This is a genomic window from Photobacterium lipolyticum (assembly GCF_003026475.1).
GTDB lineage: Bacteria > Pseudomonadota > Gammaproteobacteria > Enterobacterales > Vibrionaceae > Photobacterium > Photobacterium lipolyticum.
The window spans coordinates 1-108,487 of record NZ_PYMC01000015.1 but is presented as its reverse complement, the minus strand read 5'-3'; the positions used below and the strand labels follow the sequence as shown (position 1 = coordinate 108,487).

The 108,487-nt window shown below is 48.1% G+C and carries 101 protein-coding genes, 4 tRNA genes and 1 pseudogene; 44 read left to right on the top strand and 62 right to left on the bottom strand.

The annotated features are described in order from the left end of the window. Positions 1-167, top strand: a 167-nt coding sequence (gene frdD / locus C9I89_RS17865; protein ID WP_342750174.1) for a fumarate reductase subunit FrdD, incomplete at its 5' end; no start/stop codon positions are given. 119 nt (positions 168-286) lie between these two features. On the opposite strand, the gene efp is transcribed toward frdD, so the two are convergent. After that, positions 287-853 (bottom strand): elongation factor P, encoded by a 567-nt coding sequence (gene efp / locus C9I89_RS17860; RefSeq protein ID WP_107284671.1) that lies wholly within the window; start codon positions 851-853, stop codon positions 287-289. Positions 854-886: 33 nt separating this feature from the next. Between efp and epmB the strand changes: the two genes are divergently transcribed. From epmB to alr, 3 genes are all read left to right on the top strand, one after another. Continuing rightward, on the top strand, positions 887-1,909 hold the full coding sequence (gene epmB / locus C9I89_RS17855; RefSeq protein ID WP_107284670.1) for an EF-P beta-lysylation protein EpmB: 1,023 nt from the start codon (positions 887-889) through the stop codon (positions 1,907-1,909). Between the two features lie 256 nt (positions 1,910-2,165). Then, complete coding sequence (locus tag C9I89_RS17850; RefSeq protein WP_107284679.1) at positions 2,166-3,782, top strand: methyl-accepting chemotaxis protein; 1,617 nt, start codon at positions 2,166-2,168, stop codon at positions 3,780-3,782. A gap of 39 nt (positions 3,783-3,821) precedes the next feature. Further along, positions 3,822-5,036 carry an alanine racemase gene (gene alr, locus C9I89_RS17845; protein WP_107284669.1) on the top strand — a complete coding sequence of 405 codons (1,215 nt, stop codon included), beginning with the start codon at positions 3,822-3,824 and terminating at the stop codon, positions 5,034-5,036. A 566-nt stretch (positions 5,037-5,602) separates the two neighbouring features. On the opposite strand, the gene groL is transcribed toward alr, so the two are convergent. Together groL and C9I89_RS17835 are read right to left on the bottom strand one after the other, a co-directional pair. Next, positions 5,603-7,249, bottom strand: a complete 1,647-nt coding sequence (gene groL / locus C9I89_RS17840; RefSeq protein WP_107284668.1) for a chaperonin GroEL — start codon at positions 7,247-7,249, stop codon at positions 5,603-5,605. Between the two features lie 41 nt (positions 7,250-7,290). Beyond that, positions 7,291-7,581, bottom strand: coding sequence for a co-chaperone GroES (locus C9I89_RS17835; protein ID WP_107284667.1), 291 nt, complete (start codon positions 7,579-7,581; stop codon positions 7,291-7,293). Between the two features lie 223 nt (positions 7,582-7,804). Between C9I89_RS17835 and C9I89_RS17830 the strand changes: the two genes are divergently transcribed. Next, entirely contained in the window at positions 7,805-9,193 is a 1,389-nt protein-coding gene (locus C9I89_RS17830; protein ID WP_107284666.1) for an MATE family efflux transporter, read from the top strand. Between the two features lie 113 nt (positions 9,194-9,306). On the opposite strand, the gene C9I89_RS17825 is transcribed toward C9I89_RS17830, so the two are convergent. Next, positions 9,307-9,864: an FxsA family protein gene (locus C9I89_RS17825; protein WP_107284665.1), complete on the bottom strand. Its 558-nt coding sequence runs from the start codon at positions 9,862-9,864 to the stop codon at positions 9,307-9,309. A gap of 577 nt (positions 9,865-10,441) precedes the next feature. On the opposite strand from C9I89_RS17825, the gene aspA reads away from it, so the two are divergent. From aspA to C9I89_RS17805, 4 genes are all read left to right on the top strand, one after another. Then, positions 10,442-11,902, top strand: a complete 1,461-nt coding sequence (gene aspA / locus C9I89_RS17820) for an aspartate ammonia-lyase (RefSeq protein ID WP_107284664.1) — start codon at positions 10,442-10,444, stop codon at positions 11,900-11,902. A 110-nt stretch (positions 11,903-12,012) separates the two neighbouring features. Then, on the top strand, positions 12,013-13,314 hold the full coding sequence (locus C9I89_RS17815; RefSeq protein ID WP_107284663.1) for an anaerobic C4-dicarboxylate transporter: 1,302 nt from the start codon (positions 12,013-12,015) through the stop codon (positions 13,312-13,314). Between the two features lie 486 nt (positions 13,315-13,800). Then, positions 13,801-14,718, top strand: coding sequence for a LysR family transcriptional regulator (locus C9I89_RS17810; protein WP_107284662.1), 918 nt, complete (start codon positions 13,801-13,803; stop codon positions 14,716-14,718). A gap of 124 nt (positions 14,719-14,842) precedes the next feature. Beyond that, complete coding sequence (locus C9I89_RS17805) at positions 14,843-16,741, top strand: protein-disulfide reductase DsbD (RefSeq protein ID WP_107284661.1); 1,899 nt, start codon at positions 14,843-14,845, stop codon at positions 16,739-16,741. A gap of 66 nt (positions 16,742-16,807) precedes the next feature. On the opposite strand, the gene C9I89_RS17800 is transcribed toward C9I89_RS17805, so the two are convergent. Further along, positions 16,808-17,968, bottom strand: a complete 1,161-nt coding sequence (locus C9I89_RS17800) for a GGDEF domain-containing protein (RefSeq protein ID WP_107284660.1) — start codon at positions 17,966-17,968, stop codon at positions 16,808-16,810. Between the two features lie 180 nt (positions 17,969-18,148). Between C9I89_RS17800 and C9I89_RS17795 the strand changes: the two genes are divergently transcribed. The 3 genes from C9I89_RS17795 (at position 18,149) to C9I89_RS17785 (ending at position 21,228) form a co-directional block, all read left to right on the top strand. After that, complete coding sequence (locus tag C9I89_RS17795; RefSeq protein WP_107284678.1) at positions 18,149-18,787, top strand: response regulator transcription factor; 639 nt, start codon at positions 18,149-18,151, stop codon at positions 18,785-18,787. 460 nt (positions 18,788-19,247) lie between these two features. Next, entirely contained in the window at positions 19,248-19,514 is a 267-nt protein-coding gene (locus tag C9I89_RS17790) for a DUF4212 domain-containing protein (protein ID WP_107284659.1), read from the top strand. A 10-nt stretch (positions 19,515-19,524) separates the two neighbouring features. Then, entirely contained in the window at positions 19,525-21,228 is a 1,704-nt protein-coding gene (locus tag C9I89_RS17785; RefSeq protein WP_107284658.1) for a sodium:solute symporter family protein, read from the top strand. 70 nt (positions 21,229-21,298) lie between these two features. On the opposite strand, the gene C9I89_RS17780 is transcribed toward C9I89_RS17785, so the two are convergent. The 23 genes from C9I89_RS17780 to flgB form a co-directional block, all read right to left on the bottom strand. Beyond that, on the bottom strand, positions 21,299-22,123 hold the full coding sequence (locus tag C9I89_RS17780; RefSeq protein WP_107284657.1) for a hypothetical protein: 825 nt from the start codon (positions 22,121-22,123) through the stop codon (positions 21,299-21,301). Then, positions 22,116-23,174 (bottom strand): plasmid segregation protein ParM domain-containing protein, encoded by a 1,059-nt coding sequence (parM, locus tag C9I89_RS17775; protein WP_245905517.1) that lies wholly within the window; start codon positions 23,172-23,174, stop codon positions 22,116-22,118. The genes C9I89_RS17780 and parM overlap by 8 nt, the downstream gene beginning before the upstream one ends. Positions 23,175-23,535: 361 nt before the next feature. After that, entirely contained in the window at positions 23,536-24,528 is a 993-nt protein-coding gene (locus C9I89_RS17770) for a flagellar motor protein MotB (RefSeq protein ID WP_107284656.1), read from the bottom strand. 6 nt (positions 24,529-24,534) lie between these two features. After that, positions 24,535-25,383: a flagellar motor stator protein MotA gene (motA, locus tag C9I89_RS17765; RefSeq protein ID WP_107284655.1), complete on the bottom strand. Its 849-nt coding sequence runs from the start codon at positions 25,381-25,383 to the stop codon at positions 24,535-24,537. A 12-nt stretch (positions 25,384-25,395) separates the two neighbouring features. Next, positions 25,396-26,151, bottom strand: a complete 756-nt coding sequence (locus C9I89_RS17760; RefSeq protein ID WP_107284654.1) for a FliA/WhiG family RNA polymerase sigma factor — start codon at positions 26,149-26,151, stop codon at positions 25,396-25,398. 11 nt (positions 26,152-26,162) lie between these two features. Beyond that, on the bottom strand, positions 26,163-26,657 hold the full coding sequence (locus C9I89_RS17755) for a flagellar basal body-associated FliL family protein (protein WP_107284653.1): 495 nt from the start codon (positions 26,655-26,657) through the stop codon (positions 26,163-26,165). 20 nt (positions 26,658-26,677) lie between these two features. Then, on the bottom strand, positions 26,678-27,862 hold the full coding sequence (locus C9I89_RS17750) for a flagellar hook-length control protein FliK (RefSeq protein ID WP_107284652.1): 1,185 nt from the start codon (positions 27,860-27,862) through the stop codon (positions 26,678-26,680). 3 nt (positions 27,863-27,865) lie between these two features. Beyond that, a complete protein-coding gene (locus tag C9I89_RS17745; protein WP_107284651.1) occupies positions 27,866-28,153 on the bottom strand; it encodes a hypothetical protein in 288 nt (95 codons plus the stop codon). Continuing rightward, positions 28,143-28,550 carry a flagellar export chaperone FliS gene (fliS, locus tag C9I89_RS17740; protein ID WP_107284650.1) on the bottom strand — a complete coding sequence of 136 codons (408 nt, stop codon included), beginning with the start codon at positions 28,548-28,550 and terminating at the stop codon, positions 28,143-28,145. The genes C9I89_RS17745 and fliS overlap by 11 nt, the downstream gene beginning before the upstream one ends. A gap of 20 nt (positions 28,551-28,570) precedes the next feature. Then, entirely contained in the window at positions 28,571-30,127 is a 1,557-nt protein-coding gene (fliD, locus tag C9I89_RS17735) for a flagellar filament capping protein FliD (protein ID WP_170107733.1), read from the bottom strand. A gap of 221 nt (positions 30,128-30,348) precedes the next feature. Next, positions 30,349-31,614: a flagellin N-terminal helical domain-containing protein gene (locus tag C9I89_RS22985; RefSeq protein ID WP_107284649.1), complete on the bottom strand. Its 1,266-nt coding sequence runs from the start codon at positions 31,612-31,614 to the stop codon at positions 30,349-30,351. Between the two features lie 462 nt (positions 31,615-32,076). Next, positions 32,077-33,162, bottom strand: a complete 1,086-nt coding sequence (locus C9I89_RS17725) for a hypothetical protein (protein ID WP_107284648.1) — start codon at positions 33,160-33,162, stop codon at positions 32,077-32,079. Positions 33,163-33,208: 46 nt separating this feature from the next. Next, entirely contained in the window at positions 33,209-34,123 is a 915-nt protein-coding gene (gene flgL, locus C9I89_RS17720) for a flagellar hook-associated protein FlgL (RefSeq protein ID WP_107284647.1), read from the bottom strand. 27 nt (positions 34,124-34,150) lie between these two features. Next, positions 34,151-35,557: a flagellar hook-associated protein FlgK gene (gene flgK, locus C9I89_RS17715; protein ID WP_107284646.1), complete on the bottom strand. Its 1,407-nt coding sequence runs from the start codon at positions 35,555-35,557 to the stop codon at positions 34,151-34,153. Continuing rightward, positions 35,554-36,078 (bottom strand): rod-binding protein, encoded by a 525-nt coding sequence (locus tag C9I89_RS17710; RefSeq protein WP_107284645.1) that lies wholly within the window; start codon positions 36,076-36,078, stop codon positions 35,554-35,556. Before C9I89_RS17710 ends, flgK begins: the two co-directional genes overlap by 4 nt. Then, on the bottom strand, positions 36,078-37,187 hold the full coding sequence (locus C9I89_RS17705; protein WP_170107732.1) for a flagellar basal body P-ring protein FlgI: 1,110 nt from the start codon (positions 37,185-37,187) through the stop codon (positions 36,078-36,080). The genes C9I89_RS17710 and C9I89_RS17705 overlap by 1 nt, the downstream gene beginning before the upstream one ends. Then, entirely contained in the window at positions 37,187-37,846 is a 660-nt protein-coding gene (gene flgH, locus C9I89_RS17700) for a flagellar basal body L-ring protein FlgH (RefSeq protein ID WP_107284643.1), read from the bottom strand. Before flgH ends, C9I89_RS17705 begins: the two co-directional genes overlap by 1 nt. A gap of 10 nt (positions 37,847-37,856) precedes the next feature. After that, positions 37,857-38,642, bottom strand: a complete 786-nt coding sequence (gene flgG, locus C9I89_RS17695) for a flagellar basal-body rod protein FlgG (RefSeq protein ID WP_107284642.1) — start codon at positions 38,640-38,642, stop codon at positions 37,857-37,859. A gap of 81 nt (positions 38,643-38,723) precedes the next feature. Then, positions 38,724-39,455, bottom strand: a complete 732-nt coding sequence (gene flgF / locus C9I89_RS17690) for a flagellar basal-body rod protein FlgF (RefSeq protein ID WP_107284641.1) — start codon at positions 39,453-39,455, stop codon at positions 38,724-38,726. A 14-nt stretch (positions 39,456-39,469) separates the two neighbouring features. Continuing rightward, positions 39,470-40,672, bottom strand: coding sequence for a flagellar hook protein FlgE (gene flgE / locus C9I89_RS17685; RefSeq protein ID WP_107284640.1), 1,203 nt, complete (start codon positions 40,670-40,672; stop codon positions 39,470-39,472). Between the two features lie 43 nt (positions 40,673-40,715). After that, positions 40,716-41,390 (bottom strand): flagellar hook assembly protein FlgD, encoded by a 675-nt coding sequence (locus tag C9I89_RS17680; RefSeq protein WP_107284639.1) that lies wholly within the window; start codon positions 41,388-41,390, stop codon positions 40,716-40,718. Between the two features lie 9 nt (positions 41,391-41,399). Then, positions 41,400-41,819 carry a flagellar basal body rod protein FlgC gene (flgC, locus tag C9I89_RS17675; protein ID WP_107284638.1) on the bottom strand — a complete coding sequence of 140 codons (420 nt, stop codon included), beginning with the start codon at positions 41,817-41,819 and terminating at the stop codon, positions 41,400-41,402. A 5-nt stretch (positions 41,820-41,824) separates the two neighbouring features. Further along, entirely contained in the window at positions 41,825-42,202 is a 378-nt protein-coding gene (gene flgB, locus C9I89_RS17670) for a flagellar basal body rod protein FlgB (RefSeq protein WP_107284637.1), read from the bottom strand. 99 nt (positions 42,203-42,301) lie between these two features. Here flgB and flgA point away from each other — a divergent pair, with 99 nt between their 5' ends. The 3 genes from flgA (at position 42,302) to C9I89_RS17655 (ending at position 43,902) form a co-directional block, all read left to right on the top strand. Continuing rightward, positions 42,302-43,066 carry a flagellar basal body P-ring formation chaperone FlgA gene (gene flgA / locus C9I89_RS17665; RefSeq protein ID WP_107284636.1) on the top strand — a complete coding sequence of 255 codons (765 nt, stop codon included), beginning with the start codon at positions 42,302-42,304 and terminating at the stop codon, positions 43,064-43,066. Positions 43,067-43,157: 91 nt separating this feature from the next. Next, the gene (flgM, locus tag C9I89_RS17660) at positions 43,158-43,430 is read left to right on the top strand and encodes a flagellar biosynthesis anti-sigma factor FlgM (RefSeq protein ID WP_245905516.1); all 273 of its coding nucleotides are present in this window, start codon (positions 43,158-43,160) and stop codon (positions 43,428-43,430) included. A gap of 37 nt (positions 43,431-43,467) precedes the next feature. After that, on the top strand, positions 43,468-43,902 hold the full coding sequence (locus C9I89_RS17655) for a flagellar protein FlgN (protein WP_107284634.1): 435 nt from the start codon (positions 43,468-43,470) through the stop codon (positions 43,900-43,902). A 23-nt stretch (positions 43,903-43,925) separates the two neighbouring features. On the opposite strand, the gene C9I89_RS17650 is transcribed toward C9I89_RS17655, so the two are convergent. From C9I89_RS17650 to C9I89_RS17615, 8 genes are read right to left on the bottom strand one after another with little or no spacing between them, the layout of a single operon-like run. Further along, positions 43,926-44,360 carry a flagellar FliJ family protein gene (locus C9I89_RS17650; protein ID WP_170107731.1) on the bottom strand — a complete coding sequence of 145 codons (435 nt, stop codon included), beginning with the start codon at positions 44,358-44,360 and terminating at the stop codon, positions 43,926-43,928. A 3-nt stretch (positions 44,361-44,363) separates the two neighbouring features. Further along, positions 44,364-45,704, bottom strand: coding sequence for a flagellar protein export ATPase FliI (gene fliI / locus C9I89_RS17645; RefSeq protein ID WP_107284633.1), 1,341 nt, complete (start codon positions 45,702-45,704; stop codon positions 44,364-44,366). Continuing rightward, positions 45,697-46,398, bottom strand: a complete 702-nt coding sequence (fliH, locus tag C9I89_RS17640) for a flagellar assembly protein FliH (RefSeq protein ID WP_107284632.1) — start codon at positions 46,396-46,398, stop codon at positions 45,697-45,699. Before fliH ends, fliI begins: the two co-directional genes overlap by 8 nt. 2 nt (positions 46,399-46,400) lie before the next feature. Next, positions 46,401-47,408: a flagellar motor switch protein FliG gene (gene fliG / locus C9I89_RS17635; protein WP_107284631.1), complete on the bottom strand. Its 1,008-nt coding sequence runs from the start codon at positions 47,406-47,408 to the stop codon at positions 46,401-46,403. Further along, entirely contained in the window at positions 47,395-49,077 is a 1,683-nt protein-coding gene (fliF, locus tag C9I89_RS17630; protein ID WP_107284630.1) for a flagellar basal-body MS-ring/collar protein FliF, read from the bottom strand. The genes fliG and fliF overlap by 14 nt, the downstream gene beginning before the upstream one ends. A gap of 13 nt (positions 49,078-49,090) precedes the next feature. Further along, entirely contained in the window at positions 49,091-49,435 is a 345-nt protein-coding gene (fliE, locus tag C9I89_RS17625) for a flagellar hook-basal body complex protein FliE (RefSeq protein ID WP_107284629.1), read from the bottom strand. A gap of 20 nt (positions 49,436-49,455) precedes the next feature. Further along, positions 49,456-50,874, bottom strand: a complete 1,419-nt coding sequence (locus tag C9I89_RS17620; RefSeq protein ID WP_170107734.1) for a sigma-54 dependent transcriptional regulator — start codon at positions 50,872-50,874, stop codon at positions 49,456-49,458. A 20-nt stretch (positions 50,875-50,894) separates the two neighbouring features. After that, positions 50,895-51,770 carry an OmpA family protein gene (locus C9I89_RS17615; RefSeq protein ID WP_107284628.1) on the bottom strand — a complete coding sequence of 292 codons (876 nt, stop codon included), beginning with the start codon at positions 51,768-51,770 and terminating at the stop codon, positions 50,895-50,897. A gap of 730 nt (positions 51,771-52,500) precedes the next feature. Here C9I89_RS17615 and C9I89_RS17610 point away from each other — a divergent pair. Genes C9I89_RS17610 through flhA form a run of 7 tightly spaced genes read left to right on the top strand, consistent with a single transcriptional unit; the run spans position 52,501 to position 58,791 of the window. Further along, entirely contained in the window at positions 52,501-53,394 is an 894-nt protein-coding gene (locus tag C9I89_RS17610) for a flagellar motor switch protein FliM (protein ID WP_170107730.1), read from the top strand. Positions 53,395-53,405: 11 nt separating this feature from the next. Next, entirely contained in the window at positions 53,406-53,765 is a 360-nt protein-coding gene (gene fliN, locus C9I89_RS17605; RefSeq protein WP_107284627.1) for a flagellar motor switch protein FliN, read from the top strand. Next, a complete protein-coding gene (gene fliP, locus C9I89_RS17600; protein ID WP_107284626.1) occupies positions 53,765-54,493 on the top strand; it encodes a flagellar type III secretion system pore protein FliP in 729 nt (242 codons plus the stop codon). The genes fliN and fliP overlap by 1 nt, the downstream gene beginning before the upstream one ends. Positions 54,494-54,495: 2 nt before the next feature. After that, on the top strand, positions 54,496-54,765 hold the full coding sequence (gene fliQ / locus C9I89_RS17595; RefSeq protein WP_107284625.1) for a flagellar biosynthesis protein FliQ: 270 nt from the start codon (positions 54,496-54,498) through the stop codon (positions 54,763-54,765). Between the two features lie 3 nt (positions 54,766-54,768). Beyond that, on the top strand, positions 54,769-55,548 hold the full coding sequence (gene fliR / locus C9I89_RS17590; protein WP_107284624.1) for a flagellar biosynthetic protein FliR: 780 nt from the start codon (positions 54,769-54,771) through the stop codon (positions 55,546-55,548). Then, positions 55,545-56,672, top strand: coding sequence for a flagellar biosynthesis protein FlhB (flhB, locus tag C9I89_RS17585; RefSeq protein WP_107284623.1), 1,128 nt, complete (start codon positions 55,545-55,547; stop codon positions 56,670-56,672). Before fliR ends, flhB begins: the two co-directional genes overlap by 4 nt. 16 nt (positions 56,673-56,688) lie before the next feature. After that, positions 56,689-58,791: a flagellar biosynthesis protein FlhA gene (gene flhA / locus C9I89_RS17580; protein ID WP_107284622.1), complete on the top strand. Its 2,103-nt coding sequence runs from the start codon at positions 56,689-56,691 to the stop codon at positions 58,789-58,791. Positions 58,792-58,889: 98 nt separating this feature from the next. Here flhA and C9I89_RS17575 read toward each other — a convergent pair whose 3' ends face one another. After that, positions 58,890-62,357, bottom strand: a complete 3,468-nt coding sequence (locus C9I89_RS17575; RefSeq protein ID WP_107284621.1) for a PAS domain-containing hybrid sensor histidine kinase/response regulator — start codon at positions 62,355-62,357, stop codon at positions 58,890-58,892. A gap of 113 nt (positions 62,358-62,470) precedes the next feature. Further along, positions 62,471-63,688: a 3-phenylpropionate MFS transporter gene (locus tag C9I89_RS17570; RefSeq protein ID WP_107284620.1), complete on the bottom strand. Its 1,218-nt coding sequence runs from the start codon at positions 63,686-63,688 to the stop codon at positions 62,471-62,473. A gap of 266 nt (positions 63,689-63,954) precedes the next feature. Here C9I89_RS17570 and C9I89_RS17565 point away from each other — a divergent pair, with 266 nt between their 5' ends. The 6 genes from C9I89_RS17565 (at position 63,955) to accC (ending at position 71,374) form a co-directional block, all read left to right on the top strand. Continuing rightward, entirely contained in the window at positions 63,955-65,757 is a 1,803-nt protein-coding gene (locus C9I89_RS17565; RefSeq protein WP_107284619.1) for a DUF294 nucleotidyltransferase-like domain-containing protein, read from the top strand. Between the two features lie 88 nt (positions 65,758-65,845). After that, positions 65,846-66,469 (top strand): 3'-5' exonuclease, encoded by a 624-nt coding sequence (locus C9I89_RS17560; protein WP_107284618.1) that lies wholly within the window; start codon positions 65,846-65,848, stop codon positions 66,467-66,469. A gap of 202 nt (positions 66,470-66,671) precedes the next feature. Further along, positions 66,672-68,621, top strand: a complete 1,950-nt coding sequence (gene acs / locus C9I89_RS17555; protein WP_107284617.1) for an acetate--CoA ligase — start codon at positions 66,672-66,674, stop codon at positions 68,619-68,621. A gap of 452 nt (positions 68,622-69,073) precedes the next feature. Beyond that, positions 69,074-69,526, top strand: coding sequence for a type II 3-dehydroquinate dehydratase (gene aroQ, locus C9I89_RS17550; protein ID WP_107284616.1), 453 nt, complete (start codon positions 69,074-69,076; stop codon positions 69,524-69,526). A 27-nt stretch (positions 69,527-69,553) separates the two neighbouring features. Continuing rightward, positions 69,554-70,018 (top strand): acetyl-CoA carboxylase biotin carboxyl carrier protein, encoded by a 465-nt coding sequence (gene accB / locus C9I89_RS17545; protein WP_107284615.1) that lies wholly within the window; start codon positions 69,554-69,556, stop codon positions 70,016-70,018. A 12-nt stretch (positions 70,019-70,030) separates the two neighbouring features. Further along, the gene (gene accC, locus C9I89_RS17540; protein ID WP_107284614.1) at positions 70,031-71,374 is read left to right on the top strand and encodes an acetyl-CoA carboxylase biotin carboxylase subunit; all 1,344 of its coding nucleotides are present in this window, start codon (positions 70,031-70,033) and stop codon (positions 71,372-71,374) included. Here the strand turns inward: accC and C9I89_RS22580 are convergent. After that, positions 71,344-71,538: a hypothetical protein gene (locus C9I89_RS22580; RefSeq protein WP_170107729.1), complete on the bottom strand. Its 195-nt coding sequence runs from the start codon at positions 71,536-71,538 to the stop codon at positions 71,344-71,346. The two genes, accC and C9I89_RS22580, sit on opposite strands and share 31 nt — an antisense overlap. Before the next feature lie 85 nt (positions 71,539-71,623). Between C9I89_RS22580 and C9I89_RS17535 the strand changes: the two genes are divergently transcribed. The 5 genes from C9I89_RS17535 (at position 71,624) to fis (ending at position 75,872) form a co-directional block, all read left to right on the top strand. Continuing rightward, positions 71,624-71,905, top strand: coding sequence for a YhdT family protein (locus C9I89_RS17535; RefSeq protein WP_107284613.1), 282 nt, complete (start codon positions 71,624-71,626; stop codon positions 71,903-71,905). Then, a complete protein-coding gene (gene panF, locus C9I89_RS17530; protein ID WP_107284612.1) occupies positions 71,898-73,352 on the top strand; it encodes a sodium/pantothenate symporter in 1,455 nt (484 codons plus the stop codon). Before C9I89_RS17535 ends, panF begins: the two co-directional genes overlap by 8 nt. Before the next feature lie 175 nt (positions 73,353-73,527). Then, positions 73,528-74,412 carry a 50S ribosomal protein L11 methyltransferase gene (prmA, locus tag C9I89_RS17525; RefSeq protein WP_107284611.1) on the top strand — a complete coding sequence of 295 codons (885 nt, stop codon included), beginning with the start codon at positions 73,528-73,530 and terminating at the stop codon, positions 74,410-74,412. A 174-nt stretch (positions 74,413-74,586) separates the two neighbouring features. Continuing rightward, a complete protein-coding gene (dusB, locus tag C9I89_RS17520) occupies positions 74,587-75,552 on the top strand; it encodes a tRNA dihydrouridine synthase DusB (RefSeq protein WP_107284610.1) in 966 nt (321 codons plus the stop codon). A 23-nt stretch (positions 75,553-75,575) separates the two neighbouring features. After that, the gene (fis, locus tag C9I89_RS17515; protein ID WP_005372656.1) at positions 75,576-75,872 is read left to right on the top strand and encodes a DNA-binding transcriptional regulator Fis; all 297 of its coding nucleotides are present in this window, start codon (positions 75,576-75,578) and stop codon (positions 75,870-75,872) included. Between the two features lie 303 nt (positions 75,873-76,175). Here fis and ppnP read toward each other — a convergent pair whose 3' ends face one another. Further along, positions 76,176-76,457: a pyrimidine/purine nucleoside phosphorylase gene (gene ppnP, locus C9I89_RS17510; protein ID WP_107284609.1), complete on the bottom strand. Its 282-nt coding sequence runs from the start codon at positions 76,455-76,457 to the stop codon at positions 76,176-76,178. 223 nt (positions 76,458-76,680) lie between these two features. Here ppnP and C9I89_RS17505 point away from each other — a divergent pair, with 223 nt between their 5' ends. Next, positions 76,681-76,884: a hypothetical protein gene (locus C9I89_RS17505; RefSeq protein WP_107284608.1), complete on the top strand. Its 204-nt coding sequence runs from the start codon at positions 76,681-76,683 to the stop codon at positions 76,882-76,884. Positions 76,885-76,922: 38 nt separating this feature from the next. Here C9I89_RS17505 and zntR read toward each other — a convergent pair whose 3' ends face one another. Further along, on the bottom strand, positions 76,923-77,330 hold the full coding sequence (gene zntR, locus C9I89_RS17500; protein ID WP_107284607.1) for a Zn(2+)-responsive transcriptional regulator: 408 nt from the start codon (positions 77,328-77,330) through the stop codon (positions 76,923-76,925). 233 nt (positions 77,331-77,563) lie between these two features. On the opposite strand from zntR, the gene purH reads away from it, so the two are divergent. Then, positions 77,564-79,189, top strand: a complete 1,626-nt coding sequence (gene purH / locus C9I89_RS17495) for a bifunctional phosphoribosylaminoimidazolecarboxamide formyltransferase/IMP cyclohydrolase (RefSeq protein WP_107284606.1) — start codon at positions 77,564-77,566, stop codon at positions 79,187-79,189. Between the two features lie 209 nt (positions 79,190-79,398). After that, on the top strand, positions 79,399-80,688 hold the full coding sequence (gene purD / locus C9I89_RS17490; RefSeq protein WP_107284605.1) for a phosphoribosylamine--glycine ligase: 1,290 nt from the start codon (positions 79,399-79,401) through the stop codon (positions 80,686-80,688). 100 nt (positions 80,689-80,788) lie between these two features. On the opposite strand, the gene C9I89_RS17485 is transcribed toward purD, so the two are convergent. Continuing rightward, positions 80,789-81,487: a DUF1481 domain-containing protein gene (locus tag C9I89_RS17485; RefSeq protein ID WP_107284604.1), complete on the bottom strand. Its 699-nt coding sequence runs from the start codon at positions 81,485-81,487 to the stop codon at positions 80,789-80,791. Between the two features lie 43 nt (positions 81,488-81,530). Continuing rightward, positions 81,531-81,803, bottom strand: coding sequence for a nucleoid-associated protein HU-alpha (hupA, locus tag C9I89_RS17480; RefSeq protein WP_107284603.1), 273 nt, complete (start codon positions 81,801-81,803; stop codon positions 81,531-81,533). Positions 81,804-82,029: 226 nt separating this feature from the next. Here hupA and C9I89_RS17475 point away from each other — a divergent pair, with 226 nt between their 5' ends. Further along, positions 82,030-83,085: a CNNM domain-containing protein gene (locus C9I89_RS17475; RefSeq protein ID WP_107284602.1), complete on the top strand. Its 1,056-nt coding sequence runs from the start codon at positions 82,030-82,032 to the stop codon at positions 83,083-83,085. Between the two features lie 79 nt (positions 83,086-83,164). Here the strand turns inward: C9I89_RS17475 and C9I89_RS17470 are convergent, their stop codons facing one another. After that, complete coding sequence (locus tag C9I89_RS17470; protein WP_107284601.1) at positions 83,165-83,752, bottom strand: YjaG family protein; 588 nt, start codon at positions 83,750-83,752, stop codon at positions 83,165-83,167. Positions 83,753-83,820: 68 nt separating this feature from the next. Here C9I89_RS17470 and C9I89_RS17465 point away from each other — a divergent pair, with 68 nt between their 5' ends. Together C9I89_RS17465 and C9I89_RS17460 are read left to right on the top strand one after the other, a co-directional pair. Then, on the top strand, positions 83,821-84,732 hold the full coding sequence (locus C9I89_RS17465; protein ID WP_107284600.1) for a D-2-hydroxyacid dehydrogenase: 912 nt from the start codon (positions 83,821-83,823) through the stop codon (positions 84,730-84,732). 27 nt (positions 84,733-84,759) lie between these two features. Then, a complete protein-coding gene (locus C9I89_RS17460) occupies positions 84,760-85,356 on the top strand; it encodes a uracil-DNA glycosylase family protein (RefSeq protein WP_107284599.1) in 597 nt (198 codons plus the stop codon). Between the two features lie 93 nt (positions 85,357-85,449). On the opposite strand, the gene hemE is transcribed toward C9I89_RS17460, so the two are convergent. Both hemE and nudC read right to left on the bottom strand, forming a co-directional pair. After that, complete coding sequence (gene hemE / locus C9I89_RS17455) at positions 85,450-86,517, bottom strand: uroporphyrinogen decarboxylase (protein WP_107284598.1); 1,068 nt, start codon at positions 86,515-86,517, stop codon at positions 85,450-85,452. A 209-nt stretch (positions 86,518-86,726) separates the two neighbouring features. Beyond that, positions 86,727-87,512, bottom strand: coding sequence for an NAD(+) diphosphatase (gene nudC, locus C9I89_RS17450; protein ID WP_107284597.1), 786 nt, complete (start codon positions 87,510-87,512; stop codon positions 86,727-86,729). 192 nt (positions 87,513-87,704) lie between these two features. Between nudC and rsd the strand changes: the two genes are divergently transcribed. Beyond that, a complete protein-coding gene (gene rsd / locus C9I89_RS17445; RefSeq protein ID WP_107284596.1) occupies positions 87,705-88,187 on the top strand; it encodes a sigma D regulator in 483 nt (160 codons plus the stop codon). Between the two features lie 218 nt (positions 88,188-88,405). Here rsd and rpoC read toward each other — a convergent pair whose 3' ends face one another. From rpoC to murB, 16 genes are all read right to left on the bottom strand, one after another. Beyond that, on the bottom strand, positions 88,406-92,620 hold the full coding sequence (gene rpoC, locus C9I89_RS17440; RefSeq protein WP_107284595.1) for a DNA-directed RNA polymerase subunit beta': 4,215 nt from the start codon (positions 92,618-92,620) through the stop codon (positions 88,406-88,408). A gap of 96 nt (positions 92,621-92,716) precedes the next feature. Next, positions 92,717-96,742 (bottom strand): DNA-directed RNA polymerase subunit beta, encoded by a 4,026-nt coding sequence (gene rpoB, locus C9I89_RS17435; protein WP_107284594.1) that lies wholly within the window; start codon positions 96,740-96,742, stop codon positions 92,717-92,719. A gap of 223 nt (positions 96,743-96,965) precedes the next feature. Further along, positions 96,966-97,328 carry a 50S ribosomal protein L7/L12 gene (rplL, locus tag C9I89_RS17430; RefSeq protein ID WP_107284593.1) on the bottom strand — a complete coding sequence of 121 codons (363 nt, stop codon included), beginning with the start codon at positions 97,326-97,328 and terminating at the stop codon, positions 96,966-96,968. 60 nt (positions 97,329-97,388) lie between these two features. Further along, positions 97,389-97,883, bottom strand: a complete 495-nt coding sequence (gene rplJ, locus C9I89_RS17425; RefSeq protein ID WP_107284672.1) for a 50S ribosomal protein L10 — start codon at positions 97,881-97,883, stop codon at positions 97,389-97,391. 254 nt (positions 97,884-98,137) lie between these two features. Continuing rightward, positions 98,138-98,839, bottom strand: a complete 702-nt coding sequence (gene rplA / locus C9I89_RS17420; RefSeq protein WP_107284592.1) for a 50S ribosomal protein L1 — start codon at positions 98,837-98,839, stop codon at positions 98,138-98,140. Positions 98,840-98,843: 4 nt separating this feature from the next. After that, positions 98,844-99,272: a 50S ribosomal protein L11 gene (gene rplK / locus C9I89_RS17415; RefSeq protein ID WP_107284591.1), complete on the bottom strand. Its 429-nt coding sequence runs from the start codon at positions 99,270-99,272 to the stop codon at positions 98,844-98,846. Between the two features lie 125 nt (positions 99,273-99,397). Beyond that, positions 99,398-99,943 (bottom strand): transcription termination/antitermination protein NusG, encoded by a 546-nt coding sequence (gene nusG / locus C9I89_RS17410; RefSeq protein WP_107284590.1) that lies wholly within the window; start codon positions 99,941-99,943, stop codon positions 99,398-99,400. 11 nt (positions 99,944-99,954) lie between these two features. Further along, positions 99,955-100,332: a preprotein translocase subunit SecE gene (secE, locus tag C9I89_RS17405; protein ID WP_107284589.1), complete on the bottom strand. Its 378-nt coding sequence runs from the start codon at positions 100,330-100,332 to the stop codon at positions 99,955-99,957. Between the two features lie 215 nt (positions 100,333-100,547). Then, positions 100,548-101,732, bottom strand: coding sequence for an elongation factor Tu (tuf, locus tag C9I89_RS17400; RefSeq protein ID WP_107284588.1), 1,185 nt, complete (start codon positions 101,730-101,732; stop codon positions 100,548-100,550). A 105-nt stretch (positions 101,733-101,837) separates the two neighbouring features. Further along, positions 101,838-101,913 (bottom strand) — tRNA-Thr (locus tag C9I89_RS17395). Positions 101,914-101,925: 12 nt separating this feature from the next. Further along, positions 101,926-102,000 (bottom strand) — tRNA-Gly (locus C9I89_RS17390). 38 nt (positions 102,001-102,038) lie between these two features. After that, positions 102,039-102,123 (bottom strand) — tRNA-Tyr (locus C9I89_RS17385). A 17-nt stretch (positions 102,124-102,140) separates the two neighbouring features. Next, positions 102,141-102,216, bottom strand: a tRNA-Thr gene (locus tag C9I89_RS17380). A 95-nt stretch (positions 102,217-102,311) separates the two neighbouring features. After that, positions 102,312-103,043, bottom strand: a complete 732-nt coding sequence (locus tag C9I89_RS17375; protein ID WP_107284587.1) for a type III pantothenate kinase — start codon at positions 103,041-103,043, stop codon at positions 102,312-102,314. Next, complete coding sequence (gene birA / locus C9I89_RS17370; RefSeq protein WP_107284586.1) at positions 103,043-104,005, bottom strand: bifunctional biotin--[acetyl-CoA-carboxylase] ligase/biotin operon repressor BirA; 963 nt, start codon at positions 104,003-104,005, stop codon at positions 103,043-103,045. The genes C9I89_RS17375 and birA overlap by 1 nt, the downstream gene beginning before the upstream one ends. Beyond that, positions 104,002-105,042: a UDP-N-acetylmuramate dehydrogenase gene (gene murB / locus C9I89_RS17365; RefSeq protein WP_107284585.1), complete on the bottom strand. Its 1,041-nt coding sequence runs from the start codon at positions 105,040-105,042 to the stop codon at positions 104,002-104,004. The genes birA and murB overlap by 4 nt, the downstream gene beginning before the upstream one ends. A 75-nt stretch (positions 105,043-105,117) precedes the next feature. Between murB and C9I89_RS17360 the strand changes: the two genes are divergently transcribed. The 4 genes and pseudogenes from C9I89_RS17360 (at position 105,118) to C9I89_RS23075 (ending at position 108,277) form a co-directional block, all read left to right on the top strand. After that, on the top strand, positions 105,118-105,543 hold the full coding sequence (locus tag C9I89_RS17360; protein ID WP_107284584.1) for a GNAT family N-acetyltransferase: 426 nt from the start codon (positions 105,118-105,120) through the stop codon (positions 105,541-105,543). Positions 105,544-105,671: 128 nt separating this feature from the next. Further along, the gene (gene pssA, locus C9I89_RS17355) at positions 105,672-107,021 is read left to right on the top strand and encodes a CDP-diacylglycerol--serine O-phosphatidyltransferase (protein ID WP_107284583.1); all 1,350 of its coding nucleotides are present in this window, start codon (positions 105,672-105,674) and stop codon (positions 107,019-107,021) included. 300 nt (positions 107,022-107,321) lie between these two features. Then, positions 107,322-107,828 (top strand): helix-turn-helix domain-containing protein, encoded by a 507-nt coding sequence (locus C9I89_RS23080; protein ID WP_425440422.1) that lies wholly within the window; start codon positions 107,322-107,324, stop codon positions 107,826-107,828. Further along, a pseudogene (locus tag C9I89_RS23075) lies at positions 107,788-108,277 on the top strand (IS630 family transposase). Before C9I89_RS23080 ends, C9I89_RS23075 begins: the two are co-directional and overlap by 41 nt. The last annotated feature ends 210 nt before the right edge of the window (positions 108,278-108,487 follow it).

Sequence of the window (108,487 nt, the reverse complement as noted above, 5' to 3'; positions counted from 1 at the left end):
TATTTACTATCGCTACGCTGGCACTACCAATGTGGCATGCCATGCACCGCCTGCACCACGGTATGCATGACCTGAAATTCCACACCGGTGTGGCAGGTAAAATCGCGTGTTACGCGACGGCATTCCTGGTGTCTGCACTGGCTGTTATTTTTGTCTTTATGATCTAATCATCATCAAGATCCAGCTTAAAAAAGCACCGCTTAGTCGGTGCTTTTTTTATTGGCGAATTTTCTGACAGCAACAAAAAAGGCCGCCTAAGCGACCTTTTTTCAGCAATAAGCAGTGATTATTTCACACGGCTTACGTATTCACCTGAACGCGTATCAACTTTAACTACTTCGCCAATCTGAATGAATAGCGGTACACGTACCACAGCGCCAGTGACTAGCGTTGCTGGTTTACCACCCGTGCCCTGAGTATCGCCTTTCAGGCCTGGATCGGTTTCAGTGACTTCTAACTCAACGAAGTTTGGTGGAGTAACAGTGATTGGGTTACCGTTCCAAAGTGTCAGCGTGCACGTGTTGTTTTCTACCAACCATTTCGCATTTTCACCAACCGCTTTCAGATCAGCAGCTAACTGCTCAAATGTTTCGTTGTTCATGAAATGGTAGAATTCGCCGTCGTTGTATAGGTAATCAAGTTCGATGTCGATTACGTCTGCAGCTTCAACCGACTCGCCAGATTTGAAAGTCTTCTCAAGCACCTTGCCTGAAATTAGCTTACGGATCTTAACGCGGTTGAACGCCTGGCCTTTACCTGGCTTAACAAATTCGTTTTCGATAATGACACATGGTTCATTATCTAGCATAATTTTCATTCCGCCGCGGAATTCATTGGTGCTGAAAGACGCCATTTCTATCCTCTTAACATCTTCGAGTTGTATTTAATGCCGCATATAATAACCCGAAACGCCTCAACTGTTGAGCAAAACTGGCTTAATGATCTAGCTAATGCGATTTCCGATCCCTTTCAGCTGTTAAAAACCCTGAAAATTGATCCTACCCCGTGGGAAAACGGGTTAACTGCACGGAAGTTATTTGCGCTGCGTGTTCCACCGAGCTTTATCGAAAGAATGGAAGTTGGCAACCCTTACGATCCGTTGTTGCGACAAGTGCTGCCGCTTGAGCAGGAATTCGAGGTTCATGATGGTTACTCCCTCGATCCGCTTGAAGAGCAGGACAACGCCATACCCGGCCTGTTACATAAGTACAAAAACCGCGTACTGATGATTGTAAAAGGTGGCTGTGCAGTCAATTGCCGTTATTGCTTCCGTCGCCACTTCCCCTACGATGAAAACAAAGGCGGCAAGCGTCACTGGCAGGCAGCACTCGACTATATCGCGACCCAGCCAGAAGTTAATGAAGTTATTCTCTCAGGCGGTGACCCGTTAATGGCCAAAGACCATGAACTGCAATGGCTGATTAACGCTATCGACCAGATACCACACATTAAACGCCTCAGAATTCACTCACGCCTGCCTGTAGTTATTCCTGCACGTATTACCGCTGAACTTTGTCACATGCTGCGTAACAGCCGGCTGCAGACAATTATGGTTACCCACATTAACCATGCCAATGAGATTAATGATGAGTTAACCTCGGCAATGGCCAAATTAATACAGGCCAACGTGACGTTACTGAATCAGGGGGTACTACTACGAGGAGTCAACGACTCAGTAGGCGCGCTGACCTTGCTAAGCGAAGCGTTATTTAGCGCCGGTATTCTGCCTTACTACCTGCATGTGCTGGATAAAGTACAGGGGGCGGCCCATTTTATGGTGAGCGACCAAGAGGCTCGTCAGTTAATCGCAGGCTTGCTACAGAATGTCTCTGGTTATTTAGTCCCTAAACTGACCCGTGAAATAGGTGGACGCGCCAGTAAAACCCCGCTCGACCTGCACATGGAATAGCCCTCCTCCCCCGATCTCCCACGCTTAGACTTTGCGTCAACAATGACGCAAAGCCACCCCACCCCAAGCCGCCGCAATCGATTACAGTCCAATTTTTTGGGGATAAAAAAATGAACATCATTTTTTTTTAAGTCCCGCTATTAATATGTCGCCCATTAAATATGTAACACAAGTTATGGAACAGACATCACACAAAACAAGCAAAACAATAGGCACATACAACAATAAGCACATACAACAAGAAGCAAAATTTCATATGAACCTTAAAACTAAATTATCAGCATGCTTTGCTGGTCTCTCACTCATCATTATTTTGGTGTTATCCACCTTATCCTACCAAGCTTTGCAAAGCCGAACACTTAACAGCCTGAATACAGAGCTGACAACGGCGGCCAATGGCACCCAAAAAATCATCGGTGATGAGCGCCATGATCACCTAGACAAAGCCGACAATGATTACGATGATATTTCGCAAGATTTGACCAGCTTCACCCAAGCCTCTGATCTGGATTGGGCCTATTCCACCGTAATGAAAAACGGTCGAGTGTATTACACCTATATTAACCAAACCGAAGAAGAAGTACGCTCTGGCCGCTATAAAAACTGGTACCAAGAAGAATACAAAATCGTTCCGAAAATGCTGGAAAAAGCATTCGCGACCCAACAAACCCAATATGAAGAATACCAAGGGGAATATGGCAGATATCGCTCTATTTTCGTGCCGTTTCGTAATAGCCGAGGTGAAACCTATGTCATTGGGGTTGATATTTCGCTGTCCGAGGTTGATGCAATGATAAACGATGAACTCAAGCAGGTGTGTATCACTGGAATGATCGTAATGGCACTCGCCCTGATGGTTGCCCGCCTGATCGCCAATCAGCTGGTCGCGCCAATCAATACACTGAATGCCGTACTGCTCAATATTGCCAATGGCGATTGGAACCTCACCCAACAAGTACCTGTAACCAGCAAAGACGAAGTCGGTGCCATGTCGCACTCGTTCAATACCTTTATGACAGCACTACGCCAACGCATGACAGAGGTAAGCCAAAGCACTGAGAGTGTAGCTGCAATTACCTCTCAGCTTGACCATCTGGTAAAGGCCGTCACCGAACGCTCGGTCGAACAAGCAGAAAATGTCGGCAACAGTGCCGCAGCGATCGAAGAGCTGGCGACCAGTTCACAGAGTATCTCGGAAGTGGTCAACGTTGCCAACCAAAAAATGACTCACTTTGAACTGCATACCCAAAACACAGTTGGGGCGATCAACCATGCCGTAGCCGGAATGCAAAACGTCCAGCAAGAAACCAACACGGTAGCCGGAAAACTCCATCAGCTTGATAGCCGCGCCAACGATATCAACTCCATAGTTGAGGTCATCAAAGATATAGCCGACCAGACCAACCTATTGGCTCTCAATGCCGCAATCGAAGCCGCCCGGGCCGGTGAACAAGGCCGGGGGTTTGCCGTGGTCGCCGACGAAGTCCGTCAACTGTCGGAGCGAACCGCCAAGGCAACGATCGAAATAGGTTCGATGATCACGACGGTACAAAGTGATACCAGCAGTACCACCGATACAATGCAGCTGGCCGTCGGCCAGGTCGACAGCTGTGTCCTACACGCCGATCAGGCCAACGAATCCCTCAATGGCTTCCGAGCTGAAATCACCTCGGTGACCGAAGGCATGGAAGAAATAACCGAATCGGTCAAGGAGCAGGCCTTTGCCGCCGAGCACTTGTCCTCCAATGTTGCCGCTCTCAGCAGCAGTGCCAACGAAAACCGCCTCTCGACACAAGAGGCACAACAAGGAGTAGAAGAGCTCAAGCGCCGGACAGCTTCGCTTCGCGACATCGTTCAGCTCTTTACACTGTAGCTTCACTGCCCTTTTACCATTAATAACAGGAAACACACTTTGAAACTGAAACTTAGCCTAGTTGCTCTTGCCCTAATGGGTCAAACTGCCGCCCATGCCGCCCCTCTGCTGGTCGATTTCGATAACAGCGAGCGCGAAGAGCGTGTCCAGTCCAGCAATGCATGGCTGGAAATTGATACCAAGGCATTTTCCGGCAATATTCAGTTGCTCCAGAACCAGCTAAAAAACGACACTAAAATCTGTGCAATCATGAAGGCCGACGCTTACGGGAACGGTATCGCAGGCCTGATGCCAAGCATCATCGCCAACCAAGTACCATGTGTAGGGATCACCAGCAACGAAGAAGCCCGTGTAGTTCGCAAGCACGGCTATACCGGTAAAATCATGCGAGTACGTGCCGCGAGCAAAAATGAAATTGAAGGCGGCCTGGAATACCAGATGGAAGAACTCATCGGCACCAAGGCACAAGCCGATCAAATCATCGACATCGCCCGAGCAAACGGCACAACTATTCCGGTTCACCTGGCACTGAATACCTCAGGCATGGGCCGTAACGGCCTGGATCTGACAACTTATGAAGGTCAGGTAGAAGGCGTCGAAATCGCTGGCGATCCTAACCTGAAAATCGTCGGTATGATGACCCACTTCCCGAACGAAGGCCTGGACGAAATCAAACGCAAGGTAGAACGCTTCAAAGTCGAAACAAAGTGGTTGATGGATAGCGCCGACCTGAAACGCAAGGACATCACCCTACACGTTGCCAACTCATACATTACGCTTAACTTGCCTGAAGCGCACCTGGACATGGTTCGCCCCGGCGGCATGCTGTACGGTGATTACCCGGCAACGGCACCGTACCAGCGTATCGTATCGTTCAAAACTCGCGTGGCATCGCTACACCACTTCCCGGCAGGCAGCACTATCGGCTACGGTAGCACGAAAGTACTAGAGCGCGACTCTGTTCTTGCTAACCTGCCTATCGGCTACTCAGACGGCTTTGCCCGCTCTCTAAGTAACAAGGCTGACGTACTGATCAACGGCCAGCGTGCTCGCGTAATGGGTATGGCATCAATGAATACCACTATGGTCGATGTAACAGACATCGTCGACGCACAGGCCAACGACGAAGTGGTGATTTTTGGCCGCCAGGGCTTTGAAGAAATCACTGGCGAAGAAACCGAAGAAAAGAGCGGACGCATTCTGCCTGAACATTACACGGTTTGGGGGGCAACGAACCCACGTATCTACCGCTAATTTCTGACTCACATACCGTCAAGGCCAGCCTCGTGCTGGCCTTTGACTTTTGAATAGGCTAAAAACCAGTTTAACTCTTATGACGGTAGCAATGATTACCTAAAGGGACTTTCATCGACAAACAGGAAAACGGCCTGAATATCCCACCAACAATGTACAGCTTTACCACCTTAAAGCACCTTTTAGCTCACCAAAAAGAAGGTCATATTACAACACACTCATTTGGAACTTAAAGTGTTGATTTTTATGAATATAAATTACGTACAGCTTTTCTGGCTTTTTTCTAGTAAAGCTCGTGGCAGCAAATCATTCTTTTTCCATTTAAAGATGTACAGCTTTATTGAAATTCAACAGCTTTTATCTGAACAATTTCAGCGCCTTGAACCGAAAGCTGCAAAACCAATATAAGCCATTGTTTTTAAACAACAAAAAAGCGTGCAGCTTTTTAGGGTATTTCCCTGGTGAACATCAGAGGGAACCTTACACTTATAATGAACTAACACTGAGACATAAAAAAACCCGCCATCAGACGGGTCTTTAAATTAAGCGGTTAGCTTAGGGGATGACTACATCATGCCGCCCATGCCGCCCATACCACCCATGCCGCCCATATCTGGCATGCCACCAGCGTCTTTTGCTGGCATATCGGTGACCATTGCTTCAGTCGTGATCATCAGACCCGCAACAGAAGCCGCGAACTGGAGTGCTGAACGCGTTACTTTTGTTGGGTCAAGAATCCCCATTTCAAGCATGTCGCCGTATTCGCCCGTTGCCGCATTGTAACCGTAGTTACCTTCGCCAGCGCGAACGTTGTTCGCAACAACAGACTCTTCATCACCCGCATTGGTCGTGATTTGACGAAGTGGTGATTCCATTGCACGTAGAGCGACGCGGATACCGACGTTCTGCTCTTCGTTGTCACCTTCAAGGCCAGCCACTTTAGATGCTGCGCGGATAAGTGCAACACCACCACCAGCAACCACGCCTTCTTCTACCGCGGCACGCGTTGCGTGCAGGGCATCTTCAACACGGTCTTTCTTCTCTTTCATTTCCACTTCGGTGGCTGCGCCCACTTTGATGACGGCAACGCCGCCAGCCAGTTTAGCGACACGCTCTTGAAGTTTTTCTTTGTCGTAGTCTGAAGTCGCGTCTTCGATTTGTTGACGGATCTGAGCAACACGGCCCTGGATCATTGTTTCTTCACCCGCACCGTCAATAATAGTGGTGTTTTCTTTGGTGATCGTAATGCGCTTAGCCTGACCCAGATCTTCAAGCTGAACTTTTTCCAGCTCCAGACCGATCTCTTCAGAAATAACCGTACCCGCAGTCAGAACCGCAATATCTTGTAGCATTGATTTACGACGGTCACCAAAGCCAGGCGCTTTAACCGCTGCAACTTTCACGATGCCACGCATGTTGTTCACAACAAGTGTTGCCAGTGCTTCGCCTTCAACGTCTTCTGCAATGATAAGCAGTGGACGAGATGCTTTCGCTACGCCTTCCAGAGCAGGAAGTAGTTCACGGATGTTCGATACTTTCTTGTCTACAAGTAGAACGAACGGGCTTTCCAGATCAACAGAACCTGCTTCCTGGTTGTTGATGAAGTAAGGAGACAGGTAACCGCGGTCGAACTGCATACCTTCAACAACATCAAGCTCGTCTTGAAGAGCCTGGCCTTCTTCAACCGTGATAACACCATCACGGCCTACTTTTTCCATTGCTTCTGCAATCAAGTTACCCACAGTTGCATCAGCGTTGGCAGAAATTGTACCAACCTGTGCGATTGCTTTTGTGTCTGCACATGGAACCGACAGTTCTTTCAGTGCTTCAACTGCAGCAACAACCGCTTTGTCGATACCGCGCTTAAGATCCATCGGGTTCATGCCTGCAGCAACGGCTTTCAAGCCTTCACTGATAATAGATTGAGCAAGAACAGTCGCCGTAGTTGTACCATCACCCGCCGCGTCATTCGCTTGCGAAGCAACTTCTTTAACCATCTGTGCGCCCATGTTCTGGAATTTGTCTTCCAGTTCAATTTCACGCGCAACAGAAACACCATCTTTAGTGATAGTTGGTGCACCGAACGATTTGTCCAGCACAACGTTACGGCCTTTAGGACCCAACGTTACTTTTACTGCGTCAGCCAGAACGTTGACACCTTCCAACATTTTAACGCGTGCGTCGTTACCAAATTTAACGTCTTTAGCAGCCATGTCTGTATTCCTTTCTTAGTTCTTTATTTGAAGTGAACGGATTATTCAACGATTGCCATGATGTCATTTTCAGACATGATCAGGACTTCTTTGCCGTCAATCTTTTCAGTTTTAGTGCCGTAGCCTTCAGCAAAGATCACGGTATCACCAACTTTGACGTCCAACGGCTGAACAGTGCCGTTTTCCAGAACGAGGCCTTTACCTACAGCAACGACTACGCCGCGAGTTGATTTTTCGGCAGCAGAACCAGTTAGAACGATGCCACCAGCAGACTTAGATTCAACTTCTTGGCGTTCAACGATAACTCGGTTATGTAATGGACGAATATTCATCGGTCGTCTCTCCAGATTTTGGTAAGATCCATAAGATAAAGAGAAGTAAGCATCAAACTGCCTACTTTCATGAAATAGCGTTTTTCTGATACTTAGACATGTTGGGTCTAATTTCTGGAACCCAAGCCCTTTACCGTTATTTTTTTGATTATTTCTCCTAGAATTTTTGCCCGATCACACTCTTTGCTTTAGGGTAAGCCTGCCAATCAAGTCCGAGACCACTATGTCAGCAGAACAACAGTCAGCAGAAAGTAGAACAGCCAATATACGGCCTGACAAGCACGGGCTGCTCTCTGATCCTATCTCAGAAGTATTGCGTCGCTTAACCGTGCCCATGGTATTCGGGATGGTGGCGATCTTAATGTTCAATCTAGTCGATACCTTTTTTATCTCCCTGCTAGGCACCGAAGCGCTGGCAGCGGTCAGCTTTACCTTTCCGGTCACCTTTGCCCTTAACTGCATAACCATGGGCGTCAGTGTGGGGATATCGACTTGTGTTGGCCGCTTGTTGGGGCAGGGCAAAAATGATTCTGCTGCACGTTTTGCCAGCCACGGATTACTACTGGCCGTCATTTTAATGATCGGTGCTTCTTCCCTGGGTACTGTCACAATCGCCCCCCTCTTTTCCTTGATAGGGGCTACACCAGAATTATTGCCCATAATCTCCCAATACATGAACATCTGGTATCTCGCCATTCCACTATTAGTGATACCCATGGCCGGGAACAGCGCGATCCGTGCAACAGGTGATGCAAAAACCCCGGCCAAGATCATGATGCTGGCCGGATTGATCAACGGTATTCTGGATCCTTTACTGATTTTTGGTTATGGACCGTTTCCTGAATTGGGCGTCAAGGGAGCAGCCATTGCCAGTGGGATCAGCTGGGCCTTCGCGTTGATCAATTCCCTCTATATCTTAATCAGGCGTGAAAAACTACTGGCCTGGCCACAACTGGCACGCATTCGAAAAGACTGGCTACAGGTGATGCAGATTGGTACTCCGGCAGGTTTGTCCAATGCAATGAACCCATTATCAGGCGCACTGCTCATGTCGCTTCTGGCAGCCCAAGGCACAACGTCGGTTGCTGCCTATGGTGCGGCAATGCGTATCGAATCTTTGCTGGTGATTGTGATAATGGCTTTGAGCTCAGCCTTAATGCCCTTTATAGCGCAAAATTTAGGGGCTGATAATCCACGCCGGGCATTTCATGCATTGTTTATCACCATGCGCTTTGCAATTGTTTTTCAGTTGCTGGTCTTTATTATGATGGTGCCACTCAGCTGGCCGCTATCCTCACTCTTCAGCCAGGATAGCGCGGTACAGCAACAGATATGGCATTATTTGATCGTCGTCCCGGTTAGCTATGGCATGCAGGCTGTATGCATGTTGCTGATCAGCGCCTTAAACGCCATGCATAAACCAATGCACGCACTGGTGTGGAATCTGTTGCGGTTATTTGTTTTTTTACTGCCTGCAGCATGGCTCGGCAGTCAGCTTAATGGAACAAAAGGGCTATTTATCGGCATTGCTGTCGCCAACATTGTCAGTGGTATCAGTGCTTACTTTTATGCGCTAAGAATACGTCGGCAATCTGGATTATATGCAAGTTAGCAACCCGCGATATCTTCACTGTATAATATGAACAGCATGAACAAATAAGGCAGCCTGAGCTGCCTTTTACATATAAGCCAAGTTGCTTATATTTTTGATGTCTCCGTTAATGGTTACTGCAGACGATTTTGCTGATCGTTATCTTTGTCATGGTCTTTGCGCTCAAACTCACCGTCAAATACATCACCCTGACTATTCGCATCTTTGTCGCGGCGTGATTCAAAGGGATCGGCACCGGGCTCAAAAGGCCGCTGACCAGTAAAACCCTGGCCACCGCCAAAACCAGCACTAAAACCAGAGCCTGACGCCATACCCTTCACCTTCACGCGGCTCATTATCTGCTTGGCCAACATCGCCCGTGGGGCAGGCAGAAGAACCAACATACCAAGCGCATCCGTCATGAAGCCCGGGGTCAGTAGTAATACTCCGGAGACCGCCAACATGACTCCTTCAACAATCTGCTGAGCCGGCAGCTCGCCTTGCTGTAATTTTGTTTGTACCGCCATCAAGGTCGCAATGCCCTGACTGCGAACGAGTGACGCCCCGACCACCGCAGTGATCAGAACCAAAGCAAGCGTTGGCCATAGTCCTAAGAAACCGCCAAGCTGAACAAATAAGGCAATTTCAACAATGGGAACAACGATAAACAGAAACAGTAATACCGGAAACACGACTCACCTCTTTGTGGTTGTCTGTCACTAACTGGTCAACACTTGCTGATGGTAATGCCATCAGAGATGGCCAGCATCTTATATAGTCTAATCAATGTGGGGTATTGTGGCATTTTTCAACCGTCTGTGCGCGTTACCAGTCCGCATTATTTGCCACCGAACACAAATTAACAACCCCTTTACATCACCACCACCACTGATAACTTTTTATCACACTTACCCATATGTTTGTTAACAGTAATTTTCAGCTTCCCGCAAAAGCCACCCGTCAGCATTAGCGGCAACCAAAGATAACAAACAAGTCGTTCACATCTTGTCACTTATGATCATTTCCTGACGCATTTAGCCTCCTTATTGTTAACAGTAAGTGTGAGGGTGATCTCGTTTTTGTGCATATGTTTTCATGCACCTCAAAAAAGTGATCCAGATTATGTTTTTACCAATAAAGGGGAGTATTATCAGCCCTACATAAGGTGTCAGGTACGATCATCTAGCCAAACTCCTGCGGAATGGATTCTTAATTCAGAATTGGCTCAACGTTTGAATTTTATTTAGCAGATTCCCATAAGGCTACCTCATGTCTCAGATGATTGATCTTGAAAAAAATGAAGCAACTCTGAATGTTGCTACCCGCATTGAAGAAGATTTACTTGGTGATCGTCACGTTCCTGCTGACGCTTACTGGGGCATTCATACTCTTCGCGCTGTTGAAAACTTCAACATTTCTAAAACCACTATCTCTGATGTACCAGACTTTGTTCGCGGTATGATTTTTACCAAGAAAGCTGCTGCAATGGCTAACAAAGAACTTGGGGCAATTCCATCTGAAGTTGGCGAATACATCATCAAAGCCTGTGACCTAATCCTGGACACAGGCAAGTGCATGGATCAATTCCCATCAGATGTCTTCCAGGGGGGGGCCGGTACTTCTGTTAACATGAACGCCAACGAAGTGATCGCCAACCTTGCCCTTGAGCTTATGGGCAAAGAGAAAGGCGAATACGACATCGTTAACCCGAACGATCACGTTAACAAGAGCCAGTCGACTAACTGTGCTTACCCAACCGGCTTCCGTGTTGCGGTATACAACAGCATCATGACAATGGTTGAAGCGCTGAGCTACCTAAAAGAAGCCTTCGACGCGAAAAATCAAGAATTTTCCGACGTATTGAAAATGGGCCGTACCCAGCTACAAGACGCGGTTCCTATGACCGTAGGCCAGGAATTCAACGCGTTCGCCATTCTGATCAAAGAAGAAATCAAAAACCTTCGCCACACAGCTGAACTTCTACTGGAAGTTAACCTTGGTGCAACCGCTATCGGTACTGGCCTGAATGCTGCGACTGGCTACCAGGAGCTGGCAGTTCAGCGTCTGGCTGAAATCACCGGCCTGCCGTGTACCCCTGCAGAAGATTTGATCGAAGCAACGTCTGACTGTGGTGCCTACGTGATGGTTCACGGTGCGCTGAAGCGTACTGCCGTTAAACTATCTAAGATTTGTAACGACTTACGCCTGCTTTCTTCTGGTCCTCGTACTGGTCTGAACGAAATCAACCTACCTGAAATGCAGGCAGGTTCTTCTATCATGCCAGCAAAAGTAAACCCGGTGATCCCTGAAGTGGTTAATCAGGTGTGCTTCAAAGTGATCGGCAACGACACAACGATTACTTTCGCAGCTGAAGCTGGTCAGCTTCAGCTGAACGTAATGGAACCGGTTATCGGTCAGGCGCTATTTGAATCTATCGAACTGCTGAAAAATGCCGCTATCAACCTGCGTGATAAGTGTATTACGGGCATCACAGTGAACAAAGATATCTGTGAAAGCTACGTGTTCAACTCTATCGGTATCGTGACTTACCTGAACCCATTCATTGGCCACCATGAAGGTGACATCGTAGGTAAGATCTGTGCAGAAACAGGTAAAAATGTACGCGAAGTAGTACTTGAGCGTGGGCTTCTGACTGAAGAGCAGCTTAATGACATCTTCTCAGTACAAAACCTGATGCATCCAGAATATAAAGCGAAGCGTTACAACTAATAACGCAAACGCTAGATAATTTGGCGGGTTTTCAGGACGAAAATCCGCCCCTTTTTGCTACAAATTCCCATTTTTTTTTAACTTTTAACTTTTAAAGACAGGACAATCTTATGCTTGGTGTAGAACTATTTGTCGTTCTCGCGTTTATTTATCTTGGCGCAAGAATCGGTGGTATTGGTATTGGTTTTGCCGGCGGTGCTGGTGTACTGGTACTTTCCCTTTTTCTCGGTATGGATGCAGGTAATATCCCTGTAGACGTTATCCTGATCATCATGTCAGTAATTACTGCCATTGCCGCGATGCAAGTTGCCGGTGGTATGGACTGGCTGGTTGATCTGGCAGAAAAATTTCTGCGTAAAAATCCTAAGCGCATCACATTCTATGCGCCGATGGTAACTTACTTTATGACCCTGCTTGCAGGTACCGGCCATACTGCATTCTCTACCCTGCCGGTTATCGCTGAAGTGGCCAAAGAGCAAGGCATCCGTCCTTCTCGTCCACTTTCTATTGCAGTTGTCGCATCACAAATTGCAATCACTGCATCGCCTATCTCAGCTGCAGTTGTATTCTTCTCCGGTATTCTTGAGCCATTGGGTGTTGGTTACCTGACACTGCTGGCAATCTGTATCCCAACAACATTTATCGCTTGTATGGTAGGTGCATTTGTTTCTAACTTCTTAGGTTGTGAACTAAAAGACGATCCTGTTTATCAAGATCATCTGGCTAAAGGCCTGATCAAGATCCAGGGCGCAACCAAACGTGAAATTCTGCCAACAGCGAAAACAGCAACATACATTTTTATTGCTGCTATCGTCGCGGTAGTTGCATACGCAACCATGATTTCAAGTGCTGTAGGCCTGATCGAAAACCCAGCACTGGGCCGTAACGATGCAATCATGGTGTTCATGCTGACCGCAGCCATGGCTATCGTGACATTCACTAAGATTGATGCATCTAAAATTGCCAATGCCGCTACATTCAAATCTGGTATGAGTGCTTGTGTGTGTGTCTTGGGTGTTGCCTGGTTAGGTGATACGTTCGTTTCTGGCCACATCATTGAAATCAAAGAATTGGCGGGTGAAGTCCTGGCGCAATACCCTTGGATGCTGGCTGTGACTCTGTTCTTTGCTTCTATGCTGCTTTACTCTCAGGGTGCAACAACGACCGCTCTGATGCCTGCCGCACTGGCGATTGGTGTAGCACCTCTAACCGCTATCGCTTCTTTCGCAGCAGTAAGTGCGCTGTTCGTACTGCCAACTTACCCGACCCTGCTGGCAGCGGTTGAAATGGATGAAACAGGTTCAACCCGTATCGGTAACCTGGTATTCAACCACCCGTTCTTCATTCCGGGTTTGGTGACAATTTCAACATCGGTTGCACTTGGTTTTGCAGTAGGCGGTATCTTCCTGTAACAGGTTGATAAAGCAATTGTTGTAGCGACAATTGTGCAAGATCCTGAAAAGGCTGCCTGCGGGTAGCCTTTTTTATTGGTGCGAGATGCGAGATGCGAGATGCGAGATGCGAGATGCGAGATGCGAGATGCGAGATGCGAGATGCGAGATGCGAGAAAAAGCATAGCGTCGGAATAAATTGTATCAATAAATTGTTGCGGTTAGTACAAGTACAGAAGAGACGCATTCAGAAAGAGTGAAGCATGACGAAGAGATAAGAAGAGTTACGAAAAGATATAATTTGAATATTTGTCTCCGCCCCATCCTAGGGCGAAGACCAAGAACAGATACGATTCCCGGCGTATTTGTTCAGACCGTATCAACCGTTATTCCGCAACGGCTGATCCGATATCATGTCTCAGTTTGCTACTGTTCAGGCTCAAGACAGGAGAACCTGAAACACTATATTAATGATTGAGATAGCCATGCGATAGAGGTAAAAGCGTTATGCAGCGATGCAAAAATGGGATGAAGTTGGATGACCTGCGGACACTAATTGCGATTGCCCAACACGGCAGTTTCAGGGCCGCAGCCAATGCATTGGATATCCCCCCGACGACACTTAGCCGCCGGTTACAACGACTGGAAGAGACCCTCGGTAGCCAGTTGGTGATCAGAGACAGCCGCAATGTCGCCCTGACTCCGCTCGGCCAGAATTATTTTGAACGCTGCCAGCCGCTGCTTGACGAGCTGGAAGCCACCACCACAGAGCTGATTGATACCAGTAATAACAATCCCCGGGGAGCACTACGCATATCGGCACCGGTGGGGTTACTGACGTATCAGCTGATGCCGCTGTTTAACCAGTTTCTGGTGCAATACCCGGAAATCACGCTGTCGCTCAACCATCTGTCGAACCAGCACCATGATTACAGCCCGGAACAATACGATGTGGTATTTCGCGTCGGTCATCAGCCTGATTCAAGTTTTGCCGCCGCAAAAATCGGTGAATCACAGCGTACTTTAGTGGCCTCTTCGCACTATTTGGCCCAATACGGCACCCCCTTACATCCCGACGAACTTAATAGCCATGCCCGCCTGGCGACAGTACCCGAATTTGAGTGGGCACTCACTCACACAGCTGATTCGGTCAGCCAGGAAACAATCTGGATAAACTCACCGGTACGGATGGCCATTGCGGATCTCAACAGTGTCAAACAAGCCGCAATTAAAGGGTTAGGCATCGCGTGCCTGCCAAACTATGTCGTGGCCGATGCATTGCAACAAGGCTTACTGTCAACCATGATGAACGACTGGTATTCACCGCCGCGCCCTATCTATATGCTTTATCAGCGCCTGGGGTATGTGCCCAGCTATATCCGCTGCTTTACCGATTTCATGCGTGACGCGCTGACTGGAAAATAAATTGATGGCACGGTGATGAAACCAATCACTGTATAAACCGGTCTTACGGAGTATAGTTAATGGTACAGAACCAAAGACCCTGGTAGCCAGTTTTCGGGTACGCCCTGCAATGAGTCGAGTAAGAATGATAGGATTGAAAAAAAATGACGGGGTTGCCCGTATCGTTTCCCTGTTTGTTTTATTGGGAACCTTGCTGATCGGCGTGCTCAGCCTGCCTGCTCAGGCTGAATTTTCTCTCCCGGGATTTTCGGATAGCAATACCAATAAGTTTGTGACCGTTGATGAGGCCTTTCCGTTTAACTTCAGCCAACAAGGCGACAGAGTCTATCTTGACTGGCAGGTGAAGCCGGGCTATTACCTCTATCAGCATCAACTTTCCGTTACCGGTAACGACGCAACGCTGGGGCAACTCGGTATCCCGGCGGGTAAGCCTTATCAAGACGAGTTCTTCGGTGAAGTAAACATTTACACCGATCCACTGACCGTCAGCGTGCCACTGATAAAAGCGAGTGAAGGGGCAACCCTGACGGTGCGTTATCAGGGCTGTGCCAAAGCCGGTTTCTGCTACCCTCCCGAAATTCGCCAGGTTCCTTTATCTGCCGTTGCGAAAAACAATAATAGTTCGACGCCTGCGATCCCATCAGCAACAACGGCAGCACCACAAGAAAAAGTACGTACTAACACGCAAACAGCAACCGCTGTCACCGGTTTTGACACAGCAAACATCGCAAGTACAACCGCACCGCCACCGCCACCGGCAACGCAGCAAGATCAGCTGGCCAGTGATCTCGCCGACCAATGGTGGACGCCTCTGGTCTTTTTGGCCTTAGGTATCGGGCTGGCCTTTACGCCATGTGTCTTACCCATGTACCCCATTCTGACCGGTCTCGTATTAGGTGGCGGCAAGCTCAGCCACGGCCGCGCTTTTCGTCTGGCTTTTATTTACGTCCAGGGGATGGCGCTGACCTACACCTTGCTGGGGTTAGTGGTCGCTTCGGCTGGCATGCAGTTCCAGGCGGCTTTGCAGCATCCCTACGTACTGATCGGCTTAAGTGTCCTGTTTGTACTCCTGGCCCTGTCGATGTTTGGGGCTTATACCCTGCAGCTCCCTAGCAGTGTTCAGACCTGGCTCAGCGGTCTGAGTAACAAGCAGCAAGGTGGCCACATCGGCGGCGTGTTTGCCATGGGGGCAATTTCCGGTTTGGTCTGCTCGCCATGCACCACTGCTCCGTTATCCGGTGCATTGATTTACGTCGCGCAAAGCGGTGACTTACTGACAGGTGCCGTTGCCTTGTATGCACTGGCTATCGGGATGGGAATACCACTGATCCTAGCAGCGATGTTCGGTAACAAACTGCTGCCAAAAGCGGGCAACTGGATGACCCATGTAAAAGTGTTCTTCGGTTTTATCCTGTTGGCCGTACCAATTTTTTTACTGGAACGTATACTGCCTCACGCTATCGTGCCCTATCTATGGTCAGTATTAGGCATTGCAGCATTTGGCTGGTTATATCATGTCAAAACCACCATGCCAGTATCATGGCGTAGCAGCACATTGGCCGTGATTGCAATTATGGGTCTGTTCGTGGCGACTCAGCCGCTATACCTGCGGATAACAGAGACTCAATCTTCCGTAACAGCCAAACCGGTACACGTTGAGTTTGCCCGTATCAGCACTATTGATGAGCTGGATTTAGCACTCGCCGAGGCCAAGGCCCTGGGCAAACCCGTGATGTTGGATTTCTATGCTGACTGGTGTGTTGCCTGTAAGGAGTTCGAGAAGTACACCTTCCACGATCAGGCTGTGGCCCCAGAGCTGAGCAAGTTTGTATTACTGCAAGCGGATGTCACCAAAAGCTCGCCTCAAGACATCAAGCTACTACAGGAGCTAGACGTACTGGGCTTACCGACTCTTGATTTTTGGGATGCACAAGGTCATCGACGGCAGAGCGCTCGCCTGACGGGATTCATGGAAGCCAAACCTTTTCTTCAACACCTAAACAAGCAGCGGCTCACCAACTGAGTTATCGCTGCTGAATTATAAGATTAGGCGCATAAAAAAGAGCACATAATGTGCTCTTGTTTATATTCAATGATACTTCACGGGATCATAGCACGACACGCTATCAGCCCACTTCTGCGGCTCATCAAGGTTTAACTGGCTGCGAGCATCCCGCATATGCCTGCGTATTGTTCTCACGTTCATGTTTGGTGCCCATTCCACAATGGATATCATGACGGCCATTGGTTGCTCTAATTCCCCTTTCACCAACATATCGCAACAACGATGAACATGTCTTTGCATACGCTCGGCAACTATTTCAGCACCGGAAGCATCGGTATCTGGCAGCAATAAAGCAAATTCACTGCTACCGGTACGGGCAATAAAATCCCGCGGGCGGTACACCCCTCGCCGTAACCCTTTGGTAACGCGCTTTAGCAAATAGTCACTAGCCTGATGACCACAAGTCATGGCATACAAACGCAACGGCTCAATATTAATCATCATTACGGTGAGATCACTGTTATGGCGGCGCGCAGCCATAATTTCCCGATCCAGCATCAGCTCGAAATGTTTATCATTCTGCAGTCCCGTCACCGGATCGATCAAGGCCACAGAAGCCAATTCCTGCCGTAATCGCTGCTCTTCAAATTCATGCCAGACAGAGGCATGGAACCAATGATAAAGGCACTCTCTTACCACAATAATAATGATGAATCGGCTTCCTATACTCAGAAACGTTATCGCATTATCGACATAACCAAAGTACGTATCCGTTACTAGTAACGAACAGAGGATAGGTACGACGGCTAGATATAATGCCGGTCGGTAACTAAAAAACGCAATGACCGAGAGAAATAGAAACAGATCACTGTAAGCATAAGCGCTCAAAAAGTGAGATTGGTGGATCAGTAATGGAAAGAGCAGCGCCCATCCGCCCCCCAATAAACACGCCAGCGCGACGGAAACACTTTGCCAGCGCACTTTAAATGGCACGGCCTGAGCAACGAGCCACAATACAGAAGCAATCGCGCCAAAGATCGCCACAAAACCGCTAAAGGTCGATTTACTTGAACTGGTCGCCGTCGGTACGAACCAAAATAATTCTACGGCCACTAAGGTTAATAACAATACCGACGTACCAATGATTAACTTCCAGCCCTGTTCCTGGCGCTGAAATTGTTGTTGCTCAAAATAATGTTGACCATCATTTCGTAGTTCAATTTGTCGGATCATCCCTTGGCTCATCAACAGCTACATTCCCTCATCATAAAGCGACTAAATGTTTAAAAACTTAACTGCAATATCATCAAGCATTACATCATGGTTAACCAAAGGACTGATCCAGCTCTTATCTTGAGTGTTAACAAATTGATCTCCCCTGATCGCAGTGATACCTTAATTGAAATAAATTACAAAATGACTGCCATGGACGCTCAGTACACTATTGTTATTGCCGATGATCACCCACTATTCCGTAATGCACTGTTTCAATCAGTCCATATGGCGATCAGTGGTGCCAATCTGCTGGAAGCCGATGCGCTTGATACCCTGCTCAGCTTGTTAGAAAAAGAGCCCGAGGTCGATCTTCTGTTGCTTGATTTAAAAATGCCGGGCTCAAATGGCATGTCGGGCCTCATCCAACTACGCAACCAGCACCCTGATTTACCAATTGTGGTTATTTCTGCCAGCGAAGAAGCGACCATTATCAGGCAAGTACGCCATCATGGGGCCTTCGGCTTTATACCCAAATCCAGTGATATGCGAGCTTTGATCGGCGCACTCAATCAGGTGCTCGAAGGTGAACCGTTTTTCCCTGAGGGAATTGGGGAAGAAGAGGATGACGACGTAAACGAACTGGCGCAAAAGATTGCGACGTTAACCCCGCAACAATACAAAGTTTTATGCATGTTGTCAGATGGGCTGCTCAACAAGCAAATTGCCTATGAACTCAAAGTGTCGGAAGCCACCATTAAAGCCCATATGACAGCAATCTTTCGCAAGATGGACGTGAAAAACCGTACCCAGGCCGTTATTTTGCTCCAGCAAATGGATTTAATCCAATAGGTCATAAACCCGTTGATTACAAAAGCATCAGGTATCAAATCATCTAGCTTGATATCTTTCATTTACTTTAAATAAACATAATTATTTGACCTCTTATCCTCAAAATTAATCATTAATAGCCAATAACCACAACAAACCTCACAGCTCCCTTTTAATCCAATACCTTGAGGCTTAATAACCAATAACATTTCACCCTTGCTGCTATAGCCGTGAAAAATCTCCTTCTCGGGATCAAAGATTCTATTTAATGAGTTAGACTTTAGGCTAACGTTACATTTAATTAACACTCTCAAAGTTCAGCTAACGTCACAAAATCGCCGGTTTCAGGGCGATTTTTTTTGTTTCCGGCTCGACTAAAGTTGCACTGTTTCCCTGTCAAATCATTGCTATTGTCACTCAGTAACATTTCATTAACGCGCTTTGCGGTGCGATTATTAACATGACGTGTAAGGAGATAACAATGGCGTTTGAATCCAAGGAGCAGGCTCAGGCCTACTGGAGAGAAAACCTCGCCACGATGGGCTCTTTGTTAGCCATCTGGTTCCTCGTGTCTTATGGTGCGGGCATTTTATTTGTCGACGCCCTTAACAGCTTCCAACTCGGTGGTTTTAAGCTGGGTTTCTGGTTCTCGCAACAGGGGGCCATTTACACCTTTGTGATACTGATCTTTATCTATGTGGTGCGTATGAACGCGCTGGATCGTAAGTTCAACGTACAAGAAGACTAAGAGGTTACTCATGGATATCCAAACCTGGACGTTTATTTTAGTTGGTATAACCTTTGCAGTTTATATCGGTATCGCCATCTGGGCCCGTGCTGGCTCAACCAGTGAATTCTATGTCGCCGGCGGCGGTGTTCACCCAGTGGCCAATGGTATGGCAACGGCCGCTGACTGGATGTCGGCAGCCTCTTTCATCTCCATGGCCGGTATTATTTCCTTCGTCGGTTATGACGGCGGCGTATACCTGATGGGCTGGACCGGTGGTTATGTGCTGCTGGCTCTTTGCCTTGCGCCTTACCTGCGTAAGTTTGGTCAGTTTACTGTGCCTGATTTTATCGGTGAACGTTATTACTCAAAAACTGCACGTATGGTCGCTGTCTTTTGTGCCATCTTCGTTTCGTTTACCTACGTTGCAGGCCAGATGCGTGGCGTTGGCGTCGTCTTTGCCCGCTTTCTCGAGGTTGATATCAATATGGGTATTATCATCGGCATGGGTATCGTGTTCTTCTATGCGGTACTAGGCGGGATGAAAGGGATCACCTACACCCAGGTTGCTCAGTTCTGCGTCTTGATCTTTGCTTTCCTGGTACCGGCTATCTTTACCTCTATCATGATGACAGGAAATCCTGTTCCACAAATTGGTTTGGGCTCGACGCTGACAGGATCTGAAACCTATGTGTTGGACAAGCTGGATGGCTTAACCACTGAGCTCGGTTTTACCGCCTATACCGACGGCTCAAAAAGCATGGTTGACGTCTTCTTCATCTGCGCCGCGCTGATGGTGGGTACTGCAGGTCTGCCGCACGTCATTATTCGTTTCTTCACCGTACCTCGCGTTAAAGATGCCCGTATTTCTGCCGGTTGGGCACTCCTGTTTATTTCATTGCTTTATACCACAGCACCCTCGGTTGCCGCCTTTGCCCGCGTGAATATGATCAACACGATCAATGGCCCGGACATGCAAGGTGTCGCGGCAGAAGATGCGCCAGGTTGGGTAACAAACTGGGAGAAAACGGGCCTGGTTAAATGGGAAGATAAAAACAGCGATGGCAAGATGTTCTACTCGGGCGATGAGCGCAATGAGATGAACATCAACCGTGACATTATCGTACTAGCAAGTCCGGAGCTGGCTAAGCTGCCTAACTGGGTGGTGGCGCTACTGGCGGCGGGTGGTCTGGCTGCCGCACTCTCAACCGCAGCAGGTCTGCTACTGGTGATCTCCACCTCGATATCCCATGATTTGCTGAAGAAAGGCTTCAAACCTGATATGACCGATAAACAAGAGCTGCTAGCTGCCCGAATAGGTGCTGCCGTCGCGATTATCGGGGCAGGATACTTAGGTATTAATCCGCCAGGATTTGTGGCGCAGGTTGTTGCTTTCGCCTTCGGCCTTGCTGCCGCATCTTTCTTCCCTGCAATCATTCTGGGCATCTTCTACAAGCAGATGAACAAAGAAGGCGCGATTGCCGGAATGCTGTCAGGTATTGCGTTTACCGCGTCTTATATCATCTACTTCAAGTTCATTAACCCGGCGGCAAGTACCCCCGATAACTGGTTCTTCGGGATCAGTCCGGAAGGGATCGGTACACTGGGTATGTGCCTGAACTTTGTAGTATCGATTGTGGTGAACAAGGTGACCGCAGAAGTACCCACGGATGTTCAGGATATGGTTGAATCGATCCGCTATCCCAAAGGGGCCGGTGCAGCGCAGGAGCATTGATACGCAAGCTAAAACAATAGTTTGGCTAATAAAAACGGAGCGAAAGCTCCGCTTCTATTATTAACCGCTATTAGAATATGCCTTTCTTTTTCACCTTCTGAATACTCGCAATTTGTTGCGACAAATTCATTTCAGGTTCTGGGTCTTCTATTTCAGGCAATGGCTGCCCGTTAGATAAGGCTTTAATGAGTTTATTTTGCGCCTTCAATAGTGCTTTTAATTCGGCGATTTCTCTGTGTTGACTATGCGCTTTCATTTCGGCAGACAGATTGTGTTGCAGTGTTGCTAAATCACTTTCTGATAATGCATTTTGCGATTCCGCAGCGACATCTTTTGATTCCAACAGCTCTTTCTTTAGTTGCTGAATTTCAGCGATAAGCGGACTGATATCACTCTCTGCCCTTAGCTCGCCAACTAATGCCTCGGTGTCAACAGCTGGCACTGCAGGCTCGGTCGCTTTTAAGTCAGCTAACTCAGCCTTTAACTGCTGAATTTCTGACAACAAGGGTTGCATATCTACAGCAGCCTTCATCTCAGAAATCAATGCATGCATATCAATCGCCGGCGAAGCAGATTCCGAAGATGGTAATGCTAAACCACAGTTTTCCAACTGCTGCTTTAGCGTTTCCATCTTAATATTGTCTTCAGATAATGATCCCGCAAGGCCATTACTCATTGCCGGGCTAAGCAAGTAAAGAAACATTCCTGACAGATAAATATTCTTGTGCATGTGCAGACTGTAATGCAGGGCTACGCCGGCACTTGGATCTGACATCATTTCTCTACGTTCTTTCGCCCAGTTTTGCATAACGCCGACCGCATAGCGGTCGGAGTTAGAATTGACAGGGTCAAGATAAATTGAGTAGTTAACTCGCTTTAACTGACTATTACTCATCTTCGACCTCTACTAAGGTTTCACGCTCAATGTGAACCTCTTCAACATCGGTGTTGTACAGACATAGCTCACGAGCCAATGCTGACTGGGCATCTTTAATCAGTACCACTCGCTCGCCTAATGTTTCATAAGCCGCTTGAATTGCGTCATATACCAACGGCGCACCACCACCAACCAGATAAACACGGTTAGGGTTTTTAGCAAATTTCTTCGCTTCATACGCCACCGCTGAACCCAGCTCCTGAATCTTGATTTCGATCTTATCAAGAATGGTGTTCATCTGTGATTCGTCGTTGACGACCTCTTTAACGAAATCTAAATCGTGGCGGCGTTTAATTAATTCGTTTGCCACTAAGTAGCTAGAATCGCTGTCTGCTGATGCCAGTGCTTTACGCGCTGCATCAGTGACCATTGATACACCAATTTCGTTATTACCGTAAATCGCTGAAACATCATCAAACTGACCAACAACAATCCCCATGTCCAGGGTTGTACCGCCACAATCAACTACCAGTGAGCGAGAGAACTCATTACAATCTGAATTCATCAAGGTTGATAGCACAGCCGGTAAGCTCTCAGGCATCACTTCAACATCAGCAATTTCAAACAGCTCACCTTTATTTAAACTGATTTCACGCATCAGGTTCGCACGTTTTTTGGCGATTTTCTCTTCATTGCGCTGGCAGTCTTCCGAGTTATAAAACTCAGTAATTGGCAGGGTGACGACCAAAGTAAGCGGGCATGGCTTTAAACCTGTTTGCATCAGTGCATGGTGCACAGCAAGCAGGTTCAGATCATCATATTGATAATCAACATGGGTTGTTTCTAATGCTTTATCTGATGTGGCATCGTAAGTATATTTCGTTGTACCAATGGTGTAGTTATAAACTTTTTTATCGCGTCGCAACGCAGCACTTTTCCAGTCTTTACGGAAAGAGTTCGGAGAAACGATGGTTTTTAACTGGTTGTTTTCAATCCAGCTTACTTTTACATTTGTTGAACCATCGTCAACCGCAATTTTAAACGCCGATACCGTCATAACTTCACTCACAATAATAATTAGTAACACCCTTTTATAACAATATCCAAATGGTGATACCGTCATAAAAAGTTATTTTTTCAAACAAAAAACAATGCAACAGGTTTTATTTAAAATAATAAAAAATCAATAACATTAAAGAAGAACGGGTCTTCCTAAATATAAATTTATAATATTTTCAATAACATCAATCTAAATATCTGGCCATTCACATTTTATAACCTGCAAATACCTTCAATTCCCAGCGTTAACTGATGCCGTAGCTTCTTGAACTTATAGTTAGTCTGCATTGCCAGAATGGGAGCATTATCTTGCAGGGGACGCTGAGAAGCAATGGCAACTCAGGCCCCCACATCAAATAAAAGCTCCGAGGCTAATTCACCATCACATCAAGACGCGACACCGGGCGGTTAGACTCGGCATAACGTCGGGCTTTGCTAACGGCTGGGCCTTCCGACTCTAATTGTTCTTTACCAAACAGCAGTGCCAGCTGATCATCGGCTTCCTTGGTTAATACCATCATTTCAATACGACGGTTCTTACCGCTTTTCGGATCTTGTTTATTCACTGGCATACGTGCGGCCATCGCTGCAACTTGCAGGATATTCGTAACCGGAAGACCGGAGTCGACTAACACCTGGCGGGCTTTAAGTGCCCGGGCTCCCGATAAGTCCCAGTTAGTGTAATCACGGCGATGAAAAGGGATACTGTCTGTATGACCACTGATCACCATGCGGTTTTTTATTTGTCCCAGCACTGGTGCAAGATTAAACAGCATATCTTCAAAGAAAGGGGTAATTTCAATACCGCCGCGCTGAAACATAAAATGATCATCATCATCCTGGATCAGAATTCGCAGGCCTTGCGGTACAATTTCCAACACGATGTTATTAGACGCAGACAGTTCTTTCACCAGCTCTTTTAACCCTTTAGCCAGCAACGCCAGCTGCGCGGTCGAAAGGTGTTGACCTGCCAGCATCGAATTTAATTTAGGCCCTCGACCGGCACTGGCATCCTTTTTACCCTGAGGGATCTGCTGAGCTAAAGAAGAATCCAATTTATCGTTACCATTCGAAACGGTATTAATCGGGTTTTCAAACGGTGATGCATTACCGTCAAAGTCAATCGGAAAAGGGCTGTTGGTAATTTCAAATATATTGTCAAAAACCGTCGCCGTTTGCAGTCGATTCTGAATTTCGATTCGGTCTTGTTGGGTTGTGATCCCCATCAGCCACAACACCATAAAAAACGCCATCATCGCGACGGCAAAATCAGCAAAAGCGACCTTCCAGGCACCGCCATGATGGTCATCATGATGGCCTCGCGCTTTTTTCTTAACAATAATAACCGGATGATCTTTACTCATGATTCGCTATTGCCCTGTCATCCAGTTTTCCATCGTTGCAAAAGAGGGTTTAACCTCAGTATGCAAAACTTTACGCCCGGCATCCAAAGCCAATAATGTTGGTTTACCCTGTGCCTGTGAAACCAAAATGGCAGACACCATATGCATCGCCATCATTTCTTTTTTCACCAGGTTTGCAATGCTGGCGCCAAGGGGTTCAAAAACCGCATAACACATTAAAATACCAAAGAAGGTACCTACCAATGCAGCGGCTACCTTTACCCCGATCAATGCCAAGTCACCACCGATACTCTGCATGGTCACTACAATACCGAGTACCGCAGCAACAATACCAAAGCCCGGCATCGCCTCACCCACTTTATTCATCGCTTTCGCAGGGCGGATCAAATCTTCTTCTAAAGTATGAAGCTCTAACTCTAATACCGCTTCCAGATCATGATGGTTCATTTTACCCATTGCCATCATCCGTAAATTATCGGTAATAAAACTAACCAATACATTAGAACGAGTCGCTTCCGGGTATTTTTTAAAGATGCTACTGTTTTGTGGATTCTCAATGTGATCATCGAGCTTTTTAATGCCGTCTTTACGAATAATTTCGAGCAGCTCAAACATCATTTCAAGCACGGATTTATAATAATTTTCGCTATAGCCTTTGCCAAAAATCATCTTAAGACGAGTCATAATGTTTTTTAGGACATAAGGTGGATTTGAGATCACCATTGCCCCAAAGCCCGCACCAAGAATGATGATAAATTCAGCCGGCTGCCAAAGCGCTAACAATCGTCCAGAGGCATGAGTGTAACCATAGACAATGCTTCCGAATACAATGACGAAACCAATAATAATTTGCATGTGACAACTCCGCTAAACTGACTCTCGCCAATCCTTTAACATACTGTTTAAACTTTTCAGGGCTTTTTTATGAATCTGACTAACGCGAGCCTCGGTTAACTCAAAAACCAAGGCGATTTCTTTCAGGTTCATTTCATGTTCGTAGTAAAAGCTCAACATGACTTGTTCCCGTTCCGATAATCGCGCCAAGGCTTGAGCCATCGCTTTTTTCAATGCCACGCGTTCGTAGCTGTTACATTGAAAACTCAAACCAAAGAATTGCTCGCCGTCTTCTTGTAAGGCTTCCATGCTGGTAAGACTTTCGGCTTGGGTATCAACCCGACGCTGTTGAACTTCGCCCAGATCAATTGCTAACTCTGCGGCAAGTTCTGGATCGCTTGGCATACGTCCTAGCTGACGACCTAAGGCACGTTCCGCATCACGCAGTTCATGGCTTTTCTGACGTGAACGGCGCGAGCGCCAGTCCATTCGTCGTAATTCATCAAGGATCGCCCCACGGATCCGTTGCACAGCCAGACGTTCTAATGCCTCATCATCTTCATCAGGATAACGACGAATAATATCGAGCAATGCCATCAGACCAATTTGCTCCATGTCTTCTAACGACATCACCGTTGTAACTTGCGCGGTAAGATGGCGAACAACACGCTTAACTAAGCCTGCATGTTTGCTCACTAACCGCTGTTCGCGCGGCTTCTGGCCAAGCTGATGGCTTGTTTGATAAGCATGAAGCCCTTGCGCGCCATAAGACATTGCTGCACTGTGCACATCCGTCTCCTTTACTGAATCACCATTTTGGTGATCAGTACTTGATCGATACCATTACTGCTCGCCATATCATTCATGACGCTGCGCAGCTTGTCGCGCAATGCGATTTGCAGCGGTTTCATCACCCCGGGTTGCGCAAAAACGTTGTAATGTTGTTCGCTCAATAACGTGATCACGGCGTTACGGATAACCGGCAGGAAATCTTGCAGCTTATCGAGCTCTTCCTGGCTGTAACTCATTACCGATAGCTCCATCATCAAATAATGAAGACGATCGTCACCCGGTACGCTCACCACAAATTTGTCCAGTGCGAGAAAGACCGGTTTTTTTACCAATGCAGCAACCGGTACCTGTGGCTCGATGTCTACTGCCACTTCCGCGATCTTTGCTTGTTGCTGGAAATACCACCAGCCACCCGCACCAATTAAAGCAATAACCAGTACGACCGCTGCAATAATCAGTGGGTTCTTTTTACTTTTATTCTCTTGCTTAGCTTCATCAGCCATAGAAAAACCTTACAATTTATTTAAATCATGGATTCATAACGGCCAACAGATGTCGACATTGTTGTACGTTGTTGCGTTTCTTCATGGGCTGTTATGAACTGGTTAGTCATGATTTCAGGTTCATTATGTTGACCTGGTTGCTGTTGCGACTGCTGGTACATGCCACTTGATACAGAGACATCGGTTAACTGCATCTGGCTACCGTCAAAGTCAAACCTCAGGCGCTCGGCATTGGCAGCCAATGCTTCACGTAATTGCGGGTGCGCCGCGGTAAAATGCACCGAGACTTTGTCACCATCAAGACGTAGGCTGACATCTAAACGACCCAGTTCCGGCGGATCTAACCGTACATGGGCATGTTGGATCTGATCGCTTTTGCTCAGCTGTAAACGAGAACGAAGCTGCTCAACAAGTTCGCGTCCCCATTCGGGCTTGCTAATATCAACACTCGCCTGAAGCTGCTGGGTTACACTGGAAGAAGCGGCAACCAGTGACGGATTCTGGCCATTAAGCCCCTGGCTGGCATGGCTGTTAATGTTATTCGCCACGTTCATCGCCAATGGCGATAACGCCGAGGTTGATGGGGTAGACAGCAGCACATTCGCTAACTTATCCATCAATGCACTCTCATTCATCGCCATCGGATTTTCTGCAGACAACAACGCGCCGTCTCGCGACATAACGGCATTTTTAGCCTCGGCAAAAGAACCTGATTTCTGGTTCAAAAATTGCTGTACTCTTTCCAGCAGCTCCGCTTTATCGGTGCCATTTTGCAACGCTTGCCCGGACAATGGGTTCATCGCCGATAACGGTTGAGCAACGGGCATCGCCGTTGATGCCGTCAGCACTTGCTGTGCCAACGCTAACGCTTCGGATTCTGCCCTTCCTGCCTGACCATTGGCTAACAGCGGCGCTTGTTGATTTGCCTCAGGGTTGGCGACTTGCACCAATAACTGCTCTATTTGCAGTGCCAGCTCTTCAGCAGAAGGTAGCGCTTCGCCATCCGCTTCTGAGAGAACGTCTTGTTGTTGATCTGGTTGTTCCTTTATCTTTTGCTCAAACTGAGCAAAACTTATCGGCTCGGCATCCAGCTCATTGGGCTTAACGTCAGACGCTGCTACCGATGAAGAAGCCGTATTTGAGCTGATGTTTTTTGTTGCTACCTGTTGCGCTGGGCTATTGGCTGAAATTTGCATGTCACTCATTCATTAACTGTTTTGCAAGTACGCAAGTACGCCTTCTTTATTACATTCTTGCTGCTTGATCTGCTGTTGGGTTTGCGCTTTCTCGCGCTCACCCTCGGCAATCATGGTGCTATAAAACTGATTCAACCGTTGTAGCTGCTGCTTATCCGCGACAGACAATGGCTGTTGTTTCATTTTCGGGATAGCACGCTGCAACTTGCGGTCTAGTGCTCCAAGGGTTTCCCAGTCTTGCTTCGCTAACGCTTTTTCAAAACTGTGATAAATCCCTTGAAGTTGCAGCTCAAGACTCACTGCCGACCTGAACCCGGTTGGGCTTAAGTACCACCCAACCTTCAAGAATATCGGTAATTAAGCGGGTCACTTCATCGATACCTTCGAGCTCATCATTGATATTGGCCTCGAACAGACGGCGACCGCAATAATCATATAACCGGAACAGCTCGACGGTGACATCGCCGCCTTTCTCTTCGTCTAAGACAGAGCTGAGACCATTTAAAATGTCGAGACATTTTGAAATCGTCATGCCTTTATCGGCAATCTGGCCGCGTTCCATAAAACCACGAGCGCGGCTTAAATTATCCAGCAGGCCTTCCAGCAACATCTGGATCAGACGGTGCGGGCTGGCTGCGGCTGCTTGGGCATGGTTTTGCGAGTGTTGGTAGGCACCCAGGCCTTCTTGATTCATCATTTCTTGTGCTTCACTCTTTGCTACATCAACATGCTGACCAGCATGTTCTGAGTTTGGTTCATTTGGGCTATCTGGCTGTCCATTCGTGCGTAATAAGCTCGTAATGTCAGGACTTTTGCTTCCATTCGTGCATCGAGCTTTTCACGATCTTCCGTAATCTGTTTGTTGTTGACTTCCAGCTGATCAATGCGGCGATCGTAGTTACCGCCATTTTTGTGGTAATCATCAAGGACCACCATCATCTCATCCATCATGCCGGTGTTGATTTCATCCCCCAAAAACAGCTTGGAAACCGCCTCGAAGTCATCTTCCAGCGCCTTGTCCAGCTTCTTCTGGTCAATTTCCAGCGTACCCTGGCGGGTGGTGGTAATGCCTAGCTGAGACAGGGTGTTATAGGTTGAAGCACTGTATTCAGCACCAATCACGCCCCGCAGACGGCTGACCATGCTCCGCGTTGCCGAATCGCCTGACAGCGCCGCGGCCTCGTCCTCGCTCGACTTGGTGTAGGTATTAACCGTTTCGATGATCTTGTTATAATTATCAACAAACGACTTGATGGTGCTCTTGACCGAAGACTGATCGCGTTCAATCGTCACGTTGACCGTACCGGTATCTTTCAGGTTCAAGCTGATCCCGTCGATCACGTTTTCCATTTTGTTGGTTGCCGAGGTCAGGGTCATCGAACCGAACTTCACCGTCGCATCCTGAGCGGCCTGCAAGGATTTCTGAGCGTTATCCGGCAGAGCAAGATCCAGGCTATTGTTGTTGACTTTGGCCGGATCGATTGTCACCGTGATGGCCCCGAGCGCATTCGCCACACCGGTATCTTTGCCGTTCAGCACCATGCTGATGCCATCGCCGGAGCGGACTAATGTTGCTTTCACCCCGTCACTGGCGGGATCGGAATTGATCGCGCTCTGCAGCTCTTCCAGCTTAACGCCTTGAGCCGGGTCATTCAGACGCGTAATTTCATCGTTATAAATGGTTTGCAGGCTGTTATAATTGTCCAACCTTGCCTGATCAAAATCCGGGTTCGCCGAATTGGTCAGCATATCGTCAATAGCTGCAGCATCAGCCGCTACATCTAAGCCGTGCTGATCAGCAATTTTCTGTCTGACCTGAGCATCATGAGCCGCCTTCTTATCGTTCTGCTCAGTGACTAAATCGCCTTTCAGCGTGGCGATATCAATGTTGACCGCACCAAAACTGATCGTACCTTCGGTAAACATGCTGCCTTCGGTCACTTTAAACAGCTGCTCACGCTGGGTTTGCGCCAGCTGGGTCACTTCAAAGCTGTACTCACCCGCGACCGCATTACTGTCTACGGTTGCCGACAGTACATCTTCATTACTTAACACCGCCTTTAATTTTTCAAGTTCACGGCTAGAGTTAAGATCTTCGACTTTGTCGCGAAAGCTGTTAATGGTGAACTGAATCTCTTTCAGCGCATCTATTTCGGCATTGTTCATGCCCTCTTGACGATTTAGCTGATTATCTTTCGGGGCCCGTTCTGCACCCACGATCGCACCGATCATACTTTCGTAATCAATGCCTGAACCTAACCCTGTCATTAACATGATTTACTCTCCGCCAAGGGGTATTTGCCTATTTCCGCTTTACTTGCATGTACAGGAAAACATTGCACCAATAGCAATAAAGCAAAAAACGTACCATATTTAATCCTTTGTTTTTAAAGGGGTTGGTAGTTTTCAAAGGCCAGATAAAAAGAAAGCGGAAGTAATACTTCCGCTCTGGTAGATGTGATAAACCGTGGCTCACCACAGGATGGCTACGAAAATTAACGTAGTAGCTGAGAAACCATGCTAGGCATCTGGTTTGCCTGAGAAAGCACGGTGATACCCGCTTGCATCATAGTGTTCTGCTTGGTCATGTTGGCAGATTCAGCTGCGATGTCGGCATCCATGATGCGGCCTTTCGCCACAGACATGTTTTCTGCGATGTTGCCCAGGTTGTTGATAGTAGACTGGAAACGGTTTTGCGTCGCACCCAGGTCAGCACGAATACCACCCACATTTTCAATCAGTGCGTCAATTTCACTCACCGCAACGCCGGCACCAACAGCTGTATCAATCGAACCCAGCTTTGCTGTATCTAGGTCTGCAGAGTCAACTTTAACATTGATGGTGTTACCGGAATTAGTCGAACCACCCGCGGCTGCAAATACGTTAACCGCATCAATCGCAGCTGTTGCTTCAGCCATTGTTGGAGTACCAGCAGCCGCAGCAGTCGCATAGGTTTCAGCAGCTGTCGCAAATGTTTCCAAACCAGTCATTTTTGTAACAAGATCGTCTGGTAAATCGATTTTATCCAGCGTTGTACCTACGGCAAGTGCCGTGCCATCTTTCGCTTCCGTGATACCGATAGCATCTAATGCAGCAAGAGAGTCTGCCGTTAATGGAGCGTTACTAGCAATCGCAGGGTCTTTTAAAGCTGTTGCGCCAGTCTTGATTTTTGTAAGATCAGCCGTTGTGCTCGTGCCTACATAACTCTCAAGTGCTGTTTTGATATCAGCTAATGTCTCAGCGCTAGCGTTCGCTGGTGTTGTCTCATCGGCTACAGCAGCTTTCAATGTCTTAACATCAACATCAGCACCGACCTGGAAATCAACACCTGCAGACAGTTTGTCAAACAACTTTTCACCTTTACCAAACGTCGTTGTCTCGGTAATACGGTTCAGCTCTTTAGTTAGCGCCTGGTATTCTTTATTCAGTGCAGCACGGTCAGAGTCAGAGTTAGAGCCGTTTTTAGACTGAACCGCCAAGTCACGCTGACGCTGCAGGATGTTGGTGAACTCTTGCAGCGAGCCTTCAGCCGTTTGCGACATAGAGATGCCGTCGTTGGCGTTACGCTGGGCTACTTTAAGACCGTTAACCTGAGAGGTCATACGGTTAGCAATCTGCAGGCCAGCCGCATCATCTTTTGCGCTATTAATACGCAGGCCAGTAGACAGGCGCTCCAGAGAGCCGTTTAGTGAGCCCTGTGTGCTTACCAGGTTACGCTGTGCATTCATTGATGCAAAGTTAGTGTTGATGGTCATCGCCATGATGAGTCTTCCTCTAATTCGGTATAAAAATGTTATTTTTAATTAAACAAGCAACATCTCTATCGGGGCGATGTAGACACTGCTTCTTCGTCGTTACCTTTTTAATGCGACCCGTTATTTTAATTGCTTAAATAGTTTTTCTAATTTTTTACACCATTCTGAATAACAGTGAGGTTGCTCCCAACCTCGCAGCCGCTTCAAAGTGACAACGGCTATTGAGCATCGTGATTGCGCGCACGACCAACCGCAGAAAGCAAAAAAGCGAGCCGAGGCTCGCTTTTATCTTTTACACAAATTATGAACAGTTGAAGATCCTAAACATGTCATCCCGGAATTGAGGAACGAGATATCCGGGATCCAGCTCTAACCGTGTACTCCTTAGATACCGTATAAGTTCGTTCCTCACTTTACGGTATGACAAAGTTTGTTAACTGAACTCATCAAAACTTCTTTGATGAAGTACTAGGGTTCCAGCAATGCCACCACATTATGCCGCGAGGCATTGGCCTGGGCGAGCAAGGTCGGCACGGCATTGTCCAGCAGCTGCAAAGAGACATTGTTCGGCGCTTCTAACCAGCTGGCTTCTATTACCCCATCATCGTTCATCACCCCGGACTTCATCATATTGGTGGCGACTAATTTTTCTAGATCCTGGCTAACCTGACGTTGAACTTTGGAGATATGCGCCAGTGATTGCTGCACTTTTTGCATCATCCGTTCAATATCGGCCAATGCCTTACGGGTTGATTGCGGCTTGCCAAATTCTAAATCTTGCGGTTCGATCGCCGTTTTATCACGTTGTTCAAGCTTGGCTTTTATGGGGTTGCCTGAAGGTAGGATTTGCCCGCCACCAGACATCCAGACCCCTTGCTTCACTTCGGGCCATTGCGCCTTGGGGATACTGAAGGCCAAGTCGCCATACTTATCGATATCGACCTGAATACTACGAGGCGCCAGGGCTTGGTTAAACTTCTCGGCAATCTCATGGTTGTTTTCATCGTTATCAATCCGGATACGAACAGAGCTTGGGGTACCGGAGTCAAACTGAAAACGTAAAATTTCATCTTGCTTGCGCATCGTATTTAAGCGCATGCCTTTAAAAGAAAACTCTTCTTTGGGTTGCTCCCCACTTAACCGCGGGCTCAGATCATGATGCAGTACCGGTTCGCCTTCATATCTGGCTTCACGGGTCAGCTTGGTCAGTTTGTTTTTCAACTGATGAAGCGACTGCTGCAGCTGATCTTTTTTACCTTCTTGTACATTCAGCGAACGGCGTGCCAACTGGCGCATTTGCCCCAGCATATCACTGGCATCCTGCAGGGCTTTCTGCGCACTTTGTGCTTGTGCAGCTTGCTGATGCGCCTGGCTGGTTTGCACCAGCAAACTGCGATTCTTCCCGTTTGCCGCCGAGTGCTGTTGTTCTTGTTTGGATTTTTTTTCAACAACTTTCGCGACAGCAGCAACCGGCTGCTGCTTGGCAACGCGATCGGTTTGGGTACTGTCGCTACTGCGCAGCGTACTATGGCTGGAGGTTATTTGATTAACCAAGGTGACCTCATTTTTCAGTTGGCGGAGCTCGTTCGGGTGACCCCGATCACATCAATTTAAACAAAGATAAATTCTGGATTTTACTGTAGGTCATCTGGGTGGCTTGCAAGGCGGCCATTTGAGAGTTCATTTCTAAAATCGCTTCACTGTAATCCAGATCTTTCACATCGCCGATCAACTTGCTGTTCACCAGTTTATTATCTTCGTGAGAACCCTGTACCATGCTCAGGGCATTGCGCTGGCCACCGACTTCCGTCCAGGCCCGGTTGATTGACTTTAATGTGCTATCAATATCACTTTGGGCAGCGGTCACGCTGGCCGTTAAGCTGGTACCTTCAATCGCGGGGTTACGTAAACCAGTGATGGCTTTATCAAGGGCGTTGAATATATCACTTCCACCATTAAAGAACATATCTTCTGCGGTCTGGTTGGCCGGAATACTCATCGATTCGGCCACTTTTACCATACGCTGATCGCCATTGCCCTGGTAAACATACTTGCCGGTTACCGGATCTTTGGCAATTGGCTGGGTATCTGTCATCGTACCCGCAAAAATGTAATCACCGTTGGGGTTTTTACTGTTTGCAGTATCGGCCAACTGATCAAGCAGCGATTCTAATTCTGTCGCGATGGCTTCGCGCCCTTCCATGGTGCTGTTGCTGGCATTTGATACGCTGATCACGAGTTCCTGAGCACGTAACACTGCGTTGTTTGACGCATCCAGATGCGATTCGGTCTTACCAAGCTGGGCTTCAAGATTGGTAATGTTTTTCTGGAACTGGCTGATATTGGCCTGTTCGCGATCCAGCATCATTAACTGTACCGAACCCAGCGGATCATCAGACGGTTTGAGCATCTTCTCGCCCGAGCTCATCTGCATAAATGATTTGTTCACCCCGGTGGTCGAGGTCTGCATACTGGTTAGCATGACGGTATTAAGCTGGGCTGTACTTAAACGCATGTGTCTTTCCTTTTATTTTAATACCGATTAACGAAACATCGACAGGGTGACATCGAACAGCTGTTGCGCGGTTGAAATCACCTGCGCATTAGCCTGATACATCTGAGTGTAGGTCATGATACTCGCAGCCTCTTCATCGAGGTTTACCCCGCTAATGCTGTCGCGATCACCCTGAGCCTGCCCCACCAATGCTTTTGCAGCTTCGGTATCGGCTTCAATCTGCGCGGTTTTGATCGCCCAGTCACCAGTTAAACCGGTGTAACCGTTATGGAGAGACTTACCCTCTAATTTCGCGATAGCCGCCTGATAGGTTTCAGCGTCTTGAGAGCTGAGTTTGGTCGGGTCAATCGAGACCGGCGCATTTTTCAGATCAATCAGCTGTTGCAGGTTTTCACTGTTACCGGGTTCGCCTGCTTTTGAGGCAAAAGCCAGTTGATTAGGATCGTTAACCAATAGCGTTAAATTTTTAGCGGCACCGTCAATGCTATCAACGCCGCCAAAGACGGCTTTGCCCGGAACGCCGTTAAGATCAAAACCCGCCTGGTGTGATTCATTAACCTGAGTGGCAAAGCTGTATGCCATCACATCTAATTCATGCTGCAGCCCTTTGAGCTCGCCATCTCGATAGTGAATCAAACCACCAATGGTGCCACCGATATTACCATCGAGCGCTAAGGTGCCATTACCACGTTGCAGCGATAATGAACCATCACTGTTTTGCTTCAGCTCGCTGGCACTGCCACCACTGACTAGCGGTTGCCCTTTATCCAGGGTAATACCAACGGTACCGTCATCACTGTACATGGTATTGACATCCAACAATGCCGACAACTCGCGAACAGACTCGTCTCTGGCATCGAGCAAATCAGTCATGCTTTTACCACTGACACCGGCATCACGAATACTTTCGTTCATGCTGGCAATCCCCGCCATTAAGGTATTGGCTTCAGAGACCGAGGCATCTAACTGCCCGCCTACTTGCTTGCTTTGACTCTCAAACTGCGAATTCAGGTTATTGAAACGCTGCACCATCGATTGGCTTTGGCTGACAATAGTCTGGCGAAATGCGACATCTTGCGGGGCGGCTGACGCTTCGCTTAATGCGGCGTAAAAACGATCGAGGCCGGTATTAAGGTTGGTGCTGTCATTATTTAGCAGGGTCTCGGTTTTCTGCATATATTGAGAGCTGATTGCGTTGAATCCCCATGAGCCTTTCTGTTTGTAGATCTGCTGATTGAGATAATTATCGGCCATGCGCTCAACACTGCTGACACCAACGCCGGCACCTTGGGAGCCTGTATCCATCTGAGCACCAAACCCGACCCGCTGGCGGCTGTAACCTGGCGTCATCGCATTAGCAATGTTATGCGCTGTGACTGAAAGCCCCGTATTGGAGGCGTTCATGCCTGATAAACCGATATTAATTAAGCTCATAGTTCTTCGTCATCAAAATGGTTATTAAGTTGCACAGACAAGGGCGTACTGTCATGCCACCAATGCGGCTGTAATGCCTTGCTGTAGGGGCGATCGGTTTCATTGAATACCGGACTCACCGCACCCGAAGGTAAATTCGAGCCAGAAGGCATCGCCTCACCCTGTTGATTAACAGCGACCAGTTGTTGCTGTGGCTTAAATGCCTCATGCTGGCCAAGTTGCTTGACCAGCATATCGGCAATACCCAAGCTTTGCTTGTGGCTCATTTCAACCGCAATCTGGCTGTCGTGCATCGAACGGTAGAACTTCTGCTGACGGCTGTTAAACACCCCGTCTTCTTCATCTTGCATCGCATCCGATGCCTGACGCATGTGCTTCAACACCGTCTGTAAAAACACCGCTTCAAACTGCCCTGCCGCCTGCTCTAGCGCTTCTTGCTTATCCGTATTGGCTTTGATGTTCTGAATACTGGTTAAGTCGTTATACAGCGCGGGGTTATTGTCATTATCAATAATTTTCATTACAGCACCACCAGCTCACCGTCTAATGCTCCGGCTTCATCTAATGCAATCAGAATGGCCATGAGATCATTGGGGGTAGCGCCAAGACTATTGACAGCATCAACAATAGTTTGCAGAGCGGTACCTTCGTCACTGTCAGGCCAGATAAATACTTTGCCGCGCTCTTGATCAATCGACACATCAGATTCAGGTGTCACCGTGGTATTACCCTGGGCAAAGGCATTAGGCTGGCTTACATTGGATTTTTCCACCACACTCACGGTCAGGTTGCCGTGGCTTACTGCTGCGGTATGTACTCTGACATTCTTACCCACCACGATGGTGCCGGTGCGGGCATTAAACACCACCCGTGCCGGACGAGGGCCGGTTTCAATGTCTAAATTTTCAAGCATCGCCAAGAAAGTAACACGCTGACTCGGATCATGCGGGGCACGCACATTAATGCGGGCATGGCTTTGCGCCAATGCGACATCGGGACCAAAAACTTTGTTGATCTCTTTTTCAATATTCCGGGCGGTGTTAAACCCGGGTTTCTTCAAATTAAGAACAACAGTAGAAGACGTCAAAAACGAGGATGGAATTTCACGCTCAATAATACCGCCGTTGGGAATTAAGCCCGCGGTGGGAATATTAATGGTGATACCACTGCCACTGCTGCCTTGCGCGACCACACCACCGACCACTAAGTTACCTTGTGCAACGGCATAGATCTGACCATCGGCCCCTTTTAACGGCGTCAGCAGCAAGGTACCGCCACGCAGGCTTTTCGCATCGCCAATCGATGACACCGTGATATCCAGCGACTGGCCTTTACTGGCAAGAGCCGGAATGGTGGCATTAACCGCCACCGCTGCGACGTTCTTCAATTTTGGATCGGTATTGGCCGGTAACTGAACACCAAACTGGCTCAGCATGTTTTTAACCGACTGCGAGGTAAATTTGGTCTGGCTTTTGTCACCCGTACCACTTAAGCCCACAACCAAGCCGTAACCGACGAGTTGGTTCTCACGGATCCCCTGAATATCAACCACACTCAACAACGGTTGGGCCTGAAGTGATATCGGACACAGAATAAGGAGCAAACCAATAAGGTATTTTTTTATAACCATTAGATTGGGAACCAAGAGCTGTTAAAGAATCGGGACAACCAGCCAGCTTCATTCGCATCTGCGAGCGCCCCCCGGCCAGAATAGGTAATCCGGGCATCACCCAAGCGCTGGGAAGATACACGGTTGGTACCGTCGATATCGTCAACCCGTACCAGACCTGACAAGCGGATATACTCATCGCCCTGGTTGAGCTTCAGCCACTTTTCACCACGAATTCGCAGCACCCCATTAGGCAACACTTCCGCCACCATTACGGTGATACTGCCCGACAGTGAGTTTTGCTGTGAGCTGGATGAAGACCCTTTAAAGTCTCGCTCAGCATCAAGGGTAAATTCCCCTTTCGGTTGTAGTTTCCCGGCAAACAATGGCGCGGCAATCCCGACATTACTGTCTTTACCGTAACTGGTACCCGCTTTCTTACTGGAGCGAGTCTGCTCTGCCAGCTCAACCGTTAAGATATCGCCGATACGAAAGGCCCGGCGATCCTGGAACAGCGCCATACCGTAGTTGGCACTGAACAGGCTACCATCGGGATCGACGGTAACTTTAGGGAACTCCATATCCGGCACATTCTCTTCCGGCTGAACATCAACCAAGCTTGACACCGGCGCACAACCGGTCAGAAAGAGAGTGCCCAGTAAAAAAATAACGCGTAACATGCCGCTATACTCACATTGACTGGCTGACAAATTTCAGCATTTGATCGGCACTTGAGACCACTTTGGCATTCATTTCATACGCACGTTGGGTAGTGATCATATTGACCATTTCTTCGACAACATTAACGTTTGAACCTTCCAGGCTAAACTGACTAATTTGACCCAACCCATCTTCACCACCGACACCTTCAATCGGTGCGCCCGATGCGCCGGTCTCTTTAAACAAGTTACCGCCTAACGACTGCAAGCCGGCAGGGTTGGCAAAGTTCGCCAGGGTGATCTGACCGATTTCCTGCGGCTGCGGATCATCAGCCGTAGATATAGTGACCATACCATCGGTACCGACACTGAAGTTGGTGGCATTTTCCGGGATCTCGATGTTTGGCATTAACGGTAAACCCGCAGCCGTCACCATCATACCTTCTGAATTGCGATGGAACTGGCCATTACGGGTATAACCGGTATTACCGTCAGCCAGCTCAATCTGGAAAAAGCCAGAACCCAGCACCGCTAAATCGGTGGGTTGCTCCGTATTTTGGTAAGCCCCCGTTTTCATCAGCTTTTGAGTGCCTATGGTGCGTACACCGTTACCTAACTGAAGGCCGCCCGGGTTTTCATTTTGCTGATCGGTCATTGCACCCGGCTGTTTTTTCATTTGATAAAACAGATCTTCAAATACCGCGCGATCTTGTTTAAAGCCCACAGTATTGACGTTTGCCAGGTTATTTGAAATGACCTGCATTTGGGTATCTTGTGCCGCCAGACCCGTTTTACTGACCCATAGAGCTGCGTGCATGTGTATTACTCCTGAAAAAAGCTGTTCTATCGACGTACTGTTCTATCAACGGAGATGAATTAGCTACCGCGTACACTTTGGTTAGCCGCGAACGATTCGGTTGCCTGCGGTCGCTAAATCTTCCGCGGTTTTCATCATTTTTATTTGAAACTCAAAATCTCGGGCCAACGACATGTTGTTGATCATTGATTCAACCGCATTGACGTTACTGGTTTCAATGTAACCTGAGGTGACGGTCACGTTCTCATCAGCGTCGGCCTGACCACCCTGCCCTGCAACTCGGAACAAGCCATCTTCGCTTTTACGCAAGCTGGCCAAATCGGGCTTCACCAGCTTTAACTGACCCACTTCCTGAACCAGGCTGCTGCCCGATGGCACGATAGAAATCGTGCCATCGGCCCCGATATCTAACTGTTGATATTCAGGGATCACAATTGGGCCGCCTGTGCCCATGACAGGGCGGTCACCCAGCATCAATGTGCCTTCCGCATCTAAGTGGAAGTTACCGGCACGGGTATAAGCTTCGTCATTGTCTCCGGCTTCAACCGCAAAAAAGCCGTCACCGCGAATCGCTATATCAAACGGATTATCAGTATGCTGTAAGGCGCCATTTGAAAAGTCGGTACCACCCGCCCGTGCGGCGACCAAAGTCCGGCTCTCAAAACCGTTACCTTTTACTGCCACACTTTCAGCTTGTTCAATATCGGCACGGAACCCCGAAGTATTGACGTTAGCAAGATTATTGGCATGCACCTGCTGCGCCATCATTACGCGGCTCGCACCCGACATGGCAGTAAATAACATCTTATCCATCTGCTAGGCTCCGGTTACAGGTTCTGGAACAGAATTTGAGTCATTTCCTGAGCCACTTTGATGGTCTTGGCATTTGCCTGATAGTTACTTTGTGCCGACATCAAATTGACCATTTCACTGCTCAGGTCAACGTTCGAGTTTTCATACATACCGGTACGAACATCGCCAAGCTGACCGGTACCGGCTGCACCCACAAGCGCAGAACCTGAAGAGAAAGTTTGGGTCCAGCGGGTATTACCGGCCTGCTGCAAACCTTCCTGGTTAGGGAATCGGGCAAGGGCAACCTGACCCTGCACCTTGGTCTGGCCGTTAGAATAACGGGCATATACGCGACCATCAGCCTCGAAATACCACCCCGCAACCTGGCCCGGCGCGTGACCATCCTGGCTGTTTTTAGCAATTGAGAATTCGCTGCCGAACTGGGTGGTTTCTTCCACATCAAACTGAATGGTCTGTTGAGCTGAACCATTTTTGGGGGTGAATGTTAAATCAAAATTATTCGACGACGTTAGCTTACCGTTAGCATCAAAGGCCAATGTCGTTTTCTGAGCGCTCGCCTTATCACCGTCAACAACATAGTTAACATTCCACGCGTTATCAGCGGTCTTAACGTAATACTGCGTCACTTCATGCTCGGCGCCTAAGGAGTCATACACGGTAGTGGTTGCACTTGAGGTAAACGTCGATGGGTCTTCCGGATCAAATATCTTTTGTGCCGGATCAATCGCGGGAGAGTTCGCATCTAAATTCACCCCCATATTCACTTTGGTTGAACTTCGCGCCGGCATTTCCCCCGTCGCAACCGCCAGATCGGTAATACTGCCGGTTTGAATTTGACCACTGTCGGTCACGCCATAACCTTGCAGGCGGCTGCCGTCACTGGTGACCAGGTAGCCATTCTTATCAAGGTTAAACACACCGTTACGGGTATACATATCCTGGCCATTACTTTCAACCATGAAGAAACCTTCACCGTTAATGGCCAAGTCACCGTTACGGCCTGTCGGTGTGGTGGTACCGTTTTTGAAACTCTGACGAACAGCAGCAACTTCCACACCGTTCATCTCACCGCCACCAAACTCAGGCGCATAGATATCCTGGAACTCAGTACGTGACGATTTATAACCGGCCGTACCAACGTTGGCGATATTATGGCTGATAGAGTTCATTTGTTCAGAGGTCGCTATCAGACCACTCATACCGATATTCATAGACATAACCGTTGTACCTTTTTGAATTGTTTTGATTTCTTAAATGGTTTTAAGCTGTGATTTCACGCATATCGAACATAGACATCTTGCCAAGGCCTTTTAAGCTCAGCATGATCGTGCCACCATCAGAAGGGATGTTGACCGATTCAACGTCGGCAGCAATCATCATTTTCTGGGTCCAGGCGCTATCGCCCTGCTCAGCAACCACTTCAAAGGTGTAGGTACCCTTTCCCAGCTTGTCGCCATCAATCTTAAATTCAGCCATACCAGTAGCCTGTGGCCCCAATTTAATTTCATCAACCACGTTGCCGTCTTCGCCATAAACCATGACTTTGGCGGTATCTGCCGGCTGATCAAATTGCACACGGCCATCAATTACCTGACCTTCGGAAACATCCACCTCTTGGTTTGCTTCCATCAATACTTTCTTGCCCACTAAATTGGTGGCTTGAAGCATTTCAAGGTTAGTAATGCCGATGTTCATGTTCATCATGCCCGTTTTGACGCCTTCCAGACTTTCCACCGCCGACATCATGCCAAGCTGGGAGAGGTACTGCGTTCCATCAGCAGGCTCAAGGGGATTCTGGTTTTGGATCTGCGCCACCATCATGGTAAGAAACTCATTGCTGGTCGGATTCATGCCATTACCAGCCACTTGCTGGCGATTATTGTCAGTCGAACCATGGCTGTACTGGCTAACGGTATTAACGTGGGGCAAACTCATTTACGGCTCCTAACTTGTCTGGCCTAGACGTAAAATGCTTTGTTGCATGCTGCGCGCCCGGCTCATTACATCAACGTTGGTTTCAAAGTTACGTGCGGCGGCCATCATGTCTGCCATCTCTTCAACTACATTAACGGTGGAATAAAACACATAGCCGTCGTTATTCGCTTTAGGGTGATTCGGTTCATAACGGCGACGTAGTGGTTCTGCACTTTCAATGACATCATCAACCTGTACTTTCGCACCGGGCACCTGACTGCCCATATCGGTCATCACGGTTGAAAAAACAGGCCGCTTGGCGTGATAACCCGTTTTATCCGAACCAGAAACAACATCGGCATTGGCTAAGTTACTCGCTACGGTGTTGAGGCGAATGGTTTGAGCCGACATCGCAGAACCTGCAATGTCGTATATTGTTGAAAATGACATCGTAATTACTGTCCTTTAATGGCCTGCTTTAAGCCGCTAATTTTCATATTCAAGAAACTCATGCTGGTTTCAAATGCCATGGCATTTGAGGCAAATTTTGCTTGTTCAATACCCAATTCGACCGTATTGCCATCTTGCGCAGGCTGTTGTGGATTGCGGTATAGCAATTCAGTACTTGGCGCTTGCGAACGGTAGCGAGCCTGATGCTTTGCTCTTGCTTCACCTGCAATTTGGCTCATCGCATCTTCGAAGCTAATATCACGAGCTTTGTAATTTGGGGTGTCTACATTGGCGAGGTTACCTGCCAATACTTTTGCGCGTTGTGTTCGAAACGCCAATGTATTAGGGTGTACCCCTAATGCTTGCTCAAAATTAATTGCCATACTACAAACCGCATTATGATGGTGAAACCTTCCCTTCATAAGCAATATTCATGCCCAAATTTAAATTGATTTATATCAGCAACTTAATGGTACAGAGACGTGCAATCAACAACAAAGCGGAAGGGCCACTTCCGATCGGAAATGGTACTGATTGCGGCCTTGATGGCGGGAGGGGGAATTGGTGCAACCTCTGCAGTGCAAGCCGCCACCAGACACATTGATCACGTCACCGAAACAACCGCCAAGACCGAACGCGCAGTTAAGCATTATCTGGAACAGAATGTTCGTCATTATGCTGCGACTTTAGGCAGTCGAGATTACACAATCGTCTTGCAGCCACTATCCGACATTCCAGCTTGTGATGCGCCGGTGAGCCAATCGTTAAGTGATCCCCTGCAACCCGTAGGGCGATTAACGGTCACATTGGAATGCCAGCTGCCAACCTATTGGAAAGCCAGGGCAAAGGCAGAGGTAGCGATTTATCGCCAACTGGTTGTGGCGAAAAATACCGTCAATCGCCACCAAACAATTACGCCTGCAATGCTCAGTCTGAAACGCAGTGATGTGGCCTATTTACGCCACGGGTATTTCACCACCAAAGAAGCGCTTGCCGGGCTGTCGAGCAGACGAAAAATTGTTGCCGGTAAAATTATCAGCCCTAAAATGGTCGAACTGCCGGAATTAGTTCAGCGAAATGATGGGGTACTCATCGAGGCTACATTTGGCAAGATGAATGCAACAATGAAAGGGGTGGCTTTAGAATCGGGGGTGATGGGTGATTCCATTCGGGTACGTAACCTGTCTTCACAAAAAGAAATCTACGCCACCGTTGTGGGGCCACAAAAGGTCAGAACTCAGTTCTGATGCCACCTGTGCCGATGAAAAAGTATTTAAGAGTTTCTGCTACTGGTCGCTCTTATCTCTATAACCGTAATGACTGTTTTATGTGAACCTTATGATTGGAAAAATATCTCATTCGCAGCCGATGGTTTTGCCACCGGAAGTGACGAACAAAACAGTAAAACCTGACACTCCAAATATCGCGCAGGTTGAACTGAGTAGTGAGTTGAAATCGCTACAGTCGGCAAAAGAGTCAATGGATAAAACCAGTGATGTCGATATGAATAAAGTGGCTGAAATGAAAGCAATGCTAACTGCCGGAAAGGTATCAATTAACCTTGATGATCTGGCTGGCAGTATGCTCGACTTTTACCAGGACAACAAATAGTAGCACACGATATCATCGTAAAAAAAGGTAACAATACATGGCCACTCACGCTGAATTGGTTAAAGCACTTATCACTGAGCTGGCACAGGATGTGAAAAGCTATCAACAGCTAGCCCAACAACTGAAGCATCAACAACTGCTATTACAAAATCGTGATAGTAAGGCGTTGTTAGCTCATAACACCGAACTTCAGCAGCTGATGCAGCAATTAAATCGCCATGCTCAACGTCGCGGCGAGCATCTTGTTGCACTTGGTGTAACGGCCGATGATGCCGGAATGAAGCGTTTACTCGCTGCGTTGCCAAGCCAATATAATCAGCAAGGCCGCCAATTATGGCAGCAACTGTATGAACTGACATTACAGTGCCAAGAGCTGAACAATGCTAATGGCCGTTTATTAGCGCAGCAAAAGCAAATGATGGATAAGCTGTTAAAACCACAACAACAATACAGCTATAGCCCGAACATTTAATGCTGATTGGGTTGCGCCACCGCTCATGACCGGCGGTGAAAAAAGCGGTTGATCGACAGTTCATCGAGCACTTTCTGCTCTTGTTTATCTCGTTGAGATTGAATTTTCGTTAACCGCTTATCAATGATCTTGGTGCCCATTTGAACCTGGCAGTGTTGCTTGACCAGGCGTTCATTCATACTGCGCAACTCCACCTGCGATAATGCCAGTTCCTGGCGCTGAAGATTGGTCAGATTGTCGAGTTGATGGCGGAAACGACCAATGCCCTTCAATAACAGAGCCGACGCCTGACTGCCACTGGCAACACTATACTGCCCCGACAAATCTTCTAACAAGGTTAAACGTTGCTGGTGAGCATGCACCTGCTGATTAATCTGCCCCTGCTGCTGTTGCAACTCGTCAAATTTCCGCTGCTGCTGATCGCGCCAGCTTTGCACGATTCTGACCCGCTTCATCATCGGTTATTGCCCTCCGATCAGTTGCTTTAACTGCTGCTGGCTCTCGGCAAGAAGTATCCGCTCATTCATCCCCTGCTGCAGGAAACCACAAATTTCAGGGTAGTAATGCACGGCCATATCGAGGTTTTGATCTTGCCCCTGCTGGTATCCGCCCAACGAGATCAAGTCTTGTACCTGGCGATACCGGGCATACAGCTGCTTAACCCGTTGCGCTTTTTGCAATTGCTCAGGCGCAACTACCTGTGGCATTGCGCGACTGATTGACTGTTCAATATCGATTGCCGGGTAATGACCTTGCTCGGCCAATTCCCGGTTTAACACGATATGACCGTCCAAGATCGCCCGGGCGGCATCGGCAATCGGATCTTGCTGATCATCACCTTCTGACAGCACGGTATAAAATGCGGTAATAGAACCTTTTTCCGTCGCGCCATTACCCGCACGCTCAACAAGCTGAGGCAGCATACTGAACACCGAAGGCGGATATCCCTTGGTTGCCGGCGGCTCGCCAACAGCTAAGGCGATCTCGCGCTGAGCCTGGGCGTAACGGGTGAGTGAATCCATCAGTAGCAACACATCATGGCCCTGATCGCGGAAAAACTCGGCAATACGGTGACAGAGCATGGATGCCCGCAGGCGCATTAAGGGTGGATCATCGGCCGGTGATGCAATCACGACCGCATTTTTCATTCCTTCGGGACCCAAAGAGTGCTCAATAAATTCGCGAACCTCACGACCACGCTCGCCGATCAAGCCAACAACCGTAATTTCTGCGGTGGTATTGCGGGTCATCATGCCTAGCAGCACACTCTTACCGACACCACTACCGGCAAACAGCCCCATTCGCTGGCCTTTGCCAACGCTGAGCATACCGTTAATGGCACGGACACCGACATCCAGCTGGGTTGAAATAGGCAAGCGTTGTAATGGGTTAATGGTTTCGCCTTGCAGGTTAATTCGCTGATCGGCATTCACAGTGCCCAGGCTGTCTAATGGCTCACCTAAGCCATTCAATACCCGGCCCAGCATGCTATAGCCAACATTGATTTTGCTGTCGCCATGCAATGGCAACACCCGGCTACCAGGACGTAAACCGGTGGTATGGCGGATTGGCATCAATACCGATGCATTACGATCAAACCCCACCACTTCCGCTTCCACCAGAGTGCCGTGATCGGTTTCAATCATACACCGCTGCCCGGTACACAGCCGGCAGCCAACAGCTTCTAATGTCAGCCCCGCCATACGCGTTAATCGCCCGTAAGTGCGCGCGATAGGTACATCAGGAACATGTTCAACCGCAGAAGAGAGGCGAGCATTGAGCTCTTGGAATAAATCACGCATTGGTTAGCAAGTTATCCCTAACGGAATCCATGCACGCTTCCAGACGCTCTTCGCTATCGGCAAACGCTTCAGAATCGTTAGTGACCACGCGGCAGCTGCCGATCGAGAGGCTATCATCTGGGGTTAAGCTCCAGGTGGCAATTTGCTCTGGCACCAGCTCGACCAAACGCTGGCAGTCTTGTGGATTAAGGTAAACCACAAGCTCTGGTTTTTGCTCGGGCATTTGCGCCAGCGTTTCTTCGATCAAGTGCACCATTTGGCTTGGCTTTAACGTCAGTTCAGCACGAATGACCTGACGCGCGACTTTCTGGACCAGATCACAGATCATTTCGCTTTGCTGGCGAACATGCTGATGAAACACCTGCTGAACTTGCTGCATGACGTGATCTACTGAACTCGCAGTGCCCGCTATCTGCTGCCTGACTTGCTCAACACCTTCACGGACACCTTGTTGGCGCCCCTGCTCGAGACCTTGCTGCTCACCCGCTTGCTGACCTTGTGCCAAACCTTCTTGATAGCCCAGTTCATGGCCTTTTTGCTGACCATCTTGAAAGCCATTGTGGAACTCGTCTTGATACGAACCACCGCTTTCGTCACCAAACAGATCTTCTTCCGGCTCAACCAGTGGCGGAAAATGATACGAACGGTACTGGCCCGGTTGCGGATGAAGAATATTCACAGCTGGTTTCTTCATAATTACTCCACAACAGGTTCGCTAAACAGTTGTAATTCAACTTCACCGGCATCAGCCAGCTGACGTAACGTGGTAATAAGTTGCGCTCTTGCCTCTTCCACCGCACTAAGACGCACGCGGCCTTTGCCTTCCATCGCTTCACGTAAATATTGCGCTGCGCGTTTAGGCATGGTGGCAAAGATTTTATCTTGCAGTGCTTGCTCGCACCCTTTCAATGCCGTCGCCAGTACCTCTTGATCCACCTCTTCAACCAGGCGCTCAAGGGTTTCTTCCGTCTGACGTACCAGAATACTGAAGTTGTACATTTGCGATTCAAGCTTCGCAACCAGCTCAGGATCGAGATCTTTCATCCCGCTTAGCACCTTCTGGCTCTGCTCGCCCTGCAGGCGGTTGATGATATCGCCCGCTTTTTGCGTGCCGTCGACCAGCGTGCTGTTCTGCTGGCCAACTTGCGCTAAGAACTTCTCCAATAAGACATGCACTTCATCAATCATATCTGGATGAATTTCTTTCAAGTTCGCTAAGCGATATAGCAAGTCGTCAAGATTTTCTGACGGTAAACGCGCAAGCAGATTCGTTGCCACTTCCGGCTCTAAATAAGCAAGAAAAACGGCTTGCATCTGCGGGTGTTCGCCCGAGATCAATTCGGCAAGTTTGGCTGGCTCTAACCACTGCAAACGTTGCAAGTTATGCTTCAGTGAATCGCCATAGATTGAGTCAAGCAACGGCTGTGACAACGATTGGCCTAACGCCTTGTTTAGCGTCCGTTCAAGATAGCTACGCGAAGCACCTGAGATACCAGATTCACTTTGGAAGTCAGTAAAGAAACGCTGAAATACTTGTTCAGCCTGATCTTTTTTCACCGCAGGAATGCCCGCCATCGCAATCGATAGTTGGCGTACTTGCTCGCGATCAAGTTGCTTCAAAACATTTGCCGCCGCTTCTTCTCCCATGCTCAACAGGAGGATCGCCGCTTGTTCAATGTTCGGGTTATTCTCAGTTGTCATCATCTTTCGGCGTAATCCATTGTTTAACGACGTGAGCAACACGCTCTGGTTCTTTCTCAGATAACATCTGAAGGTAAGATGATTGCACTTCTAATCCCGTTTCAGGACTTGGCAATTCTGGATAGTCTTCACTCGCGACAACCGAGCTTAAGCTTGCGCCTTCCGCTGTCGCTGCAACCGGTGTAACTTCAATTTCCGGACTCGTATCATTGCTCAGCGCGGCCTTCTTATTTGCTGATTTGTCAGTAACAGCTTCCTGCTCATCGTTTACCACGGCTAATGCTGTCGACTTGCTAGCACCAGACAGCTGACGAACCGCCGGACGAACAACGACTAACAGAATCACCAATGCCACAATGGCAGATAAAATATAGCGTAAGTAATCTAACCAGATTAATTGCATCCACCAGACCGGCTCTTCAGCCAATAAGTTGGCTTCTGCTTTAGTGAATGGGTACACCAAGACACTGAACTGATCACCACGGGCTTCATTAATCCCCATGGCATCGGCTAACATTTGCTTGATATTCGTCAGTTGCTCTGGAGTAAAGGTCTCTGGCTGGCCATTTAGCAATATAGAGACACTTAAACTCTTCAACTGCCCCTGCTGGTAGAGCGTATGTTTAAGTACACGATCTAAGGCGTAATCACGGGATGATTCACTGCGTTCATTACCAGCATTTGGATCCCCCTCTTCATCTTCTTCCGGTGGGCGGTTACTTAATGCGCCGGGAACCCCTTGGGCAGCTTTGCCGACACGACGATCCATCGTGTTAAATTCATTGCGAACCGACCCTTCAGGGGCATAGCTTTCTTCTGTTGCTTCAGTGCGGTCATAGTTAATATCGGCAGCCACTTCCACCTGGAAGTTATCAATACCCACCATTGGTCGCAGCATACGCGCTGCGCGGTTGATATAACTACGTTCTAGATTTTGGACGTATTCCAGGTAACTGCTGCTGTTACGGCTATGCTTACCATCGCTGTTAATCACCGATGACAATAAACGGCCTTGCTGATCGATAACATTGACCCGATCGGCATTCAGATCCGGCACACTACCTGCGACTAAATTAACAATCGCGGTCACTTGCTCGGTCGTCAGTTCACGCCCAGAGGCTAACGACAAAACAACCGAAGCCGATGGCTGCTCTTTCTCACGGCGCACGAATAAGGTTTGCTTAGGGATAGCCAGATGCACGCGCACATTGGTGATGGCGTCCAGCTCCATGATACTCAATGCCAGCTCGCCTTCTAAACCATGGCGATAGCGGGCACTTTCAATAAACTGGCTCGTTCCTAAACTGGAGTCTTGCGATAAAATTTCAAGCCCGGCTGGTAATTGGGCTTCAATACCGGCAGCGGCCAGCGCTAAACGCGCTTTTCCTAAACTATCGCGATCAACCATCACGTTGCCTTGCTGAGGCTCGATATAATAATCCATTCCCTGTTGCTCAAGAACTGAGATCACCTGGCTACGGTCAAATTTTTCTTGTTCGCCATACAACGGACGGTACTGGCTATTACCTTGCCACAAACCAATCACGACGGCAGTTGTCACTAACGCAGCAATAAGGCCTAATAACACAATAAGACGAGTGCCCGTAAGCAGTCGTCCCATAGTGGAAGGGCTCGCCATATTCGACAGCCGCTGTTTCATTAATTCAGTCACTTAAACGGTCCTGTTATACTGGCATTTTCATGACGTCGTCATAGGCTGTGAGCAACTTGTTACGTACTTGCACAAGTGCCGCAAACGAGAGGCTGGCTTTTTGACTGGCAACCATGGCCCCCACTAAATCATCACTTTTTCCCGTATCAACCGCCGTCATTAAAGCCGATGCTTCTTTGCCTTGCTGATCAACACTATTGAGTGCCTGGGAGATAACCTCATTAAAATTAACAGTATTCGCTTGATTAACCGTCATTGGGTTCGGGGCGATCTGAATTGGTTCCAGCGTATTCATTTGCGCTTGAATTTCGCTCATCTGGCTTAATGGCAGATTCATGCTCATCACATTGTCTTGCATGACAGGTCTCGTAATAACGGTTAGGAAAAATTAAAGTTTGTCGGGACTAAATCTGCATTTTGCCCCGTTAGGATTTTTTCGATATCCAGCCCTTGCTCGCGCATGGTCTGAATTTTGTAGCGAAGCGCCCGGGTTGATACCCCCAGCTCTTCTGCCGTCTTGCTACGGTGACCATCAAAACGACGCAGGGTCGCAATAATAGTGTCAAATTCAGCAAGCTTACGGCTTTTTTGTAAATCAGGCTTTGTTCGTGATGGTGGTGGTGTTCGAGTAGGCATTGCCACACTCAATGATGGTGACGCAGGAACGGCGGGGGTCCGCTCGTTAGCCATTTTGTCTAACGTCGGTAACATCAAATCTTCTTCACGGATCAAACAGCCACGGCTCATCACTAAAGCGCGCTGAATAACATTTTCCAGCTCCCGCACATTACCGGGCCAATCGTAACTGCACAGTGCTTGTTGTGCGGCTTTGGTAAATTGCGTATTCGCCTGCCCTTGCGGCATATGGCGGCGAAGTAAATTTTTCGCTAACGGGATAATGTCTTCCTGGCGATCTTTCAATGACGCGCAGTGAAGGGGAAAAACATTCAGACGATAATACAGATCAGCGCGAAAACGGCCATTGGCAATGGCTTTTTCTAAATCTTGGTTGGTTGCGGCTAACACACGAATATCTAGCTTAATTTTTTTATGGCTACCTAAACGTTCAACCTCACGCTCCTGCAGCACCCGTAATAATTTGGTTTGCAGTGCCAGTGGCAACTCACCGATTTCATCAAGTAGCAACGTACCGCCATTGGCGATTTCTAATTTACCCGCCTGTGCTGATATGGCTCCGGTAAAGGCACCTTTGGTATGGCCAAATAAGATTGATTCGATCATGGTTTCTGGGATCGCCGCGCAATTAATGGCAATGAACGGCCCAGCTGCACGCGGAGAGGAATCATGGATGAATCGTGATAATACTTCTTTGCCGGTACCACTTTCACCGTTGATCAGAACAGAAGCTTCCGTCTGTGCAACACGTTGTGCCAATTGGAACATCTGCTTACTTTGGCAAGATTCAGCCACAATGCTCTGCTGATGCTGTTGCGTCTGTACCAAACGTTGAACGAGCTGCGATAAATGAGTATGACCAAAAGGGATCAACAGGTAATCCATTGCCCCCTGCTGCAAGGCACGGGTAACCTCCGCAACATGTTGAAGTTCAGACAGCACAACGACGGCACCACTGTATCCATGGCGCCGAAACAATTTAATCATATCTGCGGCTTCAGTACCGTCGCTTAAACAAGCGGGCAGGAGTAATAAGTCCCACTGATTTTGAGCCAGCAAATTCAGGCAATCGAACGCAGTTTCAGTACGCGTTAAATTATAGCCAATTGAATTTCCAGATGATAATGATTGTTCAAGCGCAGAGTTTTGCGGTTGAAACATCAACACTTGCCACTCATTTCTCATTGCATACCTGCCGCAGAGTTCTTGATTAAACGTACCGTGACGCGTCGATTTTTCTGTCGCCCATCAGCAGACCGGTTATCAGCGATGGGATAACGATCACCATGAGACCGAATTTGAATCATTTGATGGGATACACCAAATTCAATCAGTAAGGCGGCCACTTCTTCAGCACGCTCACGCGACATTCGTAAATTGACCGCCGATCGTCCTTGGTTATCAGAATAACCATCAATTAATATTTTTTTAATTGACCGAATGCCTTGTACATACTCAGAAATACCGTACAGCACTCTGGCGTCTGCTTTCGAAACCAATGTCGAACCTGACGGGTAATAGAACTCAGAAGATCTAACCTGTTGGTAGTTAAGTGAAATCAAGTTTCCTTTACAGGACAGGTATTGTTTTGATGGTGCTTCAAAATTCACATTAGAAAGCACAACGGTGTGTGTTTTTTGACCACCGCCATTTAAACGAACTTGAATCCATTCACCCTGATCCAAACGCTCGAAAACTTCATCTGCATCATTAAAAACAAGCTCGTGAGTTAACAGAGTGAAAGACACGTCACTTTGATAATGAATGTTATTCGGCTTTTCGGTTGCCCAAGAGGCCGGAATTGAATCGACAGAATGATTACCCGTGAGGTTTTTCAGTTCTTTCGAGATAATTTCTAGGCGTGTACCCGCACCAGCTTCAGCAATTATTTTAGCGACCCCGAACCCCTCAACCACATGGGAGAGAGCACATTCCGTTTTATTACCTGAAAACACCCAGGAGCTGCTATCTAATGGTGATAACCATACCTTCTCGCCAGCGCACGCTGAACAAGAAACAACCAACATCAACATTGCAATAATGCTTTTTATAATCACTCTCTACCGATGCCTAAATTAACAATGAAAGGTTGTAACAACTTAAACAATAACCACGCTAAAATTTTAGTTGCTATAAAAGCGACCACTTAATCTATTTACTTAAACTTATTTATATTTTTTATAACATTCATTATCACATCCCCCACAACATACCAATCAAATACATTTAATTAAAACACCACAAGCATATAACATGGTATTTCATTTAATCGCGGGGACATTCTGATTAATCGTGTGAGTTAACGCATTTATTCGCTTTTATATCTATTTTTTCATGCTAATAAGAAATCATTCGTCATGATATGTCAACCGTCAATATAATGAACGCTTACATACCTCAAAGTGATAATATTTTGACGCCCTATATAAGGCTACATTTGAATTGACAAACCTATTGGTCAAACGGTAGTCTCACCCGCCTAATGAGGTCTGAAACGAACTTGATGCGAAATTAGTTATCTCTTTTTATTTATTGGCTGTGTATTTGTTAACAATTTAAAGTAATGTTTTCAACTTCCAGTTCTAATTGGAATTAAAGTCACAAAATCAATAATTACTACAGTTATAAATTCGGATTATTAATAACAAAAATGTTTTTATTAAAAATTGTATTAGTTAAATTACTTACGCTCAAATTGAAATCATATACAACCATTATAAGATACCGGTGTCATATTCCGTTAATATCACATTCTGGTTATTTAAACTCATTATTTAAAATAAGGTCATGATGAAAAAGAGCAAAATCATTTCAAACCTTGATCAGACAGAGGTCCGTGATTTTGATCTCGCCAGTCCTGAACATCGCATTGGTGCCTTACAGGCAATTATCGACAATGTGTGCAAGCAATTTGAGCGTTCAGCACGCCAGTCTTTTCATCACCTGTTGCGCCACCCTGTCGAGTTTAGTTTCGATCAGCAGGACACTTTAAAATTACAAGATTATTTACAACAACTTAAAAAGCCATCCTTGTATCGTGAGTTTACGGTTAGCCCGCATGATTTACACGGCGCGGTCTCCATTGATGGTGAATTGTTGTTTTTCATGGTTGATCTTTTTTTTGGCGGCAGCGGTAATAACAACCGCCGCAGCAATGAGATGAGTGATACAGAGCTACGTCTTGTCGAACGCTTTTTCAATCAGGCACTAGAACAATTTGCACATGGTTGGCACAGCATTACCAGCTGGGACAGCCAATTAACCGAAAAGAATACGCTTCGGCTCGGCAACCCGATGCAAAATAATCAGCTGTATCAGGTTTGCCGTTTTACCATTGATGTTTGCGGTCATAAAGGTTGGTTTGATATCGCCTTACCTTTTGCCGGATTAGATTTTTTACGCGATCAACAATGTAAACCCGCAGACGTTGAAACCGATCCGGAACTTCAGGCTAAGATTCAAAGCAAAATTTGCCAGACCCCTATGCGGTTAACCACCACGTTATGCGAACGAAACTTAGCTCTTGGCAAAGTAATGGATTTAAAGGCGGGTGATGTTATTCCGGTTGAACTGCCTGGTGAAGTCACCGTAAGAGCCGGAAAAACGTCATTATTTACAGCACGAATTGCCGAAAACAATGCAAGTTTAGTGCTTCAAATTAAAAGTATTATCAAGCAGTAGCAGGAACCGACATGTCTGAACAAAACAATGATTTGAGTCTTGACCTTGATGATTTGGATCTAGGTAACTTGGGCCAAGATCAAGTGCCCGGAGTCCAAACTACATCATCGCAAGACATGAGCTTCATTCGTAATATTCCGGTGAACTTAACCCTTGAAGTCGCAAGTACCGAGTTAATGGTCGGCGATTTAATGAATGTTGGTTTGGGTACGGTCATTGAGTTAGATAAAATCAGTGGTGAGGCGATGGATGTCAAAGTGAATGGCACCCTGCTCGGCCACGCCGAAGTGGTTATTGTGAATAATAAATACGGCCTGCGTTTAGTCGATGTGGTTGATGATAACGACATGCTAAAAGGGTTAACCAAGTAATGCGCCTGCTTGGGATATTGCTGGCATTCCTGTTTATCAGTCACCCGGCAATCGCACAAGACCTCCCGCTTTTAACCATCAATGGACCAAATGGCCAGGAGGAATATAGCGTCAAGCTGCAAATATTCCTGCTGATGACTGCGCTGGCATTTTTACCCGCCATGTTATTGATGGTCACCAGTTTTACCCGCATCATCATTGTACTTGGTATCTTGCGCCAGGCGATGGGCCTGCAGCAAAGTCCCCCGAACCGGGTACTGATCGGCATTGCACTGACATTATCACTGTTTATTATGCGGCCGGTGATCTACGACATTTACGACCATGCCGTTATCCCTTACCAGCAAGGTGAAATGACGATGTTTGAGGCCGCTAAAGTTGGCGAAAAACCATTGCGTCAATTTATGCTGCAGCAGACCCGGGAAACCGATTTAGAACAAATTTTGCGTATTGCCGATGAACCGGCTCCAGACAGTGTTGATGATCTGGACTTCTTGATCGTAATGCCTGCCTTTATTCTGAGTGAATTAAAAACGGCGTTCCAAATTGGCTTTATGTTATTCATTCCCTTTTTAATCATCGATATGGTCGTTGCCAGCGTCTTGATGGCGATGGGTATGATGATGCTATCGCCCTTGATTATTTCATTGCCGTTTAAGCTAATGGTGTTTGTGATGGTCGATGGTTGGTCGATGACCGTGGGGACATTAAGTGCGAGCTTTGGCTAATTATGAATTCTGAATTTGTCGCGACGTTTTTTGGTGAAGCGTTAATGATCATCGTCAGCATGGTTTGTGTCTTGATTATACCAAGCCTGCTGGTTGGCTTGGTGGTCAGTATTTTCCAGGCTGCGACCCAGATTAATGAACAGACCCTTAGTTTTCTGCCCCGCCTGCTGATGACTTTTGCCATGCTCGGCTTTGCAGGGCCGTGGTTGTTGCGCACGTTAAGCGATCTTTTCTCGCGCTTATTTTTAAACATCCCACACCTGATCGGCTAATACATGCTTGATGTTTCAGCAGCTCAGCTTACCGCTTGGCTAGGCCAAATCTGGTGGCCATTTTTCCGCCTGGGTGCAGCCATGCTAATGATGCCAGTATTTGGTGGATCAACCATTCCTGTTCAGGTTCGGGTCGGACTGGCGTTTTGCATTAGCCTTCTCGCGGCCCCCCTGATGCCCCCCATGCCAAGTGTTGACCCCTTATCGCTGGATGCATTAATACTGGGTGCCCAGCAAATGATTATTGGCGGCATCATGGGACTAATGCTGGAATTACTCTTTGCCGTTTTTACCACCATGGGGCAGATCTTATCGATGCAGATGGGATTGGGTATGGCAATGAGCAATGACCCGATAAATGGCGTTAGCATTCCAACACTCGGTAAATACTATCAGCTCTACATCTTGCTGTTGTTTCTCGCGCTAGATGGTCATTTAGTGGCGCTCGATGTAGTGGTGCAAAGCTTTAAAGTGTGGCCCGTTGGCGAAATGCCGAGCCAAGATGCCCTGTATTCAGTGGTAATGCGCTTAGGTTGGCTGATTGCGGCCGCCTTTCTATTGGCACTTCCTGCTGTATGCGCGATGCTACTGGTTAACGGTGCTTTCGGTATGATGAACCGCGCCGCCCCACAGCTCAATGTTTTTGCACTCGGTTTTCCGATGACCATGCTGCTCGGTCTGATGTGCCTGCTGATTACCACTTCAAGTATTCCGGAAAACTTCACTCGATTATGCAGTGAAACATTGTCCATGATGGCGAATTTGGAGGCACCTCAACCATGAGTGAGAATAGCAGCCAGGACAAAACCGAACAGCCCAGTCAGCAGAAGCTTCGTAAAGCCCGCGAGGAAGGAAACCTTCCCCGCTCAAAAGAGTTGGTCACGGCCCTGATGACTTTAGGTGCAGCATTATTGTTAAGTGCCTTTTCCAGCGATTTGGCGCATATGTTCGACGAAATCGCCACCTTAAATATGGCGCTTCCCAAAAAAGCTGCGTTCGAACCCGAGTTCATGCTGGAGCATTTGTCATTCAGTTTAACATCGATGATTTTTACCATTAGCCCCATTTTCGGGCTGCTGTTAATGATCACGATTTTGGCTAACATTATTCGTGGCGGCTGGAATGTTTCTGTCACTGCCGCCCAACCCAAACTCTCAAAACTGAACCCTCTGTCGGGGATCAAAAGAATGTTTTCCATCAAATCGCTCGCCGAATTGGTCAAAAGTATTCTAAAAGTCAGCCTGATTGGCGGCACCCTGTATTGGTTGCTGGGCAACCACCTTCCCCAAATAATTACCCTGCAACGCTTGCCGCTGACCGAAGCGATTTTGCAAACGGTCGACATTTTATGGCAGGGCCTATTTAGTTTTGGCTTAGCGCTGCTGTTAATTGCGGTATTAGAGTTGCCATACGCAGGGTGGGACTACACCAAGCAACTCAAAATGACCAAGCAAGAAGTGAAAGAAGAACATAAAAACAGCGAAGGTAAGCCCGAGGTCAAAGCTAAAATCAGGCAGCTACAGCAACAAATGTCACAACGGCAAATGCACAAAACCGTGCCGCAGGCGGATGTGGTGATCACCAACCCGACCCATTATGCCATTGCTTTAAAATACGATTTAGATAAAGCCAGCGCCCCTTTTGTTTTGGCAAAAGCTACCGATCAGATGGCACTGGAGATGCGGCAAATTGCCCGCCAGCACAACCGTCCGATCGTCGAAATTCCGGCTCTGACACGTGCCGTTTATTACTCGACGAATGAATGGCAGGAAATCCCAGCCCCTTTATATGTCGCCGTTGCCCATATACTGACTTTTGTCTTTCAAATGGAACAGTACAAGCAAGGTCGACAACCTAGTAAACCTGAATTCCCACAGGTCTCTATTCCCAAAGAATTGCGCCGCTAATTGGAACTGAGCATCAATGAAACAGAAACTCGCCCCACTACTACCGCTATTAGCCAGAGGACAACTGGGGATCCCATTGATCCTGATGATCATCCTGGCGATGATCATGCTGCCTATCCCGCCGCTGGTGCTGGATATGTTGTTTACCTTCAATATCGTCCTGTCGCTGCTCGTTATGCTGGTCAGCGTATACAGTAAGCGATCGCTTGATTTCTCGGCATTCCCGAGCATCTTGCTGGTTGCCACCTTGCTGCGCCTGGCACTGAACGTCGCTTCTACCCGGGTGGTATTGCTGAACGGTCAGGACGGGGGGGATGCTGCAGGTAAAGTGATCCAAGCCTTCGGTGATGTCGTGATCGGCGGTAACTATGTTGTCGGTATGGTGGTCTTTGTCATCTTGATCATCATTAACTTTGTGGTGGTGACCAAAGGTGGCGAGCGTATTTCCGAAGTAAGTGCCCGCTTTACCCTTGATGCGATGCCGGGCAAACAGATGGCTATCGATGCGGATTTAAATGCCGGGATTATCGATCACCTTCAAGCTAAGCAGCGCCGGGCAGATGTCGCACAGGAAGCCGATTTCTATGGCTCGATGGACGGTGCATCAAAGTTTGTTCGAGGGGATGCCGTTGCCGGGATGCTGATCCTGTTTATTAACATCATCGGTGGTATCAGCATCGGTGTGTTCGAGTACGGGCTCTCATTTTCTGATGCCTTCCAAACCTATGCGTTATTAACCATTGGTGATGGTCTTGTCGCCCAGATCCCGTCACTGCTATTGGCAACAGCGGCGGCAATCATTGTTACCCGAGTCACTGACAGTAACAATCTGTCACAGCAAATCAGCAAGCAGATGCTGGCATCGCCAGTCGTGCTGTTTGTGGTGGCCGGAATCATGTTGGTACTGGGTCTGATCCCGGGCATGCCCCATCTCGCCTTCTTATGCTTTTCTGCCGCCATCGCTTTTACTGCCTGGCGAATGACAAAAATCGATCACTCGACAACAAATGACGACGACTTAGCGCGCGCCGAAGAGATTGTTGAGCAGCACGACCAACCCGAAAACAAAGAACTGATTGTTAGTGATATTCCGCTCATCCATGCCTTGAGCTTAAATGTCGGTTTTCGCTTAGTCAGCTTAATTGATCGCCGTCAGGGGGCTGAGCTGCTCAGCCGCTTGGTGGGTATCCGTAAAACATTGACCGAACAGCGTGGCTTTGTGATCCCGCAGATTCATGTCAAAGATGACCTTGCGTTAGAAGCCAGCCAGTACCAAATTGCCGTTAGGGGCGCGACGATTGTCCAGGCCGAGCTTGAAATGGATCGCCTGCTGGCCATTAACCCCGGCCAGGTGTATGGCAATGTTGATGGTATTCTCACCAAAGACCCGGCTTATGGTATGGAAGCGGTGTGGATTGCGGCACAAGAAAAAGACAAAGCAGTCAATCTCGGCTATACCGTGGTTGATCACGCGACCATTATCTCGACCCATGTCAGCAAGGTGATTAACGATTACATTGAAGACATCCTTAGCCCCGAACAAGTCGCGGGGATTATTGAACGCCTGGGGACCCTGAACAGTAAGTTAGCCGACGATCTGCAACAAAAATTATCCCCTCAGCAATTATTGCGCGTATTCCGCCAGTTAACTGTTGACGGCGTGTCACTGTCTGACATCGTCAGTATTGCCAACTCACTGGTCGAGTCAGCAGAGCTTTCCAAAGACCCGATCCTATTAGCTGCCGACGTGCGTTGTATTTTACGCCGAGTGCTGCTCAATAATTTAATTGGCATGAAAACCGAAGTCCCGGCAGTCACCCTTTCTTCGGAATTGGAAAACATGCTACTGGGGGCATTAAGCCAGGCACAATCAGGTGGACACGTACAGTTAGACGGTTTTGCCTTAGAGCCGACTGTGATCGATAAATTACAACGCAGCTTGCCAGAAGTATTAGACAACATGCGCCTTAATGGCCACACGCCAATCTTATTGGTACTGCCACAATTACGACCGTTGCTGGCCCGTTATTCAAGGGTATGTGCGCGAGGCTTACAGGTCTTATCGTTTAATGAAATTCCTGATGACAGAGGTGTGGCTGTGGTGGGTAATATGGGCTAGCCTCCGCCTCTGCCCCCAATCAACTGATATATAAAAAAGTCAAAACGCCGACATGGTTTATTCTCTAATCATGTCGGCGTTTTTTATACCTATTACTATCACACCTTATCTTTATGCTTATCTCGCGAATGCTGATTGAGCAACGCTCTCAGCTTTAACGGTTTTACCGGTTTACTGATAAAGCTGAAGCCATGCCCGCGGATCGTCTGCAGGGTTTCACGGGTCCGGTCAGCACTGATCACTGCGCCCTTAAAGGTGGAGCCTAACCGCAGGCTGCACTGCTGCAAAACCTGCAAACCGGTCTGCCCTTTTGCCAGATGATAGTCACTAAGGACAAACTCAGGACACCAGCCATCTTCCAGTTGCTGTATTGCCCCCACTACATTTTCTGCTAACCGCACGTCACACCCCCAGCGAGTTAGCAAGTTTTCCATTCCCAGCAAAATGTCCGGCTCGTTATCCACACACAGCACTTTGACCCCGGCCAGTGGCGCGGCTTTCTCGACAACTGACTGGAACTGGGCCCCATCATCTTGATGCGCGACCACCCCACGGCGTACAGATAAAGCAAACACGGTTCCCTGTCCCGGCCATGACCGAAGTGACAAAGGATGATCCAGCACCCGGCTAATGCCTCGGGCGATCGCCAAACCAAGTCCTAAACCATGATCGATACCACTGCGTTCTATTCGGGTAAACTCCTCAAAAATATGAGCTTGTTTCTCTTTCGGAATGCCCGGACCGTTATCCCACACTTCAATCTGAAGTTTATCTTTGATCCGCCTGACACCCAGCACCACCTTACCTTTCGGGTTATAGCGAAAAGCATTAGTGAGGAAGTTCTGCAGTGCCCGGCGCAGTAATTTAGGATCGGAAATAACCACCGCATCACTGTTTACCACTTCAAAGTGAATATGTTGCTGTTTCGCGAGCGCACTGAACTCTGCACTTAAGATAGAAAGCACATCCCTGATCGGGAACGGGTGGACATTGACCTGCAGCTTGCCGGCCTCCAGTCTGGAAACATCGAGCAAATCACCAATCAGCTCTTCTGCCGCCCCCAGCGCACTTTCGATATGGCGTGATAATTTGACTGTCTCTTCCCCCTTGGCCACTTCGCTTAACGACGATGAAAACAAGCGCGCAGCATTGAGCGGCTGCATCAAATCATGACTGACGGCCGCCAGAAAACGACTTTTCGACTGCGCCTGCTGTTCGGCCTGCTGAGTCGCCGACACCAGACGCTGGTTCAACTGTTCCAGCTCCCGGGTACGCTGTTGAACACGCGCTTCCAGGTTTTCATTGGCATCTTTCAGGGCTTTTTCCGCTTTGATAAATTCGGTGATATCCGTAAAGCTCATCACAAACCCGCCACCGGGCATTGGGTTACCCTGCACTTCAATGACCCGGCCATCAGGACGAGGGCGCGATGAGGTATGTGCCGTTCCGCGCTGAAGGTGTTCAACCCGCTTGGCCACATGTTTCTCGGGATCTCCCGGGCCGCACAATCCCTCTCTGGCATTATGCCGGATCACATCAGCAATCGGCCGTCCAGCCTGTATCAACCCGGACGGGAAAGTAAACAGCTCCAAATAACGCTGGTTCCATGCCACCAGCCGCAACTGCTTGTCGACCACCGCGATCCCCTGGCTGATGTGCTCGATCGCGCCTTGCAGCAGGCCCCGGCTGAAATCAAACAACTCAGAGGCTTCATCGACAATGGTCGCCACTTCTTCCAGCTGCATGTTGCGCCCTTGCAGGGCAGACGTTAATACCAGCCGGGCCGAGGATGATCCGAATACCCCGGCCAGTACCCGCTCGGTATGACGGATCATCGCCGCTGAGGCTTGCTGTTGCGGCAATAAAGGATCCTGATGCTGCTCGGCGAACTGGCGAAAGGCCTGACGTACTCGCTTACGGCCGACAAAACGCGCCGCCAGTATTTCCAGTTCAGCCACGGTTACCCGGGTCTGGTACAGGCTGGCATTGCCCGTTTCCGGCAACGGTGCCCCGACAAACGCGGCGGCCTGTAATCGCTCCGTCAGTGACGAGCGAGTCATCAGCGAAACGGAGATATACAGAGCCATATTGGCCACCATACTGAGCAGCATGCCCCAGTCAACCGACGACAGTTGATCTAACAGCGGCCATTGCGGCGGACTTAACAACCATAGCAACAGGTTGGTGTCCGCGGTACCCGCCAGCAGCCCGGTTTGCGCCATCATGGTGATCACCCAGATAGCAGAGCCACTCAGCAGACCGGCATAGACCCCCTTGCGGTTGCCTTGCCGCCAGTAGATACCGCCTAATAGTGCCGGGGTAAACTGCGCAATCGCAGCAAAGGACAATAAGCCAATGCCTGACAGTGAGGGAATATTATCGAGTACCAGATAAAAGCCCCACGCGGCAAAGAGTAAAAGCAAAATCAAGGCCCGCCGCACATTCAGCAATAACCCGGAAAATGCACTGAAATTGCGACCGGGCACCCGCATGCGCCGGAGTAGCAACGGCAATACCAGATCATTCGACACCATGATCGCCAGCGCAATCGTCGATACAATCACCATGCCACTGGCTGCCGAGGTTCCCCCCAAAAAGGCCAGCAACGCAATACTGCCGGCACCTTGCTGCAATGGCAGATTGATCACATAGGTATCGGCAGAAATGTGCGGCATGAATGCCTGCCCGGCCAGCGCCAGCGGCACCACGAAAGCCCCCATCAACAGCAAATAGAGCGGAAATACCCAGCGCGCCTTATGCAGATCCTGCGCCCGGTTATTCTCAACCACCGTCGTATGAAACTGCCGCGGCAAACAAATGATCGCCGCCATGGTCAGCATGGTGTGGATGAGCAAACTGCCGATATTCGGCGATGTCGGCGGCCAATACGTCTCTTTAACCCACCGAAAATCCGGCAGCTCAAACAACAAGCTGACCGCAAACATCCCGACAATTAAAAAGGCCGCCAGCTTTACTAAGGATTCAAACGCCACCGCCATCATCATGCCACGATGGTGTTCTGTGGTATCAATATGGCGGGTACCAAACAAGACGGTAAAAGCGGCTAAAGCCAGGGTTACTAACCATGCGGTATCCATCTCTTCGAGGCCAATATCTCGACCAAGATCCGGCGAGATCTGCTCCAGCCCCATGGTGATGCCCCGTAGCTGCAGTGCGATATAGGGCAGAATACCAACCACCGCAATAATGGTCACCAGTACCGCCAATCCCTGAGACTTGCCATAGCGCGCGGCAATAAAGTCGGCAATGGAGGTGATGTGCTCCCGTTTGGCAATTAAGATCAGCCGGGCCAAGATGCGCCAGCCAACCGTGAAAACAATCATCGGAGCAAGGTAGATAGGAAGAAAGGACCAGATATTCTGGCTGGCCTGGCCGACCGTGCCATAGAATGTCCAGGAGGTGCAGTAAACGGCGATTGATAAGCTATATATCCAGGGGCGATACCCCGCCATCCATTGCGGTTTTTTATCGCCATACCAGGCGATAAAAAACAACAGCCCAAGATAGGCCAATGAGACCGGCACGACAATCCATCCCTGCGCCATGTTACTTCCCTGACAGTGTTAACGATACGTTAACCCATACTAACCAATCTGGTTAAGGACACCAATCAGGATAGATCACAGTTCTTTCTGTGCCGATCTACAAAGTCGTCATATTAAGACTCGATTACCGCTTTATGTGAATCCTGGCTTTTTTGGGGGGCTGGATTCTGCGATGAAAGATGAGCGCTGCCGTGTGGTTTGGCTTCAATCTTCATCAACAGCACAGGAATCGCCATCGCGGCCATCAACCAGAATAAATTCGCTCCCCACAGGCCATACAGCCAGCCACTTAATGCCGTCATTAAGGCCATAAACGCCCCCAACGGCAAGGCATTATACAGCGCCTGCAGGGCGACCATTTGGTTGCTTTTGGCATGCTGGATATAACGAATAGCCGCTAAATGGGCGGCAGCAAACGTAATACCGTGCATCGCTTGCGCGACCACCAATAAAGGTAGCTCGGTCATCGTTGCCGTTACCCCCCAGCGTAGCAACACCCCCATCGCCGCCAAACGGAACATACCGCTGACACTCCAACCGGCAAAAATACGCTTACTCAGGGCAAAAACCCCAACTTCAGCAACGACACTGAAGCTCCACAAATAACCGATGATCGCTTCGCTATAACCCACATCTTTCCAGTAAATCGCACTAAAACTGTAATAAGCGGCATGGCTGCCCTGCAATAAAGCAACGATGAACAGAAAGCGCATCACACTGCTGTCTTTTAGCATATCCATTAGCGCCGGGCGCGGCAGATCATGGTGTTCATCTTCACGAGGGGCAATCACGGGTGTACGCATCGACAGCACTAACGCCACCGCTAATCCTGAAATCGCCACCCAAGGGATCACATTGGCACCGTATTCAGCCGCCAGAATACCGACAACAGTCGATCCGGCAATGAACGCTATCGATCCCCATAAGCGAGTGCGGCCGTAGTCTAAGTGACCGTCTTTGGCGTAATGATTCGCTAAAGCATCCGAAATAGGGATCACCGGACCTGCGGCCAGGTTAAATAAAATGGTCACCGCAGTAAGGGCCCACAAACTGCCACCACAGAAGATGTATAAAACACATCCAATCAGCCCCGCCAACGTAAACCAACGCAATGCCGGAATTAAATGTTCTACTTTATGGATACGCGGAGTCAGCACCAGGTTCGCTAGACAACGCACCCCAAAACCCAGCCCTAATAGCAAGCCAATATCAGAAGCATCGACCCCTAAATGGGCGAACCATAACGCCCAGAATGGTAGATAGACACCATAAGTGAAGAAAAAACCCAACAAATATTGCGAGGTCCAGCCATAAGGACTACTACGAAACATGCTAATTCCTAAATGCATAGCGAGGAGAAAGAGCCGACATTATGCCCAATCGGAACCCACAAGCCTACGGATTAATCAGACAAATCAGCCAGCCCTTCTTGTATGAGCCAGAATGCGATGACAGCGACGATACCCAAATCATTTCAAAATACAGAATTGAGCCGGGATTGAGGTTAGTTGGGTATAGACTAAAGTCGTCTGGAGCTTGCCGGCAAGTTAAGCGAGACTGTCGGTAGGAACAAACAGACTGCGCGACGGGGAGTAAGATGCCTGATAAGTTAGACACCTCACTGACACCATTTGATCGCCTTTATCCTGAGCAGCAACAGGTACTGAAAGATGCGCTGGATGTGGCTTATTTTCGGATCGGCGAAAAAATAATCCGGGCCGGAGAAATCTGCAGCCAGCTATTCATCATCATCAAAGGCGGTGTCGAGGAGATCTCCACCGACGGCAAGGAAACTTATGCCCACTATGCCCGTGACGATATGTTCGATGTCCGCGCTCAGCTGGAAAGTGAAAGCCGTCATCACTATATCGCGCTGGAAGATACTCTGTGCTACCTACTGCCAAGAGAGATTTTTGTCAATTTTTACCAGTCTAATGCCCAGTTCGCGGCTTATTTCGATACCAATCTCGCGCGTCGTCAGGACCTGATTGAAGAAGCACAGCGTCAGCAGAACCTGGCCGAATTTATTCTTACCAAAATCGATGCCGATAACATCCAGCCTTGTCTGATGGTGCCACGTGACGCCAGCCTGAAAACCGTCACGGAAAAAATGCGCGCACAGGGTTTCGATGCTGCTCTGGTTGAGCTCAACCCTAGCCCGCAATACGGTATTGTGACCCGCACGGATTTGCTCCACGCCGTTATGCTGGAACAGCAACCTTCAGATACCGCCGTCAGTCACGTCACCACCACACCGGTGATCAGTGTGAATAAAGGCGACTTTCTGTTCAATGCCATGATTGCCATGACCCGGCATAAGGTGAAGCGGGTACAGGTACTGGACAGCGGGCAGGTCGTCGGCATGCTGGATCTGACCCAGGTACTGAGCTTGTTCTCGACCCACTCACATGTACTGACGTTGCGCATTGCCCGGGCCGATAATATTGCAGAATTATCCCTCGCTGCCGACAGTCAGCAGCGGCTGGTGGAAACCCTGTTCAATAACGGAATTCATACCCTGTTCGTGATGGAGCTGATCGCCACCGTCAACGAGCAGATCATCGAAAAAGCCTTTCAGCTGATTGTACCGGCCGATATGCACAACCTCTGCTGCCTGATGGTCATGGGATCAGAAGGACGGGGAGAGCAGATCCTGAAAACCGATCAGGATAACGCCTTAATCATACAGGATGGCGTTAACTGGCCGGATTGTCCGCGGGTCATGGAACAACTGACCCAAACGTTACAACAACTGGGTTATCCGCTCTGTCCCGGCAACGTCATGGTCAACAACCCCAAGTGGGTTAAAACACAAAGTGAGTGGTTACACACCATCAGCCAGTGCTGCCAGCAGGGAACAGAAGCCAGCATGATGGATCTGGCAATTCTGGCGGATAGCCATGCGGTTGCCGGCAATCAGGCTTTACTGGCTCCACTGCAAATCCACCTGCATCAGCAACTGGCAGAAAAAGAATTGTTACTGTCGACCTTTACCCGCCCGGCACTCAGGTTCAGTGTCCCCCTCACCTTGTTTGGCAAGATCAAATCCGGCAAACAAGGTGTCGATATTAAGCGCGGCGGTATCTTTCCCATCGTTCACGGCGTTCGTGCTTTGGCGCTGGAATACGCCATCAAAGACAACAATACCTTCGATCGCATCAACCGGCTAGAACAGCACAAAGTGCTGGAATCTATTACGGCATCGAATTTAAGTGAAGCCTTAAAGCTGTTCATTAAAATACGTCTGCGCCAGCAACTGAATCATCAAGCCGGCGGGCAAAACCAGCCGCTGAATATCAGCCATCTCAGCCGCACCGAGCGTGACTTGCTGCGCCACAGCCTTCATGTTGTGAAAAAATTTAAAGAGTGGCTCGGCTATCACTATCAGATCAGAGATTAGGGAGAGAGTAGCGAGAAGCTAGTAGCTAGAACCTGGAGCCTAGAGCCTAGAGCCTAGAGACTAGAACCTCGGCACTCGAAACGACCATATGAATGTATTAAGACGTTACTGGTATCGGCGTAAATTAAAACACAGCCCCTACCATGATCTGTTCCATCGTTATCAGGGCGATGAGCTGGTCTCGCTCGATTGTGAAACCACCAGCTTAGATCCCCATCGCGCGGAATTGGTCACCATGGCGGCCACCCGAATAAAAGACAATCGAATATTAACCAGCCAGTCGATCCATTTAACTCTGCGTGCACCTGACAGCCTGAATGCTGACTCTGTGGCCATTCATCGTATCCGCCACCAGGATTTACAAGCGGGACTAGAAGCGCGTCAGGCCTTAACAACCTTACTGGGGTTTATCGGTAACCGCCCTTTAGTGGGCTACCATATCCGTTATGACAAGACCATTCTGGATCGCTACTACCTACGCCTGTTCGGCTTTGCGCTACCAAACAAAATGGTCGAAGTCAGCCATCTTTACCATGATCGCCTAGAGCGACTGTTGCCCAATGCCTATTACGATTTAAGCCTGGAAGCGATTAGTCGCCACCTTGGTCTGCCAATTTCCCAGCGCCATGACGCCCTGGAAGATTCCATTACCGCGGCATTGATTTATGTCCGGCTTAAATACGGTGATATCCCTATGCTCAGATCGGCATAATACAAGCCTTGCCAAGTGCAAGGTTTTTAATGTAACAGCTATGTAACGCCAGTGAACCCCGTCGGATCCCCCACTCTCATCCTAAAGTCTAATTGTGGCAAATCTTAATCTGTCGGAAGTTAGTATCAACAGAGACAACGGCTTACAACAAAAATAATCTGGTCCATCAGAAGGACACCGACGGAAACACAAGGAGAATAGAATGAGTGAGGTTCATGTTTATCCGGTCAATCACAAGATTGCAGCTACCGCCCACGTGAATGATAAAAAATATCGTGAGATGTACCAGCAGTCGATTATCAACCCTGAAAGGTTCTGGCGTGAGCAAGGACAGATCGTCGACTGGATCAAGCCATTCACTAAAGTTAAAGATACCTCGTTTGATACCGGTCATGTCAAAGTTAACTGGTTTGAAGACGGGACTCTGAACGTTTCTGCCAACTGTCTTGACCGTCATCTGGCCACTCGCGGCGATCAGCCTGCCATTATCTGGGAAGGTGATGATCCGACCGATGATGCAACATTCACCTACAACGAGCTTTTTGAGCAAGTCTGCAAATTCTCCAATGCCCTGAAAAGCCAAGGGGTACGTAAAGGTGATGTCGTTTGTCTTTACATGCCAATGGTCGCTGAAGCGGCTGTAGCAATGCTGGCCTGTACCCGAATTGGTGCCGTGCATACTATTGTATTCGGCGGTTTCTCTCCTGATGCGCTGGCGGGGCGTATTATTGATTCCAACGCGAAAGTAGTGATCACCGCAGATGAGGGGGTCCGGGCCGGCCGCGCCGTACCACTGAAAAAGAACGTCGATGCCGCCTTGGCAAAAGACCATGTTACCAGTGTGGAAAAGGTCTTAGTACTAAAACGTACCGGTGGTGAGATCGAATGGCACAGCGAACGTGATGTCTGGTGGCACGAAGCAACTGAGGTTGCTTCTACCCACTGCGAACCGGAAGAAATGAGTGCCGAAGATCCCCTTTTCATTCTATATACGTCAGGATCGACCGGGAAACCTAAAGGCGTACTGCATACCACTGGTGGCTACCTAGTCTACGCGACCATGACCTTCAAGTACGTCTTTGACTATCAAGAAGGTGAGGTTTACTGGTGTACCGCAGATGTCGGCTGGATCACCGGCCACAGCTACCTGGTTTATGGGCCTTTGGCCAACGGGGCGACAACCCTTATGTTTGAAGGTGTCCCTAATTACCCATCCACCAGCCGCATGAGCGAAGTCGTTGATAAGCATGGCGTTAATATTCTTTATACCGCCCCAACCGCGATTCGTGCCCTGATGGCGAAAGGCGATCAGGCGATTGCAGGCACCAGCCGCGAATCACTGCGGATCTTGGGATCGGTGGGTGAGCCGATTAACCCGGAAGCATGGGAATGGTATCACCGCACTATCGGCAACTGCCACTGCCCGGTTGTCGATACCTGGTGGCAGACTGAAACCGGCGGTATTATGATCACCCCGCTGCCTGGGGCAACGGAGCTGAAACCGGGCTCGGCCACACGTCCATTCTTCGGTGTCCAACCCGCGATCGTTGATAATATGGGAAACATTCTTGACGGTGCCGCTGAAGGTAACCTGGTCATCATTGATTCATGGCCCGGTCAGATGCGTACTCTATGGGGTGACCATGAACGCTTTGAACAAACCTACTTCTCAACCTTCCAGGGCATGTACTTCTCTGGTGACGGTGCCCGTCGTGATGAAGACGGTTACTACTGGATCACCGGCCGGGTTGATGACGTACTGAACGTTTCCGGTCACCGTATGGGTACCGCAGAAATCGAATCGGCGCTGGTTGCTTTTGATAAAATTGCAGAAGCAGCAGTTGTTGGGGTGCCGCACGACATTAAGGGCCAGGCAATCTACGCCTATATCACCTTAAATGCCGGTGAGTATCCAAGCGCTGAACTGCATAAAGAAGTGAAAGACTGGGTACGTAAAGAAATTGGCCCGATTGCAACGCCAGATTTCTTGCATTGGACAGATGCATTGCCCAAAACCCGTTCAGGTAAAATCATGCGCCGGATTTTACGCAAGATCGCAACCGGTGATACCGGCAGCCTGGGTGATACGTCGACCCTCGCCGATCCAAGTGTTGTCGATAAACTGATTGCCGAAAAGCAGACCGTTTTATAACCGGGAATAACCGTAGAATACCCAGCCGCCGCAAGGCGGCTTTTTTGTCAACAAAAGCATTCAGCCGCAGCAATGCTCGGACCACTCACCGCCAAATTTTCTACCTTGCTCGCGATAATGATGGTGTAAAGTCGCTACATTGGTAAATTATTTGTTTTTCAGCCAACAACAGCCGCTATATCACAGAAAAAGGGCCGCCTACCTCCCTTATAATGCTGAACTTACGATAAAAACAAACGTCTAACAAATTATCGCCGTATTTATACAGCTTACACTTGTGCGCACAAAAAATCGGTGATTAGACCAGTATTTTGCTGCTATTTGCAGTGAATTCTCTATAATCACCCAACAAACAGGGTTTGGCCGTATAAATTTGGTCACAGGGAAACGACTTTGCAGGTTCCTGCGCGTTGTTAGAGTAAAACCTCAAAAACAAGCGAAAATACGTCAAGATGTCGACCGTTCAACGAATTTTACTTATTAACGGACCTAATCTAAATTTATTGGGTCTCAGAGAGCCCGGCCACTACGGCCATCAAACACTGGCTCAACTCGTTGCTGATTTAACGACTAAAGCAACGGATCTTGGTGTGACGTTAGATCACATTCAATCAAACGCAGAACATGAGTTGATTGATGCCATCCACCAGGCCCATGGCAAGGTGGATTTTATTATCATCAATCCGGCAGCGTTCACCCATACCAGCGTCGCGATCCGTGATGCATTGTTAGGTGTCGCTATTCCGTTTATTGAAGTGCACTTATCTAACGTTCATGCGCGAGAGCCTTTCCGTCATCACTCTTATCTGTCAGATAAAGCAGTCGGAGTGATTTGCGGTCTTGGCCCTGATGGTTATGAATTCGCCCTGAATGCAGCCGTACGACGCCTGCAATCAGAAAGCTAAATGAACAACATATAAAGAGAAAGATAGATGGATATTCGTAAGATCAAAAAACTAATCGAACTGGTAGAAGAATCCGGTATTGCGGAACTGGAAATCTCTGAAGGTGAAGAGTCAGTACGCATCAGCCGTAATGTTCCTGCATCAGCAATGCCTGCACAGCAATTCATGGCGGCACCTCAATTTGCAGCACCCGCTCAGGCAGCACCTGCAGAAGTGGCAGCTCCAGTAGCAGCTCCTGCGGCACCGGCAGAACCTGCAGGCCATCAAGTTCTTTCTCCGATGGTGGGTTCTTTCTACCGCGCACCAAGCCCTGAAGCAAAAGCATTTGTGGAAGTAGGCCAGTCAGTGAACGTTGGTGACACGCTGTGTATCGTTGAAGCAATGAAAATGATGAACCAGATCCAATCTGATAAAGCAGGTGTGGTTGTCGCAATTCTTGCTGAAGATGGCGATGCAATCGAGTTCGACCAGCCTCTGGTTATCATCGAGTAACAGAGGCCTATTATGTTAGATAAATTAGTTATCGCTAACCGAGGCGAAATTGCGCTTCGTATTCTGCGTGCATGTAAAGAGCTTGGTATTAAGACGGTTGCAGTTCACTCAACGGCTGACCGCGATCTTAAGCACGTTTTGCTTGCCGATGAATCAATCTGTATCGGTCCTGCGAAAAGTACTGACAGCTACCTGAACATTCCTCGTATTATCAGTGCAGCAGAAATTACCGGTGCGGTTGCTATCCACCCGGGTTACGGTTTCCTCTCAGAAAATGCTGATTTTGCTGAGCAGGTAGAGCGTTCCGGCTTTATTTTTGTTGGCCCGAAAGCGGAAACCATCCGCATGATGGGTGACAAGGTTTCTGCAATCAACGCAATGAAAAAAGCCGGCGTACCTTGTGTACCGGGTTCTGATGGCCCGCTGGATGATAACGAAGCGAAAAATAAATCTTTTGCTAAACGTATCGGTTTTCCGGTGATCATCAAAGCTTCTGGTGGCGGTGGCGGTCGTGGTATGCGTGTTGTTCGCTCTGAAGGTGAACTGGCAGAAGCTATCGCGATGACCCGTGCAGAAGCTAAATCGTTCTTCAATAACGATGTGGTTTACATGGAGAAATACCTGGAAAACCCGCGTCATATCGAAGTTCAGGTTATTGCTGACGGTCAGGGTAACGCCATTCATCTTGGCGAGCGTGACTGTTCAATGCAGCGTCGTCACCAGAAAGTGGTTGAAGAAGCACCGGCTCCGGGCATCACTGAAGAGATGCGTAAGTACATCGGTGAGCGCTGTACGCGTGCCTGTATCGAGATCAACTATCGCGGCGCAGGTACGTTCGAGTTCCTATATGAAAACGGCGAGTTCTATTTCATTGAAATGAATACCCGTATTCAGGTTGAGCATCCGGTAACGGAAATGGTAACCGGCGTTGATCTGATCAAAGAACAGCTTCGTGTTGCTGCCGGTCAGCCATTGTCATTCAGCCAGAGTGATATTAAGATCCATGGCCATGCTATCGAATGCCGTATCAATGCTGAAGATCCTGTTCGCTTCCTACCTTGCCCGGGTAAAATAGAACACTTCCATGCGCCAGGTGGAATGGGAATTCGTTGGGAATCTCACATTTATGCCGGTTACACAGTACCGCCGCATTACGATTCAATGATCGGCAAGCTGATTGCGTATGGTGAAAACCGCGATGTGGCTATTTCACGTATGCGTAATGCTCTCGGTGAATCGATCATCGATGGTATTAAGACCAACATTCCACTCCAGCAAGAAATTATGGCTGATGAAAACTTCCAGCATGGTGGCGCTAACATCCACTATTTAGAGAAGAAGCTTGGTCTGCAATAAGCAGCAGGAACAATCACCAACATAACTCGTATCAGGCTGCCCTTCTGGCAGCCTTTTTTATCGGTAATATCTCCTTTTCTCTCTGGTATCACTTTTATCTCCCCCCTTTTTATTCCTCCTGCAAATTGACATGGGCGGTAGCACTGAGAAATAACTTTTGCCACAATACCCTCCCTTTTTTATTTGTATGAGCATTACTCACTTTCAACGATTAACAAGTGATGCCCTGAACAACTGGAGACAACAAGCATGAAGACGCTCTCTGCACGCTACCGTCAGGCCCATAGAGAGGCTAAATGGGCGGTAGGTCTAGCGTTAGCCTATTTTATCTGGTGGTATATCTCGGCCTATGCCTTCGCACCAACAGACGCCATCAGCACCCTTCCCGAACTCTATTTTGGTTTCCCCCTCTGGTTCCTGCTGGCCTGTATTATTGGTCCGGTATTATTCACGGCGCTGTGCGGCCTAATGGTCAAATTTATCTATCAGGATATGTCGCTGGACATCGAGAAGGAGAGTGATCATGAATAGCCAACTGCTTATCCCCCTGGTGATCTATTTACTGGCCGTGTTTGCCCTGGCCTTGATGACTCGCCGCCGCAGCCACTCCGCCAACGGCTTCCTCAGTGAATACCTGGTCGGCAACCGCAGCATGGGCGGTTTCGTGCTGGCGATGACGCTGGCGGCAACCTATGCCAGTGCCAGTTCGTTTATAGGCGGTCCGGGGGCGGCCTATAAAATGGGACTAGGCTGGGTGCTGCTCGCCATGATCCAACTGCCTGCTGCCTGGTTAACCTTAGGGGTGCTCGGCAAAAAGTTTGCGATTGAAGCCCGCCGTCATAACGCGCTGACCTTAAATGACATTCTGTACGCCCGCTACAAAAACCGGGGGGTTGTTGTTTTTGCGTCACTGGCGCTATTACTGGCCTTCTTCGGCACTATGGTGGTGCAGTTTGTCGGCGGGGCACGGCTGCTGCAAACCGTCACCGGACTGCCCTATTCGCAGGGGTTGATGATCTTTGCCATCACCGTCGGGCTCTACACCACTATCGGAGGCTTTCGCGCCGTGGTCATGACCGATACCATTCAGGGCATCATGATGATCATCGGCACCATCGCCTTGCTAGCCGGTATCGTCCATGCGGGGGGAAGCGTCGGCGAGCTGATCACCGAGTTGCACCAGATCGACCCCACCTTGATCACCCCGTTCGGCCCGGATAACTTTCTTAGTCAGCCATTCATGCTCAGCTTCTGGGTGCTGGTCTGCTTCGGGGTGATCGGCTTACCTCATGCCGCGGTACGCTGTATGTCATATAAAGACAGTGGCTCGCTGCATAAGGGGATGGTGATCAGTACCGCTATGGTGGCCTTCCTGATGCTGGGAATGCACCTGGCTGGAGCTCTGGGACGCGCTATCGTGCCGGATATTGCCAGCCCGGATCAAATCATGCCGACCCTGATGGTGACAGTACTGCCACCTGTCGTGGCGGGGATCTTCCTTGCCGGGCCGATGGCCGCCATTATGTCGACTATCGACTCACAGCTGATCCAAGCTTCGGCGACTTTGCTAAAAGATCTGTATCTCAACTACATCAACCCTAGAGCAGCCCAAGGGCCGGAAGCCGAGAAGCGGCTGCCAAGGCTGTCACTCTGGGTTACCGCCATTTTCTCCGCGCTGGTATTCGTGGCAGCCACCAATCCGCCGGATATGATCATCTGGCTCAACCTGCTGGCTTTTGGCGGTATGCAAGCCGTCTTCTTGTGGCCGCTGGTACTGGGCCTGTATTGGAAAAAAGCCTCTGCAGCGGGGGCCTTTGCATCTATGACCACCGGCCTGACTTGCTACATTGGCTTCTCGGTGATAAAGCCCGATTTAGCCGGCCTGCATGCCATCGTCCCGACCCTGGCTTTTGGTCTGATTGCGTTTGTGATCGGCAGCTTAGCCAAGCCGGTAATGGCCATCGCACCGCAACAGTAGCCACTCACCGCACCCTTTGTTTCTGCCTCGCCCAAAGATAGCACCCCGGTGCTATCTTTTTTATCGCTCACAAAACCAGCAGTGATGATTCACGCTCAATGGCTGTGGATTGGTGAAATTTCATGCTAAACTGCGCCCCCTATGTTTCAGTAGTCAAAAAATAAGCGAATTAACCATGCCTTGGATTCAAATAAAACTGAACGCAACCGCTGAAAATGCGGAAGCGATTGGCGATATGTTAATGGAAGAGACCGGCGCCCTATCTGCCACTTTCCTTGACGCACAAGACACACCAGTATTCGAGCCGATGCCCGGTGAAACCCGCCTATGGGGTGATACTGATGTGATTGGTTTATACGATGCTGAAGCCGACATGGATTTCGTGCTGAATATGCTGAAGAACAGCCCACTGATTGCTGACGGTTTTGCTTACAAAATCGAGCAGTTAGAAGACAAAGACTGGGAACGTGAATGGATGGACAACTTCCACCCGATGCGTTTTGGCCGCCGTTTGTGGATTTGCCCGAGCTGGCGTGAAGCCCCAGAGCCTGATGCAGTCAACGTGCTGCTCGACCCTGGTCTGGCATTTGGTACCGGAACCCATCCTACGACCTCGTTATGCCTGGAATGGCTGGACGGACAGGATCTCACCGGCAAAACCGTGATCGATTTTGGCTGTGGCTCCGGTATTCTGGCGATTGCCGCCCTGAAACTGGGTGCTGCGAAAGTCATTGGTATCGACATCGATCCACAGGCGATTCTGGCGTCAAAAGATAATGCCGAGCGCAATGGCGTGGCCGACAAGCTAGAATTGTACTTACCGCAAAATCAACCTGAAGGTATTCAGGCTGATGTCGTCGTGGCTAACATTCTTGCGGGTCCGTTACGTGAACTGTCTCCGGTCATTAAAGGGCTGGTTAAATCCGGCGGCGACCTGGCGATCTCTGGCGTACTGGAAGTTCAGGCTGAAGACGTCTCTACATACTACGCCGATGAACTGACATTAGATCCGGTTGTGGCGCGTGAAGAGTGGTGCCGTATTTCCGGCCACAAAGCATAAGAATCCATAGATACGGTTTCGTTTCATCAATTTTTACTGTGCAACAAATCGCCAATTGATTGAAAATCATACTTTTTTGTTAATCAAAAACTAAATGCTCAATTATTGGCCTTTTCAGAATGGGAAAAAATGCGTAAAATGCGCGCCCTTACTGGCACAGTCAGGTACAGACGTTTGCAGATCGGTCCTTATCAACTTAACAACCAGCTGATAGTCGCGCCAATGGCGGGTGTGACCGATCGGCCATTTCGTGAACTTTGCCTGCGCTACGGCGCTGGCATGGCTGTGAGCGAGATGATGTCGTCAAACCCAGATTTATGGAAAACGTCTAAATCGCAGAACCGGATGGTTCATGAAGGAGAATCGGGGATTCGCTCGGTTCAAATTGCGGGAGCCGATCCGAAGCTGATGGCCGAAGCGGCCCAATTTAGTGTTGAGAACGGTGCGCAAATCATCGATATCAACATGGGTTGCCCGGCGAAGAAGGTCAATAAACGATTGGCCGGTTCTGCACTGCTGCAATATCCCGTACTAATCGAAGAGATCCTTCGTAGCGTGGTGAATGCGGTGGATGTTCCGGTGACGCTGAAAACGCGAACCGGCTGGGACTTAGACAACCGAAACTGTGTCAAGATTGCCCAACTCGCGGAACAATGTGGCATTCAGGCTTTGGCCCTTCACGGGCGCACTAAAACCTGTATGTACAAAGGTGAAGCGGAATATGACTACATCAAAGCAGCTAAACAAGCAGTCTCGATTCCGGTGATCGCTAACGGTGATATCGATTCTCCGGAAAAGGCCCGCTTCGTACTCGATTACACGGGTGCAGATGCTTTGATGATTGGCCGGCCTGCACAAGGGCGGCCGTGGATTTTCCGAGAAATCCACCATTACTTAACAACCGGCGAATACCTGCCTGCCCCGTCTCTGGATGAGGTAAGTGGCATTATGCTGGGTCATGTTCAAGAACTTCACCGTTTCTACGGGGAGTATTTAGGGCTGCGCATCGCACGTAAACACGTGTCTTGGTACTTAAAAGAACATGCACCAGCTGGTGATTTCCGCCGGTCCTTCAACGCTATCGAGAACGCTCAAGAGCAAATCGATGCGCTGCAAGGCTACTTCGAAAACGTTGCATAAATACTAGAAGAGCTTACAGAATTATGTTCGAACAAAATCTGACTTCCGAAGCGTTAACAGTTACAACTGTAACTTCACAAGACCAAATCACACAGAAGCCACTTCGTGACTCTGTTAAAGCGTCGCTAAAAAACTATCTGGCTCAATTGAATGGTCAGGAAGTCGACGATCTGTACGAGCTAGTGCTTGCAGAAGTTGAGCAGCCACTACTGGATACTATCATGCAGTACACCCGTGGTAACCAGACTCGCGCAGCAACCATGATGGGTATCAACCGCGGTACGCTTCGTAAGAAGCTAAAAAAATACGGCATGAACTAAAGCAGTAACGCTAAGTTACAGTTTTAAAAGCCCATTAGCTTGATGCGCAATGGGCTTTTTTATGTTTGCTACACACCTCAATGTCCTTCCAATTAAAAAATATACTATTTTTCAGCCTTGGATATCAGGGGAATAGTAAATATGACGATTAAACTGTACACGATGCTCAGAAGCATACCCCACCAGCCAATATTCTAAAGTATCCCCAACGGTAACAGGCAAAAGACGACGTGGCCCGGCGAGCAATACAAACAACCCGCCTCCGGTTTCGGCGGATTGTTTAGCGTAAAAAAACTCAATGAGTTAGAGGTAGTCACACAGGTAAGCAGTGGTTTCTGTTACTTTAACTTCAAACGAGGCATCGCCGGGTACTTCAAAATCATCGCCCGCGTTAAAGGTATCCCAATTGACATGGCCCGGTAATTTCACCGTCAGTGACCCTTTCACTACCGTCATCCGTTCTGGTGCTGCGGTACCAAAGGTATAATCACCGGGAGCCATAACACCCACACTGGTATGGTCACCATGGGTTTCAAAACCAATGGATTTCACTTGGCCATCAAAATATTCATTTATTTTCAGCATGATATTCCCTATCAATTATTGTTTTAGCGTAAATTTGAAGCTATCACAGTTCATATACCCAAACCACTTCAATATGCCGGGTTCAGCAAGAATTCGGTCGCTTTTCGTCAGGGCAATACTATGAACAAATAACAACATCACTTCAATGGCTAAAATAACGACCAAATATTCGCTACAATGGTGCTTCCAATTATTTGAACGGTGTTACCAGAGAGGGCTCAGAATGAAGAAATATGCACTGTGGATTAGCGTCTTAGGCTGCGTTTTATTGATGGGGTGCTCTGCCCAGGAAAAACAGGGAATTAAAGAAGGCTTTACAGAAATCGGCCATGCCACCCGTGATGTGACACGTGAAACAGGCCACTTCTTCCGCGATACCACCAAAGATGTAATTGAAAATGTAAAAGAGGCCACATCATCGGATTAAGGGTAACTCGGCCTTACCCACTGACTTCACGGCGACCTTTAATCCTTGTCGCCCAGCGCTTCCAGAATTGAGCAATGACTGGCATTGTCATCGGTATGACCACAGCAGGCATCATTGATTTTTTTTAAAGCGTGGCGAATTCGCGCTAATTCAGCAATCTTACTATCCACTTCATCGAGCTTTGCCTGGGTAATCGCTTTTACTTCGGCGCAGCTGTGCTGACTGGCTTCAAGACGGATATCCAGCAACTCACGAATCTCATCCAAACTCAGCCCAATGGTTTTGGCCCGGAGGATAAAGTTGACCCGTGACAGGTTTTCTTCGCTATAAAGCCGATAGCCGCTTTCACTGCGTGCCGCAGGCTCCAACAAACCATTTTTTTCATAAAATCTCAGCGTATCGCTACTGACCTCGCACTGTTTTGCAAGCTGACCAATCAGATACATATGCTGCCTCCTTTGCTGGATGATGATTTTACTGCACGAAATGAGGAAAATAGCCGAGAGCAAACGTTTGCGTCACTTTTGAATTAATGTAAAATACGTGCTGTCGATGTTGAGTCAAACGCCATTAAGGCTCGGTTTCACACGATGTTAACCGAGAATATTTCCCAAAACCAAACACTTTGCTTGGTTTTAGGAAATATCCTATTCACCGTGTATTTAAAGAGATGGTAGCAATGGAAAACGCTCGTCCTATTCGCCGTGCGCTAATTAGCGTATCAGACAAAACCGGTATTGTTGAATTCGCCCAAGCGCTAGCCAATCATGGCGTAGAAATTCTATCTACCGGCGGCACTGCTCGGCTACTTGCAGAGCAAGATATCAAGGTAACTGAAGTTTCTGAGTATACCGGCTTCCCTGAAATGATGGATGGCCGGGTAAAAACACTTCACCCTAAAGTACACGGTGGTGTTCTTGGTCGCCGCGGCCAAGACGATGCCGTCATGGCCGAGCACGGTATCGCACCAATCGACATGGTCGTGGTAAACCTGTATCCATTCGCCGAAACGGTGGCTAAAGAAGGCTGCACGCTGGAAGAGGCGGTTGAGAACATCGACATCGGCGGACCGACGATGGTGCGTTCTGCGGCAAAGAACCACAAAGATGTGACAATCATTGTTAATGCTCACGACTATGATCGTGTACTAGCTGAAATGACGGCTAATCAGGGCTCACTGACCCACGCCACCCGCTTTGATCTAGCTATCGCTGCCTTCGAACATACTGCTGGCTACGACGGTATGATCGCCAACTACTTCGGTACCATGGTCCCTTCTTATGGTGACCCTGCTCTTCATAAGCAAGGGCTAGAGGGTGATGAACCTTCTCCTGAAAACAAAAGTAAATTCCCTCGCACGTTCAACCAGCAGTTCGAGAAGAAGCAAGACATGCGCTACGGTGAGAACAGTCACCAAGACGCGGCTTTCTATGTGGAAAAAAATCCTCAAGAAGCGTCTGTTTCAACGGCACGTCAAATTCAGGGCAAGGCCCTGTCTTACAACAACATCGCAGATACCGACGCAGCGCTTGAGTGTGTCAAAGAGTTCGAACTGCCGGCCTGTGTCATCGTGAAGCATGCAAACCCTTGTGGTGTTGCGCTCGGTGACAACATCCTGGAAGCCTACGAGCGCGCGTACAAAACTGACCCAACGTCAGCCTTTGGCGGCATTATCGCCTTCAACCGGGAACTGGATGCCGCAACCGCGCAAGCGATTGTTGACCGTCAATTTGTGGAAGTGATTATTGCACCGAGCATTTCAGCGGCAGCGATTGAAATTGTCGCTACCAAGAAAAATCTACGCCTGCTGGAGTGTGGCAAATGGACAACCAAGACGACCGGCTTCGATGTTAAGCGTGTTAACGGCGGTTTGCTGGTCCAAGACCGCGACCAGGGTATGGTTGGCGAAGACGATCTGAAAGTGGTGTCTAAGCGCGCACCAAACGCTGATGAACTGCGCGATGCCCTGTTCTGCTGGAAAGTCGCAAAATACGTCAAATCTAACGCCATTGTTTATGCCAAAGGCAACATGACAATCGGTGTCGGTGCAGGCCAGATGAGCCGCGTTTACTCGGCCAAAATCGCCGGGATCAAAGCCGCAGACGAAAACCTCGAAGTGGCGGGCAGCGTGATGGCATCGGATGCCTTCTTCCCGTTCCGCGACGGCATCGATGCCGCCGCAGAAGCCGGTATCACCTGTGTGATCCAGCCTGGCGGCTCAATGCGCGATGACGAAGTGATTCAGGCCGCAGACGAACACGGAATGGCAATGCTGTTTACCGGTATGCGTCACTTCCGTCACTAAGCAATAAAGACCTGCCAATAACGAGCAGGTCTTTTTTTATGAATTTAAAGCCTCTGACTCGCCTCGGGGGCACCTCGATTTAACAACTTTTAAGCATTTAGAGCTAAGCCATTTTTTTGAGTTCAAGGAAAGCGCTCGGAGTTTATAAGCATAAATGAGTACGCTTGACACGGAAATCAGAAAAATGGCGACGCTATAAGGATGAAAAGATGAAAGTTCTTATTATTGGTAACGGCGGTCGCGAACACGCATTGGCATGGAAAGCGGCACAATCGACAGATGTAGAAACTATTTTCGTTGCACCAGGTAACGCTGGCAGTGCGCTTGAGCCAAAAGTCGAAAACGTACCTATCGGTGTTGAAGACATCGGTGCATTGGTTGCCTTTGCACAAGAGAACCATATCGAGCTGACCATTGTGGGTCCTGAAGCACCGTTGGTTATTGGTGTTGTCGATGCGTTCCGCGCTGCAGGCTTACCCATCTTTGGGCCAACCCAAGCAGCTGCACAGCTGGAAGGCTCTAAAGCCTTCACGAAAGACTTTCTGGCTCGTCATCAGATCCCAACCGCTGAATACCAAAACTTCACGGAGGTCGAGCCTGCTCTGGCTTATTTGCGCGAAAAAGGCGCACCGATCGTGGTTAAGGCCGATGGCCTGGCAGCAGGAAAAGGCGTCATCGTTGCGATGACACTGGAAGATGCTGAAAACGCCGTGCGTGATATGCTGGCGGGCAATGCGTTTGGCGAAGCGGGCCATCGGGTGGTTATCGAAGAATTCCTTGATGGTGAAGAAGCCAGCTTCATCGTCATGGTTGATGGCAAGAATGTACTGCCTATGGCCACCAGCCAGGATCACAAGCGTGTCGGTAACGGTGATACGGGGCCGAACACAGGAGGCATGGGTGCCTACTCTCCGGCCCCTGTCGTGACTCAGGAAATCCATGACCGTGTGATGGAAGAGGTTATCTATCCCACCGTACGTGGTATGGAAGCAGAAGGCGCACCTTATACCGGCTTCTTATACGCGGGCCTGATGGTAATGGCCGATGGCACACCTAAAGTCATTGAGTATAACTGCCGATTTGGTGATCCTGAGACCCAGCCTATTATGCTGCGCATGCAGTCTGACCTGGTTGAACTGTGCTTGGCCGCCATTGATGGCAAACTGGATCAAGCTGAGTCCAAGTGGGATCCACGAGCTTCAGTTGGTGTGGTGCTGGCTGCCGGCGGCTACCCGGCAGTGTATGCGAAAGGCGATATCATTTCAGGCCTGCCTCAGCAAGAAGTGCCTGGTGAGAAAGTATTCCATGCAGGAACGGTAAACAACGGGGGCGACATCGTGACCAACGGTGGTCGTGTCTTGTGTGCAACTGCCATGGGTGATAGCGTTTCTGACGCTCAGCAGCGCGCTTACGCACTGGCGAAGAAAATTTCATGGAATGGTATGTTCTATCGTGATGACATCGGCTATCGTGCCATTGCGCGTGAACAAAAGGCCTAATCGCTGACAGTTTACTGCCCAGCGTCAAAAAACGCGCTGACGACTCTGTATAACGGTCGTCAGCGCGTTTTTTATGTCTGGACTTTAATTGCCCGTAGTATTACTTATCCAGCAACACCGGAGGGAGAATGCAGGGCTGAGTTTCATCTTTCAGGATCAATAACTGCTGTGCCACCAGCTCTTTTTTGCGCATCTTACCTGTCACTGCCATATATCCGGACTGGGCCTGCCGCCTTAACTGCCGGGTAACTGAATCAGCGGGTTTGGGCTGGAAAGTCACATTGAGCTCTTTCTCATCACCACAGCGCAGAAAGCGATTGTCTGTCCAGTGCCCCTGGATCAGAGACTGACCTTGCTGATGCTGTTTTTTCACGGTATCAACCGCAAGCTGCGCTTGCTTGGTGAGTTGATAAAGCTGAGAATCCGATAACGGTAACACGGCACCCGCAACCGTATTGCGCTGGAATACCGCGCTGCCTTTTGTGTCATAACGCACGCGGAGCGAAAACGACTTCAGGCCATCCTCTTGTAACAGAGTCCCCTGACGTTCAATTTCTCGTAATTTGCCTTCCTGCCAACGATAATCCGATTGATAGTCACCATAGTCGCCAGCCATCACCACTTCAGATAATTGGATAGATCGGTTTTGTCGATAGGAATACCAGTAGAGCGAAGTCGCCTCTCCGGCAGTTTGCCCCCCAGTCATCGTCTGGATCGGAGCGATAGGATTATCAGGAACTGAGCTGGCTGAACATCCAGCAAGAAGAGATAAGGAAAGGAGAGCAATGAGCCGCTTCATAAAGAAAAATACCGCCAGATAAAGTTACCTGGCGGATTATAGATTACTTCAATGCATCTTTCAGTGCTTTACCGGAAACAAATGCAGGAACGTTTGCTGCTGCGATTTGAATTTCCTGGCCAGTTTGAGGATTACGGCCAGTGCGTGCAGCACGGTGGTTCACTTTAAATGTACCAAAGCCAATCAGTTGAATCTGGTCACCTTCTTTCAGCGCTTCGGTAATACCCTCAAGAGTTGATTCCAGTGCTGCTTTAGCTTGAGCTTTAGAAAGATCTGCTTTGTCAGCGATCAGGTCAATCAGTTGGGTCTTGTTCATTTGTTTTCCCTTCTAAGGTTTTTCTTGAGACGTCACAACTCTAATTCAAAAGAAGCCTGTGTGGCAAAGGTTTGTCTGCGATCATGTGCTTAGGTGCGGACTCTTTAACCATAAACTGAGCGCAAGTTCACAAAATGTTACTCATTCCTCAGGTGAAATAGTTGTATTTATTCCCCTTGGCACCGCTTAATATGGTCGTAATTCCATTGATAACTGACAGGTTTGCATGATCCTCCTTACGATTTACATCTCGATTGCGATCGGTGTTTCGTTTATTTGTTCTGTATTAGAAGCGGTATTGCTCAGTATTTCACCAAGTTATATTGGCACTTTACGTCAGCAAAACCACCCGGCAGCATCTCGCCTTGCGGCACTAAAAGATAATATTGACCGTCCGCTGGCTTCCATTCTGACCTTAAATACCATTGCTCACACCATTGGTGCTGCGACTGCCGGTGCTCAGGCCGCTGCCGTTTTTGGTAGCCAGTGGCTGGGCCTGTTCTCTGCTTTACTGACCATTGGTATCTTGCTGTTTTCTGAAATCATCCCAAAAACACTTGGGGCAACATACTGGCGCCAGCTGGCTCCGGGATCTGCGACGGTACTGAAATGGATGATTTGGGCGCTGAACCCGTTTGTCTGGGCATCGGAGCAAATCACCAGCCGTCTGGCCCATGACCATGAGCCGCCTAAACTGCGTGATGAACTGTCCGCCATGGCGATGCTGGCAAAAGAGTCCGGAGAATTGGCTGAAGGCGAATCAAAAATTCTGACCAACCTGCTGCAGTTCCGTGATGTCAGTGTCACGAAAATCATGACCCCGAGACCGGTGCTATTTCGCGTCAAAGCAGAACAATCGATCAATGCTTTTTTAACCGAGCACAATGATAGCCCGTTCTCGCGCCCACTGGTGTATAGCGAACAAAAAGATAACATTCTGGGCTTTGTCCACCGCTTAGAACTGTTTGCCGCCAATCAGGCTGGCCACGCTAATGACGAATTAGGCACCCTGATGCGCCCGATCCCGGTCGTACTGAATACCGCCAGTGTTCCGCAAGCCTTTGAGAAAATAATGAAAGAACGCTCGCAACTGGTATTAATTGTCGATGAATACGGCACGGTCCAGGGGCTGATCACACTGGAAGATATTTTTGAAAGTTTGGTTGGCGAAGAAATTGTCGATGAAGCCGACAAGAATACCGACATGCAGCAGCTGGCTTATCAACGCTGGGAGAAATGGAAAAAACAGCACGGTGTGATTGAAAGCAAAGATGACGAGTGATCAAATTCGGCTAAAAAGGGCCAATTCGGCTAAAAAGGGCCAATTCGGCCCTTTTCCCGGCATCGGCATATCAGAACAATTACAATGCGATACCAATATTACTGACTGGCTCATCGCGTAATTCTTCACGCAGGCTTTTGATCAATTCGATATCGCGTCGTTCCGCTTCTTTCAGCGCACGGAAAATTGCCCACTGCACATCCCATTCTTCGCAAACGGCTTCATTTTCTTTTTGATTTTCGTTGGTGATCTCGACACCCGTTTGGGCAAACACAAGATCAGCCACGGTTTCAGCAGACAAGCTGCTGAGCTTAGTGACTGTCTCTAGCATCAAATCACGATCGAGCATGGCATGAAGCAAATCAGCCAAAGCGACGCAGGCATCGATAGCTGGATTTACTGCATAAATATCAAAGTCATCGGCACTCGGTACCAAATCTTCCAGCTTTTCCAGCTGATTTTCAAAGTTAATCTTGGCACTCTTTACCGTTAAGATCTCCCAGATACTATCAAGAATGATGCGGTATTTTTGTGCCTCCGCAAACTCCGTTTCCTCACAAAATAAGGCAAAGTTTGGATACATTCGTTCACACAGTGAGACCATAAAAGTAAGGTGTTGCCACGGTTCTAATTTTTCTAAGCGAAGCTGAACAGGATTCTTTAGCATGGGATAATCTACGATAGTGATTTGCACTGGAGTTTAATGCATAACTCGTCAGCACAAAAGGAAAAGCAATGAACAAGGTACTGATCGTCTCCCGCCAGCAGGAAACTTATCAACGGCTGATCCAGCAGGCACAATTGCCACAGCTTGAGATCACTGATGATCCCAGGCTGGCAGCGATTATTTTAGCAGATCCGCCCAACATCGCCGCACACCTTAGTGATTACCCTGCTCTGTGCTGGCTGCAGTCTACCTTTGCCGGTATCGATGCCCTGACCAAACCAGGTTTGCGCCAGGACTATACGCTGACCAATATTCGCGGTTGCTTCGGACAACTCATTACCGAATATGTGATGGGGCTGACACTGGCACATACCCGTCATTTTGCGCTCTACCAACAGCAGCAAAAACATCGCCAATGGCTGCCCCATCGCTATTCGGCGTTAAGCAACAAAACCATGGTTATTTTGGGGACGGGTGCCATAGGTAGCCATTTAGCCCAAGCCGCGCATACAATGGGACTACGCGTCATTGGCGTGAACCGCTCGGGTGAACCGGCCAGTCACTTGTTTGCCCATACCTATCCGTTATCCGAACTCCCGCAAGCACTCGCTCAGGCCGATATTCTGGTATCCACCCTGCCCGCAACAACTGCGACCGACAACCTGCTCAATACCACCAGCCTAAGCCATTGCCAAAATACGCTACTGTTTAATGTAGGACGTGGAAATGCGGTTTGTGAAGAGGGATTACTGTCCGCTATCGAGCAAGATCATGTTGCCCATGCTTTCCTGGATGTTTTTAAGCATGAGCCACTTAATAACCAGCATCCTTTCTGGCAGCATACTAAAATAACTATCACCCCGCATATTGCCGCAGAGAGCTTTCCTGAGCAGGTGTTCGACGTCTTTGCCGCGAACTATCTGCGCTTTATCCAGCAGCAACCATTGATGTACCAGATTGACTTTAAACGAGGCTATTAAGCACTCAGGCGCAGGAAGAAGGTAATTATGGCAACGCAACAACTTGATAACCTGCTGGAACAAATACGACGCTGCGAGATCTGCAAAGATCACCTCCCTCTCGGTCCGCGTCCGGTGATCCAGGCGGCCAGCAGTGCCGGGATGATGATTGTTGGCCAGGCACCGGGAACCCGTGTCCATGAAACCGGGATCCCGTGGAACGATCCGAGCGGTGATCGCCTGCGTTCCTGGTTAGATCTCGACAGAACGACTTTTTATGACCCAAAGCAGATAGCCATTATGCCGATGGGACTGTGTTATCCGGGCAAGGGGAAGTCCGGCGATCTGCCGCCAAGGCAGGAATGCGCGCCGCAATGGCACCCGCTAGTATGGCCATTGCTACCCAATATCGGCATGACCTTGCTGGTTGGCCAATATGCCCAGCAGTGGTACCTCAAAGACAAACCGAAAACACTGACAGAAACAGTCAGGGCTTGGCGGCAGTGGGCCCCCAAATACATTCCGATGCCGCACCCTTCACCGCGTAATATCCGCTGGCTGAAAGACAATCCGTGGTTCGAGGAAGAGGTGGTGCCGTTTATCAGGGAGTATGTCCACCAGCATTTGAAAGGGACGAGAGGCTAGTTTCGAGAAGCGAGAAAAAAGCCCGCGCAATCACTTGCACGGGCTTTTCAGTGCTCTTCCTAGCAACTCGCCACCAGGAACTCGTACCTGGTTCTATTTATGATACGGCTTAGAAAGCTCATGCACCGCATCCACGAACACGCCCGCATTCTCTGGCGGCACATCCAGGTGGATACCATGGCCGAGGTTAAATACATGACCGGTACCTTCGTTGCCATAACCTGCAAGAATCGTCGCGACTTCTTGGCGAATACGCTCAGGTTGCGCGTAAAGCATGGAGGGATCCATATTGCCCTGCAGGGCAACTTTATCGCCGACACGACGCTTAGCGTCAGCAATATCAATCGTCCAGTCCAGACCGACGGCATCACAACCCGTTGCGGCGATTTGCTCTAACCACATGCCACCATTTTTGGTGAACAGGGTTACTGGCACGCGACGGCCTTCATTTTCACGGATCAGACCATCAACAATTTTGTGCATATAACGCAGTGAGAACTCATTGTAATCACGAGGCGTTAATACGCCACCCCAGGTATCAAACACCATCACAGACTGCGCACCCGCTTTGATCTGGGCATTCAGGTACTCAATCACGCTGTCTGCCAGCTTATCAAGTAGCAGATGCAGTGTTGCTGGTTCGGCATACATCATTTTTTTGATCTTGGTGAATGCTTTCGAGCTACCACCTTCAACCATGTAAGTCGCCAGTGTCCACGGGCTGCCAGAGAAACCAATCAGTGGCACTTCGCCCTGCAGATCTTTACGGATCTGACGCACTGCATTCATCACATACTGCAGCTCCCCTTCCGGATCCGGCAGACCAATTTTATCAACATCGCCTTTACAGGTTATAGGACGCTCAAACTTGGGACCTTCACCGGCTTCAAAATATAAGCCCAGACCCATAGCATCCGGAATAGTCAGGATATCAGAAAACAGAATAGCAGCATCCAGAGGGAAACGGCGCAGTGGCTGTAAGGTCACCTCACTGGCTAATTCAGCATTCTTACACAGCGACATAAAGTCACCTGCAACACTACGTGTAGCTCGGTATTCTGGCAAATAACGGCCAGCCTGACGCATCATCCATACTGGTGTGCAATCTACCGGCTGCTTTAATAACGCACGTAGGTAGCGGTCATTCTTTAATTCGCTCATTGAGGACTCCACGGATAAATTCTGCGACGTATTGTAGCACTCCCCTGCTGCAACAAAAGAACCCAATTGTTAAGCTGGTCATATTTATTACAACAATTTCTTCACCATATTTGCGACATAGCCGTCAGCCGTGATACAAAATCTGCGCGCTAGCAATAATAAGAATATCTTGCTCGTCGACGAGCATGTAACTGCACCTTATCCCTCCTTTAGGAGGGTTTTTTTATGCTACTTTTTTTCATCAGCGCTAAGGTGTGGTTTATCAGCTGACGGGCTATCGTTCCTTCCGGCGCGACAGGTGGCAAACTATCAGCTGATGCCCATATCGCGTCACTCAGTTCTTCATAATCCGGCTTGATCTCGCCACTCTCGTAATCGGCTAAAAAACCCATCATAAGATTGGAAGGAAAGGCCCATGGCTGGCTGCCGAAGTAACGAATATTAGCCACCTTAATTCCTGTTTCCTCTTCGATCTCGCGAGCAACACATTGCTCCAGGGTTTCACCGGCTTCGACAAAACCGGCGATCACCGTGTACATACCTGTCTTATGGCGAGGGTGCTGAGCAAGCAATAGTTTGTCTTGCTTTCTGACCGCAACAATCACACATGGCGACACTCGGGGGTAATGGATACGCTGACACTGCTGGCATTCCATCGCCAATTGCGCTGCCGCCAACTGACATTGTCCGCCACAATTGGGGCAGTACGTTTCGGATTGCTTCATGTGCGATAGCTGAGTCGCTTTTCCGGCCAGATCAAACAGCTCGCTCTCAATACCCAATAAGTCTCTTTGAGTATAAAAATCATCGTCATCCGTATTGTCGTGAACCTCTAGCCAGAAAACAGGATGACCCGAGTATTCACCAATCCAGCGTGCATCGTCACAATTAAAACCTAACTCTGACTTTGTCATCAGAGGAAGCATGTGGTTGACCAAATACAATTTGCGATCTTTTACGACGCACCAATACACTAATTCTCGTTTATTTAACATCAATGTCACATCCATCCTTGCAGGGTATCGTTTTTACTGGCAATCTAAACTTTATAACGGAATATGAATCCGTATAACAAGGCTCTCTTTTTTAAGAGGTTCACTGGTGTAGTATTTAGTAACTTGGTTTTTTTATAACGTTTGTTTTTCGTAACCACCGTTACTGTACTGATAGATCATGAGGGTATGGGCATGTTAAGTAAATTCGAACAAGTTCAGCAACAGTGGGGCGGCACCAGCGATGTCATCGATCACTGGCTGATGTCCCGGCAGCAATTACTGATCGACTACTGTAAACTGGCAGGTCTGCCTCCTTTTGAAAATAATTCACGCCAATTACCAACCTCCAGCCAATTACAACTCTTTTGCCAACAAGTTGTTGACTATATTTCTGCCGGCCATTTCAAAATTTATGATATGGTCATGGACAAGTGGAAAACCACAGGCTATTCACCCACCCAAGAAATCTCGCAACTGTACGCTAATATTACCCAAACCACAGATCCAATTCTTAATTTTACCGATCGTTATTGTGCAATTAGCGATGACGATGATATTCCGGATTTAGATCAGGATCTCTCCTCTATCGGTGAGTTAATGGAGCAAAGGTTTGAGTTTGAAGATAATCTGATTGAACTAATCAGCGAAAGTTTAGCCCGTCCGCCCGGCGCTTAATGTTCAGTTAACATGACCGTCCTGAGAAGCAGCTTTTAGCTGCTTTTCGCAGCACTGCCACTTAATCATCAAAATTACCACCTATCCTTTCTCAGCCTTATTCGTGCCGGTAGATAGATCTGGCTTATAAACGCACCGACAACATGGGTAGTTTCATTTCACCCAAAACAAAAAGGCACCCCGAAGGATGCCTTTTTTGCTTATCTAAACTTCAACGATTAATCGTCGCTTAGACCAGCATTTAGTAGTGCAGCAAGGTCTTGAGATGCTTGTTCAGCATCAACCTGCGGTGCTACTGGCTCTAGCTCTGCATCACGGCTACGTTGACGCTGCTGATGGTAAGAGAAACCGGTACCAGCAGGGATCAGACGACCAACGATAACGTTTTCTTTCAGACCACGTAACTCATCACGCTTACCAGAAACCGCAGCCTCTGTTAGTACGCGAGTCGTTTCCTGGAACGAAGCTGCCGAGATGAACGATTCTGTCGCTAGCGACGCCTTGGTGATACCTAACAGGTCACGGCTAAATGTCGCTGCTGCTTTACCTTCAGCTTCTAGCTTGCGGTTAGCAACATTCAGGCGAGAGAACTCTACCTGCTCACCTTCAAGGAACTCAGAGTCACCAGTCGAAGTGATCGTTACCTTACGAAGCATCTGACGAATGATAGTCTCAATGTGCTTATCATTAATCTTAACGCCCTGTAGACGGTAAACTTCCTGAACTTCGTTAACGATGTACTCAGCAACAGCGTGAACACCACGTAGACGCAAGATATCATGTGGAGCTTCTGGACCATCCGCGATCACATCGCCACATTCAACCTTCTCACCTTCGAATACGTTAAGCTGACGCCACTTAGGGATCATCTCTTCGTATGGCTGGCCATCACTTGGCGTGATGATCAGACGACGCTTACCTTTCGTTTCTTTACCGAAAGAAACAGCACCTGTAATTTCCGCTAGGATTGCAGGCTCTTTTGGCTTACGTGCTTCGAACAGGTCAGCAACTCGTGGCAGACCACCGGTGATGTCTTTAGTACCGCCAGATTCCTGAGGAATACGCGATAACGTTTCACCAATGCCTACTAGCGCGCTGTCTTCAAGCTGAACAATCGCTTTACCCGGCAAGAAGTACTGAGCTGGCATATCAGTACCAGGGATCATTACATCATGACCATTGTCATCAACAAGCTTAACCGTTGGACGCATATCTTTACCGGCACTGGTACGCTCTGCAGCGTCAAGTACAACGATAGAAGACAGGCCTGTTAGCTCATCCGTCTGACGAGTAACAGTCACACCATCAATCAAGTCAACGAACTGAACGCGACCAGCTACTTCAGTGATGATAGGCATTGTATGCGGGTCCCAGTTTGCAACAGTTTCTGCTGCAGTCACTGAATCACCATCACCTTTAGTTAGCATGGAACCGTAAGGAAGCTTGTAGCTTTCCTTGGTACGACCAAACTCATCAACAACGGTCATTTCTGACGCACGGGAAGTAATAACCAGCTTACCTTCGCTGTTCGTTACGTACTTCGCGTTGTGAAGTTTCATCGAACCTGTGTTCTTAACCTGGATGCTGTTTTCTGCTGCCGCACGAGATGCCGCACCACCGATGTGGAACGTACGCATCGTAAGCTGTGTACCCGGCTCACCGATAGACTGAGCAGCGACGACGCCGACTGCTTCACCGGTGTTAACCAGATGACCACGAGCCAGGTCACGACCGTAACAGAACTTACAACAACCAAAGTCATTTTCACACGTTACAACCGAACGTACCTTAACTTGGTCAACTGAGTTCTCTTCCAGAATGTTACACCACTTCTCATCAAGAAGGGTGTTACGTGGCGCAAGGACTTCTTCAGTACCAGGCTTAAGTACATCTTCAGCAACAACACGACCAAGAACGCGATCACCAAGTTGCTCTTTAACGTCACCACCCTCGATAAGAGGCATCATGGTAATACCAGCGTGCGTACCACAATCATCGGCAGTAATTACTACGTCTTGTGCTACGTCTACTAGACGACGTGTCAGGTAACCGGAGTTCGCTGTCTTCAGTGCGGTATCCGCTAGACCCTTACGAGCACCGTGAGTAGAGATGAAGTACTGCAGTACGTTCAGACCTTCACGGAAGTTCGCAGTGATCGGTGTTTCGATGATTGAGCCATCCGGCTTAGCCATCAGGCCACGCATACCAGCAAGCTGACGAATCTGCGCCGCAGAACCACGAGCACCGGAATCGGCCATCATGTAAACGCTGTTGAACGATTTCTGCTTCTCTTCTTCGCCGTCACGGTTAATCACGGTGTCGAAGGACAGGTTATCCATCATCGCTTTAGCAACCTGCTCATTGGCAGTTGCCCAGATATCAATCACTTTGTTGTAACGTTCGCCGGCAGTTACCAGACCAGATTGGAACTGTTCTTGGATTTCTGCGACTTCAGCTTCAGCTTCAGCGATCTTAGTGTATTTCTCAGCAGGAACGACCATATCGTCGATACCAACAGAAACACCAGACAATGCAGCGTAAGCAAAACCTGTGTACATAATTTGGTCAGCAAAAATAACGGTATCTTTCATGCCCAACTTACGGTAACACGTGTTCAGTAGGTTAGAGATTTGCTTCTTACCTAGCGCTTCAGTGTTCACAAGGCTGTACGGAAGACCTTTAGGAACGATCTGCCACAGGATTGCACGACCAACTGTAGTATCAACTAGCTTAGTTTCAGATGACAAGTTGCCTTGCTCATCATAGAGGTGCTCTGTGATACGAACTTTCACGCGAGCGTGTAGTTCTGCATTCTTCGTACGGTATGCTTTCTCTGCTTCTGCAGGTCCGGCAAGGTACATGCCTTCACCCTTCGCGTTGATTCTGTCACGCGTCATGTAGTAAAGACCCAATACAACGTCCTGAGAAGGTACGATGATCGGATCACCTGACGCCGGCGATAGGATGTTGTTGGTAGACATCATCAGTGCACGAGCTTCAAGCTGCGCTTCCAGAGTTAGAGGTACGTGTACCGCCATCTGGTCACCATCGAAGTCGGCGTTATAGGCCGCACACACTAGTGGGTGAAGCTGAATCGCTTTACCTTCGATTAGTACTGGTTCAAATGCCTGAATACCTAGACGGTGCAGTGTTGGTGCACGGTTAAGCATTACCGGGTGTTCACGAATCACTTCGTCCAGGATATCCCAAACAACCGCTTCTTCGCGCTCAACCATCTTCTTAGCAGCTTTGATCGTAGTCGCAAGACCACGGGTCTCTAGCTTGCCGTAGATGAATGGCTTAAATAGCTCTAGTGCCATCTTCTTAGGAAGACCACACTGATGCAGACGCAGGTATGGACCTACGGTGATAACAGAACGACCTGAGTAGTCAACACGCTTACCAAGAAGGTTCTGACGGAAACGACCCTGCTTACCTTTGATCATGTCAGCCAAAGATTTCAGAGGACGTTTGTTCGAACCAGTGATAGCGCGGCCACGACGACCGTTATCTAGCAATGCATCAACAGACTCCTGAAGCATACGCTTTTCGTTACGTACGATAATATCAGGAGCGGCCAAGTCCAATAGACGCTTAAGACGGTTGTTACGGTTAATTACGCGACGGTACAGATCATTCAGATCTGACGTTGCAAAACGACCACCATCTAGCGGTACCAACGGACGAAGATCCGGCGGTAGAACTGGCAGAACAGAAAGGATCATCCACTCGGGGTTGTTACCTGACTGTAAGAATGCTTCAACAAGCTTTAAACGCTTGGTTAATTTTTTGCGCTTGGTTTCAGAGTTAGTTTCTTCTAACTCTTCACGCATGTTTTCGATTTCAGCATTCAGGTCCATATTACCTAGTAATGCTTTAATCGCTTCTGCGCCCATTTTAGCGTCGAATTCGTCGCCCCATTCTTCAAGTGCATCCAGGTACTGCTCTTCTGACAGTAGCTGACTACGCTCAAGGCTGGTCATTCCAGGTTCGATGACAATGTACGATTCAAAGTAAAGTACACGCTCGATGTCACGCAGCGGGATGTCCATTAACAAACCGATACGAGATGGCAGTGACTTAAGGAACCAGATGTGGGCTACAGGTGAAGCAAGCTCAATGTGACCCATACGCTCACGACGTACTTTGGTCTGAGTAACTTCAACACCACATTTTTCACAAATCACACCACGGTGCTTGAGGCGCTTATATTTGCCACAAAGACACTCGTAGTCTTTTACTGGGCCAAAGATACGTGCACAGAAAAGGCCGTCACGCTCAGGCTTAAAGGTACGGTAGTTGATGGTTTCTGGCTTTTTAACTTCACCAAAAGACCATGAACGGATCATGTCAGGTGAAGCAAGACCGATTTTGATTGCATCAAATTCTTCGGTCTTATGTTGTGCTTTCAGAAACTTAAGTAAGTCTTTCACATTCGGCTCCTGTGAGGAGTTGACCCATAAAGGCGCCAGTCTTCTGGCGCCTTCATATTTATACCGGAGTAACTAATAAGCTTGGTAAACCAAGTCTTATTCGTCTTCCAGCTCGATGTTGATACCCAACGAGCGGATTTCTTTCAACAATACGTTGAATGATTCCGGCATACCAGGTTCCATACGATGATCTCCGTCGACGATGTTTTTATACATCTTCGTACGGCCGTTAACGTCATCTGACTTAACGGTTAGCATTTCTTGAAGTGTATATGCTGCGCCGTATGCTTCAAGCGCCCATACTTCCATCTCACCGAAACGCTGACCACCGAACTGAGCTTTACCACCCAGCGGCTGCTGAGTAACAAGGCTGTAAGAACCGGTAGAACGGGCGTGCATCTTGTCATCAACCAAGTGGTTCAGTTTCAGCATGTACATGTAACCAACTGTTACAGGGCGCTCAAACATGTCACCGGTGCGACCGTCAAACAATTTCAGCTGACCAGACTCAGGCAAGTCACCAAGCTTCAACAGTTCTTTGATTGACGCTTCTGGAGCACCATCAAATACTGGCGTTGCGATTGGCAGGCCTTTACGCAAGTTCTGAACCAATGTCATCACTTCTTCGTCTGACAGAGCAGCAATGTCGACGTTCTGGCGAGTATCACCCAGATCGTAAACTTTCTGTAGGAAGTTACGGAACTTATGTAACTCCTGTTGCTGCTTCAGCATCTCGTTGATCTTGTCACCGATACCTTTCGCTGCAAGACCCATATGAGTCTCCAGGATCTGACCGATGTTCATACGAGATGGTACACCCAGTGGGTTCAGAACAATGTCGACAGTCTGACCTTTTTCATCGTACGGCATATCTTCAACAGGGTTGATCTTAGAGATTACACCCTTGTTACCGTGACGACCCGCCATCTTATCACCAGGCTGGATACGACGTTTAACAGCTAGGTATACCTTAACAATTTTAAGGACACCCGGTGCTAGGTCATCACCCTGTGTGATCTTACGACGCTTAGTTTCAAACTTCTTATCAAACTCAGCTTTCAATTCGTCGTACTGCTCTGCCAACTGCTCCAGTTGGTTTTGCAGTTCTTCGTCATCTAGCGTTTGAGCAAACAGTGTTTCACGGTTCATTGAAGAAAGCTTATCTTCGCCGTAACCCGCAGAAAGTAGAAGCGTACGAACACGAGCAAGAAGACCACCCTCAAGGATCTGGAATTCTTCTGTGATATCTTTTTTCGCTTCTTTCAGCTGCATTTCTTCGATTTCAAGCGCACGCTTGTCTTTTTCTACGCCATCGCGAGTAAAGACTTGAACGTCGATGATGGTACCAGACACAGAGTTTGGTACACGTAGAGAAGAGTCTTTAACGTCAGACGCTTTCTCACCAAAGATTGCACGCAGTAGCTTCTCTTCCGGTGTAAGCTGAGTTTCACCCTTAGGTGTCACTTTACCTACCAGAATATCGCCACCTTTCACTTCAGCACCGATGTAAACAACACCAGATTCATCCAGCTTAGAAAGCGCAGCTTCACCCACGTTAGGGATGTCAGCAGTGATTTCTTCAGAGCCCAGTTTCGTGTCACGCGCCACACAAGAAAGCTCTTGAATGTGGATTGTTGTCAGGCGATCTTCCTGTACAACACGCTCAGAAACTAAGATGGAATCCTCAAAGTTATAACCATTCCAAGGCATGAACGCGATACGCATGTTCTGGCCAAGTGCAAGCTCACCCAGATCGGTCGAAGGACCATCTGCAAGTACGTCACCACGAGCCACTGGTTCACCCGGCATCACGGTTGGACGCTGGTTGATACAGGTGTTCTGGTTAGAACGGGTGTACTTAGTTAGGTTATAAATATCGATACCAGCTTCGCCTGGTACTAGCTCGTTTTCGTTCACTTTAACAACGATACGAGAAGCATCGACAGACTGAACCTGACCGCCACGTTTAGCTACGGCGGTTACACCGGAGTCAACCGCTACAGAGCGCTCAATACCTGTACCAACCAACGGCTTATCAGCACGCAATGTTGGAACAGCCTGACGCTGCATGTTCGCACCCATAAGTGCACGGTTAGCATCATCGTGCTCTAGGAATGGGATCAGGGATGCCGCCACAGATACAACCTGGTTGGTTGCAACGTCCATGTACTGAACATGGTCGCGTGGGTGCAAGCCAGAATCACCTTTCTGACGGGCAGTAACAAGTTCATCACTGAAGCTACCATCTTCTTCCAGCGCAGCATTCGCCTGAGCGATAACATACTGGCCTTCTTCAATAGCAGACAGGTAATCGATTTGGTCAGTAACGCTACCATCAACCACTTTACGGTATGGAGTTTCTAAGAAACCGTAAGAGTTACAACGCGCAAATACAGACAGCGAGTTGATTAGGCCGATGTTTGGACCTTCCGGCGTTTCGATTGGACATAGACGACCGTAGTGAGTCGCGTGTACATCTCGAACTTCAAAGCCAGCACGTTCACGAGTCAGACCACCTGGACCAAGCGCCGAAATACGACGTTTGTGAGTAACTTCTGACAACGGGTTGTTTTGATCCATAAACTGAGACAGCTGAGAAGAACCGAAGAACTCCTTAACTGCAGCAGAAATTGGCTTAGCATTAATCAGGTCTTGCGGCATGATCGCATCAAGATCGCCAAGGCTCAGACGTTCTTTAACAGCACGCTCAACACGAACTAGACCAACACGGAACTGGTTTTCAGCCATTTCGCCAACTGAACGAATACGACGGTTACCCAGGTGGTCGATATCATCAACTTCACCACGGCCGTTACGAATTTCGATCAGTTTACGCATAACATCAATGATGTCTTGATTGTCAAGCGTACCAGAACCTGTGATCTCATCACGAAGAAGAGAACTGTTGAACTTCATACGACCAACAGCTGACAAGTCATAGCGATCTTCAGAGAAGAACAGGCTATTAAACAGTTGTTCAGCAGCTTCGCGTGTAGGCGGCTCACCAGGACGCATCATGCGGTAGATTTCAACTAGCGCACTTAAACGGTCAGTGGTGTTGTCGACACGCAAGGTATCAGACATGTACGGGCCGTAGTCTAGGTCGTTCGTAAACAGAACTTCAATAGACTTATGACCAGCCTGCGACAGTAGCGCTAGAGATTCCAGGCTTAATTCCTGGTTAGCAGCGACAATTAGCTCGCCAGTTTCTTCGTTCACGTAATCACGTGATGCGATTTTACCGACGATATATTCAACAGGAACTTCAATGTGATCAACACCGTCTTTGCCTAACTGGCGAATATGACGAGCGGTGATACGACGACCTTGCTCTACGTAGGTTTTACCGTTCGCTTCAATATTGAAGCTTGCAGTTTCGCCACGTAGACGATCAGGCACCAGTTCCATAACCAGTGACTTACCCTGAACTTCGAAGTTAACTTTATCGAAGAACATATCAAGGATCTGCTCAGTGGTATAATCCAATGCACGCAGAATGATTGAAGCTGGTAGCTTACGACGACGGTCGATACGTACGAATACGTTATCCTTAGGATCAAACTCGAAATCCAACCATGAACCACGGTATGGGATTACGCGTGCGTTATATAACACTTTACCTGAGGAGTGGGTTTTACCCTTATCGCTGTCGAAGAAGACACCCGGGCTACGGTGCAGCTGGGATACGATAACCCTCTCGGTACCGTTAATAACGAAAGTACCGTTATCTGTCATGAGCGGAATTTCGCCCATGTAAACTTCTTGTTCTTTAATGTCTTTTACAGTGCCAGCCGGCGCGTCTTTGTCATACATGACAAGACGTAGCTTCACACGTAGTGGTGCAGAGTAAGTTACGCCACGAATTTGACATTCTTTGACATCGAAGACCGGCTCACCGAGACGATAGCTAACGTATTGCAGCTCGGAATTGCCGTTATAGCTCTGAATTGGAAAAACAGAACGAAAGGCAGCTTCTAGACCGTAATGCCCTTCTGGATCCTGCTCGATGAACTTCTGAAAAGAATCAAGCTGGATCGACAGCAAGTATGGTGCATCCAAAACGCGTGGACGCTTACCAAAATCCTTACGGATACGCTTTTTCTCGGTATAAGAGTAAACCATAGGTTCCTCAGATCGCTAATAAGTGATCCAAACTGTCCAACCAGGGGACAGTGACTAATAACACTGTTTATTGTAGGAACAACTCTGAAGAATCAGGGCTGTTTTTTGCATGAATAATGGTTACAAAACAATGTGAAAAATACCATTACCCTACAGCGCAAAAAGGCCGGTGGCATTCAGCCACCAGCCATTAGCCTTTACAGGCTAAGAAATTAAGTAATAATTACTTAATTTCAACAGTAGCACCAACTTCTTCTAGCTGAGCTTTAAGAGCTTCAGCTTCAGCTTTCTCAACGCCTTCTTTTAGAGGTGCTGGAGCGCCGTCAACTACTGCTTTAGCTTCTTTAAGACCTAGGCCAGTTGCGCCACGTACAGCTTTGATAACTTGTACTTTCTGTGAACCAACAGCTGTTAGGATTACGTCAAACTCAGTTTGCTCTTCAGCTACTTCAGCTGCGCCGCCTGCTACAACTGCTGCTGCAGCTGAAACACCGAATTTTTCTTCCATAGCTTCGATAAGCTCAACAACTTGCATTACAGACATTTCTGCAACTGCGTCTAGGATTTGCTCGTTAGTGATAGACATAACAATTCTCTTTGAAATCAACAATTAATTTAATATAGCGTTCAGATAAAACAGGGGCAATTAAGCCGCTGCTTCTTCTTTCTGATCGCGTACAGCTGCGATAGTACGTACCAGCTTGCCAGCTGAAGCTTCTTTCATGCACATCATTAGGCGCGCAATAGCTTCGTCGTAAGTTGGTAGTGTCGCAAGAATTTCTGCGTCAACAACAGCGCCTTCGAATGCGGCTGCTTTGAACTCGAAATCTTTATTCTCTTTAGCGAAGTCTTTGAAAAGACGCGCTGCAGCACCTGGGTGCTCATTAGAGAAACCGATTAGTGAAGGACCAACGAAAACGTCTTTTAGACATTCAAAATCAGTACCTTCAACTGCGCGACGTGCAAGTGTGTTACGAACAACTTTCAGGTAAACGCCGTTTTCACGAGCTTGTTTACGTAGAGAAGTCATCGCACCAACTGCAACACCACGAGAGTCAGCAACAACTGCAGACAGGGCACCATTGGCAGCTTCGTTGACTTCAGCAACAATTGCTTTTTTGTCTTGAAGATTTAATGCCATTGGATATAGCTCCTGGATTTTTTGCTGGGTTACCCCAGTCATTACACCACTCACTGTCAGAATGACAGGAGAGTCTTACGGCGCAGATCCAAGAAAGACTTACATCAATCATGTTCTGGCACCGTCTACGTAGGTAATATTAAGCTCCTAAGAACGCCTACGGTCTTTGACGAAGGCTAATTTACAAGCAATTAGCCTCAGCCATGAATTTGTGAACGCCAGATTATACACTAACCTGACAATTCTGCAAATTATTATACGTTAGTTTCCAGAGTGTTCTGGTCTAGCGACACACCTGCACCCATAGTGGTAGAGATGCTTACTTTCTTGATGAAAGTACCTTTAGCAGAAGAAGGCTTAGCTTTCTTCAGAGCAACTAGAAGTGCTTCTAGGTTCTCTTTAAGGTTTGCAGCGTCAAAATCTACTTTACCAATGGTAGTGTGGATGATGCCATTTTTGTCGTTACGGTAACGAACCTGACCTGCTTTAGCATTTTTAACTGCTTCAGCAACGTTAGGAGTTACAGTACCAACTTTAGGGTTTGGCATAAGACCGCGTGGACCAAGGATAGTACCTAATTGACCAACAACGCGCATTGCATCTGGAGATGCGATAACAACGTCAAAGTCCATTACGCCTTTCTTAACTTGGTCAGCAAGATCGTCCATACCGATCAGATCTGCGCCAGCTTCTTTAGCTGCTTCTGCGTTTGCACCTTGAGTGAACACAGCAACGCGGATATCACGACCAGTACCGTGTGGCAGTACAGTTGCACCACGTACGTTTTGGTCTGATTTACGAGCATCGATACCAAGGTTAACAGCAACGTCAACGCTTTCTACGAATTTAGCAGTAGCCAGTTCTTTAAGAAGAGCAACAGCTTCGTTGATTTCGTACTCTTTAGTAGAATCAACTTTGTCACGGATTACGCGCATGCGTTTAGTCAGTTTTGCCATTGTCTTAACCCTCTACCACTAGGCCCATTGAACGAGCAGTACCAGCAATCGAACGCTTCATAGCTTCGATGTCAGCACCAGTCATATCGGCTGCTTTAGTTTCAGCAATTTCCTGAATCTGAGCGTCAGTAACAGTACCAACTTTCTCAGTGTTAGGACGGCCAGAACCAGACTTAACGCCTGCTGCTTTCTTAAGAAGAACTGCAGCTGGTGGAGTCTTAGTGATGAACGTGAAAGAACGGTCGCTGTATACTGTGATAACAACAGGAGTCGGAAGACCTTTCTCAACTGAGTCAGTCTTAGCGTTAAACGCTTTACAGAATTCCATGATGTTAACACCGTGTTGACCTAGAGCAGGACCAACTGGTGGACTTGGGTTTGCTGCACCAGCTGCAACCTGCAGCTTGATGTACGCTTCTACTTTTTTAGCCATTGCTATATACCTAAAATTTGGGTTCAAACGTCTATTTTCTAGAAATAGACTCCCCGTCTAACGAAAGGGCGCGAAATTATAGTTCAATCCCCCGCCCCTGACAATACAAACTGATTACTAATCGATCAGTTCTTTTCTACTTGGCCGAACTCTAGCTCAACCGGAGTTGCACGGCCAAAGATCGACACAGAAACTTTCACGCGGCTCTTGGCATAATCCACTTCTTCAACAACACCGTTGAAATCAGCAAATGGACCATCAGTAACGCGAACCACTTCACCCGGCTCGAATACTGTTTTATGGACTGGTGATTCACTCGCCTGCTGCAGACGATTAAGAATCGCATCCGCCTCTTTATCAGAGATAGGAGCAGGACGGTCAGATGTACCGCCAATGAACCCCATTACACGAGGAATACTACGTACCAGGTGCCATGTCTCGTCGTTCATCACCATCTGTACAAGCACATAACCAGGGAAGAACTTACGCTCACTCTTCCGACGCTGGCCAGCACGCATTTCAACCACTTCCTCGGTCGGTACAAGTACCTCATCAAAGTAATCTTCCATGCTGTGCATTTTGATATGCTCACGTAGTGACTGCGCGACACGACCTTCAAAGCCGGAGAAAGCCTGTACTACATACCATCGTTTTTTTGGAGCTTCGCTCATGAACTCTTACCTCACACACCGGTAACTAGGCGGACTAAACGGACCATAATGCCGTCAATTCCCCACAAGGCTAACGCCATAATGACAGTGACGGCTAAAACGATAAAGGTTGTCTGCGTAGCTTCCTGACGAGTAGGCCATACCACTTTGCGGACTTCCATGCGCGATTCACGTCCAAACGTGATCGCGGTTTTACCTTTTGCTGTAAGTGCGGCAATACCACCAGCAGCAGCAACAAGCACTACTATCGCGGCTGCGCGCAACACTACAGAAACATCACTGTACAGGTAATTACCAACCACAGCGGCAGCAAGCAAAGCAAATACAGCGACCCACTTAAGGCCATCCATACTGCTCGGGCTGCTTTGGTTTTCGGCATTCGCTTTCATACAACCAACCTGTAACTAGTCTCAATATAGACGAAAACGACCCCGCTAGTGCGAGGTCCTAAATGAAGGAAAGGACTAAACCTTTAATGACATTATAAAAAACTTCATCTCAACGAACTTCTACTCTACGCCTTTGACTAAAAATTACACGAATAAAAAATCAGACGCAGAAAAGGGCATCAAATGATGCCCTTTTGGTACCTTGTCGTCAAATCTTATTCGAAGATCTTAGCAACAACACCAGCACCAACTGTACGACCGCCTTCACGGATCGCAAAACGCAGACCTTCATCCATCGCGATTGGGCAGATTAGAGTCACTTTCATCTGAACGTTATCACCAGGCATTACCATTTCAATGCCTTCTGGTAGCTCGATAGTACCAGTTACGTCAGTTGTACGGAAGTAGAACTGTGGACGGTAGCCCTTGAAGAATGGAGTATGACGGCCACCTTCATCTTTAGACAGAACATAAATTTCTGACTCAAAAGTGGTGTGCGGAGTAATTGAACCTGGCTTAGCAAGAACTTGACCACGCTCAACTTCGTCACGCTTAGTACCACGCAGAAGAACACCAACGTTCTCACCAGCACGACCTTCGTCAAGAAGCTTACGGAACATCTCTACACCAGTACAAGTCGTAGTGATGGTTTCTTTGATACCAACGATAGCAACTTCGTCACCAACGCGAACAATACCTTGCTCAACACGACCCGTAACAACAGTACCACGGCCTTGGATTGAGAATACATCTTCGATAGGAAGGATGAACGGCTTGTCAATTGCGCGCTCTGGCTCTGGGATGTAGTTATCTAGAGCTTCAGCTAGTTCAACGATTTTATCTTCCCACTGAGCTTCACCGTTAAGTGCGCCTAGTGCAGAACCCATGATTACTGGGCAGTCATCGCCTGGGAAGTCGTATTCAGAAAGAAGCTCACGAACTTCCATTTCTACCAGTTCTAGTAGCTCTTCATCATCAACCATATCACATTTGTTCATGAATACGATGATGTAAGGAATACCAACCTGGCGACCAAGAAGGATGTGCTCACGTGTCTGAGGCATAGGGCCATCAGTTGCAGCAACAACCAGAATACCGCCATCCATCTGTGCAGCACCGGTGATCATGTTTTTAACATAATCGGCGTGTCCTGGGCAGTCAACGTGGGCGTAGTGGCGAGATGGCGTATCGTACTCTACGTGTGAAGTAGAAATTGTGATACCACGCTCGCGCTCTTCTGGAGCGTTATCGATTGATGCGAAGTCACGTGCGGCACCACCGTAAACTTTTGCCAAAACTGTACAGATAGCAGCAGTTAGAGTCGTTTTACCATGGTCAACGTGGCCGATAGTACCAACGTTAACGTGTGGCTTAAGACGTTCAAATTTTTCTTTAGACATAGATAGTCCCTCTAGACACGGCATTAGGTGGCATTACGACCACACAACCAAACATGGGTTTGTAGAGTATATATCAAATGGTTTGAGAGCGACTTGGAGAAGGGATGGTGCTGATAGGCGGATTTGAACCGCCGACCTCACCCTTACCAAGGGTGCGCTCTACCAACTGAGCTATATCAGCACACAAGAAGTGTGGAGCGGGCAGCGGGAATCGAACCCGCATCATCAGCTTGGAAGGCTGAGGTAATAGCCATTATACGATGCCCGCAAACTCGTAACTCGTAGAGCTATCAAACTACTTGAAAATGGTGGAGGGGGAAGGATTCGAACCTTCGAAGGCGGAGCCGTCAGATTTACAGTCTGATCCCTTTGGCCACTCGGGAACCCCTCCAGGGGTATAGCTAAAACTGGTGCCGACTACCGGAATCGAACTGGTGACCTACTGATTACAAGTCAGTTGCTCTACCTACTGAGCTAAGTCGGCGTAATTGCTGCGCATTCTAGTTAATCATTTATAGGCTTGCAATACCTTTAAGAGTTTTTTTTATTTTTTTTCCTTAACCGTCTCAAATTTAATCATCATCGGCATTTTGCGTACAGGGCCAATCCTTCCAAGACCAACTCCGAACGATGCAAATAGCGTTTTGACCAAGGTGTCGGTAGATGACGCATACCTCCGCCACATAAGATCACTTCAGGGCTCGTTCCAAGTTTCTCTTTTGCCTGCTTGAGGCCATATTCGATTAACCCGACCAGTGCTGCCCGACAGCCATTTTTCAGACCATCCGCCGTATTATCTGCGAATGTTATATGTTCCCCATGCTCACGATCAGAGAAAACTTTACGGGTATTTTCCAGTACCGATTGCATCATTAACTGATAACCGGGTGCAATCCAGCCCCCCAAATGCTTGCCGTCTTCAGCCAGCACATCAAACGTCAATGCGGTACCAATATCGACAATGACTGTTGGCTTTTTAAACTCTTGTCTGACAGCGACAAGGGTTAGCCAGCGATCTACACCAAGGTATTGATATTCAGAATAGGCATTCTTAACACCAAAGTCTTTACGTAGCGTCTTCACTTGCATGACCGGGATATTAGCCATCTGAGCAATGCGTTGGATTGAATTATCAACCTCAACAGGCCCGACACTGGCAAACACTATTCTATGAATTCCTTTTTCTAATAGTGGCTCAAGTACCATTTCTAATTTACGGCTAGGGTAACGGCCTAACAGTTCAAAATTTCCAGATTCAAATAATTGGGCAACTTTGACATAGGTGTTACCCGCTTCAATTAATAATTGCATCAACAACCTCTAAGGCTGATTTCACCACCGATATACGGCTCTATACCCGCATCGGTTTCAAGTAATAAGGCACCCTGTTTATCAATGCCGCGGGCAATTCCTTCTACCACACGTTCACCTATCAATAATTTAACAGGGCGGTTCAAAAAGTTATCTAATTTATTCCAACGATCGATAAAACCATCGAGACCGATTTGCTCATAAGCCGTTAGCGTTTGATGTAGTCGCTCAATCAATACCGCGGCTAATTGGTTTCGCTCAGGTAGGTCATCACACGCCTGTACCAGATTGGTCCAAGCCTGATCAATATCTGTTCCTTCCTGATCAGTCATTGCAACATTGAGCCCCATACCTATAACTAGATGGGCAGCTTCTCCCGTCTGGCCTGTCATCTCAATCAGAATACCGGCCAACTTCTTATCTTTATAATACAAATCATTAGGCCATTTCACTCTAATCTCGTCAGCACCCAATGTTTGTAAAGCTTCAGCAATAGCGATGCCAACAACAAGGCTCAACCCCATCGCAGCTGCCATCCCGGCATCAAGTCGCCAATACATAGAGAGATACAAATTACTACCAAAAGGAGACAGCCATTGCCGTCCCCGACGCCCTCGACCAGCCTGCTGATATTCAGCCAAACAAACTGCACCTTGAGGTAACTGGCCGACCCGGTCGAGTAGAAATTGATTAGTCGAATCGATAACGGGTATGAGATCTAAGTTTGAGCACTTTACCTGAGCTAAAATTTTATCGCAATCAAGCAGTTCCAATTTTGATGCCAGGCTATAGCCTTTCCCCTGCACTCGGTAGACATCTAGACCCCAGCCCTGTAATTGCCTGATATGTTTGCTTATTGCGGCTCGGGAAATTCCAAGAGACTCTCCCAAAGCTTCTCCTGAATGAAATTTACCATCAGACATCATGGCCACTAATGCCAAACGTGTAGAGTGTTCTTTCATGACATAACCTCTGCCAACTTGGTTTCTTTCTCTGCAGCCATAAAACGTACTTCATGCTCTAGAGTGACAGCAAACTTCTCTTCAACCGTAAAGACAACATCTCGTGCAAGAACAAGCACATCCCTGGCAATTGCCTGTGCGTGGTTGACCAATACCAGTGCTTGTTGCTCATGCACTTTTGCCCCTCCCACCTGATAGCCTTTCAGGCCACATTGATCAATCAACCAGCCAGCGGCCAGCTTGAAGGATCCATCCGCCATTTCATAACTTGGCATGCTCGGATAAACCGCCATTAGCTGCTCTCGCTTGGTCTTATCAACGACAGGGTTCTTGAAAAAACTACCTGCATTGCCTAATACCGCGGGATCCGGCAGCTTCTGCTGGCGGATACGGCATACTTCATCAAATATTTCTTTGGCTGTTACGGTCTCAGAGGCAAACTGTGCCAGAAGGCCGTAACTGATATTAGGACGCCACGCTTTAGGCAGTTTTAATCCTACAGCAACTATCGCATGGGTATTTTTCAGTGCATGCTTGAAAATAGAATCTCGGTAGCCGAACTGACAATCTGAAGCCAATATTCGGGAAGGTTTGCCTGTGTTCAGCTCAACCGCATCGACATACTGGCAGACGTCCTTCAGTTCAACACCATACGCACCAATATTCTGGATTGGCGATGAGCCCACGCAGCCAGGGATCAAGGCCAGATTTTCCAAACCCGGCATATTATTTTCCACAGACGAGAGAACCAGCTGATGCCAGTCTTCACCGGCTCCGACATGCAATAAATACTCATCCGCCGTTTCCGTTATATCAATGCCAGTAATACGATTTAATACAATCACGCCAGCGTAGTTTTCACAGAACAACAAGTTGCTGCCCTGGCCAACAATCAACTTGGGCAAAGCCCGATACTGCTCATCCTGCCAAATTGCCACCAGATCCTGAGCGGATTCAACAACAATAATGCGCTCCGCTGTTACCTCGATACCGAAGGTGTGAAAAGGTGCCAGTGACCTTTCTTGCAAAACTTTCATGCTAATATCGAACCATACCTTTTATACTATTGGCTGCATTTTAACTGATTCATCCTAACTACGCAGTGTTTTCCCATGAGCAAGATTAAATTCCACCCTTTAGAACCTCTACGTTTCCCACTGATTAATCGCTTCTATAAATCCTATTATCCAGCCGGAAAAGCTAAAAGAGATGAAATCATCTGGATAGGAGAGAATACCAGCGGGATAATCTGCTGTGTCAGATTCAAGCAATTTGAATCTTACCAATTGCTCACCGGTATGTTAGTCCACCCGGAACTTCGAAGTTGCGGTATCGCCAAGCAACTGATCACAGCGACCAATGAACAGTTAATCCACACGCCATGCTTCTGCTTTGCCTTTAATCATCTGGAAAAATTGTATCAGGACTCAGGTTTTACAGTGATAGCAGATAATGAGTTACCAGAGCCTTTGGCTAGCAGGATCCAGCGCTATCGTCTGAGTGGTAAAGAGCTGATTGCAATGCGATATCAACACTAATTTACAGTTTTCAGCCCATCCGTGACACAAGCCAGTATTGGTATACATGGAATTAGATGATTTTCTGGTATAATTGCTCTCTTAATTAACAGATTTATCTTATTATAGGTCGCATAAACGAGGCGATAATGGATTCAGCTATTGCTAACAGGCAACGCATTGAGCAATTGCCATGTATTGCACACAAGCCGGAAGATTTAGAGACACTTCTAGATGCAGGATCTTTCCGTGAACGGCTACATAAGGAAATAACCCAAGCCAAACAACGTATTTATCTTGTTGCATTATATCTGCAAGACGATGAAGCGGGCCGGGGTATTTTGACTGCGCTTTATGAAGCGAAACAAGCAAATCCTGAGTTAGACATCAAAGTACTTGTTGATTGGCACCGTGCCCAACGAGGACTCATTGGTGCAGTGAAATCAGATGGTAATGCGGCACTATATCGTGAATTCGCAGAAACCTACCAACATCAGATTGATGTGTTAGGAGTACCGGTACGTAACCGAGAAGTGTTCGGCGTTCTTCACCTTAAAGGCTTTGTGATCGATGATAAAGTTATCTATAGCGGTGCTAGCCTGAACGATGTATACCTTGCACAACATCAACGTTATCGTTATGACCGTTATCACGTCATACAAAATGTAAACCTCGCAGATAGCATGGCTAGGTTCATCGTTGAGACTCTGGCTAATAGTGATGCCGTCAATTGCTTAAGTCAGCCCATTCGTCCAGAGACCAAAGCATTAAAAGGTGCCATCAAAGATCTTCGCAGTCAATTACAGCATGCGAGCTATTCTTTCTCTCCGGATTCTATCGCTGACGATCAGGTAGGCCTGACACCGCTTATAGGTCTGGGTAAGCGAAAGAATAAGCTGAATCAACATATTTGCACGTTGATTGCGAGCTCACAGAAAGAACTGACTATCTGCACACCTTATTTTAACTTTCCACGCATAATTAGCCGTGAAGTTAAAAGAGCTATCCGACGTGGTGTAAAGGTAACCATTGTTGTTGGTGATAAGACAGCAAATGACTTTTACATCCCGCCTAGCGAGCCATTTAAAACGATTGCTGGTCTGCCTTATTTATATGAAGTTAATCTTCGTAATTTCGCTAAGCAAAACGAAGCCGCGATTGCTCGTCGTCAGTTAGCTATTCACCTTTGGAAGCACAATGACAACAGTTTCCATTTAAAAGGGATCTGGGTTGATCGTAGCTATATGCTGATCACAGGCAATAACCTTAACCCTAGAGCCTGGAAGCTTGACTTGGAAAATGCCATCTTGGTGCATGATAAGAACCAGCTATTGGCAGAACAGAAGCAGCAAGAGCTTGATTGCATTTTGAGCCATACTCAACTTGTCGGTAGCTATAAGTTTATCGAAAAAGTCGACACTTACCCTGCTCAGGTTAGAAAGCTGATTAAGCGTATCCGCCGAATTAAAGCCGATCACATCCTTAATCAGATTCTTTAAGGACTCAAAGCCTAACTAGCGCAGCCATTGATATTGATCCTCAGCGTACATTCAGTTCCCTGTACCAGAAGAGGATCAAATTTTTCTGTTCTCAATCCCCAGCGGATTTACAGATACTGACCAAAGATGTGTATTCGGCCAACGCTATCTGGGTTGTTGATAGTCAAAATAATATGCTAGCCACTTCTCACTTCAACGCTGACTTAACCAGTACAACTCATACTAGACCTGCCACACCTAGCATTGAAGCGATTCCCGACCAACTGTTACTGATTATGTAAAACCATTCTAGGTAAAAATATGATCAAATTCAGGCTATCTATTTCCTCTAGTTTTCTTGCCATGGATAGCCTTAATAATATCGACTTTAAATCTCTTGCCAGTAAACAAAAATCTATCCAGATGAAAATGCGCTTATTGGCACTTGCCCATTTTCAAGATGGCCACTCACGCACTCAAATTGCTAATTTCTTAAAGGTTAGTCGTACCAGCGTTAACAAATGGGTTCAGGTTTTTCTTGAGGAAGGACTAGAAAAACCTCGCACTGGACGTCCTGCTTTTCTCTCTAATCTAAAGAAGCAACAGCTAGCCAAGTACATCGAAGAGAACGCGACTAAACCCGATGGCGGCAGACTCACAGGCTATGATATTCATGGCTATATAAAACGGACATTTGGTAAAGATTACCACTCGGACTACATCTATATCTTGCTCAAAAAAATGGGCTTTTCATGGATAACCTCTCGCTCAAAGCACCCTAAACAGTCTGATAAAATCCAAGAGGATTTTAAAAAAATTCAAAATTGAAACGATCCTTAAGATCCCCGGGCATATAGGGCTTGAGAGTGTTGACGTTTGGTTTCAAGATGAAGCAAAGTTTGGTCAGCAGAACACAACGACCAGGCTTTGGGCAAAAACAGGAACACATCCACGAGTTATCAAACAACAACAGTTCGAGTATGCGTATCTCTTTGGTTCAGTTTGCCCTGGCCCTGGCCCTGGCCCTGGAATAGGAGAAGCAATTGTTGCCCCTTGGACCAATAAAGATGCCATGAGACAGCATCTCCAGCAAATATTCAATGTAACAGAAAAAGGGAGGCATGCTGTTGTGATAATGGATGGTGCTGGGTGGCACACCGAAGACACTGTTCATCAGTATCATAAAACTCCCGCCATATTCACCTGAGCAGAATTCAATAGAGCAGGTTTGGAGTTGGATGAGGCAGCACGCAAAGAGTAACGAAGATGTGCACTAGAAGCTGGATCAACCTGACCAGTTAATTAGCTAGAATGGTATTGATCCAAACGCATCGAGTAGGGTGAGGCGTTACCGCCTTAACCCTCTCACAGAACCGTACGTACGGACCTCGTATACGGCTCCTGCATACCCATGTTCAGCTCTGCGCTGAACACATACCCTGTCCTTACATGCTCAAGATTCACCAGACCAAGTTCGTCGAACCATT

Excerpts from the sequence above, each read along its gene's own strand:
- efp (WP_107284671.1), bottom strand. The coding sequence starts at position 853 with ATGGCGTCTTTCAGCACCAATGAATTCCGCGGCGGAATGAAAATTATG.
- epmB (WP_107284670.1), top strand. The coding sequence starts at position 887 with ATGCCGCATATAATAACCCGAAACGCCTCAACTGTTGAGCAAAACTGG.
- C9I89_RS17850 (WP_107284679.1), top strand. The coding sequence starts at position 2,166 with ATGAACCTTAAAACTAAATTATCAGCATGCTTTGCTGGTCTCTCACTC.
- groL (WP_107284668.1), bottom strand. The coding sequence starts at position 7,249 with ATGGCTGCTAAAGACGTTAAATTTGGTAACGACGCACGCGTTAAAATG.
- C9I89_RS17835 (WP_107284667.1), bottom strand. The coding sequence starts at position 7,581 with ATGAATATTCGTCCATTACATAACCGAGTTATCGTTGAACGCCAAGAA.
- C9I89_RS17830 (WP_107284666.1), top strand. The coding sequence starts at position 7,805 with ATGTCAGCAGAACAACAGTCAGCAGAAAGTAGAACAGCCAATATACGG.
- aspA (WP_107284664.1), top strand. The coding sequence starts at position 10,442 with ATGTCTCAGATGATTGATCTTGAAAAAAATGAAGCAACTCTGAATGTT.
- C9I89_RS17815 (WP_107284663.1), top strand. The coding sequence starts at position 12,013 with ATGCTTGGTGTAGAACTATTTGTCGTTCTCGCGTTTATTTATCTTGGC.
- C9I89_RS17810 (WP_107284662.1), top strand. The coding sequence starts at position 13,801 with ATGCAGCGATGCAAAAATGGGATGAAGTTGGATGACCTGCGGACACTA.
- C9I89_RS17805 (WP_107284661.1), top strand. The coding sequence starts at position 14,843 with ATGATAGGATTGAAAAAAAATGACGGGGTTGCCCGTATCGTTTCCCTG.
- C9I89_RS17800 (WP_107284660.1), bottom strand. The coding sequence starts at position 17,968 with ATGAGCCAAGGGATGATCCGACAAATTGAACTACGAAATGATGGTCAA.
- C9I89_RS17795 (WP_107284678.1), top strand. The coding sequence starts at position 18,149 with ATGGACGCTCAGTACACTATTGTTATTGCCGATGATCACCCACTATTC.
- C9I89_RS17790 (WP_107284659.1), top strand. The coding sequence starts at position 19,248 with ATGGCGTTTGAATCCAAGGAGCAGGCTCAGGCCTACTGGAGAGAAAAC.
- C9I89_RS17785 (WP_107284658.1), top strand. The coding sequence starts at position 19,525 with ATGGATATCCAAACCTGGACGTTTATTTTAGTTGGTATAACCTTTGCA.
- C9I89_RS17780 (WP_107284657.1), bottom strand. The coding sequence starts at position 22,123 with ATGAGTAATAGTCAGTTAAAGCGAGTTAACTACTCAATTTATCTTGAC.
- C9I89_RS17770 (WP_107284656.1), bottom strand. The coding sequence starts at position 24,528 with ATGAGTAAAGATCATCCGGTTATTATTGTTAAGAAAAAAGCGCGAGGC.
- motA (WP_107284655.1), bottom strand. The coding sequence starts at position 25,383 with ATGCAAATTATTATTGGTTTCGTCATTGTATTCGGAAGCATTGTCTAT.
- C9I89_RS17755 (WP_107284653.1), bottom strand. The coding sequence starts at position 26,657 with ATGGCTGATGAAGCTAAGCAAGAGAATAAAAGTAAAAAGAACCCACTG.
- C9I89_RS17750 (WP_107284652.1), bottom strand. The coding sequence starts at position 27,862 with ATGAGTGACATGCAAATTTCAGCCAATAGCCCAGCGCAACAGGTAGCA.
- fliS (WP_107284650.1), bottom strand. The coding sequence starts at position 28,550 with ATGATGAATCAAGAAGGCCTGGGTGCCTACCAACACTCGCAAAACCAT.
- fliD (WP_170107733.1), bottom strand. The coding sequence starts at position 30,127 with ATGTTAATGACAGGGTTAGGTTCAGGCATTGATTACGAAAGTATGATC.
- C9I89_RS22985 (WP_107284649.1), bottom strand. The coding sequence starts at position 31,614 with ATGGCGATGACCATCAACACTAACTTTGCATCAATGAATGCACAGCGT.
- flgL (WP_107284647.1), bottom strand. The coding sequence starts at position 34,123 with ATGCGTTTAAGTACAGCCCAGCTTAATACCGTCATGCTAACCAGTATG.
- flgK (WP_107284646.1), bottom strand. The coding sequence starts at position 35,557 with ATGAGCTTAATTAATATCGGTTTATCAGGCATGAACGCCTCCAATACG.
- C9I89_RS17710 (WP_107284645.1), bottom strand. The coding sequence starts at position 36,078 with ATGAAAATTATTGATAATGACAATAACCCCGCGCTGTATAACGACTTA.
- C9I89_RS17705 (WP_170107732.1), bottom strand. The coding sequence starts at position 37,187 with ATGGTTATAAAAAAATACCTTATTGGTTTGCTCCTTATTCTGTGTCCG.
- flgH (WP_107284643.1), bottom strand. The coding sequence starts at position 37,846 with ATGTTACGCGTTATTTTTTTACTGGGCACTCTCTTTCTGACCGGTTGT.
- flgG (WP_107284642.1), bottom strand. The coding sequence starts at position 38,642 with ATGCACGCAGCTCTATGGGTCAGTAAAACGGGTCTGGCGGCACAAGAT.
- flgF (WP_107284641.1), bottom strand. The coding sequence starts at position 39,455 with ATGGATAAGATGTTATTTACTGCCATGTCGGGTGCGAGCCGCGTAATG.
- flgE (WP_107284640.1), bottom strand. The coding sequence starts at position 40,672 with ATGTCTATGAATATCGGTATGAGTGGTCTGATAGCGACCTCTGAACAA.
- C9I89_RS17680 (WP_107284639.1), bottom strand. The coding sequence starts at position 41,390 with ATGAGTTTGCCCCACGTTAATACCGTTAGCCAGTACAGCCATGGTTCG.
- flgC (WP_107284638.1), bottom strand. The coding sequence starts at position 41,819 with ATGTCATTTTCAACAATATACGACATTGCAGGTTCTGCGATGTCGGCT.
- flgB (WP_107284637.1), bottom strand. The coding sequence starts at position 42,202 with ATGGCAATTAATTTTGAGCAAGCATTAGGGGTACACCCTAATACATTG.
- flgM (WP_245905516.1), top strand. The coding sequence starts at position 43,158 with ATGATTGGAAAAATATCTCATTCGCAGCCGATGGTTTTGCCACCGGAA.
- C9I89_RS17655 (WP_107284634.1), top strand. The coding sequence starts at position 43,468 with ATGGCCACTCACGCTGAATTGGTTAAAGCACTTATCACTGAGCTGGCA.
- C9I89_RS17650 (WP_170107731.1), bottom strand. The coding sequence starts at position 44,360 with ATGATGAAGCGGGTCAGAATCGTGCAAAGCTGGCGCGATCAGCAGCAG.
- fliI (WP_107284633.1), bottom strand. The coding sequence starts at position 45,704 with ATGCGTGATTTATTCCAAGAGCTCAATGCTCGCCTCTCTTCTGCGGTT.
- fliH (WP_107284632.1), bottom strand. The coding sequence starts at position 46,398 with ATGAAGAAACCAGCTGTGAATATTCTTCATCCGCAACCGGGCCAGTAC.
- fliG (WP_107284631.1), bottom strand. The coding sequence starts at position 47,408 with ATGATGACAACTGAGAATAACCCGAACATTGAACAAGCGGCGATCCTC.
- fliE (WP_107284629.1), bottom strand. The coding sequence starts at position 49,435 with ATGCAAGACAATGTGATGAGCATGAATCTGCCATTAAGCCAGATGAGC.
- C9I89_RS17620 (WP_170107734.1), bottom strand. The coding sequence starts at position 50,874 with ATGTTTCAACCGCAAAACTCTGCGCTTGAACAATCATTATCATCTGGA.
- C9I89_RS17610 (WP_170107730.1), top strand. The coding sequence starts at position 52,501 with ATGATGAAAAAGAGCAAAATCATTTCAAACCTTGATCAGACAGAGGTC.
- fliN (WP_107284627.1), top strand. The coding sequence starts at position 53,406 with ATGTCTGAACAAAACAATGATTTGAGTCTTGACCTTGATGATTTGGAT.
- fliP (WP_107284626.1), top strand. The coding sequence starts at position 53,765 with ATGCGCCTGCTTGGGATATTGCTGGCATTCCTGTTTATCAGTCACCCG.
- fliQ (WP_107284625.1), top strand. The coding sequence starts at position 54,496 with ATGAATTCTGAATTTGTCGCGACGTTTTTTGGTGAAGCGTTAATGATC.
- fliR (WP_107284624.1), top strand. The coding sequence starts at position 54,769 with ATGCTTGATGTTTCAGCAGCTCAGCTTACCGCTTGGCTAGGCCAAATC.
- flhB (WP_107284623.1), top strand. The coding sequence starts at position 55,545 with ATGAGTGAGAATAGCAGCCAGGACAAAACCGAACAGCCCAGTCAGCAG.
- flhA (WP_107284622.1), top strand. The coding sequence starts at position 56,689 with ATGAAACAGAAACTCGCCCCACTACTACCGCTATTAGCCAGAGGACAA.
- C9I89_RS17575 (WP_107284621.1), bottom strand. The coding sequence starts at position 62,357 with ATGGCGCAGGGATGGATTGTCGTGCCGGTCTCATTGGCCTATCTTGGG.
- C9I89_RS17570 (WP_107284620.1), bottom strand. The coding sequence starts at position 63,688 with ATGTTTCGTAGTAGTCCTTATGGCTGGACCTCGCAATATTTGTTGGGT.
- C9I89_RS17565 (WP_107284619.1), top strand. The coding sequence starts at position 63,955 with ATGCCTGATAAGTTAGACACCTCACTGACACCATTTGATCGCCTTTAT.
- C9I89_RS17560 (WP_107284618.1), top strand. The coding sequence starts at position 65,846 with ATGAATGTATTAAGACGTTACTGGTATCGGCGTAAATTAAAACACAGC.
- acs (WP_107284617.1), top strand. The coding sequence starts at position 66,672 with ATGAGTGAGGTTCATGTTTATCCGGTCAATCACAAGATTGCAGCTACC.
- aroQ (WP_107284616.1), top strand. The coding sequence starts at position 69,074 with ATGTCGACCGTTCAACGAATTTTACTTATTAACGGACCTAATCTAAAT.
- accB (WP_107284615.1), top strand. The coding sequence starts at position 69,554 with ATGGATATTCGTAAGATCAAAAAACTAATCGAACTGGTAGAAGAATCC.
- accC (WP_107284614.1), top strand. The coding sequence starts at position 70,031 with ATGTTAGATAAATTAGTTATCGCTAACCGAGGCGAAATTGCGCTTCGT.
- C9I89_RS17535 (WP_107284613.1), top strand. The coding sequence starts at position 71,624 with ATGAAGACGCTCTCTGCACGCTACCGTCAGGCCCATAGAGAGGCTAAA.
- panF (WP_107284612.1), top strand. The coding sequence starts at position 71,898 with ATGAATAGCCAACTGCTTATCCCCCTGGTGATCTATTTACTGGCCGTG.
- prmA (WP_107284611.1), top strand. The coding sequence starts at position 73,528 with ATGCCTTGGATTCAAATAAAACTGAACGCAACCGCTGAAAATGCGGAA.
- fis (WP_005372656.1), top strand. The coding sequence starts at position 75,576 with ATGTTCGAACAAAATCTGACTTCCGAAGCGTTAACAGTTACAACTGTA.
- ppnP (WP_107284609.1), bottom strand. The coding sequence starts at position 76,457 with ATGCTGAAAATAAATGAATATTTTGATGGCCAAGTGAAATCCATTGGT.
- C9I89_RS17505 (WP_107284608.1), top strand. The coding sequence starts at position 76,681 with ATGAAGAAATATGCACTGTGGATTAGCGTCTTAGGCTGCGTTTTATTG.
- zntR (WP_107284607.1), bottom strand. The coding sequence starts at position 77,330 with ATGTATCTGATTGGTCAGCTTGCAAAACAGTGCGAGGTCAGTAGCGAT.
- purH (WP_107284606.1), top strand. The coding sequence starts at position 77,564 with ATGGAAAACGCTCGTCCTATTCGCCGTGCGCTAATTAGCGTATCAGAC.
- purD (WP_107284605.1), top strand. The coding sequence starts at position 79,399 with ATGAAAGTTCTTATTATTGGTAACGGCGGTCGCGAACACGCATTGGCA.
- C9I89_RS17485 (WP_107284604.1), bottom strand. The coding sequence starts at position 81,487 with ATGAAGCGGCTCATTGCTCTCCTTTCCTTATCTCTTCTTGCTGGATGT.
- hupA (WP_107284603.1), bottom strand. The coding sequence starts at position 81,803 with ATGAACAAGACCCAACTGATTGACCTGATCGCTGACAAAGCAGATCTT.
- C9I89_RS17475 (WP_107284602.1), top strand. The coding sequence starts at position 82,030 with ATGATCCTCCTTACGATTTACATCTCGATTGCGATCGGTGTTTCGTTT.
- C9I89_RS17470 (WP_107284601.1), bottom strand. The coding sequence starts at position 83,752 with ATGCTAAAGAATCCTGTTCAGCTTCGCTTAGAAAAATTAGAACCGTGG.
- C9I89_RS17465 (WP_107284600.1), top strand. The coding sequence starts at position 83,821 with ATGAACAAGGTACTGATCGTCTCCCGCCAGCAGGAAACTTATCAACGG.
- C9I89_RS17460 (WP_107284599.1), top strand. The coding sequence starts at position 84,760 with ATGGCAACGCAACAACTTGATAACCTGCTGGAACAAATACGACGCTGC.
- hemE (WP_107284598.1), bottom strand. The coding sequence starts at position 86,517 with ATGAGCGAATTAAAGAATGACCGCTACCTACGTGCGTTATTAAAGCAG.
- nudC (WP_107284597.1), bottom strand. The coding sequence starts at position 87,512 with ATGTTAAATAAACGAGAATTAGTGTATTGGTGCGTCGTAAAAGATCGC.
- rsd (WP_107284596.1), top strand. The coding sequence starts at position 87,705 with ATGTTAAGTAAATTCGAACAAGTTCAGCAACAGTGGGGCGGCACCAGC.
- rpoB (WP_107284594.1), bottom strand. The coding sequence starts at position 96,742 with ATGGTTTACTCTTATACCGAGAAAAAGCGTATCCGTAAGGATTTTGGT.
- rplL (WP_107284593.1), bottom strand. The coding sequence starts at position 97,328 with ATGTCTATCACTAACGAGCAAATCCTAGACGCAGTTGCAGAAATGTCT.
- rplJ (WP_107284672.1), bottom strand. The coding sequence starts at position 97,883 with ATGGCATTAAATCTTCAAGACAAAAAAGCAATTGTTGCTGAAGTCAAC.
- rplA (WP_107284592.1), bottom strand. The coding sequence starts at position 98,839 with ATGGCAAAACTGACTAAACGCATGCGCGTAATCCGTGACAAAGTTGAT.
- rplK (WP_107284591.1), bottom strand. The coding sequence starts at position 99,272 with ATGGCTAAAAAAGTAGAAGCGTACATCAAGCTGCAGGTTGCAGCTGGT.
- nusG (WP_107284590.1), bottom strand. The coding sequence starts at position 99,943 with ATGAGCGAAGCTCCAAAAAAACGATGGTATGTAGTACAGGCTTTCTCC.
- secE (WP_107284589.1), bottom strand. The coding sequence starts at position 100,332 with ATGAAAGCGAATGCCGAAAACCAAAGCAGCCCGAGCAGTATGGATGGC.
- tuf (WP_107284588.1), bottom strand. The coding sequence starts at position 101,732 with ATGTCTAAAGAAAAATTTGAACGTCTTAAGCCACACGTTAACGTTGGT.
- C9I89_RS17375 (WP_107284587.1), bottom strand. The coding sequence starts at position 103,043 with ATGCAATTATTAATTGAAGCGGGTAACACCTATGTCAAAGTTGCCCAA.
- birA (WP_107284586.1), bottom strand. The coding sequence starts at position 104,005 with ATGAAAGAACACTCTACACGTTTGGCATTAGTGGCCATGATGTCTGAT.
- murB (WP_107284585.1), bottom strand. The coding sequence starts at position 105,042 with ATGAAAGTTTTGCAAGAAAGGTCACTGGCACCTTTTCACACCTTCGGT.
- C9I89_RS17360 (WP_107284584.1), top strand. The coding sequence starts at position 105,118 with ATGAGCAAGATTAAATTCCACCCTTTAGAACCTCTACGTTTCCCACTG.
- pssA (WP_107284583.1), top strand. The coding sequence starts at position 105,672 with ATGGATTCAGCTATTGCTAACAGGCAACGCATTGAGCAATTGCCATGT.
- C9I89_RS23080 (WP_425440422.1), top strand. The coding sequence starts at position 107,322 with ATGATCAAATTCAGGCTATCTATTTCCTCTAGTTTTCTTGCCATGGAT.